Here is a 112,848-nt window from a genome sequence, read left to right on the forward strand (position 1 = left end):
GGCCCCGATCGGGGCCCTTTCCATGTCGTCATCACGCCTCGACCGCTGGCCTACTTTTACACCGCCACCGTGGCCGGATTTTGCTCCGCCGTTGACAAAGCTTCGTCGGCCGAAGCGATGCAACAAACCTTGAGTCTTGTTCGCATGTCCACTTGCCTCGGGTTGGGCGAAAGTGCCGCATAGAAGCATGGATCATGACCATTGAGGCAGCGACGGCATCGCACAAGTAGAAAGCGTGCCAAAGTCGCTCGAGATCGAGGAGGCTGAGACCAGCCCAGACGAATCTCGTCAGCGCCATTTCGGCGTTCTTGACCCGGGCGAGACGTTGATGGCGAGCGTCGCTAACTCGGGGAGCCGTCATTTTTGAGTCGCCCGTCTTCCGAGCGAGCGGCTTCATTGTTTCGCGGCTCGTGCCAAGGAGCAGGGCAGTGCAACGTCGTGACTTCGAACCGCACGAGTGCCACACTCGGGTGTGTGTGGGGAAGGGGCCAGCCGTGACGAAGACGAGATCGTTGACGCTGATGCGCGAAGCTTTGGTCCTTCTGGACCGAGGGGGCAACGGAGCCACCATCGTGGCATGCCATCTTCAAGCGGCGATAGACGCTGCTGAGGGCGCAAAGCCGCTTCGCAGAAGCGAAGAGATCGATGATGACCTGACCTGCGAGTTTGGCGACGCCGGTCATGTTGCAAGGGATAAGCAGGGCGAAGAAGGATAGCGGCTACGTTCCGAATGTGGACCCAAGCTCCCGGCGTCGCTTACTAGGTGTAGGCGCTTGCAATCGTAGCGGCGTCTGCTCGCAAACAGCCGGTTTTTCTGCTCACGCTCTCTGCCACTGGCGGGTAGCATCCTGCTCAAATTAGCTGCCAGCGTGCTCGCCATCATCCGGGGCTGCTCGCAATCGGACATGGCTGCTCACATTATCCGCTCCGGGCGGATGTCAAAGGCGGGTTCATTTCACGGGCCGGATCGTCCCATTTCTCCGTCTCCAACCGGCCATTTTGGGAATGAGCAATCGGGAACATATTTTGGGAAAACGGCTATTTCCCTGCCGTCCGGCGCGCCTTGCGACCGTCAGCCGTCTCCCTGAACCTTCCCAATCGGGAAAGGTGCCTCAGCGTGTTTCCCATCCCCATTTTGCAAAGATCGCCCGGGCAGCCGGCGTCGTGAGCCAGCCTGCAAAAGCAACAGCGTCGGGGTTAGCCTTTCCGGCGATGGTCAGCCCCGCGCCCGCATCGCGGTAGATACGATAAGGCTCTTCGACCGCAACCGTGTCGGCAAGTGTCGGATTTGCCGTCTGCCAGATGCCCCAGATGATCCAGGCATCAAGGGTTGGGTCAGCCGCCCAGGCTTTTTTCGCTTCCGCGCTGTTCTTTGCGAATACGACGATATTCGATCGCAGGGCGCGGACCTTGGCTATGTCGCCCGTGCGGCCCGCCATATCTTCCCAGAGGCCGTTCTGTCCCGCACCGTTCACGACAAGCACGCGGTGGCCGGGTCGGAACAGGTCGCCCAGCCCGCGAATCTTTCGGGGGTTGCCCGGACGGACGAGGATGTTCGACACGCGCAGATATAGCGGATTGATCGTCGAGGAATCGATCCGGTCGCCCATCGCGGCCTGAAGATCGGTCATCATCGTCTCGGAGCCGCTGTAGATCACGTCTCCCGTTTGCCTCGCGGCCTCGATCCAGTCATTCGTCGGCCCGGCCACGACGTCGACGCGCACGCCGCGCAGCCTGGAGAACGTCGCGGCCGCCTCCTTCATGGCCGGCGCGGGACCGCCCGGTCCGAACACGTGAACGGGGCCAGCCACGGCAGGCGTAACGGCGAACGTCGTTGCAGCGAGGGCGGTCAGGATGAAGGCGCGCATGGAGGGTTGTTCCTTGAGAATGAGGTGAGACACAGATGGTGTGAAGGGTTTTAGCCTCCCCCGAGAACCTTCCTTCCGATCGTCGTGCCGTAATAATCACCCTTTGCGTGGAAGCGTTTGCGGGCATCCTCGACCGTGCCGGTCTGCCGGGGATCACGGGGACGTTCCCGGCTGTCGACATAGGCTGCCACGTCCCACGCCTGCTGATCGGTCAGCGTGTTGCCCTGCCCATAGGGCATGTTGGCTTTGATGAAGCCGGCCGCCGATGCGATCCCGGCCATGCCGGCGCCCCAATTATAGGAATGCGGTCCCCACAGCGGCGGAATGGAATAGCCGCCGTCCGGGTTTGCTTGCCCTTGCCCCCCGGCACCGTGGCACGAGGCACACTGTCCGGCGAACACCGTGGCACCGCGATCCGGATCGTGGCCGAGCGGTGTCGCGGTCAGCTTCACGAAACCGCGACCGGGGAGTGGCTTGCCCGTTGGAGCGCCTGTGGCCAACCAAGCGAAGTAGCTTTGCAGGTCTCGGTAGATATCGTCGCCGTAGGGCGGCGGGGTGCCCGCCTTCGAGGCTGGCGCGTTCATTGAGTAGAGGAAGCAGTCGCGGATGCGATCCTCCATCGTGTTCACGCGACCGTTCTTCGCCCGGTAGGCGGGGTAGCTTACCCATGCCGCCCACATCGGCGAGGCATTCGCCTGGCGTCCGGCGTCGAGGTGACAATTGCTGCACGTCAGGCCGTTGCCGACATATTGGCCGGCATGGGCGGAAGTAGCGGTGAAGATCATGCGACCGTGGCGGATCGCGTCGCCGGCCGGGCCGGCGGGAATGGTGTCCTCGGCAGGCGGCGCGAACGGCGCGTCCGCGGCAATCTGGTCGACAGGCGCCTGAACCGGCGCATCCGACTGGCCGATCTTGTAGGTGACGACCAGCACCAGCAGGGCGGCCGAGATCGCGAAGATGATGCGCTGCGCGTCACCGTCGTCGCCAGGAGTCGGGGGCAGCGGCTCGCTCATTCGTCTTGTCCGAACCGATTGAGCGGCACCTTGAGGAAGGCGGTGCCGCACGGTTCCGCGTCCGGCAGCTGGCCACCGCGGATATTCACCTGGAGCGCGGCAAGCATCAGGTCGGGCAGCGGCAGCGTCGCGTCGCGCTTCTCGCGGGTCGCGACGAACTCGGCCTCGTCGATGCCGTCATGGACGTGGATGTTGTCGCGGCGCTGTTCGGCGACGGTCGCACGGCCGTTCACCTCGCGGCCGTCCTTCCCGTAATCGTGGCCGACATAAGTCGCTGTGGCCGGAGCCAGGTCGAGGATGGCGCGGATCGAACGCCATAGCGCGTGCGCGTCACCGCCCGGGAAGTCGGCGCGGCTCGTGCCACTGTCGGGCACCATCAGCGTGTCATGAACGAACGCGGCGTCGCCGACCACATAGGTGATCGACGCGAGCGTGTGGCCGGGCGACAGCATGACGCGGGCATCAAGCGAGCCGATCCGGAACGTCTCGCCGTGAGCGAACAGCCGGTCCCACTGGCTGCCGTCGACAGGCAGATCGGGCAGGCAGTATATATCCTGCCACAGCTTCTGCACCTCCACGACCTTCTCGCCGATCGCGGTCTTCCCGCCCGTCTTGCCGGCGAGATACGGGGCAGCCGAGAAGTGATCGGCATGTGGGTGCGTGTCGAGAAGCCATTCGACGGTGAGCCCGTTCGCGCGCACATAGTCGAGGATCAGATCGGCGTTGCGCGTCGAGGTGGCGCCAGCGCGCGGATCATAGTCGAGAACCGGATCGATGATCGCCGCGACCTTGGTCGCGTCGTCGACGACGACATATTGGAAGCTGCCGGTGCGCTCGTCGTGGAGCGATGCGACTGTCATGCCCTCCTGGCGGTATTCGATCATAGATAAGTCCTCTCGTATTCGTCAGTTCGCCACCCGCGCCCGCGCGAACAGTCGTCCGAAATCGCCCGCGTCGATCGCGCCCATCACCAGCATCGGTCCCGCCAGGAACCCCGGCGTGCCCGACAATCCGATCGAATAGGCTTCCTGCCCGTTGGCACGCAGCCGGCCCGCGACCAGCTCGGCGTGCGCCGCCAGCCAGCGCGTCGCGCGCGACCAGTCGCCGCCTGCGCCGGTCACGACGTCGCGCAGCATGTCGTCGTCGATGATCCGGCTGTCGGTCATCAGCCGGCGATGAACCGCCGGGTAGATCCCCTGTTCGGCACTGGCGAGCGCGATGCTTGCTGCACGTTCGGACGGCGGGCCGAAGATCGGCCAGTCCTTGTAGATGACCCGCACCTTGCCGTCGCGCCGCACCGCCTCTTCCATCGCCGGGAAGGCGTGGCGACACGCCGGGCATCGATAGTCTGTGAAGACCGCAAGCCGCAGCGTGGCATCGGCGGGTCCGTCTTGGGGCGAGCCATCACCAGCCATGATCGCGTCCGCACGCGGACCGATATCGCGACCGATCGGCGTGGTCCGGCGCAACACCTGCCCTACCGCCCAGCCACCGACGACAATGGCGCCGAGCTGCACCGCCTGTCTCCGGTTGAGCGGTCCCGGCACGGTCAGCGCGCCTCGGGCTTGGCGCGCGCAGAGGCAACGAGTTTACGCAATGATGGCAGATCGACCGCGCCCGCGACGACCTGCGACCCGACGATCAGCGCCGGCGTGCCGTTGAAGCCGATCGCCTCCGCGATGGTGTTGGTACGGGCCAGAAGCGCGTCGATCTCCGCGCCATGCGCCTTGAGGTCACGTTCAAGTCGCGGCCAGTCGACCTTCGCCCGGGCCGCAGCCGCTTTGACGCCGGCGCTGTCGAGCCGTGCCGGGGAGGTCAGCAGCGCCTCATGGAACGCGGCGTGGCGGTTCTGCCACTGGCTGGCGATCGCAGCCCGTGCGGCCTCCCGCGACGGAGGACCGAAGATCGGCCAGTCGCGATAGACGATCCGCACCTTGGGATCGGAGGCGAGCAGGGTGTTCAGCACCGGCTCCATCCGCCGGCAATAGGGGCAGTTATAGTCGAAGAACTCGACGATGGTGACGTCGTAGCCGGGACGGGCGCGCTTGGGTGCGATGGGATCGTCCGTCACCGCCTTGCGCGACATATCGGGCCGCTGCTGCGCGGTTGCGGGCGCCATCGGCAACGTGAGCGTGAGCGTGAGGGCGGCGGAAACGCCGCGAGCGAGCAGGTTTCTACGGTTCATCGGTGTTTCCTTGCGAGATCGATGCCGTCCGCCAGCGCGGCGCGCGACAGCTCGCCGAGCTGGAGCTGGACGATCGTGCCGTCCGCCGCGACGAAGGCGGTGGCGGGGTAGCCGGCGACCTGGAGGGTGCCGTTGAGCGAGCGGGACGGATCGAGCGCGATATGCTTGGCTCCGACCCCCTCACGGGTCAGGAAGCCGGCGACGATAGCCGGCGCCTCACCCTGATCGGCGAGCAGGATCGGCACCTCGCCGCTGCGCGACGCCGCGGCGTCTAGCATCGGCAGCTCGCGCCGGCATGGGCCGCACCATGTCGCCCAGAGATTGACGACGAAGGGACGCCCGCGAAAAAGATCGAGCGGCAGCGGTGCCCCCGCCGGTGTGGTCAGCATCGCATGATAGGGGAACGGGCCGTAGGTGACGGGCGGGATCAGGGCCTGGAGGACGAACCATAGTCCGCTTGCCGCCGCCAACGCGCCCCATCCGGCCAGCAATGCACGAGTACGGCCGAGCCGGATCGCCAGTGTCATCGCGGCGCCGGCGATGCCGGCAACGGCCGAGAAGCCGCCCTGCCAGACGGCCAGTGCCGACAGCGGCGCATCGGCGGAGCTTCCCCAATGCGCGGCGACATAGCCGATCCGCGCTGCCACCGGCCCGACGACGATCGCGCTCGTCGCTACCGATGCGACGCGGGGAAAACGGAAGCGCCCGGCGAGTGCGGTCAGGCCCAGGAATACGGCGATGCACAACACCGCCAAGCCGCGATCGACCGCGAACATGAGCGGCCCGATAACCACCGCGCTTCCCATCAGAGGAACGCGCCCGAACTCTTCCAGAGCATGTAGGCGGCGACGACGAAGATCAGCACGGCGAACACCGTGGTCAACGCACCCCGGCTCTCCGACAGCCGGCGCGCGGCGGCAAGCCCGACCAGACCGCCGACGATACCGCCGGCGATGAACACCCCGGCGAGCGGCCAGTCGACCAAGCCCGAGAAGGCGTAGTTGAGCGCGGTGGTTAGGCCGAAGGCGGCCACCGCGACCAGCGACGTGCCGACCGCGTTCAGCATCGGCATCCGCGTCGAGCCGATCAGCCCGGGCACGATCAGGAATCCACCGCCGATGCCGAAGAACCCCGAAAACAGCCCGGTGACGAGGCCGAACCCCATTACCTTCGGCGCGTTCTCGCGACTGCATTGTGCGCCGGGAATGCCCTCGGCCTTCCGCCCGCGCAGCATGACGATGCCGACCAGCACCATCACCAGCGCGAACAGGAACAGGAGACGGGTGCCGTCGAATGCCTTGCCCGCCGTCGAGCCGGCGAGCGCGCCGACGATCCCGGCCGCGGCGTACATGCCGCCGCAGCGCCATTTGACCGTGCCGGCGCGCGCGTGCCCGATCAGCCCGGTTGCGGCGTTGGCAGCGACCGCGAACGCGCTGGTGCCGATCGCCATATGGGCGCTCGGCACGCCGACCAGATAGACCATCAGCGGCACGGCGAGGATCGAGCCACCCCCGCCGACAAGCCCCAGCGTGAACCCGACCAGCGCGCCCGATATGCTGCCGAGCAGGTACTGGATCGGCTCCAGTGTCATGCCGCCTTGCCAATCATATGGGGTGCGGCCATCGGCTCGCGGCCCTTGAGCATACCATGCCAGTAGATCGCGGGCAGCAGCCGTTCCTTGAGATACCAGGCGGCGCGTGTCGGCTTCGACCCGTCGATGAACCAGCGCGGGAAGCTCGGCAGCAGTTTCCCGCCATAGCCGAACTCGGCCAGCACGATCTTGCCGCGCTCGACCGTAAGCGGGCACGAGCCGTAGCCGTCATAGTCGGCGACCGGCGGCTTGCCGTCGAGCGCCGCCAGCACGTTGACCGCGACCACCGGGGCCTGCTTGCGCGCCGCGGCAGCGGTCTTGGCGTTGCTGGTCGCGGCGCCGTCGCCGAGCGCGAAGACGTTCTCGTACTTCTTGTGGCGCAGTGTCGGCTCGTCGACCTCGATGAAGCCGGTCGCTGCCGCGAGCGGGCTGCTCGCGACCCAATCGTGCGATACCTGCGGGGGCACGACGTGGAGCATGTCGAACCCGCGCTCGATCCGGACCGTCTCGCCCTCCTTCTTCTGCGCGAAGGTGGCCACCTTCCGGTCACCGTCGACCGCGACGAGGTTGGATTCGAGGCACAGGTCGATTCCGTACTTCTCGATATATTCCATCAGCGCCGGGACGTAATGCGCGACGCCGAACAGCACCGCGCCGGCGTTGTGGAACTCGACGTCGATCCCCGGCAGCACGCCGGCCTCGCGCCAGATATCGCACGACAGGTACATTGCCTTCTGCGGCGCGCCCGCGCACTTGATCGGCATGGGAGGCTGGCTGAACAGCGCTCGCCCCTTCTTCAGCTCCTGGACGAGGCGATAGGTGTAGGGCGCCAAGTCGTAGCGGTAGTTGGAGGTGACGCCGTTGCGGCCGAGGGTCTGTTCCAGGCCCTCGATCTTCTCCCACGCGAGCCGCAGGCCCGGCGCGGCGACGAGGACGCGGTAGGTCAGCGTGCGGCCGTCTTCCAACTCGACTGTGTTGCGGTCCGGGTCAAAGCCGCTCGCTGCCACCCGCAGCCACTCGACGCCCTTCGGCATTACGTCGGCTTCGGCCTTGCGGGTCTGCTCGGCTGTGAAGACACCGGCCCCGACCATCGTCCAGCCAGGCTGGTAGTAATGATCCGTCGCCGGGTCCACGATCGCGATCGTCACCTTGGGCTGGCGCTTGAGAATGCTGGCTGCGGTGGCGATGCCGGCGGCTCCGCCCCCGACGATAACGACGTCGTAGGTCATGCTATGGGCCTTTCTGCGGCGCTGGAGCGCGGGTTCGAGAGCGGCGAGATTGTAATCCGCGTCAGCCGCCAACCGGATGAGATCGCCGGGCTCGGCATTGTCGGCGTTCGCCAGCGCCCACAGCGTCGTCGAACGCGCGCCGCTGCGGCAGTAGGCAAGGATGGGCTTCGGCATGGTAGCAAGCGCCTGTGCCATCGCGTCACCATCGGGGTCGCCGGCTTTGCCGGAGACGATGGGGATGTGCGCGAACGCCAGCCCGTTGCGCTCTGCTTCGGCCTGGATCGCCGCGGCCTTGGGTTGGCCGGCCTCCTCCCCGTCAGGGCGATTGGAGATGATCGAGCGATAGCCTTCGCGCGCGGCCCGGCCGATATCGGCGAGGCTTAGCTGCGGCGAAACCGCGATGCCGTCATCGAGCTGCTTGAAGGCCATCGCGTGTTCCTTTGCGGGTGGAGGAGGGCGCCGGCACGAGGCGGAACAGGGCAAAGCCCAGCACCATGCCGGCACAGAAGATCAGGGCCGGGATCGGCGCCACGCCGAGGCTGGCGATGGCGGGGCCAGGGCATAGGCCCGCCAGACCCCAACCGATGCCGAACAGGGCTGCGCCTGCGATCAGGCGACCGTCGATCGGCCGTGTCGCGGGAAGGTGGAACTCTGTTGCCACGATCGGACGGGCGCGACGGCGCACGATTGCCCAAGCGACGATCATGGGAAGTATTGCGCCGCCCATGACGAAGGCAAGCGTAGGGTCCCAGGCTCCACCCACGTCGAGAAAGGCGCGCACGCGGGCCGGGTCGATCATACCGGAGATCGCGAGGCCGGCCCCGAAGAGCGTGCCGCTTGCGAGCGAGACGAGCGTCTGCCGGTTCATGGCACCACGCCCCACAGGCGCAGCGCCGTGGCGGTGACGATACCCAGCGCCATGAACGTCGCGGTTGCGGCGATCGAACGCGGCGACAGTCGCGACAGGCCGACGACGCCGTGTCCGCTGGTGCAGCCCGACCCGAGCCGGGTGCCGAAGCCGACGATCACGCCCGCGACAGCAAGCAATACGAACGATGCCGGAAAGCGAGCTTCCACGCCCATCGTCACACCGACGACCGCGGCGCCGATCGGCAGCCCGATGGCGAAAGCAAGCGCGAGGCTGCGCGGCATGTCGCCGTTGCCGATGCCGGTCGCGCGCGCGAAGAGGCCGCTGCATCCTGCTACTCGACCGTTGGCGAGCAACATGAGGGCGGCGGCCAGCCCGATCATCAGCCCGCCGATCAGGCCGTGGAGTGGCATCGCCTGCGGAAAGCCGGGCATCAGAACGAGTCCAGCGGGATGCGCAGGTAGCGGGTGCCGTTCGCCTCGGGCTCGGGCAGTTTGCCAGCGCGCATGTTGACCTGGATCGAGGGCAGCATCAGTCGCGGCGCGGAGAGCGTCGCGTCGCGTGCCAATCGCATCGTGACGAACGCCTCCTCGTCGATACCGTCACGGACGTGGACGTTGCCGGTGCGCTGCGCGCCGACCGTCGTCTCCCACACGAACTCCTCGCGCCCCGGAGCCTTGTAGTCGTGGCACAGGAAGAGGCGGGTCTCGTTGGGCAGCGTAAGCAATCGGCGAATCGAGCGGAACAGCTCGCCCGCATCGCCGCCCGGAAAATCAGCACGTGCGGTGCCGTAGTCGGGCATGAACAGCGTGTCGCCGACGAACGCGGCGTCGCCGATCACGAAGGCAACGTCCGCCGGTGTGTGGCCGGGAACGTGAAGCACGGTGCAGGCAAGATCGCCGATCGCGAAACGGTCGCCATCGTCGAATAGCCGGTCGAAGTCCGATCCGTCGCGCGCGAACTCGCTGCCGGCGTTGAACATCTTGCCGAACGCGTCCTGCACGCGCGTGATCGCGCGTCCGATCGCGAGCTGCCCGCCGACAATGCCTTGGAGGTACGGCGCGGCCGACAGGTGATCGGCATGGACATGGGTTTCAAGCAGCCACTCGACCGTCAGCTCATGCTCGCGGACATAGGCAACGATCGCGTCCGCCGGTGCCTTGTCCGTCCGCCCCGATGCTGGGTCGAAATGCAGTACGCTGTCGATGATCGCGGCTCGGCGCGTGGCGGGATCGGAGACGACATAGCTGACGCTGTTCGTCGGCTCGTCGAAGAAGGCACGGATATCGGCCGTCTCGCTGGACCGGGCAGCCGCGATGATGCCTGCGGCCTGTTCAATATGAGAATCAAGCGACACTTACGACTCCTGCAAATTCACTGTTAAAGTATGTCTGTAAGTGTCTTGCGTCAAGCAGCGCCGAGTGCCATGTTTGAAGCAATGAACGACATCGCCCCTCTCCCGCGACCGCTCCGTCTCGGCGATCCCGCCCCAAATTTTACGGCGCGCACCACCAGGGGCGACGTCAGCCTCGATCAGTATCGGGGCCGCTGGCTTGTGTTCTTCTCGCATCCCGCCGACTTCACGCCGGTCTGCACCAGCGAGTTCATCGCGCTCGCGCACGCCGCGCCGGCGTTCGAGGCGATCGACTGTGCGCTGCTCGGGCTGTCGGTCGACAGCCTCTACAGCCACGTCGCCTGGATGCGCGCGATCCGCGAACTGGCGGGGATCGAGGTGCCGTTTCCGGTGGTGGAAGACCCCTCGATGGCGGTCGGGCACGCCTATGGAATGCTTGACGCCGATGCCACGGACTCCGCGGCGGTGCGCGCGACCTTCTTCATCGATCCCGAAGGCGTGGTGCGGGCGATCAACTGGTATCCCATGAACGTCGGTCGATCGATCGAAGAGATGCTGCGTACCGTCCAGGCGCTCCAGCGCGCCACCAAGGGCGATGCGTTGACGCCGGCGGGCTGGCATCCCGGTGACGATGTGTTGCTTCCGCCGGCGTTGCCGGTCGATGGCGAGGCGGACTGGTTCCACCGGCTGAGGCCGGACGCATGAGCCTCGACCGTCCCCAGGCCGATGCGATGGTGGAGCGGCTGCGGATGCTCGCGCAGCCGCAGCGGCTGATGATCCTCTCCGTCCTGCTGGACGGGGAGCGCGCGGTTGGCGAGATCGAGGAGGCGACCGGCATCGGTCAGCCCGCGCTCAGCCAGCAGCTCGCCGAATTGCGGCGCGCCGATCTCGTCGCGACCCGCCGCGAAGCGCGCCAGATCTACTACCGTATCGCGAGCGAGGACGTTGACGAGAGGGTGCGAGCGCTGTTCGCCGCCTTCGGCGCGACGCGGCCGGCCGCCAGATTAAAACCTGTCGCCGCCCGTGCATCCGCCCCGGTGCGCCTGACGGGCGCGGCGGCCTTTGCCCGGATCGGATGAGCGAGGAGTGTCACATGGTCTTCAAACTGGGTCTGGTCGCGGCAGCGACGGTGCTGACGTTGAGCGGCGGCGCGATGGCCGCTGATCCTCGTCATCCGGTGATCCAAGGCTATGGCGCGATTGCACCCATGCCCAATGCCAAGGAACGGCCCGATCGCTCGCTACACTATCGCGTACTGTTCAGCGTCACCAAGGCAGCCGCGTCGCCGGATCAGGTCAACCCGAACCTGGAAAAGGTCGCGCGCTTCGTGAATCTGCTCGGAGCCGATGGGGTCCGGCCCGCTGCCGGGGACGTTGCCGTCGTGATCCACGGGCCGGCGACGGCGCTGGTGATGAACGTTGTCGCTTATGGAGAGCGGACCAAGGTCGCCAAGAACCCTAACTTGCCGCTGGTGGCGGCGTTGCAGGCCGCGGGCGTATCGGTGCGGGTGTGCAGCCAGGCGCTCGTCGGCAACAAGGTCGATCCGGCCACTGTCGACAAGGATATCGAGATCGACGTCTCGGCGCTCACGACGATGGCGACGTTGCAGCTTCGTGGTTGGGCGCTGATCCCCGACTAAGCGCGGCGTCCCAAAATACCATCGTTTGCGAGACCCTTGATCGGCAGTTACGATCGCAGCGATGGTCAATGTCTGGCTGCTCTTCCCACTTAGTGCTCTCGCGATGGCCGGCTGCTCGCCCGACCCTGCTCCCCAACAAAGGGTCACGGGAAGTGACGCTGCGGTAGCTGGTTGGCCGCATCAACCGACCCATGGCCGGTTCCTTATCGAGAATTGCTGCACGCTTCGGCTCGCTGCCGATGCCCGGTTCACTCAGGGGCAGGGCATTGACTCCATCATCCACGATGTATCGGGGCCAGGTTACGTGCTGAGTATCGTCTTCGGCCCGTATGATAGCGGCAAACCCCTGCTCGGCTATCAGGTTGAGAGTAAGCGCATCATTGATGGCGTAGAACTGAGCGCCTTCCGATGGGCTGATCCAACGCGTGATCCCCCAGAGGGGAAGTTGCTTTGGCTTGCGCAGGTGGGCGGGGGAATCGTCGGCGGTGTGGAACACACGCCTTGGGGCTTAAGGATGAAGGCCGATTGCACAACTCCGACCGCTTGCGGTGACAGCGCGGCGCTGGTTGGGACGATCCGCTTCTAACCTTCCCGCTTCTTGATCCCAAACGGGACGATCGAGGCCAGCGCAGTTCGACTGGTTCGGTCATAAACGTATATCTGTGCGCGTTCTATGCGTCGTCCGCTGTTCGCGAAAACCTTCCTTTCTGACGACCTTGCCGGCGGCCCATGACCGCAACGCATTTCTGCGGCCCGCTGCTTGTCAAAACTGTTCTGAAAACCTGCTTCTCAAAAGCGGCTGCCGGCGACGGGTTTGGAGAACCCATTGGCAGGAAGCGTGAGCACGACGCCCCGTTTGCAAGCAGCGCCGGATGATGGCGAGCACATTGGCAGATAATTCGAGCAGGATGCCACCTGCCAGTGGCAGAGAGCGTGAGCAGAAAAACCGGCTGTTTGCGAGCAGACGCCGCTACGATTGCAAGCGCCTACAACTAGGTGTCAGCTGGGCGGGTGATAAAGTCGCTGTGCTGGCAGCGCAGAGTAAATGCGTTACGCAACCTCCTGGGTGAGAATATACGCCTCGATGATCCATTATTTGACGAGGCGCTCACATGCAGGGCCGAGTTCCAGCCTCCGACGCAGGCTCAAGCGTTAGCCTCCTCGATTCCAGGCATTTCCCTGCGCGCTTAACATAATCTATGCTATCGATTTCGGGTGGTTGCGGACTGGCGGTCGACCGCTGCAATAACAGGGTCGCGAAGGTCAAGTAGGCACTAACCTGCCCACAATCCGTTCGAGCTCGCCAGTCCAGCTCTCCAGCGCCTCTCGTTTCTCCCGCTGGTAATCGTAGCGTTGATAGACGCCGGCGATACCTGATCGGGAGCCGCTGATGTGGTTCAGCACGGCTTCGGTAACGGGCATCGGTACTCCTAGGCGCTGCATGCCTGTTGCGACCGTACGTCGCAGATCGTGCAGGATGAAGTGATCCACCGCGTCTACCTTCATGATCTTGGCCATTTCCCGAAGGAGGCGCGGATGCCCTTTGCTGAAGCCGTTGACCGACGCGTCGGGATTACCTGCAACGGGAAAGAGCTTGCTCGAGCCATCCATCACCGGAAGGTCTTCGATCAATGCCTTGGCGGCTTTGGTAAGCGGCACGATGTGAGCTTTGCCGTTCTTTGCTCGAGCAGCTGGGATGACCCAGGTGTCGCCGTCAAATTCGGAACGGGCTGCGTCGAACACCTCGCCGCGACGTTGACCGGTTAAGAGGAGCAGCTTGAAGCCAGGTCCGAACGGCCATCCCAAAGTGTCGCACGCCTGCCAGAAAACGCGAATCTCGGCATCTGAGAGGAATCGGTCCCGAGCCTTCGGGAGAGGAGGGCGGCCCGCATCGCGGCAGGGATTGGCTGGTAGCTTTTCCAGCTTCGGCATGGCCCAGGTGAAGAATGAGCTCAGCTGTTGGTGCACTCCCAGCCCTGCTCTTGGCGTGGGGTTGTTGGCGTCACGATAGGTGATGTCTTCGACCAGCGCAGTCACCTCCGAGCGGGTGATCGTGTCGGCAAGCCGATCGCCAAACCGAGGGAGGATGAACTTTTTGCCGATGCGCTCAATTTCAGAGGCGCTCTTCTTTTTACCCCGTACAGCACGCTCAAGGTATTGCGCCCAGAGTACGGAAAAGGTGAGGCGTCCGACAGCGCCACCGGCGCTACTCGCCGGCTGGGGCAACCCTTTCCCGGACTCAAGATCGATCAGCAGCGATCGAGCCTTCTTACGAGCGTCGGCTAGCGTGAACGCATCCGAGAAGCGTCCGAGGGTGACGTTCCTAACTGAGCCTCCGACCCGCTTGCGCAGGATGAAGGTCTTGCCTCCGGACGCGCCGACGCGAACACGAAGGCCACCGACGAGTTGATCGAGCAGTTCCACTTGGCCGGAGGATGGCGGAGTGAGGCCCCGGATCTTGGCATCCGTGAGACCCACAGCTTTGCTGGGCATAGCTATGATCCTGGTTCGTTCCGTCCACCTTGCTGTTACCTTAGGTAACAAACGGGTGCTGATACCCTAGAACATACAGGGAACGTGCGGAACGTTCAAGTTGTTGTATTCGCACCAGAAAGAGACGTTCTGGGACCTTGCTGGATGGCGCTTTATCGCCCTACGAATCTGAGGGTCGGACGTTCGAATCGTTCCGGGCGCGCCACTTGGAAAACCACGATAATGTGGGCGAAGCCGGGCCATTTGGTCCGGCTTTTTCGTGTGCGCGCCACAGCGTGGTTCATCGACTTTAGGGTCTTCAGCGGATAGCGATGCGGTAACAGGACCTTACCGTCGGAGCTCGGGGTTTGATGGCGCGCGAACTGCAATCGGTCACCGAGTGGCGCGACGTCGATCGGGCGCGGTTCGAGGCCGAGGTCGTGCCGCTGCGTCGCCCGGCGGTCCTGCGCGGCCTCGCGTCGGCATGGCCGGCGGTGCAGGCCGCCCGCCAATCCGCTGAAGCCCTGTGCGACTATGTCCGCCGCACCGATCTGGGCAAGCCGGTGCCGGCCTTTCTCGGGCCGCCGCAGATCAAGGGACGGTTCTGGTACCGGGACGACCTGCGCGGGCTCAACTATCAGCAGCGCCTGGCCCCGATCGGCGAGCTGCTCGACGTGCTGCTCGGCGTGCAGCACGAGGCCGAGCCCCCCGCATTCTATGCCGGCGCCGTGCCCATCGCCGAGAATTGCCCCGATTTCGCGCGCGACAACCGCACCGACCTGCCGGGCGAGGGCGCCGTCCCGCGCGTGTGGATCGGCAATCGCGCGACGGTCTCGACCCATTTCGACATGTCGGAAAACATCGCTGTCGTGGTCGGCGGCCGGCGTCGCTTCACCCTGTTCCCGCCCGAGCAGGTCGGCAATCTCTATGTGGGACCGTTCGACTTCACCTTCGCCGGGCCGCCGGTCAGCATGGTCGACCTGCGCGCGCCCGACCTCGAGCGCTATCCGCGTTTCGCGGAAGCGCTGGAGACCGCCCAGGTGGCCGAGCTCGAACCGGGGGACGCCATCTACGTCCCCTATATGTGGTGGCACCAGGTCGAGGCGCTCAGCCCGGTCAACATGCTGGTCAACTATTGGTGGGATCTCAGCCCGCGAAAGTGGCAGGGCTCGCCCTTCCGCACGCTGATGCACGCGATCATGAGCATCCGCGACCTGCCGCCGACGGAGCGGGCGGTGTGGCGGGCCTGGTTCGACCATTATGTCTTCGGCGACGGACACGCGGCGGTCGCGCACCTGCCGCCGGCCGGCCGGGGCGCATTGGGCGAGATGACGCCGCAGATGGCGCAAGCGGTGAAGCGCTACCTGATCGACGATCTGCAGCGATAGAGCGATGTGACGTTTGATCCGGCTTCGTCCGGGAGGTTGACGCTCAGGGCGTCTCGCTGCGGCAGTGTCGATCGATGAACTGCTGGTGGCGGGGCATGATCTCGACGCTGGCCTTCATCGCGCCCGCTATCCGCGCCAGACGGGCGTCGAGCTCCGCGTCGGTCAGATAGCCGGCGATCGGATGGTGCCGCGCCGGTTCGATATTCTGGCCGTGGAGCACCGCCAGCCAGCTGGTCTCGCTGAAAAGCTCGTTGTCGTGACGGAAGAGCCGTGCGTTCTCCCGGAAGATCGCGATCCGCTCTTCGAGCGACGACGGGATCGCCATCGTCCGGCAGTGATCCCAGAAGCCGCTGTCGTCGCGCTCGGTGGCCTTGTAGTGCAGGATCAGGAAGTCGCGGACCTGCTCATACTCCAGCCGCGTGCGCCGATTGAAATAGTCGATGTCGTGCTGGTTGAAGCGCTTGTCCGGGAAGTTGGTGAGCAGGCGGGCGATCCCCGTCTGGATCAGGTGGATCGAGGTGGATTCGAGCGGCTCGAGAAAGCCGGCGGCAAGCCCGAGCGCCACGACATTGCGGTCCCAGGCCTTGCGCCGCACGCCGGCGGTGAAACGCAGGAAATTGGGGCCGGCGAGCGGCTCGCCCTCGAGATTGGCGTCCAGGATCGCCACCGCCTCGTCGTCGCTGATGTAGCGCGAGCAATAGACATGGCCGTTCCCGGTGCGCGACTGGAGCGGTATGCGCCACTGCCAACCCGCCTTGCGCGCAGTGGCGCGCGTGTAGGGGAGCGGATCTTCTATCCGCCGGCTCGGACGTGCGACCGCGCGGTCGCAGGGAAGCCAGTGGCTCCAATCCTCATAGCCGCTTTGCAGCGCGCCCTCGATCAAGAGCCCGCGAAAGCCCGAACAGTCGATGAAGAGATCGCCCGCGATGCTGGTGCCGTCGTCCAGCACCACGGCGGAGACGTTGCCGCTTGCGCCATCCCGCTGCACCTCGACGATCCGGCCTTCGGAGCGTCTGACGCCCGCGGCTTCCGCCTTCTCCCGCAGATAGCGTGCATACAGCGCCGCATCGAACTGGAAGGCATAGGAAATATCGGCCAGCGGCGAGCCCCGCCGGTTCGGCTCGGGTCGCTGGAACTTGCCGGCCTGCGCGGCGGCGACGGCAAGGCTGTAGCGGTCGAGCGGCAGCCCGCGGCCGGCCTGCGCCTGCCGGTACCAGAAATGGTGGAAGTGGATCCCTTCCATTTCCTGCCCGTAGCTGCCGAAAGGATGGATGTAGCGCTCGCCAATCCGCCCCCAGTCAACGAACTCGATCCCCAGTTTGAAGGTGGCGGCGGTGCGCCGGACGAACTCGTCCTCGTCCAGCCCCAGCAGACGGTTGAAATACTGGATGTGCGGGATCGTCGCCTCGCCAACGCCGACCGTGCCGATCGCTTCCGACTCGATTAACCGGATCCGCAAGCCGCCGCCCGCCAATGTTCGCGACAGCGCTGCGGCGGCCATCCAACCGGCCGTGCCGCCACCGACGATGACGATGTCGCGGATGCGCAGGTCGTCCATCGTCGTCATGCGGTCCGCGCGGGGCAGTAGCGCGCGATGAAGGCGGCATGGGTCGGCATCTGCGCCGCCGCCTTCTGCATCGCGCCGCGCATCGAGGCGAGGCTGCGCCGCACCTCCTCGATCGGCAGGCTGGACACGACGGGATCGCAGATGCGGGGCTCGATCCTCTGCCCCAGCATGACCGCGACCCAGCTCGGCCGCGTGAACAGCTCGTCATTGTAGCGGAAGACCCGCCCCGTCTGACGGAACAGATCGATCTTGTGCTGCAGGCTGTCGGGCAAAGTCATGGTGCGGCAGTGGTTCCAGAACGGCGTGTCGTCCCGCTCGGTGGCAGCATAGTGGAGAATGATGAAGTCGCGCACCTGTTCGAACTCGGTGCGCATATGGCGGTTATATTCGGTCCGCAGGATGTCGGGCATGTCGGCGCGCGGAAAGAGCGAGATGAAGCGGCTGATCCCTTCCTGGATCAGGTAGATCGAGGTCGATTCGAGTGGTTCGAGAAAGCCTGCCGCCAGCCCGATCGCGATGCAGTTCCCCGTCCAGAACCGCTCCCGGCAGCCGGCTCGGAAACGGATGCGCCGCGGCTCGGCGAGCGCCGGGCCATCGAGGTTCGCCATCAGCCTCGCGGCGGCATCGTCTTCCGTCATGAAGGCGCTGCTGAAGATATGGCCGTTGCCGACGCGCCGCTGGGTCGGGATGCGCCACTGCCAGCCGGCGCCGCGGGCGGTCGCCCGGGTATAGGGAGCGGGCGGACCCACATGCTCGCTCGGTACGGCCAGCGCGGTGTCGCACGGCAGCCAGTGGCTCCAGTCGACGAACGGCGTCCCCAGCGTCTCCGCCGTCAACAGCGCGCGAAATCCCGTGCAGTCGAAGAAGAAGTCGCCCGCCACCGATCGGCCGTCCTCCAGATCGATCGCGCTGATATAGCCCGTCTCGGGCGCTTGCCGGACCTGGCGGACGATCCCCTCGATCCGCTGCACCCCGCGGGCTTCGGCATAGCGGCGCAGGAAGCGGGCGTAGAGCGTCGCGTCGAAATGATAGGCATAGCGGAGCTGCGAGAGCAGCGAACGGGGGTCGGCATCGGGCAGGACGAAGCGCTCCTCCCGCGCCGCTACCGCGCAGAGGCTATAGTCCTCGATCGGCTCGGGATCGCCCGCCTGCCGGCAGCGCAGCCAATATTGATGGAAGTCGAACCCCTGCATGTCTACGCCATGCTGGCCGAAGGGGTGGATGTACCGGTCGCCCAGACGGCCCCAGTCGGCGAAGGCGATGCCGAGCTTGAAGGTCGCCTGGGTCGCGGCCATGAATTCCGCTTCGCCGACCCCGAGCATGCGGTTGAAGGCGAGAATGTCGGGTATCGTCGCCTCGCCGACCCCGACCGTCCCGATCGCATCGGATTCGACGAGCGTGATCGACACGTCCTTGGGGTCGAGCAGGCTCGACAGGGCGGCCGCCGTCATCCAGCCGGCCGATCCGCCGCCGACGATGACGATGCGCCGGAGCAGCGACGGATCGCTCACGCCCGATAGCCTTCGGCCGCGACGCCGGACGGCGGAGCAGCCGCCGCGGCAGGGCGCATGTCCTGAACGAGCTGCCGGAACTGAGCGGACGGTTCAGGTTGCAAGGGCATCAGTACGCCCCCGACGCAGGGGCGATCCGGCTGTCGGGACGACGGTTCATGGAAATGTCGGAGTGATCCTTCACTACCGCCTGCCCGCCGATGCGCGGCGCCTGATCATCGACCTGTCCTCCCCGCGGTGATTGGGCCGGCGCGTTCTCAACTCGCGCCGATAGTCCGCACAAAGCGGTGTGCAAGAGTTTGGACCGGCCGGTCATGAGAAAGGATGGGTTCGCTAACATCATTGTGTCAACAGCTAGATAGGTCGCGGTAACTGTCTTGTCGGAGCATAATGATTGCGCTACCCATGACGCCGTGGCGTAGAAATCATGAACGCACGTGCAGCATAGCATGGCGTTCAGATAGTTGATTCACACCACGATCTACGTTGGCCGAGGTGACAGGCGCCCGGTCTAGGAGGGGGTACCATAGTGAAAAGAACGGCAGTTTCGCGCGCGTCCTGGTCGTCCAAGGCTCTGTTCCTGACGTCTTCGGCGCTGACGCTCGTCACATGTCCATCCCTTGCTGCAGCGCAAGTCGAGGCGCCGGTTGCCGACCAGGCCATCGCTGGCCAGACGCCCGCCGAGCAGACGATCACCGAACAGAAGCCGATCGAACAGGCGGCGGCGGACGATCAATCGGTCTCCGATCGCGACATCGTCGTCACCGGCATTCGTGCCGCGCTGGATTCTGCCAAGGAAACCAAGCGCAAGGCGTCGACCTTCGTCGATTCGATCACCGCCTCGGACATCGCGACCCTGCCGGACCTGTCTGTCGCCGAGGCGATCGGCCGCATCCCCGGCGTCACCATCTCCCGCTTCCCGACCGGCGGCGCGAGCCCCGACTTTCCGTCGCCGGAAGGCCGCGGCAACCTCGTGCGCGGCCTCGGCTTCGTCCGCTCCGAATTCAACGGCCGTGACGCATTCAGCGCCAATGGCGGTCGCTCCCTCGACTTTTCGAGCATCCCGCCCGAACTGGTCGGCGGCGTCGACGTCTACAAGAACCAGACGGCCGACCTGATCGAAGGCGGCATCGGCGGCACGATCAACCTGCGCACGCTCGAGCCGTTCGACGCCAAGAAGGATCTGTTCGTCGTCGCCCTCGACGGCACCTATTCGGACTTGCGCAAGAAGTGGGCGCCCGAGGCCAGCATCACGACCGGCAAGCGCTGGAACACGGGCATCGGCGAGATCGGCATCCTCGGCTCCTTCTCGCGCTCGCGGCTCGATTCGCGGATTAACGGCTGGCAGCAGAGCCAGCCGATCCCGCGCGTCCTCGACGCCAACGGCAACGTGCCGGAGATCAACAATCTGAACGATCTGCCGCGGCCGAACGAATTCGTCGGCGTCGATCCGTCGCGCATCGTCGGCATCACGCCCGGCTTCCAGCTCCGCACCAACGACGTCAATCGTCTCCGTACGAGCTATTACGGCGCGTTGCAGTGGAAGAAGGACGGTATCCAGGCGACCTTCAAGTACATCCGCGTCGACACCAAGATCGACAGCCTCGAGCGGACGCTGGAATGGTTCCCCGATCACAATGGCGGCGTGAACATCGGCGTCCAGAACCTCGCGCTCGACAAGAATTGGGGCTCCTCGGGTCTGCCCATGTGCAGCGGCCCCGGCGGCCAGCCGACCGCGCCCGGCGACTGCGAGACGCTCTACCCGGTCCGCGGCGGCCTGATGGAGTCCGGCCTCGTCACCAGCAACCAGGATTCGTGGACCGGCGCGCGTGGTCGCGACGTCGGCATGCTCGGGATCGGCAAGATCGAGGAATCCAAGACCCAGGACTTCAGCCTCAACCTGAAGTGGAACGCTACCGATCGGCTCTACGCGACGTTCGACGGCCAATATACCAAGGCGAGTGCTCGTCAGCGTCAGATCTGGGGTGGCATGAACAGCTACTTCAACTATTCGATCGATCAGGACCTCGATCACCCGCGAGTTGAGTTCTTCATCGATCCGACGACTCGTTTCAACCCGAGCAACACCCGGTACACCGGCGATCGCGATCCGGTCACGAACGCCCAGGGTGTCGTCACCGCCCCCGGCATTTACATTCCGACGCCGACCAGCTCGGGCGACTTCAACGGCGCGAACTTTCAATATGCGGCCGATCAGTTCCAGAACGGCGACGGCGATCTCTACGCGCTGCGCACCGATCTTGCCTACGACGTGTCGGGCGGCGATGGTCTCGCCAGCTGGTTCGACAGCGTGAAGTTTGGCGCGCGGTACTCCGAGCGCAGCCAGGTCAATTCGGAAATGGCGCTCAATTGGGGTGCGATCGCACCGGCCTGGGCCGGCGGCTATGGCATCGCCGGCACTTTCCAGGATCCGAACCGCGGCTTCGAGGCGGTCAGCTTCAAGAACTTTTTCCGCGGCGACGGTGTGGTTCAGGGGAACAACACGGATTTCGTGTTCGTCAATCACAACATCCTCAACAACTACGCCGATTTCCGCAACTATATCGCTAGCGAGCCGCAGCTCGCGACGCTGGGCAGCTGGGTTCCGCGCGGTACGAACGACGGAACGGCCTTCGGACGGGCGAACTACAACCCCGAAGACACGTCCAACATTACCGAGCGTACGAAGAACGCCTATGTTCGTCTCGACTTCAAACAGTCGTTCGACAACGGCATGTCGGTCGACGGCAATTTCGGTGTCCGCTATGTGCGGACGGATCTGAGATCGACCGGCTTCCAGGCATTCCGGCCGTTCAATCCTGATCTGCCCTCTTGCAGCCCCACGGGCGGAGCGAACCAGACGAACTGCCAGTATACGTTCGATCCGACGACGGGCAGGCGCTTGCGTACCGATGATGCCGAGAGTCGGGACGATATTCGCGACTTCGCGCCTGGTGCAGTGGCCTATGCATCGCAGGCCGCGATCCCGACGGCGCTGAAGCTGACCGATGAGCACTGGTTGCCGTCGTTCAATGTGAAGTGGAACCTTGACCGCGAGATGCTGGTCCGCTTCGGCTACAGCAAGGGGCTCAGCCGGCCGAACGTGCAGGATCTGCGCGCGTCGCAGGAGTTCGTCGTCACCACGCAGCGTACCAACTTCCAGCAGATCACCGACACCACCGATCCGCTGTTCGGTGTGGACCGCGGTGCGCAGAACATCACGGCGAGCGAAGTCCGGGTCAGCCGCGGTAACCCGTATCTGAAGCCCACGACGGCCGACAGCTTCGACCTGTCCTATGAATATTACTTCAAGAGCGGCTATCTGTCGGTCGCCGGCTTCTACAAGAGCCTGAAGAACATCATCACCAACGGCGATCTGCCGCTGGGAACGGTGACGCTGGACGGCAAGACGCTGAACGTGATCTACAGCGGACCGGTCAACCAGGCGAAGGCCAAGGTGAAGGGTATCGAAATTGCCTATCAGCAATTCTTCGAATTCCTGCCGGGGCCGCTCAAGCATCTCGGCTTCCAGGGGAACTACACCTTCATCGACGCCTCGACGACGCCTCCGGGCAACGGCGCCGATGCCAATGGCGACGGTATCCCCGACGATCTGACCCAGGTGTTCCGCTGGGGCGTCAGCGATCTGCTCGGCCAGTCCAAGCATATCGCCAATGCCGTGGCGATCTATCAGGATCGGGTGGTCGAGGCGCGTCTCGCCTATAACTGGCGGTCGCAATATCTGACGACCTATCGCGACTATGTGACCGGCAACCCGATCTACAATTCGGCCGCCGGCTTCCTCGATGCCTCGCTGAAGTTCAACTTCGGCCAGTGGCAGTTGCGCGGGTCGATCGCCAATATCCTCGACACCAAGAGCAAGGCGCGGGCGCTGATCGACAGCGACGGCCAGATGTACGACCGGTTCAGCTTCCTCAACGATCGTCGCATCGTGGTCGGCGCGCTGTTCCGTCTGTAAGATCGGGGCGGGGAGGGGGATCACCTCTTCCCGCCCTGTTTTACGCTGCTATCCTCCCGGTCAAAGGAGAGGATCATGGCGGACCAGCAGAACCCGGGGCCCGGCCCGATCCGTCTTGCCCAAGCCTATGCCGCCGGGCTGATGGGGCAGGCGCCCGCCATTCCCTTCCGCATCGATGCGCTCGAAGCCCGGGCCGAGGCGGCGATGGGGCCGGCGGCCTTCGGCTATCTGCGCTCGGCGGGATCGGAGACGACGGCGTCCGCCAATCGCGCCGCTCTCGACGCGATGCGGCTGGTGCCGCGCATGCTCCGCGACGTCGGCGAGCGGCGGCTGTCCTGCGAGCTGTTCGGGCGCATCCTGCCGGCGCCGCTCCTGCTCGCGCCGATCGGCGTTCAGGAGCTCGCTCATCCCGAAGCCGATCTGGCGACCGCGCGCGCGGCCGCGTCGCGCGGCATACCGATGGTCTTCTCGAACCAGGCCTCGGTCGCAATGGAGCCCTGTGCGGCGGCGATGGGCGATGCCCCACGCTGGTTCCAGCTCTACTGGACCCGTTCGGACGCCCTGGCCGAGAGCCTGGTGCGCCGGGCCGAGGCGGCGGGGTGCGACGCGATCGTGGTGACGCTCGACACGACGCTGCTCGGCTGGCGTCCCGTCGATCTGGACAATGGCTTCCTGCCCTTCCTCAAGGGCCAGGGTATCGCGCAATATGTCAGCGATCCGGTGTTCCGGGCGATGCTGGCGCGCCCGCCCGAGGAGGACATGCTCGCCGCGGCGCAGCTCTTCACGCGCCTCTATTCGGATCCCAGTCTCGACTGGCTGCGCCTCCGCCGCATCCGTGAGTGGACGCGCCTGCCCGTCGTGCTCAAGGGCATCCAGCATCCGGCCGATGCGGCGCGCGCGGCGGACGAGGGCTGGGACGGGATCGTCGTGTCCAACCATGGCGGGCGGCAGGTCGACGGCGCCGTCGGCGCGGCCGGCCAGTTGGCGGCGTGCGTCGATGCGGTGGCCGGACGCGCACGTGTGCTCTTCGACAGCGGCATCCGCGGCGGTGCGGACGTGGTGAAGGCGCTGGCGCTCGGCGCCGACGCCGTGCTGCTCGGCCGCCCCTATATCTGGGGACTGGCGGCCGCGGGGGAACAGGGCGTGGCCGCGGTGATCGACAATGTGATCGCCGAACTCGACCTGACGCTCGGCCTGATCGGCTGCGACGATGTGGCCTCGCTCGGTTGGGAGTCGCTGGGTTAGGGCAACCCGTTGCAGCGGATCGTTGTGGGAGCCTGACGCTCCCCTTCATCGTCATCCCCGCGCAGGCGGGAATCCAGAACCTCTGACCTTGCGGGTTATGCGGAAAGGCTTCCGCGCGTCTGGATTCCCGCCTTCGCGGGAATGACGAATGAAAGGTGCAACGCTACTCTGAACCTGCTGCGAGAGCCGGTTCACGCCACCTTGCCCAGCGCGACATAGCGCTGAAGATGCCGGTCCTGATCGCCCAGCAGATGATCGATCATCGTGATCCGCTTGGCATAGTGCGACAATGGCAGCTCCCAGGTCATGCCGATGCCGCCATGCATCTGGATCGCCTCTTCCGCGACGAGCTGCCCGGTCGCACCGATCGTATATTTCGCCGCAGAGAGCACGCGGTCGCGCGCCGGCCCCTGCTTGTGGTCGAAGGCATCGGCCGCGTTGATCACCGCGGATCGCGCCTGCTCCACCTCCATCAGCACCGTCGCGATGCGGTGCTGGAGCGCCTGGAACTTGCCGATCGGCACGCCGAACTGGCGCCGCGTTCGCAGATAGTCGATGGTCATGTCGCGGGCGACGTCCATCGCCCCCAGCGCCTCCGCCGACAGGGCGAGAAGGCCCGCGGCCTCCGCCTCGGCCAGCGCCGCGGCGCCATCGGTCGCGACGCAGGCGTCGGCCCCCACCCGGACGCCGTCCAGCTGCACCTGGGCAGAGCGTCCGCCATCGATATTGGCGTAGCCGCGGATCGACACGCCGGCAGCATCCGCGGGCACCAGGAACAGCGCCGGCCTTCCCTCGGCCACGGCGGAGACGAGCAGCAGCGAGGCGGCTTCGGCCTGCGCGACAACCGCCTTCGCTCCGTTCAGCGTCCAGCCTTCGGCGTCGCGGATCGCGGTCGTCGCGAGCCCGCCGTCCTCGGCTTCCTGATGCGCCAGGGCGACGATCGCGCTACCTGCGACGATCTGCTCGAGCGCCGGACGCCCGCCGGCGGCCATCAGCGCGCGCCCGACCATCAATGTGCCGAGCAGCGGCTCGACCGACAAGGTGCGGCCCAGTTCCTCGAAGACGACCATGATGTCGAACCCCGAACCGCCGAACCCGCCAACGCTTTCGGGGAAGAGCGCGCCGGCGATGCCGAGCTCGCCCAGGCCCGCCCAGACCTTCGCGTTGTGGCCCGGCGCGTCATAGGCCGCCCGGTTGCGCGCTTCGGGAGGCGACTCCGCCGCCAGGAAGCGCCGCAGCGTATCGGCCAGCATCTGCCGGTCTTCGGAATGGCGGAAGTCCATCAGAGCCCCACGATCATCTTGGAAATGATGTTCCGCTGCACCTCGTTCGACCCGCCGAAGATCGAGAGCTTGCGGTTGTTGAAATAGGCGGGCGCCGCCGCCCCCGCGTCCTCCGGCCCGACCGGCTCGCCATTATAGCCCTCCTCCAGCGCTTCGGGGATGAAAGGCTGGGCGTAGGGGCCATAGGCGCGGCGGGTGAGGGCGGTGATTGCCTGCCGGATCTCGGTGCCCTTGATCTTCAGCATCGAGCTTTCCGCGCCCGGCGCACCGCCGCCGGCCGCGGCGGCGACGACCCGCATATTGGTCGTCGCCATGTTGGCCAGTTCGATCTCGACCCGCGCCATCCGCGCCGCGAAGAGCGGATCGTCGGCAAGCGGCCGTCCGTCCCGCCGGATCGAACCCGCCAGCGACTGGAGGCGCTCGAAGGCCGCGATCGAGGAGCCGACCCCGGCGATGTTGGTCCGCTCATAGGTCAGGAGATATTTGGCATAGGTCCAGCCCTTGTTCTCCTCGCCGACCAGATTGCTCACCGGCACGCGGACATCGGTGAAGAACACCTCGTTCACCTCCGCCTCGCCATCGAGCAGCATGATCGGGCGCACTTCGATGCCGGGCGTATCCATGTCGATGAGGAGGAAGGAGATGCCCTCCTGCGCCTTGGCGGCCGGATCGGTGCGGACCAGGCAGAAGATGCGGTTGGCGAACTGGCCGAGCGTCGTCCACGTCTTCTGCCCGTTGACGATATAGTGGTCGCCATCGCGCACCGCGCTCGTCTTCAGGCTGGCGAGATCCGAACCCGCGCCGGGTTCCGAATAGCCCTGGCACCACCAGTCGCGCCCGTCGAGGATCCGCGGCAGGATGGTCTTCCGCTGCTCCTCGGTCCCATATTTGATCAGCACCGGGCCCAGCATGCTGACGCCGAACGGAACGATGCGCGGCGCATGCGCCTTGGCGGCCTCGTCCTCGAAGATCGCCCGCTGGACGACGCTCCAGCCGGTGCCGCCATACTCGACCGGCCAATGGCTGGCGAGCCAGCCGCGATCGTTGAGGATGCGATGCCATTCCTCCAGATCGGCCTTGGTCAGCCGCTGATCGTGGCGCACCTTGTCGGCCAGGCGCGCCGGCAGTTTGTCGCGCAGGAAGCTGCGTACCTCCTCGCGGAACGCCTCTTCCTCGGGCGTGAAGCGCAGGTCCATTGATCCTCTCCGTTCTTTGCCGGGAGGATAGCAGAGGCGCGGCCGAGGGCAAGCGTTAAGGCATACCCGATCTTCTAAAGCGCCGAGTACTACCAGCGTTCCGCATGCTCGCGCTCGAGCGAGTCGAGGATGCGGCCACCGGCCATGAACACCGCGATCGTGCAGCATCCGAACAGCAGTCGGCCGCCCAGCCCCGGATACTGGCCGAGATATTCGGCGCCCCGATGCGTCGCCCCGACCGCGAGGCCATAGATGACCAGAAAGGCTTCGAACTTCGACTTGATGACGAACAGGCGGAAAAGACGGTGCAGCATGCCCGATGCCAAGCAAGGCAGGGGCCAGTCCCGGATTTCCGCCAGCGGCGGGCGAACCGATATGGTTAGCTGTCAGTTAATTCGACAAGGTCGAGCGCCTCGAGCAGCGCCAGCCGCGCCGCTTCGATCCGGCGGATCAGCGCGGGATCGCCGATAGCGTCCTGCCGGATCGCCTCGGGCCACTGCGCCTCGACCACCGCGGCGATCCGATCGAGCGTGCGGGCATCGACCAGGAACCTCGGATCCACCGTCTCGGGATCGGCGACGACGCGCAGGCGCAGACAGGCAGGCCCACCGCCATTCGCCATCGATTCGCGGACGTCGACCACCTCGACATGGCGGATCGGACCGTTGCCGGCCCGGTGCCGTTCCAGCCAGCGCCATACCGAAGCTTCTGCCCGCGTCTCGGCCGGAACGATCAGGGTGGTTCCGCGAGTGGTCGAGACGAGCTGCGCGTTGAACAGATAGGACCGGATCGCCGCCTCCAGCGACACCGCAGCCGCCGGCACCTCGACGATCTCGACCGTGGGCATCAGCGCGCGCAGCCTGGCGAAGACGCGCTCGCGCTCGGCAAAGGCCTGTTCGTGCGCGAACAGGACGTTGCCATTGGCGACCGCGACGACATCGTTGTGGAAGGCGCCTGCCGCGATCGCATCGGGCGACTGTTCGACGAACAGGGTCCGCGCCGGGTCGAGGCCGTGGCGGCGCGCCACCGCCTGGCTCGCCTCTTGGTGCTGGCGCGCGGGGAAGGGGGCGTGGCCGGTGCCGTAGACGAAGATCTCGACGCCGGGCGCGTCGTGCGAGGATGCCAGCCGCATATGGTTGGCCGCGCCTTCGTCCCCGAACGGTGCGGGAACGGGTTCGTGAACGGCGTAGGCGGAATCGGCGAAGGCGAGCCGCAGCTGGGCGAGCGTCGCGTGCCATTCGTGGCTGCGATGGGGCATCGTCACCAGATTGGCGACGGTCAGGTGGCAGCGGCCGTCGCGGGTATCGGGGGCGGGCGACACGGTCGCGGCATTCGCCGCCCACATGGCCGAGGCGGACAGGGCCTGCGCCTGGAGATGGGCCGGCGCATCGGCATAGGCGAGCCCCAGCCGCGCCAGCCAGCCATGGTCCGGGCGGGGATGCGGCAGCAACAGGCCCTGGGTCAGCCCGAGCGCGAGGTTCGCCCGCATCTTCGCCAGTCCTTGCAGGGCAGCGGCGCGCGGATGGGACACGGCGCCGGCATTGCGGGTGGCGGCAAGGTTGCCGGGGCTGAGGCCCGCATAATTATGGCTCGGCCCGACGATTCCGTCGAAATTGATCTCGACCAGCCTCACCAGCGTGCCGCGACGACGACTTCGTCGCCGATCCCCACCCCGAGATGGGCCGCGGTCTTCGCCGAAAGAGCGATACGCCCGTCCCGGCGCTCCGCCAGCCCGCAGACGCAGCGATAGTCCGCCAGCCGTCCGCTCGCGACGAGCACCTCCTCGTCCGCATCGTCGACGATCGCGGCCAGCGGTCCGACCGCCGCGTCGCGGATCGAGCGGACGTGATCGGTCAGCGCGGTCATGGTCGGGCCGCCGTCGAAGATGTCGCAATAGCGGGTCCAGCTGAACCCCTCATGCTCCAGCATCCGCATCGCCGCGCGCCCCGAGGGATGCGGCAGTCCGATCGCCGCGCGCGCCGCCTCGGTCAGCATCGCGGTATAGATCGGATGCTTGGGCATCAGGTCGGCGATGAACTGGTGCCCGTTCACCGCATTGAACTCGTCCGCCTGCTGGAAGGTCAGCCCGAAGAACCGGCCAGCCAGCCCGTCCCAGAAGGGCGAGCCTCCGGTCTCGTCGATCACGCCGCGCAGTTCGGCGAGGATGCGGTCGGCGAAACGGGGGCGGTGCAGCCGGATGAAGAGGTAGCGCGACCGGGCGAGGAGCAGTCCCAGCCCGCCCGCTCGCCGGGGTGGAGGAAGAGTCCGCCGACCTCGCTCGACCCCTCCAGGTCGGTCGTCAGGGTCAGCATCTCGGCGCGGAAGGTCCGCTCCAGTTCGCGGCTGTGCTGGGTGAGGGTGCCCAGCCGATAGCTGTAGAAGGGATGGCGCTGCCCGACCTGGGTGAACAGCTGGCACGTGCCGCGCACCTCGCCGGTCTCGGCATTCTCCAGGACGAGGACGAACAGCTCGTCGGCGATCTCTCCCTCGGCGCGCGCGAAGGCGGCGTGGCTGCGGTCGAGCTTGGCGCGCAGCGCGGTGCGATCGGGCGGCAGGTTGGTGAACCCGCCCCCGGTCAGCTTGGCCATCTCGTACAGGGGCTTCAGATCGGCATCGAGGGCGGCACGGATGCGAAAGCTCACAGGCGGGCGCCCTCCGCGATCCGCAGCACCGCCAGCGTCGACAGCGCCGCCCGTTCGGCGAGGCTGTCGACGAGCAGATACTCCTCGGGCGAATGGATGGCTCCGCCGCGCACGCCCATCGTATCGACCACCGGCACTTCCCTCGCCGCGACATTGTTGCCGTCGCACACTCCGCCCGTCGCCCGTCGCCCCAACGTCAGCCCCAGCTCGGCGCCCGCCGCCTCGACCAGCGCGAACAGGCGCCCGGCCGCCGCATCGACGGGCTTGGCCGGCCGGTTGAAGCTGCCATGGCGATGGACGGCGACATCATGCGCGGCGGCGACCGTCTGGCAAGCCTCTTCGATCGCCGCGTCGGCGCGGGCGGTCGCCGCGGCGTCGGCGGGACGGAAGTTCACCCGCAGCACGGCATGGTCGGGCACCACGTTGTTGGGCCCGCCGCCGTCGATCCGCGCGGGATTGACCGTCAGACCCGGAGCCTTGGCCGCCGCGAGCCGGAGGGCGAGGTCGGCCGCCGCCACCAGCGCATTGCGCCCCTCTTCGGGATTGCGTCCGGCATGGGCACTGCGGCCGGTCACTGCCAGCGAGAAATTGCCCGTGCCCCCGCGCGCACCGGCCAGCGTGCCGTCTGGCAGGGCGGGCTCGTAGCCGAAGGCTGCCGCCTTTCCCTCCGCGAGCGCCGCGATCAGCGTCGCCGAGGACAGCGAGCCGGTCTCCTCGTCCGAATTGACGAGCACGTCATAGCCGATTGCATCGATCGCGCCCTCTGCCTCCAGGGCCGACAGCGCGGCCAGCATCACCTGCAGCCCGCCCTTCATGTCGGTCACGCCTGGCCCGATCAGGGCGCCGTCGGCCCGCCAGGCCTGCGACTGGAAGGGGTGATCGGGGCCATAGACCGTGTCCATATGCCCGAAGAAGAGCAGCCGGCGCTGCGCCTGCGGCCGCACCGCAAGGGTGAGATGCCGGCCATGCGCGACCGGCTCGATCCGGCCGTCCGCCGTCATCCGGTCGACCGGCGCGGGATCGACCAGCCGTACCTCGCCCGGCAATGCGGCGAAGGCGGCGGCGAGCCGTTCGGCCATCGTCGCGAGCCCGGACAGGTTGTAGGTGCCGCTGTTCACCGCCGCCCAGTCCCGCACCCCGGCCAGCATCGCCGCGGCATCGATCCGCGCCAGGATCCGCCGGGCGCTCGACGCGATCAAAAGGTATAGACCAGCGAGGCGCGGCTCACCGTGTCGGTCGTCTTGCGCCCCTCGGGCGGCATGCTTTCATACTGGACGTTGTACGACAGCGCCGCGGACAGCGGTCCCAGCAGCTTGGCATTGAGCGAGCTGGTCGTCGTCACCGTTGAATTGAACCGCTCCAGATAGGCCGCCGCCTGCTGCTGGAACGAGAGGCCCGCGACGATCTGGTAGCGGAAATCGAGCGAACCGCGCGCCGACAGGCTCGACTGGGTATCGTCGTTGGTGAAGGCGGTAAGGCGATAACCGGGCCCGACCTCCAGGTCGAGCTGCATGCGCGGCCGCTTGATCGCGCTGTAGCCGAGCCCGCTCGAGACGGTCAGGCGATCGGTGTAGCCGAGGAAGCGGTCGCTCTCATATTGACCGACGCCATAGACATAGGCGCGGTCGTCGAACTTGTAGTTGGGCTCCCACGCGGCGAGATAATGCTCGCGCGTCGTCACCCCCTGGCTCTCCTGGAAGTCGGCGCGCGCCCGGAACTTGTGCCGCCATTGCAGCCCTTCGCGCTCCGCGTCGAGCACCGCGCTGCCGCCGGCATTGCTCGAATTGCCGGTGGTGATGAAGCCGCCCACCTCGGCGCGCCCCTTCCACAGGTTGAGGAAGCTCGCCTGGCGGATCACCTGCTCGCGCGCCGCCGCCCGGTCGGCCCGCCATTTCTGCGCGATGGCGAGCACTGCGTCGCCGCTGACCGGGTCGGCGCTGCGCGCGTACCGGACGATCGTCGACACGTCGTTGTCGTTCCCCGACTCCAGCGCGGCGTCCAGCATCGCCCGGATCGATTCTGGGATCATCGATGCCGCATCCGACAAGGTCGGCCCGCCCGGCGGGGGTGCCTGGTCGGCCGTGGCGGCAGCGAGGATCGCGAGGGACAGCACGCGTCCCTGCTACCGCCGGTCCGCCCCCTCCCGCAACCTCTCAGCGTGCAGTTTCGGTGCTGCCAAGTGCCGGGAGGTGCGGGCGGAAGGCGGCGAGCACGTCCTCGTAGAGCGCCCGCTTGAACGGCACGATCAGGCGCGGCAGATCCTCGGGATCGATCCAGCGCCAGCTGCGGAACTCCGGATGTTCTGTCCGGATATCGATATCGCCGTCCTCGCCCAGGAAGCGGAACAGGAACCAGCGCTGGGTCTGGCCGCGCCACTTTCCCTTCCACGCCTTGCCGATCAGCTCGGGCGGCAGGTCGTAGGTGAAGTCGCCGGGGGCCTCGGCGATCAGCTCGACATGCCCGGGGTCGACGCCGGCCTCCTCGCCCAGTTCGCGCACCGCGGCGGTCAGCGCGTCTTCGCCGGGATCGATCCCGCCCTGCGGCATCTGCCACGCCTCCAGCGTCGAATCGAGCCGCTGCCCGACGAACACCTGCCCCGCGCGATTGACGAGCATCACCCCCGCGCAGGGGCGATAGGGAAGGTCCGCCTTGCTCATGCCGCTGCCGCCTGCGCCTGGACCCGCGCGCCTTCCCGTTCGGCCAGCATGGCCTTCACGGCGATCAGAAACCCCTGCACGTCCGCGACCGAGGAGGGGATCGCCTTTCGCAGCGTGGCAAAGCCGTGGATGTTGCCGGCAGCCTCGCGATAGACCGCCTCGACGCCCGCCTCGATCAGCCTGGCGGCATAGGTCCGCCCCTGGTCGCGCAACGGGTCGCGCCCCGCCGTCACGATCACCGCGGGCGGCATGCCGGCGAGCGGCGCCCGCATCGGCGAGGCGCGCATATGCGTGATGTCCGCGGCATAGGCGTCGCCGAACCACAGCATCGCCGCCTTGGTCAGCGAATAGCCTTCGGCAAACTCCTCGAAGCTCGGATAATGGCCGCTCGGATCGGTGACCGGGTAGATCGGCGCCTGGAGCAGGACGGGGACCTGCGCGGGCGCGTCCCGAAGGGCCATGGCGGTGGTAATGGTCAGCATCCCGCCCGCACTGTCGCCCATCAGCACCAGCGCCGTCGGCGTCAGCCCCGATTCGGCCGGTCCCTCAGCGACCCAGCGCGCCGCCGCCTCGGCATCGTCCGGCGCCGCCGGCCAGCGATGCTCGGGCGCCAAGCGGTACTCGACCGACAGCACCGGCAGGCCGAGAGTCCGCGCGACCTCCGCACACAGGCTGGCATGCGTGTCGACCGTGCCGAACACGAAGCCGCCGCCATGATACAAGACGACGACCGGTCCCGGCACCCGATGCTCCTCGGCATCGAACAGCCGCGCCGGGATCGGCCCGGCAGGCGAGGGGATGGTCAGCCGCCGGTCGACGGCGAGTGGGCCGACCGGCGGCTCGACCAGATCCTTGCTGGCGGAGAACATCTGCCGGGCCGTGACCGGATCGACCTCGTAGGTCCTCGGTCCGGGCAGCCTGTTGAGATAGTCGAGGAAGCGCCGCACATCGGGCCGCACGAAAGGTTCGCTCATTCTTCCTCCGATGGCGACAGCGCCGGACGCTTCCTACCTAGGATGGGTGATCCCCATCGTCCATCACCCCGCCTATGTCACCGAGGTCCCGTCCCGCTCCACCTATCGCTGGGGGAAGAACGGTGCGATCCGCGATCTGCTGCAGGCCGAAGGCGCGCGGATCGACTGGCATAGACCCGAACCGATGCCACGCCGCTGGCTGGAGGCGGTGCACGACCCCGACTATGTGGACGAAGTGCTCGCCGCCGCGGTGCCTGCCGTCAAGACGCGGCGGATCGGCTTTCCCGTCACGCCGCCGGTCGCCGCGCGCGCCGCGATGGTGCCGGGCGGCACCTGGCTGGCGGCGATGCTGGCGCTGGACCATGGCTTTGCCGCCAACAGCGCCGGCGGCAGCCACCATGCCCTGCACGAGACGGGTGCGGGCTATTGCATCTTCAACGACCTGGCGCTCGCCGCGGTGCGGCTGGTCGAGGAAGGCACGGTCGCGCGGGTGCTGGTCGTCGACGTCGATGTCCATCAGGGCGACGGGACCGCGGCGCTGACCGCGGGCCGGGCGGACATCGCCACCTATTCGATCCATGCCGAGAAGAACTTCCCGGCGCGCAAGGCCCGGTCGACGCTGGACGTCGGCTTGCCCGACGGCGTCGGCGACGACGCCTATCTGGAGGCGCTGGAGCGCACGCTGGTGCCTCTCCTCGACGCGTTCGCGCCGTCGCTCATCCTGTATCAGGCGGGCGTCGATCCCCTGGCGGAGGACCGGCTCGGCCGTCTGGCGCTGACCGAGGCGGGGCTGGTCGCCCGCGAGCGGCTGGTCGCGCGACTGGCGCGGGCGCGCGGTCTTCCGCTCGCGAGCACCGTGGGGGGCGGCTATGGCGACGATGTCATGGCGATCGCGGCACGGCACGTGCGCGCCATCCTGACGCTCGGCGAGGCGTTCGGGCACTGATCCACGATAGCGCGCGTTGGGCCGGGCATGGCCGACCCCGTCATCCTCTGGTTCCGTCAGGACCTGCGCCTCGCCGACCAGCCCGCCCTGCTCGCCGCCGCCGAGGCCGGTCCCGTCATCCCCGTCTATGTGCTCGACGATGACGGCCCGGGCGACTGGAAGATCGGCGGCGCGCAGCGCTGGTGGCTGCACCACAGCCTCGCCTCGCTCGACGCGTCCCTCAGGGAGAAGGGCAGCCGGCTGATCCTGCGCCGTGGTCCGGCGGCCGAGGTGCTGACGGGCCTGATGGACGAGAGCGGCGCCGGCGGCATCCATGCCCTGACCCATTACGAGCCCTGGTGGCGCAAGTCGGAGGCGGCGCTCGGCGACCGTCTCTGCCTGCACGACGGCAACCAGCTGACCCGGATCGAAGACGTCACGACGGGGTCCGGGCAGCCCTTCCGCATCTACTCCTCCTTCTGGAAGGCCGCGCAGGGCCATCTGCCGCCGCCGCATCCCGAGCCCGCGCCCCGATCGATCCCGGCGCCGTCGCACTGGCCGAAGAGCGAGACGCTGGCGTCATGGCAGCTGCTGCCGACCAAACCCGACTGGTCGACCGGGTTCGACACGGACTGGACGCCCGGAGAAGCGGCAGGCCAGGACCGGCTGAAGGCGGTCGGCGAGCTGATCGGTACCTATGCCGATGCGCGCAACATGCCTGCCAAGGAGGGGACGACGCGCCTGTCGCCGCACCTGCATTTCGGCGAGGTCTCCGCGCGCGCGGCGTGGCATGCGACCGGCCGCCACGAGGCGACCAGCTTCCATCAGGAGCTGGCGTGGCGCGACTTCACCCGCGGCGTCACCCTCGCGCTGCCCGACTATGCGGAAAAGAACGGCCGCCCGCGTTACGACACGCTGCCATGGCGGAAGGGCGCAGCGGCGCAGCGCGACCTGAGGGCCTGGCAGCAGGGCCGCACCGGCTATCCGATCGTCGATGCCGGGATGCGCCAGCTGTGGCAGAGCGGCTGGATGCACAATCGCGTGCGGATGATCACCGCCAGCTTTCTGGTGAAGCATCTGCTGCTCGACTGGCGGGAGGGCGAGCGCTGGTTCTGGGACTGTCTGGTCGATGCCGACTACGCCAACAATGCCGTCAACTGGCAATGGGTCGCCGGGACCGGAGTCGACGCCAATATGTTCAGCCGCATCATGGCGCCGCTGACCCAGTCGGAGAAGTTCGACGCCGGCGACTATATCCGCCACTGGGTGCCCGAGCTGAAGGACGTGCCCGATCCGGCCATCCATGATCCGGAAGACGCCGGGTGCAGGCCCAAAGCCTATCCCGACAAGATCGTCGGCCATCGCGAGGCGCGCGAGCGGGCGCTGGCGGCCAATCGGGCGGTTTAGCGTCGAACGCGATCAGCGGTGCTCACTGCCGTTCGCCCTGAGCGCAGTCGAAGGCAGCTCTTCACAAGGTGCTTCGACTGCGCTCGGCACGAACGGTTGCTGACGCTCATTGGCAACCAACCCTAGCGCCCGCCGCCCGGTCGGTGCATGGGGCCGCCGGTATGGGCGGGACGAATGCAGCGCGGCGGATGATATCGGGGCCTTTCCACCGGTTGCTCGACCGCATCGATCGGGGGCTGGAGCAGGGCGCGATCGAGGCGACGCTGCCGGACGGGACGGCGCGCATCCTGGGTGGTCGCACCGACGGACCGGTTGCGGTGGTGGCCGTGCGCCGCTGGCGCGCCCTGTGGAAGCTCGCGACCGGCGGCTCGATCGGCTGGTACGAGGCGTGGGCGGCAGGGGACTGGGGCAGCCCCGACCCGGTGCCGCTGTTCGACCTGTTCATGCGCAATCGCACCAGCCTCGGCACCGCGGCGCGCGCCGGCCGGCTGGGCGGACTGGTCAGCCGGGCGTGGCACCGCCTGCGCCGCAACGACCGGAGCGGCGCGCGGGCGAACATCGCGGCGCACTATGATCTCGGCAACGACTTCTACGCGGCCTGGCTCGACCCGAGCCTGACCTATTCGAGCGCGATCTTCGCCGCTCCGGATGAGCCGCTCGCCGACGCGCAGCGGCGCAAGCTGCAGGCCGTCCTCGACCGCACCGCGACTCGCCCGGGCGAGCAGCTGCTGGAGATCGGCTGCGGCTGGGGCTCGTTCGCCGCACTCGCCGCGGGGCAGGGGCGGCGGGTCGATGCGCTGACGCTTTCGGCCGAGCAGAAGGCGCATGTCGACGCGCTCGATCTGTCCGGCGTCGCGGTCATGCTCACCGACTATCGCGACATAGCCGGCCAGTATGATGGCGTCGCCAGCATCGAGATGGTGGAGGCGGTCGGGCAGGAATATTGGGCCGCCTATCTCGACGCCATCGTCCGCGTGCTGAAGCCCGGCGGGCGGGCCGCAATCCAGTATATCAGCATCGCCGACGACGTCTTTCCCGCCTATGCGAGCAACGCGGACTTCATCCAGCGCTACATCTTTCCGGGCGGCATGCTCCTCTCGGAAAGCCGGTTCCGGGCGCTGGCCGAGGCGCGCGGACTCCTCTGGCAGGACCGGACCGACTTCGGCCAGGACTATGCCGAAACGCTCCGGCGCTGGCGGCTGCGTTTCGACGCCGCCGACCGCGCGGGCCGCCTCCCGTCTCGGCTCGACGCGCGCTTCCGGCGGATGTGGCGCTATTACCTGATGTACTGCGAGGGCGGGTTCCGCGGCGGCGGCATCGATGTGGCGCAGGTGACGCTCGTCAAACCCTGAATCGCGGCGTGGCGCGGCCGGTGCGATTCAGCCGACGCGCTCGCGGTGATTGACCGGAAAGCCGTCGACCGACAGCCGCAGGATCGCCTCCGCCACCGTTTCGGGCGGCTTGACCGAGGCCGGATCCTCGCCCGGATAGGCCCGCGCCCGCATCGTGGTGCGCGTCGCGCCGGGATCCAGCACGGCCACGCGGGTCTTGCTGATCGCCTCGACCTCGTCGCCATAGGCGCCCAGCAGCGTCTCGAACGCCGCCTTGGATGCGCCATAGGCGCCCCAATAGGCGCGCGGTTCGCGGCCGACGCTGGAGGTCACTCCGATCACCTTGCCCGCCGCGGCCCGGCGCAGCATCGCGTCGAAGGCCGCCAGCATCGCCGCCTGCGCGCTGACGTTGAGCGTCAGCACCCGCGCGAACTCCTTGGGATCGATCGCGGGCACCGCCGCGAGGCTGCCGAGCATCGCCGCATTGAGGACGAGCACGTCGAGGGCCTTCCACCGCTCGCCCACCGCCGCAGCGAGCTTGGCGATCGAATCGGTCTCGGTCAGGTCGAGCGGCGCGATCGTCGCCGATCCGCCCGCGTCGAAGATCGCCTGCTCGACATCCTCCAGCGCGTTGCCGGTCCGCGCCGTGATCACCACATGCGCGCCCGCCGCGCCGAGCGCACGGGCGGTCGCCGCGCCGATACCGCGGCTGGCGCCGGTCACCAGCGCCAGCTGGCCGGCGAGGGGCTTGTCCGTCGTCATCGACTCAATTCACCCGTTCGGCCAGCAAGGCAAACTGGTCGACCACCGACGTGTCGTCCTGATCGGTCAGCGTCGTCGGATAGTCGCCGGTGAAGCAGGCGTCGCAATAGCTCGGCCGGATATCGGCGCGCCGCGCCTCGCCCAGCGCCTTGTACAGCCCGTCGATCGAGACGAAGGCCAGGCTGTCCGCATGGATGAAGTCGGTCATCCCGCCCAGGTCGAGCTTCGCGGCGAGGAGCTTGGCCCGCTCCGGCGTGTCGACGCCGTAGAAGCAACTGTGCCGCGTCGGCGGCGAGGCGATGCGCATATGCACCTCCGCCGCGCCGGCATCGCGCATCATCTGCACGATCTTCAGGCTGGTGGTGCCGCGGACGATCGAATCGTCGATCAGCACGACGCGCTTGCCCGCGATCAGCGCGCGGTTGGCATTGTGCTTCAGCTTGACGCCCAGATGGCGGACCTTGTCGCCCGGCTGGATGAAGGTCCGGCCGACATAGTGCGAGCGGATGATGCCCAGTTCGAACGGAATGCCCGACTGCTGGGCATAGCCGATCGCCGCGGGCACGCCCGAATCGGGCACCGGGATGACCAGGTCGGCCTCCACCGGCGCCTCGATCGCCAGCTGTGCGCCGATCTCCTTGCGCACCGAATAGACCGAATGGTCGCCCGCGATCGAATCGGGACGCGAGAAATAGACCCATTCGAAGATACAGGGCCGCGGGCTCACCGGGGCGAAGGGCTTGATCGACCGGATCTCGCTGCCCTGCACGATCACCATCTCGCCCGGCTCGACCGCGCGCTCGAAGGTGGCGCCGCACACGTCGAGCGCGACCGTCTCCGAGGCGAAGATCACCGCATCGTCCAGCCGGCCCATCACCAGCGGCCGGATGCCGAGCGGGTCGCGGCAGGCGATCATCCCCTCCGGCGTCATCACGATCAGCGAATAGGCACCCTCGATCTGCTTCAGCGCGTCGATGAAGCGGTCGAGCAGGGTCCGATAGTTGCTGGTCGCGACCAGATGGATGATCGTTTCCGTGTCGGAGGTCGACTGGAAGATCGAGCCGCGGCGAACCAGCTCGCGGCGCAGCTTCATCGCGTTGGAGATGTTGCCGTTATGGGCGATGGCGAAGCCGCCGGTCGCCAGGTCGGCATAGAGCGGCTGGACGTTGCGCAGCGCCGTCTCGCCGGTGGTGGAATAGCGGACATGGCCCGCCGCGACGGTGCCGGGCAGGCTGCGGATCACCTCGTCCCGGTCGAAATTGCCGGCGACGTGACCCATGGCGCGATGGGTATGGAAGAGGTGGCCGTCGAACGAGGTGATGCCCGCCGCCTCCTGGCCGCGATGCTGCAGGGCGTGAAGGCCGAGTGCGGCAAGCGCGGCGGCGCTGTCACTGCCCGATACGCCGAAGATGCCGCACTCTTCGCGCAGCTTGTCGTCATCGAAGGGGTGGGTGGTCAGCATGGCCTGCACTTCTGGGGGAAGGGGGTTCGCGGGCCATATAGGGTCGATCCCCCCGCTTGTCGCCTGTTTGTCACGAAAGACCGGAGCGATCCGTCGCACGGCGCGTTCGGCCCGCGAACCGGAGGTGCGCGATGGCGAAGGATCACGGCCCGCAGATCAAGGACGATGCGCTGTACGAGGAGCTGAAGAAGCAGGGCGCCTCGTCCGAAAAGGCCGCGCGCATCGCCAATGCCCGCGCCGCCGGCACGCTGAAGCACAATAGCGAGCGCCTGGAGGACCGGACCAAGGCCGATCTGATGAAGGAAGCGGCCAGGATCGGCATCGAGGGCCGGTCGAAGATGGACAAGGCCGGACTGGTCAAGGCGATCCGCAATCACGGCTGACGCGTGACGCGGCGGAAAGGTGACGCGGCGAAAGTGCGCCGGTAATGCGGTGGCGATGACCGACGCACTCGATACCTCGCTCGCCTTCACCCCGCGTTTCGACGCCGCCGGTCTGGTGACCGCGGTCGTCACCGATCCCGCCGGCGCGCTGCTGATGGTCGCGCACATGAACGAAGCGGCGATCGCCACGACCCGCGCGACCGGGAAGGCGACGTTCTGGTCGCGCAGCCGCAACCGGCTGTGGAAGAAAGGGGAGACGTCCGGCAACGTCCTCCATGTCCGCGAAATGCGGGTCGATTGCGATCAGGACGCGCTCTGGCTGATCGTCGATCCCGCCGGCCCTGCCTGCCATACGGGCGCGACCAGCTGCTTCTATCGCCGTGTCACCGATCAGGGGCTCGAGCGGATCGCATGACGCGCTGGTTGCCGGCCCTTGCCCTCATCTCGCTCGCCGGCTGCGGCAGCAGCGAGGGGGTGCAGAACGAGGCCGTCGCCGGCGGCGCGGGGGCGCAGCTGGAGGCGGCGGCGGTCGGGCAGGGGCTGGTCGGCGACCCCCAGAGCGGCTCGCCCATCGGCTCCTGGGCGCGCGAGGGCGACCGGCTGTGCATCGCCGATGGCGCCGGCGGCGCGCAGCGGATCGGCATCGTCAGCGACTATGGCGACGGGCAGGGATGCGACGCCGGCGGCACGCTGGTGCGGCAGGGGCAGCGGCTGCGGGTGACGCTGGGTGCGTGCCGTTTCGAGGCGAGCTACAACGGCGATCGCATCGTCTTCCCCGGCGTCATGCCGCCCGAGTGCGAACAACTCTGCCGCGGCCGCGCCTCGCTGGCCGGGCTGGAGGTCGATCGCCAGAGCGAGTCGGCGTCCGAGGCGGCCACGCTCCGACTGCGCGGCGGCAAGCGCCCTTGCGAATAGGCGTTTGACGTTGACGTAAGCGTCAAGTACATGACGCTCATGGCCGATGCCGCTTCCTATGCCCGGATCATGCCCCGCGACGATCGCGAGAGCTATTCGATCACCGACCTGTGCGCCGAGTTCGACGTTACCGCCCGCGCGCTCCGCTTCTACGAGGATGAGGGGCTGATCGCGCCGCTGCGTCGTGGCACGCAGCGCATCTATTCGCACCGCGACCGCGCCCGGCTCGCCTGGATCCTCCGCGGCAAGCGCGTCGGCTTCTCGCTCGGCGAGATCCGCGAGATGATCGACCTCTACGATCTGGGCGATGGCCGCCGCGTCCAGCGCCAGGTGACGGTTGAGCGCTGCCGCACCCGCATCGCGACGCTGGAGGCGCAGCGGCGCGACATCGACGCCGCCATCGCCGAACTCACCGACTTCATCGCGACTGTCGAAAACGGCAGCGCCACCGCACCCGCTTGCTGAGGGATTAGAGAGAGATGCCCCAATATACGCCCCCGGTCCGCGACACCCGCTTCGTGCTGGAGCATGTCGTCGGCCTCGACCGCCACGCCAACGTCGATGGCTTCGCCGCCGCGACGCCCGACACGGTCGATGCGGTGCTGGAGGAGGGCGGCCGCTTCGTCGCCGAGGTCCTCTTCCCGCTCAACCAGGTCGGTGACCAGCAGGGCTGCACCCGGCACGAGGATGGCTCGGTCACGACCCCGCCGGGCTTCAAGGAGGCCTATCGCCAGTTTGTCGAGTCGGGCTGGGGTACGCTGTCCGCGCCCGAGGCGTTCGGCGGCCAGGCGATGCCGCACGTCGTCTCGACCGCGTTCCAGGAATATATGATCTCCGCCAACATGGCCTTCGCCATGTATCCCGGGCTGGCGCACGGCGCGATCGCGGCGCTGCTGGTCAAGGGCTCCGACGCGCAGAAGGCGAAGTATCTGCCGAAGATGGTGTCGGGCGAATGGGGCGGCACCATGAACCTGACCGAGCCGCAGTGCGGCACCGATCTGGGCCTGATCCGCACCCGCGCCGAGCCGCAGGCGGACGGCAGCTACCGCATCACCGGCACCAAGATCTTCATCTCGGCCGGCGAGCACGACCTGACCGACAACATCATCCACCTCGTCCTCGCCAAGACGCCGGGCGCGCCGGACAGTTCGAAGGGCATCTCGCTGTTCGTGGTGCCCAAGGTGATGGTGAACGACGACGGCTCGCTGGGCGCGCGCAATGCGGTGTCGTGCGGCTCGATCGAGCACAAGATGGGAATCCACGGCAACTCGACCTGCGTCATGAACTATGACGGGGCGACCGGCTGGCTGGTCGGCGAGGAGATGAAGGGCCTCGCCGCGATGTTCATCATGATGAACGCCGCGCGCCTCGGAGTCGGACTGCAGGGCCTGGCGGTCGCCGAGACGGCCTATCAGAACGCCGTCCATTATGCCCGCGACCGTCGACAGGGCCGGGCGCTGACCGGCCCCGCCGAACCGGGCGAGAAGGCGGATACGCTGTTCGTCCATCCCGATGTCCGTCGCATGTTGATGGAGGCCAAGGCCTGGACCGAGGGGCTGCGCGCCCTGTGCCTGTGGGGCGCGCTCCAGGTGGATCTGGAGCATCGGGCCGGCACCGAGGACGAGCGGCAGATGGCCGCCGACCTGATCGGCCTGCTCACCCCGGTGATCAAGGGCGTCGGCACCGACAAGGGCTATGAGATCGCGACCACCGCGCAGCAGGTCTATGGCGGCCACGGCTACATCCAGGAATGGGGGATGGAGCAATATGTGCGCGATGCCCGCATCGCCCAGATCTACGAGGGCACCAACGGCGTCCAGGCGATGGATCTGGTCGGGCGCAAGCTCGCCCAGAATGGCGGCCGCGCGGTGCAGGCGCTGTTCCGCATCGTCGGCGAGGAGGTGGCGGCGGCGAAGGGCGATCCTGCCACCGCCGACTTCGCCGACCGGCTCGGCAAGGCGCTGGGCGAGATGCAGGCCGCGACCATGTGGTTCATGGCCAACGGCATGCAGAACCCCAACCATGTCGGTGCCGGCGCCGTCAGCTACATGCACCTGACCGGCCTCGTCGCGACCGGGCTGATGTGGCTGCGCATGGCCAGCGCCGCCGCGCGGCTGAAGGCGGCGGGCGAGGGCGACGCGGCGTTCCTCGACGCCAAGCTGGTCACCGCGCGCTTCTTCGCCGAACGCATCCTGCCCGATGCCGGCGCGCTGCGGCGGAAGATCGAAGGCGGGGCCGATTCGGTGATGGCGCTGCCGGAGGAGATGTTCCTGGCGGCGTGATCCTCGCGCCTCCCTCCGTTCGTGCTGAGCTTGTCGAAGCACTGCCTTCCGGAAACCGCGCGTCTGCGGCTGGAAGACAGAACAGCCCTTCGACAAGCTCAGGGCGATCGGAGGGAGGCGTGCTTTTACCAGTCTGATCCGCTCGGCCCAAATCGTCGCCCCAGCGAAGGCTGGGGCCTTCCGCGGCCCTTGCAGCACGCCATAATCGGAAGATCCCAGCCTTCGCTGGGATGACGCCCGGTTTAGCTTGTACGGATTGCGGTCTATAAACGCGGTGCAGGCGTGGGCACCGCCGTCGCCACCGGCCCCGGCCCTCGCCGCACGCCGCCGAGCTCAGGCGGCCCCTTCATCACCGGCGTGATGATCGCGCTGGTCGGCGTGGGCGAGGGGCCCGGCAGCGGCTGCCGGCGCATGCAGCCGCCGGGCCGGGTGCGCGGAAACTGTGTGCAGTTCCACAAGGTCCGCTCCAGCCCCGCGGGCCGGTCGCGGAGATAGCTGAACGACATGGCGGCAAGCTGCGCCGCATCCGGCGCGCCGGTCGCCGGCACCGACTTAGCATCGGTCCAGCCCAGATATTTGCACCACTCCCGCGCCCCGCACGCCTGCGCGGCCAGTTGCGGATAGGCGTCCGCCGACGTCCCCGCCGGCAGCACCACCTGGAAACTGTCGCCATCTCCCGCCACCGGAGCGGTTCCCAGCAGCCCGGTCGCCTTGGCTAGCGCCTCCGCGCTCTCTGCCAGCGCCGAATCCGCCTCGACCAGCGCCGCACCCGTCCGGTGCGCGTCCGAAAACGCCGCGAGCTTGGCGATGACCGGCTCGTCCGCCGACACCGTCCGGCCGAAGGCGGGCGGGGTGCCCCACCAGCCCGACCAGCGGAAGAAGAGGTGGCTGCCGACCCGCGCGAGCTTGTCGAGGCTCGATTGCCAATAGGGCACCACCCAGTCGGTATGGTAGTGCGTCGCATAGCCCACCTTGCGGAACACCGTGCCCGCCAGCGCCGCCGCGGCCACCGCGCGGGCGCGGGTCCACATGGCGGGCGGCGGCGCCCAGCGGGTCATCGCGCCATCGCAGGTGAAGGTGAACTGGCAGCCGGTGCGCCGGTCCTGCCCCTCGAAGACGACGCCGCAGATCGTCTTGGGAAAGGCCGGGTGGCGGACGCGGTTGACCACGACCTGCGCCACGGCGCGCTGGCCGGTCGGGTCATCGCCCGCCTCATACAGCACCGCCGCGGCGAGGCAGTCGGTCGCGCGCGCCAGCGCCTCGGGCGTGTCCTTCAGGCGAAAGGGGCGGGCGGCCGGGTTGGGGCCGTCGACGAACGGCACCTCCTCGTTGAAGCTGCGGGCCTCGTCTGGCGACAGGTCGACCAGTTCGACCGGCTCGACTTCGGGCACCACGGTCGCCGGCACCACGCGCGCCGGCGGCAGCACGCGCCGGGCGCGGGCCACCGCGGGCGGCGGAGCGGTGACGACGATCAGCATCGGCACCGCCACCGCCGCGATGGCGATGAGGATCAAAATCGCCCGGAGCAGGAAGCCGGGCCGCTGGGCGATGATCACTGTTCGGGCAGGAAGTCCGGCACCGAAAGATAGCGCTCGCCCGTATCGTAGTTGAAGCCGAGCACCCGCGCGCCGTCGGGCAGGTCGGGCAGCTTCTGGAGGATCGCCGCCAGTGTCGCGCCCGACGAGATGCCGACCAGCATGCCTTCCTCGCGCGCCGCGCGACGCGCCATGTCCTTGGCGACCGCGGCATCGACCTCGATCACCCCGTCGAGGGACTGGGTGTGGAGGTTCTTCGGCACGAAGCCGGCGCCAATCCCCTGGATCGGGTGCGGTCCCGGCTGGCCGCCGGAAATGACGGGAGAGGCGGCGGGCTCGACCGCGAAGACCTTCAGGTCCGGCCAGGTCTTCTTCAGCGTCTCGGCGACCCCGGTGATATGGCCGCCGGTGCCGACGCCGGTCACGATCACGTCGATCGGCGTATCGCGGAAGTCCTCCAGGATCTCCTGCGCCGTGGTGCGGACATGCACGTCGATGTTGGCGGGATTCTCGAACTGCTGCGGCATCCACGCGCCGGGCGTCTGCTCGACCAGCTCCAGCGCCCGCTCGATCGCGCCCTTCATCCCCTTCTCGCGCGGAGTCAGGTCGAACGAGGCGCCATAGGCGAGCATCAGCCGCCGCCGTTCGAGCGACATGCTCTCGGGCATGACGAGGACCAGCTTGTAGCCCTTCACCGCGGCGACGAGCGCCAGGCCGATGCCGGTATTGCCGCTGGTCGGCTCGATGATCGTGCCGCCGGGCTGGAGCTCGCCCGATGCCTCCGCCGCCTCGACCATGGCGAGCGCGATGCGGTCCTTGATCGAGCCGCCGGGGTTCGACCGCTCGGACTTGATCCACACCTCCGAGCCGGGGAACAGCCGCTGGATGCGGATATGCGGCGTGCGGCCGATCGTCTCCAGGATGGTGTTGGCCTTCATGGCTGCGCTACTCCGTGTTGCGGTTCGACGTTGAGGATCTCGGGCGGGTCAAAGGTTCGGGCGCGCTTCAGTTCCGGGAAGAGCCGCGACCATAAGAGGGTGATGGCGATCGCCGCGCAGCCTCCGAACACCACCGCGCCGACCGGGCCGAGCAGCGAGGCGGCAAGGCCGCTCTGCGCCTCGCCCAGTTCGTTGGACGCCGAGATGGTGAGCTGCGACACGGCCGACACCCGCCCGCGCATCGCGTCGGGCGTGTGCAGCTGGATCAGCGAGGTGCGGACATAGACCGACACCATGTCCGCGGCCCCCGCGAGGACCAGCGCGACGAGGCTGAGCAGGAAGGTTGGGTGGACGAAGAGCGGCGTGCCGCCTGGCAGGCGGATCGTCGCCGGCGCCAGCCCCGCCGCCGCCGTGATCGGCGTGGCGAGGCCGAAGGCAAGGATGCCGAGCGCGAAGACGATCACGGAGGCGAGCATCTTCGCGCCGACATTCGTCTTCATCGGGCGGAACGAGAACCAGAGCGATGCCACCGCCGCGCCGATCCCCATGCCCGCCGCGAGAATGCCGAGGCCGGACGCCCCGACATGCAGGATGTCGCGCGCATAGATCGGCAGCAGGGCGGTCGCGCCGGCGAGCAGCACCACGAACAGGTCGAGCGTGATCGCCGCCAGCACCAGCCGGTTGGCGCGCACATAGCGGAAGCCGTCGAGGATGCGCTGCAGCGGATGCCGGTCGCTCTGGGCGGCCGGCTGGGGCACCTTGCCGATCAGGAACATCAGCCCCAGCGCCAGGATGAACAGCCCCGCCACCGTGCCATAGGCGATGTCGGGGTGGATGGCGTAGAGCAGCCCGCCCACGCTGGGACCCGCGATCGTCCCCGTCTGCCAGGCGAGCGTGCTGATCGCGATCGCGGTCGGCAGGCTCTCGCGCGGGACCAGATTGGGGGCGAGCGCGGAATAGGCCGGCCCCGAGAACGCGCGCGCGATACCGACGAACACCGCTGCGGCGAAGAGGAAGGGCAGGGTCAGCCGGTCCGCCCAGGTCAGCAGCCCGAGCATCAGCGCGTTGATGGTCAGGAGCAGCGTCGTCCCGCGCACGATCCAGCGCCGGTCGACGCTGTCGGCGACCAGCCCGACGACCGGGGTCAGCAGGAACAGCGGCACGAACTGCACCAGCCCGATCATGCCGAGCAGGAACGCCGCCTCGTTGATCGGCATGGTCTGGCGCGCGATGCCATAGACCTGCCAGCCGATGATGATCCCCTGCGCCGACAGCGCCACCGTTCCGGCGAATCGCGACAGCCAGTAGGCGCGGAAGTTGGCGATGCGTAGCGGATGGAGCGGCGGGTCTTCGGTCGGGCGCATGTCGGCAGGCGGTGTAGGCGGGCACGCGGACAAAGGGCAACCTCTGCCGGGCGAGGCAATTGCTCTTGGCGGCAAAGGGAGACTATAGGCCCCCGCATTGCTGACGGACAAAACAAGGTTTCTCCTGTGGCCAGAGCTCCCCGCGCTTCCGAACCCCCCCTTCCCAACCGCGAGCGCCCCGGCGAGCCGCAGCCCTATGAGGCGACCAACGACGAGCTGCTGCAGTTCTACAAGGAGATGCTGCTCATCCGCCGCTTCGAGGAGAAGGCGGGCCAGCTCTACGGCCTCGGCCTGATCGGCGGCTTCTGCCACCTCTATATCGGTCAGGAAGCGGTCGCGGTCGGCCTCCAGTCGGCGCTCGACGGCGAGAAGGACTCGGTCATCACCGGCTATCGCGACCATGGCCACATGCTCGCCTATGGCATCGATCCGCAGGTCATCATGGCCGAGCTGACCGGTCGCGCCGCCGGCATCAGCCGCGGCAAGGGCGGCTCGATGCACATGTTCTCGACCGAGCATAAATTCTATGGCGGCCACGGCATCGTCGGCGCGCAGGTGTCGCTCGGCGCCGGCCTCGCCTTCAAGCACAAGTACAGCGGCGACGGCGGCGTGTGCATGGCCTATTTCGGCGACGGCGCCGCGAACCAGGGCCAGGTCTACGAAGCCTTCAACATGGCCGAGCTGTGGAAGCTGCCGATCATCTTCGTGATCGAGAACAACCAGTACGCCATGGGCACCAGCGTCAACCGCGCCTCGTCCGAGGATCAGCTCTATCGCCGCGGCGAGAGCTTCCGCATTCCCGGCATCCAGGTCGACGGCATGGACGTGCTCGCCTGCCGCGGCGCGGCCGAGACGGCGCTCGAATGGGTGCGCGCGGGCAAGGGGCCGGTCATCCTCGAGATGAAGACCTATCGCTATCGCGGCCACTCCATGTCCGACCCGGCCAAGTATCGCAGCCGCGAGGAGGTGCAGGCTGTGCGCGACAAGTCCGATCCGATCGAGCATGTGAAGCGCCTGCTGGAAGAGCGCGGCGTCAAGGAGGACGAGCTGAAGTCGCTGGAACAGGCGATCCGCAAGCAGGTCAATGCGGCCGCGGACTTCGCCGAACAGACCCCCGAGCCGGAACCGGCCGAACTCTATACCGACGTGCTGGTGGAGCGTTACTGAGATGGCGATCGAGATCAAGATGCCGGCCCTGTCCCCGACCATGGAGGAGGGCACGCTCGCCAAGTGGCTGGTGAAGGAAGGCGATACGGTCAAGTCTGGCGACATCATGGCCGAGATCGAGACCGACAAGGCGACGATGGAGTTCGAGGCGGTCGACGAGGGCACCGTCGCGAAGATCCTGGTCGCCGAGGGCACCGACAATGTGAAGGTCGGCACCGCGATCATGCTGCTGGCCGGCGAAGGCGAGGATGCCGCGACCGCCGCCGTGGGCGCGGGCGACGCAACCAAGGAAGACAGCGCGCAGGGCAACGCCGCTGCCGACGAGACCAAGCCGGCCGATACGGTCGAGGACTCCGCGCACCCGGCGCAGGAGAAGGTCGACACCGGCGCGCGCCAGCTGTTCGATGCGGCGAGCCACAAGGCCGAGGTCGCCGATCCGGAGGTGCCCGCGGGTACCGAGATGGTCCGCACCACGGTGCGTGAGGCGCTGCGCGACGCCATGGCCGAAGAGATGCGCGCCGACGACCGCGTGTTCGTGATGGGCGAGGAAGTCGCGCAATATCAGGGCGCGTACAAGGTGACGCAGGGCCTGCTCGACGAGTTCGGCGACCGCCGCGTCATCGATACGCCGATCACCGAATATGGCTTTGCCGGCATCGGCACCGGCGCGGCGATGGGCGGCCTCAAGCCGATCGTCGAGTTCATGACGTTCAACTTCGCCATGCAGGCGATCGACCACATCATCAACTCGGCCGCCAAGACCAACTATATGTCGGGTGGCCAGATGCGCTGCCCGATCGTGTTCCGCGGCCCCAACGGCGCGGCCAGCCGCGTCGGCGCGCAGCACTCGCAGAATTATGGCCCCTGGTATGCCTCGGTTCCCGGCCTGATCGTCATCGCGCCCTATGATGCGGCCGACGCCAAGGGCCTGCTCAAGGCGGCGATCCGCTCGGAAGATCCGGTCGTGTTCCTCGAGAACGAGCTGATGTACGGCCGCAGCTTCGACGTGCCCAAGCTCGACGACTGGGTGCTCCCGATCGGCAAGGCCCGGATCATGCGCCCGGGCAAGGACGTGACGATCGTCTCCTACTCGATCGGCGTCGGCCTTGCGCTCGAAGCCGCCGAGACGCTGGCGGGCGAGGGGATCGATGCGGAGGTGATCGACCTGCGCACGCTGCGCCCGCTCGACAAGGAGACGGTGCTGAAGAGCCTCGCCAAGACCAACCGCCTCGTCGTCGCCGAGGAAGGCTGGCCGACCTGCTCGATCGCCTCGGAGATCATGGCGATCTGCATGGAGGAGGGGTTCGACGATCTCGACGCGCCGGTGCTGCGCGTCGCAAACGAGGACGTGCCGCTCCCCTATGCCGCCAATCTCGAAAAGCTCGCGCTGATCGACGCCGCGCGGATCGTCACCGCGGTGAAGAAGGTCTGCTACAAATAAGGGAAGGGAAGCGGCGTCCGACCGGGCGCCGCTTCGCCCACCCCGTCAGGCGGTGTAGCGGTCGCAGGTCGAGCGCGTTACCGCCGAATCCGTCGGATTGTAGACCTGGGTGAAGTCGCGATTGTCGCGCACCAGCAGCGACGCGGAATAGTGGATGATCCGCGGTGCGACGAACAGGCTGCCGAAAAGCGGCTGGAAGCGATAGTTGATCTCGACGAACATGACGCTGCTGTTCTGCGGCGCCATGACCTTGAAGCCTGCGTCGCCCATGCCGGTCGTGGTCGTCGTGCCGGCATTAGCCTGGGTCGCGTCGGTGCCCGCGGCAGGCGGGGCGGTTCCATAGCTCGAATCGTAGCCGGTGCCGGATTTCATGCCGAAGCAGCGCTGCCAGTGGATCCGCTGGGTATAATCGGTGTCGTAGCTCTGCTTGGTATTTTCCAGACTCGACAGGATCACGCGGCCGTTCGCGCCGAGCGCCATCGTACCCGACGACAGGCGGATGCCGGTGAAGGTATCGTTGATGTCCGCCTCGCGCAGCTGGGTCACGCCGTTGCTGCCGGAGGCGCCGACGCGCGACGCGGTGTCGGCGAGGTTGAGCGCGAGCTGGCTGATCCGCAGGTTGGTGATCGCAAGCCAGGCCAGCTCCGTCCCCCAGCCGCCGACGGTCAGGACCAGCGGCAGGGTAAAGGCGAATTCCATCAGCGCGGTGCCGCGGCGGTCGTGGCGCAGCCGCCGGCGCAGCGCGCGCAGCCCGGTGGCGATCCTCGCCCGCGCCGTCACGGGCACACCCGGGTCGCGACCGCGCTGGTCTGGGTCGCATAGGGCTGGTTCTTCAGGATCGTCGTCGCCGTCGCGGTCGGCGTCTGGCTCCAGCCGATGATGCTGCCGATCGGCGAAAGGCGCGTGTAGCGGATCGTCATGGTGTAGACGACGACGTCGTTGGCACCGCCCTGGCCCGTGAGGCCCGGGTCGAGATCGCGGCTGCGATTGCCATTCAGGTCGGTGAAGCAGTCGACCGTCGGATCGTAGACGCCGTTGTTGTTGATGTCCTCGTAGGGTTCGGGCGTGATATAGCCGTATTGCGCGTAGCTCTTGCGGCTCGATTGCCAGGTGGCGCCCTTCGCCACCGACCAGACCTGGTTCATCACCTGCTGGTCGATCGTCGCGCCGGCGGTGGTCGTGCTGTTGTCCTGCAAGGAGCTGTCGCGCCCGGCCTTCTGCATCGCACCGGTCAGCACCGCCTGCACATAGGCCTGGTAGGTGAGGTCGGAGAGGCCGAGGATCACCACCAGCATCACCGGCAGCACCACGGCGAAGTCGGCGATCGTCGCCCCGCGCCGGTCGACGAGGATCCGCGCGGCGCGCGACCGCATCCCATGGACCGGTCCCGACATCAGCTGGCGATCCGCAGCATGGCGATGCGCTGCGCGATATTGCGGAAGGCGTCGGTCAGCTGCTGGGTGCTGGAGGCCTGATAGGTCTGGCCCGGCGAGGCGCAATAGGTCAGGTCCGGGGTGATCGCCGTGCCGAGCGCGACGACGTAGATGGTCACGCCCTTGCGCTTGGCCGCGTCGCAGACCACGCGGAACCGCGCGACGTGATTGTCGTAATTGGTCCCGTCATCGGTGGCGCCTCCCGTCCGGTTGGCATTCTGCTCCACGCCCCACAGGCCGTAGATGGGGCGGTTCGGCGCCATGTTGCCATCGGTCATGAAGACGATGGTACGTTGCGGATCCTTCCGCCCGGGCCAACGGGCCGTGTCGGCCGCGAAGATCCCGTCCTGCGAGATCATCCGGGCGCCCCAGATCATGCCGACATCGTGATAGGTGCCGCCCAGCGCCTTGAAATCGGCATCGTAGACATAGTCGCGCACGTTCTGCGCAGTCATCACCTTCAGCTTCTGGGCCGGCATGCCGCAGGAAATGAAGCCGTTGCCGCTCATATAGCCGCCCGAGCGATAGCTGTAATTGTAGCTGGGCGAGCCCCAGCTCGAATCGCCGCCGATTGCGTCGTCCTTGACGTCCTGTTCGGCCGTTCCGTCGCGCTGCCAGGTGGCGTCGGCCCACATCGGTCGCCACAGATTGGTGGCCGTCGTCGGCTTCGAGTCCGGATTGAGGTCGTCGGGCAGGCTGGTCACGCTGAAGGACGAGCCGGTCGTGGTGTCCAGCTCCTCGACGCATCCCGTCCAGCGGCTGGTCGAACCGTCCAGCCGCGTCGGGTCGTCCGCCGCCGGCGAACCCGAACTGATGCTGTTCAGGAAGACCGTCGTGTCCCAATTGGCGGGGCCATAGCGCCATAGCGGACGCAGCGGCTGGGCCGTCGCGGCGCATTTGCCGTTGTTCCAGTAGACGCTGTAGTTGCGCGCCTGATAATATCCGTCGTCGCCGAACCACTGGCTCGACCGGGCATAGCCGGTCACCGGCCGCCGGACCGTTTGTCCGCGCGGACAGCTATTATAGTCGTTCGAGAACTCCTGATAATAGGTGCCGCCGTAATTATAGTCGCCGATGATCCTGCGCGTCTGGTAGGTCACGTTGCTCTGCAGGTACTGGCGCGGGATCAGCCGGCCCACGTTCACCGCCGACGAATAGGTGACGAAGCCGTAGCGATACTTCGTGTTCGGATCCGAGCTCGACCTGATGGTGCTGTCGAAGAGGATGACCGCCTGCCGCAGCGCCTCCAGCTTCGATCCGCTCGACTCCACATTATAGTATCCCGTCGTGCCGTCGCTGCGCGTGTAGCTCGAAATGCCGTTGGCGCAGTTCAGGGCCGCGCTGGGGACGCAGGACATCGAACCGGTCGTGTCGAGCACGAACATCACGTCGGTGTCCGCCATGTCGAACACCGCCTGGCAGGTCACCCGGATCTGCTTGGTCTGGACACCGAAGAAGCCCATCATCGCCATCGGCACATTGACCGTGGCCGTGCCCGAGACACCGTTCGCAACGGTCGGATCGGTGTTCACCGATGCCTTGGCCTGAGTGAAGGTGGGGGTCTGGTTGGCGAACCAGCCCGTGCGGAAGTTGTTGCTGAAGAAGGTCTGGCCCTGCGTCGACGCGGCGGTTTCGAGCGGGGTCGAGATGCTGGTGTCGGTCATCGCCTTGCGGCTCGCCAGGACGCCCGCGTCGCAGGCCTGTTGCAGCCGGACCTTGACGACGTACAGCCGCGACATATCAACCGCCGAGCCGGCGAAGCCGATCATCGGCACCATGGCGGCGGCCATCATCGCCAGCGTGTTGCCCCGTCGATCGCGACGCAGCCGCGCCAGAAACGATGCTGGCGCGTTGCGGGCGGGGTTGCGAGTGATCTTTCGAAGCAAGGCGGCAAGCATGAGGCGGACTCAGGGAACAGGATCAGCGCGCCGGAAAAATGGACCATGAGCGTTAATATTCCGTACGCTGATCCCGATCAGGCGCTCGCGCCGCCGGTCCTTCTCGCGCTGAGCTACGCTCCGCGGGAAGCACGGGAGGGGCTGGCGGCGCTGCTCGCCCTCGACGGGAAGCTGGGCGGCATCGTCCGGGCCAGTCGCGAGCCCATGGTGGGGCAGATGCGACTGACCTGGTGGCACGACGCCCTGACCCGCCTCGACTCAGCCGGTCCGCCCGCCGAACCGGTATTGCAGGCGATTGCGGAGCACGTCCTGCCGGCCGGGGTGACCGGCGGCTCGCTCGCTTCGATCATCGACGGATGGGAAATCCTGCTGGAGGGCGACACGTTGTCGGAGGCCGAACTTGCGACCTATGCGAACGCCCGCGGCGGTCGGCTCTTCGCGGCGATGGCGCTCCTTTGCCGCGCCACCGGAGCCGATCCGGTGGCCGGCGCGGGCGAGGGCTGGGCACTGGCCGATCTCGCCCGCCATGTCAGCGACCCCGTGATCGCGGAGCACGCGTCAAGGCTCGCCGAAGAGCGCCTGGACCAGGCCCTGGCCGTCCGCTGGAGCCGGCGGGGTCGCGTGCTCGGGGCGCTGGCGCTGCTCGCACGACGTCCCGCCGGGGGGCCGGCCCTGCTCGGACGCCTGATCTGGCACAGGTTGAGCGGCTATTGATCGTTGAATACCCGCCGGCCCCGCTTCTAAGTAGATCCTTACGAACCATGGGGGTGGGGAATGGCAGTGTGGCGATATCTGGCCGGCGGTGGCGCCGGCCTGGCGGCGATCGGTGCGGGCGTCGTTCTGTGGAGCATGCGCGAGGCGCCCTCGGCGGCGCTGCCGCCTCAACCGGCGGCAACGGCCGGCGGAGAGGCGGAGGCCGCGCTGCCCGACGAGGTGCCGGAGGCGACGGCGCAGACTCGCGAGGCACGGCGCTTCGGCCGCTATGACAAGGATCGCGACGGCACCGTCACCCGCGAGGAGTATCTGGCGGCGCGGCGCAAGGCGTTCGCCAAGCTCGACACCAACGGCGACGGACGCCTCAGCTTCGACGAATGGGCGGTGAAGGCGGAGGCGAAGTTCGCCGCCGCCGATAGCGACCATTCGGGCGGGATGTCGCCCGACGAGTTCGCGACGACCGCCGTCAAGCGCAAGCCGTCGAGCCGCCATGGCTGCCCGCCGGAACGCCGCGAGGACGGCGGCGCCTGATCCTCAGCCGGTCCAGCCGGCCAGTGCCGCGCGCGCCCGGTCGGTGTAGAGCCGCTTGCGATCCGCCTTCTTGGTGCGGCCGGCGATCGGGGGGAACAGGCCGAAATTGACGTTCATCGGCTGATAGGTCTCCGCCGCGGCGCCGCCGGTGATATGGCCGAGCAGCGCGCCCAGCGCCGTTTCGGGCGGCGGTGGCGGCAGGGTCTCGCCCTTCAGCTCGGCCGCGGCGAAGCGCCCCGCGATCAGCCCGATCGCCGCGCTTTCGATATAGCCCTCGCAGCCCGTGATCTGGCCGGCGAAGCGCAGATGGGGCCTGGACTTCAGCCGCAGCGTCGCATCGAGCAGCTCGGGCGAGCGGATGAAGGTGTTGCGGTGCAGTCCGCCCAGCCGCGCGAATTCGGCATTCTGAAGACCGGGGATCGTACGGAACAGCCGCACCTGTTCGGCATGTTTCAGCTTGGTCTGGAAGCCGACGATGTTCCACAGCGTCCCCTGCGCATTGTCCTGACGCAGCTGGACGACGGCATAGGGCCAGCGGCCGGTGCGCGGATTGTCGAGCCCGACCGGCTTCATCGGGCCGTAGCGCAGCGTATCGACCCCGCGCTCCGCCATGACCTCGATCGGCATGCAGCCCTCGAAATAGGGCGTGTCCTTCTCCCACTCCTTGAACGGCGTCTTCTCGCCCGCGATCAGGCCGGCGTGGAAGGCGAGATACTGATCCTTGTCGAGCGGGCAGTTGATGTAGTCCGCCTCGCCCTTGTCCCAGCGGCTCGCGCGCCACGCAATGTCCATGTCGATCGTGTCGTGATGGACGATCGGTGCCAGCGCGTCGAAGAAGGCGAGCGCCTCCGCCCCGGTCGCGCCGCCGATCGCCTGGGCCAGCGACGGGGCGGTCAGCGGCCCCGTCGCGATGATCGCAGGACCCTCCGGCAGCGTGTCGACACGTTCCCGGACCAGGGTGACGTTGGGGTGATCGGCCAGAGCGGAGGTGACACCCGCCGAATAGCCCTCGCGATCCACCGCGAGCGCCGATCCCGCCGGAACGCGATGCCGGTCCGCCTCGCGCAGGATCAGCGAGCCCAGCCTGCGCATCTCCTGGTGCAGCAGCCCGACCGCATTGCTCTCCGCATCGTCGGAGCGGAAGCTGTTCGAACAGACCAGCTCGGCCAGATCGTCCGTCTGGTGGGCCGGCGTCCGTTCGCCCGAGCCGCGCATTTCGGACAGGCGCACCCGGAACCCCGCCTCGGCCAGCTGCCACGCGGCTTCCGACCCGGCGAGCCCGCCGCCGACGATATGTATGTCGTGTGTCATGCCGCCGCCTAGCGGCAAGTGGCGCGATGCGGCAAGGTGCGGGGCATGCGGACGATCTTCACCATCGGCTATGAGGCGGCGACCATGGCGGACTTTCTCGCGGTGCTGACCGCTGCCGGCGTCACGCGGGTCATCGACGTCCGCGCGCTGCCGTCGTCGCGGCGCCCGGGCTTCTCGAAGACGCCGCTGTCCGCCTCGCTGGCGGAGGCGGGCATCGGCTATGTGCATCTGAAGGCGCTCGGCACGCCCAAGCGTGGGCGAGACGCCGCCAAGAAAGGCGACGTCGCGACGTTGCGCGAGGTCTATGAGGTCCAGCTCGAACTGCCCGAAGCGCAGGCGCAAGCCGCCCGGATGCTGGCTCTGGCGGCGGAACAGCCCAGTGCGCTGCTCTGCTACGAGCGCGACCCGTGCCATTGCCACCGCACCTTGCTGCTGGACGCGGTGGGGAATGGGTGGCGCGTCGTCGATCTCTACGCGTGACGGTGATTCCCGGAGGCTGTCATCAGCCCGCGCGATCTCCTTCCGTCGGGCGACGGTGCCGGCCGGCTTCGGTGGGGCAGATCTGCCTCATCCAGAGTCCATGGAAATTCAGATGGCGTCCCGTAATAGATCGATATTGCAGGACCGAGAAACCTTAGTGCTCAAAACGTATCCTGATCGTGCTGCTTGTTGCAGACGTTGATAGTCGACTAATACTGCTACTCCTCTTATCTTGCGTCTTCACGATAGATCGTGATCTCTCCTCGCATCTTCACAGAGCAATTTTGCTATAACGAAAAGTCTCATCGGCTGCGACTTGTATCGAGTGAAGGAGAAAGGCGGTGCGAGGCGTATGGATCGTAAGTACGTTCGTCGCTATCGTGGTCGGTCTTGCTGCGGCATGGGCATTGCACGGCAGGGCGGCGGAAGCTGATCGTGCCCCGTCAACGACCTCCCCGGTAGAGGTTGCGCCTGCCGAAATCCACGCGGAACGCCCCCTTGCCCCTATGGAGCGGATGCCGGTCGAGCCGCAGAAGCCGAGGGTGCCAACTGCATCCGGAGACAATGGTGGCGCGCGTGATCGCGCGTCCGCCACACCGACTTTGCAGGCGATCGTCGACGACATGGCTGTTGACGATGCAGTGCCGGCCGGATTCCCCAACATGAAGTCGCTGAACGACAGATTCGTCAGCGAACCGCGCACGAAGGCGGGTGCGGCTGCCGAGGTCGCGTTGATGAAGGCCCTGGAAGAGCAGCAGGGAGCGAAGCCGGCCTACAAGCCGCTATTCGTGGAGTGTCGGGCGACGCTTTGCCGAGTTGCCGGCAAGCTCGACGACGAGGCCGATTTTGCGAACGTCGATGCAGCGAGCAAATGGTTGCAGCGGCACTCGGCCGACGACTGGCGGCCGCTGGGGCTTGGCGGTCCGCGCGGTGTGGGATTCGGCCCCGGCAAGACGACGACCGGCAATCTGTTTCTCGGCTTCTATCCGATCATTCCCGGCCAGTGACGGCTCACAGCGTCTGTCGGTCCGAAGCTGTCGATAAACGCCGCGGCGCGCCGGGTCAGGTGTTCGGCAAGGTCGGTCAGGTCCTTGGACATGATCCTGAGCGTGTCGACGTCCTGCACCAGCCGGCGGGCGCTTTCGCCGATCCGCTGGGCGTCGTCGCCCACGGTGCGGGTGGCGGCCGCGGATTCGGCAAGGGCGGCCGAGACCGTGCCGGTCGCCGCGGCCTGCTGCTCCACGGCGGTGTCGATCGTGGCGGCGAACCGCGCGATGGCGGCGGTGTCGCGATCGATCGTCTGCTGATCGGCGACCAGTTCCCCCAGCGTCCGGCCGAAATGATCGACATGACCGGCAATGTCGTGCACCGCACCGCGCGTCTGGCCTGCGAGCGATTTGACCTCGGTCGCGACCACGGCGAAGCCCCGCCCGGCCTCGCCCGCGCGCGCCGCCTCGATCGAGGCGTTGAGGGCGAGAAGCTGGGTCGTGTTCGAGACCGAGCGGATCAGGTCGAGCATGGTGTCGATCGCGCTGGAACTGGTGGCCATCGCGCTGATCCGGCTCGTCGCCGCCGCCACCCGGTGCTGCACCGCCTCGCGCAGGGCACGCGCGCCCGCCATGTCGGCGGCGATGGTGTCGAGCGCGTCGGTCAGCAGCCGCTCGCGCCGGGCGACCTCGACCAGGGCCTCGCTGGTCTGGGTGCTGGCACTGGCGACGCTGGCGGCCGCGTTCGCCGTGTCACGGCTGCGCGCGGTCAGGGCATCGCCCATCGCGACGATCGTCCCCGCCGCGTCGCGCAGCTGCTCGGCGAAACGACGGGTCTCGTTCGCATGATCCGCTGCGATCGCGCCCAACCGCTCGGCGCGGGCCATGCGCGCACGCGTCGCTGCGGCCTCCTCGCCGACCCGCAGGGCCAGCAGGGCGCGGGCATCGAGCAAGTCATACACCTTGCCCGCCCGTGTCAGGATCAGCGCGTCGCCGCCCATCGCGGCATGGCATTCGAGCTGGCGACCGACAGGCCAGTCGGCATCCGCGACGGGGCAGGGCGCGACGACCCCGTCCAGCGTTCCGCCGATCGCCGGGTTCTGGAGCAGGGCATGGCCATAGGGATTGAACAGCAACCGACGCACCGCCGCCTCCGGCACGATCCCGACCGGGTGCCCGGCGGCGTCGACCACGACGATCGCACCGAGGCCGGGGCGGCTGCGGAACAGGGCGATGGCATCGGCCAGGGACGTGCGCCGCTCCACGATGGCCGGTGCGAGCGGCGACGGGCCCCGAAGCGATGGCTTGTCCAGCAACATGCCGCCCGTCCTATGCAGCGACGGTAAACGCGCCCTTAGCCTTTGGTAACGGTTTTGTGACGAAACGAGGTTTCGGCGCTGCGTCTGGTAGCTGAAGAGTTCGCCGCCGTCCGGCGGGCAGGCCTCAGCCGGTGATCGGCAGCCTGACCTTGCCGTCCTCGTCGCGTCGAAGCGGGCCATAGGCGATCACCGCTTCGAGGAGCAGCGGTTCGTAGAGATGCGGGAAAAGCTGGCCGCCGCGACTCTCCTCCCATTTTACGCTGCGATAGGCGGTCAGGTCCACCGCGGCGACATGCAGGTCGTCCTGCCCGGCGAAATGGCGGTCGACCGTCTCGGTCAGCTGGTCGCCGGTGGAGAGATGGATATAGCCATCGGCCAGATCGACGGGTGCGCCGGCGAACTGGCCGTCGCGTTCCAGCGCCGCCATCTGCTCGCCGGTCAGCACCTTATAGGCGGTCTGGGGCAGGTCGGCGCTCATTCCTCGATATCCTTTTCGTCGAGCGTCTGGGGGCCCGTGCCGTCGTCGACCGTCAGCGTTGAGTCCGGGTCGGCGGCGGGCGCCTCTGCCCGCTCGGCCGCGACGATCGCCTCGGCCTCGTTCTCCGGCTCTTCCTCCTCGTCGATCCGGGCCGCGGACACGACATGCTCGTTCTCGGCGACGCGGAAGATCGTGATGCCCTGCGTGTTGCGCCCGGCGACCCGGATGTCGCCTACCGTGGTGCGGATCAGCTTGGCCTGATCGGTGACGAGCATCAGCTGCTCGCCATTATGCGCGGGGAAGCTCGCCACGACATGGCCGTTGCGGTCGGACGTGACGATGTTGGTGATGCCCTGCCCGCCGCGACCGGTGCGACGATATTCATAGGCGGAGGTGCGCTTGCCATAGCCGTTCGCGGTGACGGTGAGGATGAACTCCTCCGCCGCCTCCATCGCCGCCATGGTCTCGGCATCGAGCGTCGTGTCCCGCTCGCCTTCCTTCCACGGCGCGGCGCGCAGATAGGCGTCGCGCTGGTCGGTGTCGAACGGCGTGCCGCGCAGGATCGACAGCGAGATGACCGCGTCGCCCGCCGCCAGCGAGACGCCGCGCACGCCCGTCGAGGTGCGGCTCTGGAACTCGCGCACGTCGGTGGCGGCGAAGCGGATCGCCTTGCCCGCGCGGGTGGCGAGCAGAACGTCGTCCGCCTCGGTCAGCAGCGCGACGCCGATCAGCTTGTCGGTCGATTCATCGTCGAAGCGCATCGCCAGCTTGCCGTTGGACGGGATGTTGGCGAAGGCGTCCATGGAGTTGCGCCGCACGGTGCCGTTCGCGGTGGCGAACATGACGTGGAGGTCGCCCCAGCGCCCTTCGTCCTCGGGCAGCGGCAGGACGGTGGAGATCGTCTCGCCCGGCGCCAGCGGCAGCAGGTTGACCATCGGCCGTCCCCGCGTCGCCGGCCCGCCCTCGGGCAAGCGCCACACCTTCATGCGATAGACCTTGCCGGCGGTGGAGAAGAACAGCACCGGCGTGTGCGTCGAGGTGACGAACAGGCTGGTGACCGCATCCTCCTCCTTGGTCGCCATGCCGGCGCGGCCCTTGCCGCCGCGCTTCTGCGCGCGGAACGCGTCGAGCGGGGTGCGCTTGATATAGCCCTCGACCGTGACGGTGACGACCATGTCCTCGCGCTCGATCAGATCCTCGTCGTCGATACCGCCGGCGAAATTCTCGATCTGGGTGCGGCGCGGCGTCGCGAACTGGTCGCGGATCGCCTGCAGCTCGCCGCGCATCACGGCATAGAGCTTCACGCGATCGGCGAGGATCGCGAGCAGTTCGGCGATCGAGTCCGCCAGCTGCTTCAGCTCGTCGCCGATCTCGTCCCGGCCGAGCGCGGTCAGGCGATGGAGGCGCAGGTCGAGGATCGCGCGGACCTGCGCATCGGACAGGCGATAGGTGTCGCAGCTCGCCTCGTCCTCCACGGCCTCGACCAGCGCGAGATAGGGCGCGATCTCCGCCACCGGCCATTCGCGCGCCAGCAGCGCCATGCGCGCCGCCGCCGGGCTGGCCGAACCGCGGATGATGCGCACCACCTCGTCCAGGTTGGTGACCGCGATGACGAGACCGAGCAACAGGTGCGCCCGCTCGCGCGCCTTGGCCAGCTCGAACTTCGAGCGGCGGGTAATGACCTGCTCGCGGAACTGGACGAAGGCCTGGATGATGTCGCGTAGATTGAGCAGCTCGGGCCGGCCGCCGCGGATCGCGAGCATATTGGCCGGGAACGACCCCTGCGCGGGCGTGTGCCGCCATAGCTGGTTGAGCACCACATCGGCGGTGGCATCGCGTTTCAGGTCGATGACGATGCGAACGCCCTCGCGGTTCGACTCGTCGCGGATGTCGCTGATCCCCTCGATCCGCTTGTCCTTGGCGGCTTCGGCGATCTTCTCGACCAGCGCATTCTTGCCCTGCTGGAAGGGGATCTCGGTCAGCACGATCGACTGGCGGTCGCCGCGATGATTCTCGATCGTGTGGCGCGAGCGCACGATGATCGAGCCGCGACCGGTCGAGTAGGCGGAGCGCGCGCCCGCGCGGCCGAGGATGATCGCGCCGGTGGGGAAATCGGGACCGGGGACGATCTCGGCCAGCTGCTCGGCCGTGACGCTGCCGTCGTCCATATAGGCGAAGCAGGCGTCGATCACCTCGCCCAGATTGTGCGGCGGGATGTTGGTCGCCATGCCGACCGCGATGCCGCCGGCGCCGTTGACGAGCAGGTTCGGGAACTGCGCCGGCAGCACCTGCGGCTCGCGTTCCGAGGCATCGTAGTTGGGCTGGAAGTCGACCGTATCCTTGTCGAGCCCGTCGAGCAGCGCGTTGGTGACGCGCGCCAGCCGCGCCTCGGTATAGCGCATCGCGGCGGGCGGATCGGGGTCCATCGAGCCGAAATTGCCCTGACCGTCGATCAGCGGCACGCGCATCGACCAGTCCTGCGCCATGCGGGCCAGGGCGTCGTAGATCGCGCTGTCGCCGTGCGGATGGTATTTACCCATCACGTCACCGACGATGCGCGCCGACTTGCGATAGGGACGGCCCGCCAGGAAGCCGCTTTCATAGGCCGAGTAGAGGATGCGCCGGTGCACCGGCTTCAACCCGTCGCGCACGTCGGGCAGCGCGCGCGCGACGATGACGCTCATCGCGTAGTCCAGATAGCTCGACTTCATCTCGTCGACGATCGAGATGGTCGAAGCGCCCTCGGAATGGGGGGTAGGTTCTGCGAGGATGGTCTCGTCAGCCAAGGCTGTCTCGTCTTTCGGGTTGGATCAGGTGGAAACCACCCTCCCTAGCCCGCCACGATGCGCCTGACCACCCCCGCGCGCCCGCGCCCGCGCTCGCACGCGCGAGGGGCATTGTCGTTCGTGAAATGTTCCACGTGGAACATTGGTGAGCTTCCAGCCCTCATCCTCCCCCGCCCGGGGGGTGGCAACCGCAGGCTGACGAAGGAGGAGGGTGGCGGAGGCCTATCGAGGTCTCAGCGTATCCTCCCCCTCCGTCCGGCTAAGGCCGGCCACCTCCCCCTGGCGGGGAGGATCACCGTGTTCCACTAATGTTCCACGTGAAACATTCGCGGTCGCCACCCGGAGGGCTTATTTGCACGCCTTCTTGGTCGCGTTGCCGGCCTTGGCGCAGTTATAGGTCACGGTCTTGCCCGTGCTGGTCTTGGTAGTGACGGTGCGGGCGGTCGCGACATGGGTGCGCGTCGCGGGGGCCTTGACCGCATGGGTGGTGGTGACGGTGTGCACAGCTGTCGTGGTGGCCGGCTTGGTCTGGCCCGCGGCGATCGCGGCGGTACCGGACAGAAGCGCACCGGCGGTGAGCGCCAGGAAGGGAAGCGAACGGGTCATCGGGCAATCCTCCTTATGATCTTGCCCGCCGCATCCGGGAGTCAGTGATGCGGCGACGGTGAGGAAGGATATGCCCCGACAGGCCTGTCGACGCGGTGGCGACCGGATTAACGATCGGTCATCAGGGCGAAATTTCCGCACCGTCCCAGGCGAACAGGCGGCCGCTGTCGGGCGCCTTGAGCCCGTCGAGAACGTCCAGCAGCTGCACCGCCGCGCGATCGGCCGCGAACAGCTGGTCGGGGCGGACATTGGCCTGGAAGGGCTGGGAAAGGGGGGTATCGACGGTGCCGGGATGGAGGCCGACCACGATCGTCCGGTCGTTGCGGCGCCTCTCCTCGACCGCCACGGTGCGGATCAGCTGGTTGAGCGCGGCCTTGGACGCGCGATAGCCGTACCAGCCGCCGAGCCGGTTGTCGGAGATGCTGCCGACGCGCGCGGAGAGGAAGGCGAGCACGCAGCGGCCGGTCTTCGGCATGCGGGGCAGGACGTGCTTGGCGACCAGCGCCGGGCCGATCGCATTGACGGCATATTGGCGTGCCAGCCATGCGGGATCGAGCGCCGACAGGCTCTTTTCGGGTCCCTGCGCGCCCTCGTGCAGCAGGCCCGTCGCCACGAAGACCAGGTCGGGCGGCGTCGTCAGCGACCGGGCGGCCGCCGCGATCGTCTCCTCGTCGGTGAGGTCGATATGGTCGCGGCCGGCAAAGCTGCGGGCGAGCCCGCGGACGGGGACTCCTTCCTCGGCCAAAGCGCGGACCATCGCCGCGCCGATCCCGCCCGAGGCGCCGATGACGACGGCGGAGCGGGTGCCGCTCATCGCGCGAACCGCCAGCGGTTGTCGTCGCTCTCGGCGGGCACGAAGCGGTAGCCGTCGCTGTCGAACCCCCGCATCGCATCGATCTCGGTGATGCGATGTTCGATCATCCAGCGCGCCATCATCCCGCGCGCCTTTTTCGCGTGGAAGCTGATGAACCGGTCGCCGTCGCGGAAATCGACGGCGATCACCCGTATGCCGGCCGGCAGCCGGCCCTCCACCGCCGCCCAATATTCCTGGCTGGCGAGGTTGAGGATCGTCGCCGATCCCTCCGCCTCGACGTCGCGCGCCAGCAGGTCCGCGATGCGATCGCCCCACCAGTCGGTCAGCCGGTCGCGCCGCGGCGCCCAGCGCGTGCCCATCTCCAGCCGATAGGGGCGGATCGCATCGAGCGGGCGCAGCAGGCCGTACAGTCCCGACAGCAGCCGCAGATGATCCTGGGCGAAGGGCAGCGCCGGCTCGTCGAGGCTTTTGGCCTCGAGCCCCGTATAGACGTCGCCGGCGAAGGCGAACATCGCCGGCCGCTCGGGCGCGTCGGCGAAGTCGCGAAACCGGTCGGCATTGAGCTTGGCGAGCGCGGGCGAGATCTTCATCAAGGCCGAAAGCCGCTTCTGCGGCAGACGGGCCGCCGCCCGGGCCAGGGTTGCAGCTTCGTCTCCAAGGCGCGGCCGGGTCGCGGCGATACGGGGAAGGTCGCTCTCGTAATCGAGCGTCTTGGCGGGCGACAGCACGGCGATCATGCGGCGGCGGGTAGCCCCGCGGGGTGTCGCATTCAATCCGCGTTCAGCCCGACAAAGTCACGGAACCAAGATGGATGCGCTCGCTTGAAGCTGCGTTAACCCCCCGGTAGAGCGACCGGGACGTCCCCCGTCACCCATTGGAGAGACCTTCCTCATGACATCGCTTACGAAGATCGCGCTGGCGATCGCCCTTTCGACCGGGGTCAGCGGTCTGGCGCTGACGGCGCCGGCTGTCGCGGCGAAGAAAAAGGACGAGGCGCCCGCCGGTCCGAAGCTGAGCCCGGACTTCCTCAAGGTCGCGCAGACCGCGCAGACCGCGCTGAACGCCAAGGACCTGGCGACGGCCGCCCCGGCACTCGACCAGATGGACGGCCTCGCCAAGACCGACGACGATCGCTACTTCGCCGCGTCGCTCCGGTACAATCTGGAGCAGCTGAAGATCCAGAACGCGCGGGCCGCCAACCCCAACGCGCCGGTCGACGAGACCGCGCTCGCCAAGCCGCTCGACGCGCTGATCGCCAGCCCGGTCACCAAGCAGGATGCGAAGGCGAAGTTCGCCTATCAGCGCGGCATCCTCGCTTATAACGGCAAGCAGTTCCCGGTCGCGATCCAGTACTTCACCCAGGCCAAGCAGCTGGGCGAGACCGATCCCAACCTGTCGCTCCAGCTCGCCCAGGCCAAGGTCAGCAGCGGCGACGTCGCCGGCGGCCTGACCGAGCTCGACACCACGGTGCAGGCGCAGATCGCCGCTGGCCAGAAGCCCGACGAGGACGTGTTCCGCTACGGCATCTCGCGCGCCAACCAGGCGAAGCTGGGGCCGCAGACCATGACCTGGATCCAGCGCTACATCGCGACCTATCCGACGCGGAAGAACTGGCGCGACGCGGTCGTGACCTATGGGCTGGCCGGCAACTCGGTCGAGAAGCTGACCGAGGCGCAGAAGATCGACCTGTTCCGCCTGCTGCGCGCGACCAACGCCCTGGCCGACCAGAACGACTATCTGGAATATGCCGACGACGTGCAGCGCCGTGGCCTGCCCGCGGAGGCGCAGGCGGTGATCAAGGAAGGCCAGGCGGCCGGCAAGATCCCGGCCTCCAACGCGCTCGCCAAGCAGATCCTGACCGATGCGACCAACGCGCTGAAGGTCGAGGGCTCGCTGGCGCCGCTCGAGGCGAAGGCGAATGCCGCGGCGAACGGCAAGCTCGCCGCCGGCACCGGCGACGCCTATCTGGGCACCGGCGACTATGCCAAGGCGGCTGCGCTCTATCGCACGGCGCTCCAGAAGGGCGGTGTGGATGCCGACGAGGTCAACACCCATCTGGGCATCGCGCTCGCTCGGTCGGGTGACAAGGCGGGCGCCAAGGCGGCGTTCGGTGCGGTGAAGGCCGCGCCGCGCAGCAACATCGCCGCGCTGTGGACGACATATCTGGACGCGCCCGCGCCGACCGCCTGACGATAGCGAGGGGAGGGCGGCCCTCGCCGTCCTCCCCTTTAGGAGCTCAGGCGTTCTAGTGACCGATCCCGGCCGGCGAGCCGTCGGCCGGGATCGGGATCCCGGATCGCGACTTGGCGGTGCGGATCGTCAGCGATGTCTTAACGCTCGCGACATTAGGCGCAGGCGTAAGATGCGTGGTCAGGATCTCCTGGAAGCTTTTCAGATCGGTCGCGACGATCTTCAGGATGAAGTCGATCTCGCCGTTCAGCATGTGGCACTCGCGGACCTCGGGTATGGCCGCGACATGGTCCTCGAAGGCGGAGAGATCCCGCTCGGCCTGGCTGCGCAGCGAGACCATCGCGAAGACGGTGATCGGATAGCCGAGACGCGCGGCATCGAGGTCGGCATGATAGCCACGGATGGCGCCGGCATCCTCCAGCGCCCGCACGCGGCGCAGGCAGGGCGGCGCCGTCAATCCGACGCGCTCCGCCAGGTCGACATTGGTCATCCGGCCGTTGTCCTGGAGCAGCGAGAGGATTTGCCGGTCGATCCGGTCGATCGCCATTGTAGGAACGCCCCCTTTACGAGTGAAATTTCGAATGTCGCGCATCTTACATAAGAAAATTACGCGATAACGCAATTGTCCCACTACGCGACATCCCAAAATAGGTCGGCACCAATGATGCGGGCGCGGGTTCTAGGCTCACGAATTTTCGCTATGCACGTCGGCGTGTAGGGGGAAGGCCAAGCGTGCGTTTCGATGACAGCCTCAGGACGGTCCTGTCGGCCGACCAGGGCTCCGGTTTCGGAGCCCAGTCGGCATGGCGGCAGATCGTCGACCTGCTGGGGCGGGGACGCATCGCCGACGAGGGCGCGGAACGCGAGGCGATGGCGCGGCTGACGGCGCTGCGCGGGCGCGTACCCCAGCCGGTGCGCGCGGCCAGTGCGCGTGCGCTAGCCTTCGCAAAGCCACCCGCCGCACTCGTCGGCTTCTTCGCGGAAGACGAGCTTGCCGTCGCGGCTCCCGTGTTGCGCACCGCGCAGCTCGACGAGGCGGACTGGCTGGCGCTGCTCGGCACGCTGACTCCGGCGGGCCGCGCCGTGCTGCGGCAGCGTCGCGATCTGCCCGCGGCGGTGGTGCGCGGGCTGGAGAGCTTCGGCGTTTCGGATTTCGCGCTCGGCAGCCCGGTAGCGGGTGCTCAAGCGGCTGCGGCGACGGTCGAGATCATCGCGACGATCGAGACGGTAGAGGCCGACGAGGTCATCGCTCCGGACGAGCCGGCCGGAGGGGATGCGCCGGTACCGCTCGCGCCGGACGCGCCGCTTTCGCCCACCCCGTTCGTGTCGCTGGCCGATATCACCCGTGGGCTGCCGGTGGTGGCGGAGGCCATGCGTCAGGTCGAGGACGAGCCGGCCGAGATCGAAGCTGCAAGCGCCGGGTCGCTGCCGGACGACGTATCGCCAATTGCGGGGGACGCGGCCCGGTTCGAGATCGCTGATATCGTCGCCCGGATCGACGCGTTCCAGCGGGATCGGGACTCGGCGCCTGTGCCCGAGCCGGCCGGACCCAGCACCAGCTTCCGCTTCGAGACCGATGCTACCGGCACCATCCGCTGGGTGGAAGGGGTCGGCCGCGCCGCACTGGTCGGCGTATCGATCGCGCGGGCCGGCGGGCATGGCCTGATCCGCATCGACGCGGGCGCGGCGGCGGCCTTCCGTCGCCGGGCGCCGTTCAGCGATCTGCGCCTCGAAGTGGCCGGCCTGTCGGAGGTCGCGGGATCGTGGCGGATCGCGGGCACGCCGCTCTTCGATCGCGAGAGCGGCCGCTTCACCGGGTTCCACGGTGCCGGCCGGCGCCCGATGCGCCACGAGACCGCGGTCCCCTCGGCCGACCGCCGCGTCACGTCGGAAGGGCTTCGCCAGCTCGTCCACGAGCTGCGTACGCCCGCCAATGCCGTCGCAGGCTTCGCCGAACTGATCGAGACCGAGCTGCTCGGTCCCGTCGCCGACGTCTATCGCCGCCGTGCCCGGACCATCCGCTCGCAGGCGTCGGGCCTGTTGTCGGCGATCGACGACCTCGACACGGCGGCGCGGATCGAGGGGCGCGCGCTCGACCTGCGGCCGGGTGCCGTGCGGCTGGGCGAATTGGTGGCTCGGCTGGCGACCGACCTGGGCCCGCTCACCCGGCAGCGCGGCGCCACCCTGGCCCTGTCGGGCGAAGAGGCGGTCGTCTCAGTCGACGATCGCGCCGCGGAGCGACTGATGGCGCGGCTGCTGTCGACGCTCGTCTCGGCGGCGAGCGCGGGCGAGCGGATCGGGATCAGCGTGCACCCCGCCGGGGATCACGCCGTCGTGTCCTTCGACCGCCCGCGGCGGCTGGCCGACCTTGCCGGCGACGGGCTGTTCAGCCTCGACGACATGGCCGAACCCGAGGAGGGCGGGCCGCTGCTCGGCGCCGGCTTCACCTTGCGGCTCGTGCGCAACATCGCGGTCGAGCTGGGCGGGTCGCTGGCGATCGAGCCCGACCGGCTCGTGCTGCGCCTGCCCGTCCCCCGCGAGCGCGATACCGGGCAGGCGTCCGGCGCCTAGGTCGCTGCCACGTCTGCCGCGACGAAGCGGTCGAGGCGCGCGAGATGATCGGCCAGGGCGGCATCGTCGAGAAAGGCGCCCAGAAAGCTGTTGCGCGCGAGCGTGACGACGGCATCGCGCGACAGGCGTCGCGCCTCTGCCACCGCGCGATAGTTTTCCGCGATATAGCCGCCGAAATAGGCCGGGTCGTCCGAATGGACCGTCGCGCGCAGGCCGAGATCGAGCATCCGGTCGATCGGATGGTCCTCGATCCGGTCGACATTGCGGAGCGCGACGTTGGATAGGGGGCAGACGGTCAGGGTCATCGCCGTGCGGGCGAGACGCGCGACGAGCGCCGGGTCTTCGAGCGCGCGATTGCCGTGATCGATCCGGTCGACCGCCAGCAGATCGAGCGCTTCCCGGATATAGGCGGGCGGCCCTTCCTCGCCGGCATGGCAGCAGAGTTTCAGTCCCCGCTCGCGACTGGCGGCGAAGACGCGTGCGAACTTGGCAGGGGGATTGCCGCGTTCCGACGAATCGAGGCCGACGCCGACGATCCGGTCGAGCCATGGCTCTGCGGCCCGCAGCGTAGCGAAGGCATCCTCCTCGTCGAGGTGGCGCAGGTAGCTGAGGATCAATTCCACCGTCATGCCGTGGCGGCTGCGCGCGCCCTCGATCGCGGCGAACAGCCCGTCGAGCACGACCCCCATCGGGATGCCGCGATGGGTGTGGGTCTGCGGGTCGAAAAAGATTTCGGCGTGCACGACCCCGTCGGCGGCGGCACGATCGAAATAGGCGGCTGCCAGATCGTGGAAATCTTCCTCGGTCTGCAGCACGGCCGCGCCGGCGTAATAGATGTCGAGGAAGCTCTGCAGGTCGGTGAAGCGATAGGCCGCGCGAATGTCGTCGACGGAGGCGAACGGGATCGCGATCCGGTTGCGCCTCGACAGGGCGAACATCAGCTCCGGCTCCAGCGATCCTTCGATATGGAGGTGCAATTCGGCCTTGGGCAGGCGTGAATAGAAGTCCGGGGTCACGCAGTGTCTCCTGTCCGCCATCAGGTCGTCGATGACAGGCCGACGGCTTCATAGCGGGTTCAGACCGGAATGGACACAGAACGACAGTCGAGGAAAGACGGGCCAAAAAGAACCTGTTATGCCGCCATTCGACAGGGAGGGGCAGAAGCTTTGGCGGAAAAGGCCGGAATATTGTCGAGAGTGGAACGTGTGAAGGTGGGCGAATTGGACATCGCCTATACGCTGGCGGGTCCGGATAGTGGCGAGACCGTGCTGTTGCTGCATGGCTGGCCGGACGACGCATCGACCTGGGACGCGGTTGCCGCCGCGTTGAATGCGGGGGGCTGGCGTACCCTGACCCCGGCGCTGCGGGGCTTCGGAGAGACCCGCTTCACCGATGGCGGCGCGCCCCGCACCGCCAACAGCGCGATGCTGGCGATGGACGCGATCGGCCTGGTCGACGCGCTCGGGATCGACCGCTTTGCCGTGGTCGGCCATGACTGGGGCGCCAATATCGCCGAGGCGCTGGCGGTCGGCTGGCCGGAGCGGGTGACGCGGCTGGCCATGCTGTCGTCGCCGCCGCGCCTCGGCGGGCTGCCGACGCCGAGTTTCGAACATGCGCAGCGCGAATGGTACCACTGGTTCATGGCGACCGAGCGGGGGGCGCAGGCGGTGGGTGAGGACAGGCGCGGCTTTGCGCACCTGCACTGGACCAACTGGTCCCCGCCCGGCTGGTTCGAGGACGCGACGTTCGAGCGGGTCGCCGAAGCCTGGGACAATCCGGACTGGCTGGCGGTGACGCTGCACAGCTATCGCTCGCGCTGGAACGTCGCCGCGCCCGACGCCCGCAGCGTGTGGCTGGAGACCGAGGTGCGGACGACCCGGACGCTGTCGCTGCCGGCCATGTACGTCCAGGGTGCGGAGGATGGCGTCAATCCGCCGGAAACCACCCGCGGCGTGCCCGAGAAGTTCAGCGGACCTTTCGAATATGTGACGCTGCCGGGAGTCGGGCATTTCCCGCAGCGCGAGGCGCCCGATGCGCTGCTCGCCCGACTGATCCCGTTCCTCGAAGCCGCCTGAGGGCTGGAAGGGGGGCGGCACCGGCCGCCCCCCGCGATCTTAGCGCTGCTGCGCCGGTGCGGCCGGCGGGGGCGGAGGAACCGCGCCCGGTGCAGCGGCTGCGGGTGGCGGCGGCGCTCCGGCGCCCGGGGGCGGGGGAGGCGCCCCGGCGCCCGGCGGCGGCGGCGGTGCGCCGGCTCCCGGCGGATGCGGGGGCGGCGCGCCAGCACCCGGGGGCGGCGGCGGTGCCCCTGCGCCCGGCGGGGGCGGCGGGGGCGCTCCGGGACCATGGGGCGGCGGCGGGGGGGCGACCTCGCGCACCGTGCCGCTGCCGTCGACCAGGAAGCGGGCCCGCAGCTGCCCGTCGTCGAAGCGGCCCTGGACCAGCACCGGCTGGCCGCGGGTGAAGCTGGACGCATCGGTGCGCGGGGCGGCGACCAGCGTGCGGCCGGTGGCATCCTGCACCACGAACCGGTCTCCATAGCTTTCGGCCACGCGGCCGCGAACGGTCACGATGCCGCTGCTGCCGGCCAGCTTGGCGACTGGAGTCGCGATCGTCGGGGCCATCTCGATGCTCGGCCGGGTCAGCGACACGGCGCCGGCACCGCCGGCCGCGCCGATGCCGAGCAGCGCGGCAGCGGCGATGGCGACGCGCTGGCGCCGGCCGATCCGATCGGTGAGGGGAATATTCATCATCGTCTCCTTTCAACAGGGTGACGATGCAATAGTCGGGGCAGGGACCATCCCCGCTGAACCGGATCGTTCAGTTTCGGTTTAAGCGGGCGACCTAGGGGGCGACGATGCGGATCCTGCTGGTGGAAGACGATCGCGACCTGGGCCCTGCCATCGCGCGGGCGCTGCGCGACGAGCATTTCGCGGTCGACCTGGCCGACAATGGCATCGATGGCGGCCATCTCGGGGAGACCGAGGCGTTCGATGCCGCAGTGCTCGATCTCGGACTGCCCGGAAAGGATGGCGTGTCGGTGCTGCGCGCATGGCGGGCGGCGGACCGGCGGCTGCCGGTTTTGGTCCTGACCGCGCGGGACGGCTGGTCGGACAAGGTCAGCGCGTTCAAGGCGGGTGCCGACGATTTCCTGATGAAGCCGTTCCGCGTCGAGGAGCTGGTGATGCGGCTGCGCGCGATGGTACGCCGCGCGGCCGGCCATGCCCAGCCGCGTCTGACCTGCGGGCCGCTCGCCTTCGATACCCAGACCGGCCAGTTCGAGCTGGAAGGCCTGCCGCTGAAGCTGACCGCGTTCGAATGGCGCGTCTTGTCTCAGCTGATGCTGCGCAAGAATGCGGTGATCGAACGGCTCGATCTGCTCGAGCGCGTCTATGAGGGGGATGCCGATGTCGACTCGAACAGCCTGGAAGTGATCGTCGGACGATTGCGCCGCAAGATCGGCGCGACCCTGATCGAAACGGTGCGCGGGCGCGGCTATCGGCTGGCGGAGCCGCGGTGATCCGACGCTGGTTCGCCTCGCTCTACGGGCGGATGCTGGCGCTGTCGGCGGCGGCGACCCTGATCGCGCTGGGCCTTGCGGGATGGACGATGTCGGGCGTGCTCGAACGGTTTGTGATCGAGGGGCTCGACCGGCGGCTCGACTCGCAGATCGCGATCCTGTCCGGCAGCGTCGACGCGGCCGGCCATGTCGACCGGCGGTGGCTGGCCGAGCGGCAGGGTGCCCTGGCCGAGGGGCCGGGGTGGCGCTGGCGGATCGCCGGCCCGGACGGCACGATCGGTTCTGCGGACTTCCCGGTCCTGGCGGACGGACCGCCCGGGCCGCCCGGGCCCGACCAGGGCCGCCCGCGGCCCCGCGACGGCGCGGCGGAAAACGGCGTCGCCGTGCATGCGCGCGAGCTGGTGTTGCAGACCGGCGGCGGTACCGTGCGGCTGACGGCCGCCGCGCCGCGCGACGTGATCGCCCGGCCGATCCGGGGAGCGGTCGCACCCCTGCTGGCGGCGCTGGCCGCGCTGGCGCTGGTGCTGGTCACTGCGTCCTGGGCGCAGCTGCGGCTGGGACTCGCGCCGCTGCGGCGGTTGCGGGACGAGGTCGCGGCGATCCGCGCCGGGCAGCGGTCGCGGGTCGACGAGGATGTTCCGAGCGAATTGCGCGGACTGGCGGAGGAGCTCAACGCGCTGACCGAAGCCAATGCGGCGGCGCTGGCCGGCGCGCGCCAGTCCGCGGCGAACCTGGCGCATGCGCTGAAGACCCCCGTCGCGGCGCTCGCCATCGCGCTGCGCCGCGATCCGGATCTGGCCGCGCAGGTCGCGCGGATCGACGCGACGATCCGGCATCATCTCGCCCGGGCGCGGGTGCAGGCGGCCGATCAGCGCGCGTCGACCGCGCTGGCGCCGGCGGTCGACGATCTCGTCGCGACCGTGGCCCGGCTCCATGGCGGCCGCGGCATCGCGATCGCGACCCGCATCGAGCCGGGTATCGCCGTCGCGGTAGACGCGCACGACCTCGACGAGATGATCGGCAACCTGCTCGACAATGCCGCCAAATTCGCGCGGCAGCGGGTGGCGGTGACGGCGGAGCGGGACGCGGGTGACGCGCGAACGGTGCGGATCGTCGTCTGCGACGACGGACCCGGCATCCCGGCCGAGAGGCGCACGGTCGCGCTCGAACCCGGGCAACGTCTCGACGAGCGGGTCGAGGGGCATGGCTTCGGCCTCTCGATCGTCCGCGAGCTCGCGGAGCTCTATGGCGGCACGCTGTCGCTCGGCACCGGCGACATGGGCGGGCTCCTCGCCGAATTGCAGCTGCCCGCGCGCCCGGCCTAGGCGAAGATCACACCGTCCATCAGCTTGCGCGCGGTGCGCAGCAGCGCTGCCGATGCGACCTGCCCGGCGTCGTCGACGGTAAGGACGCAGCTCATCTCGCCGGTTGGGTGCTCGATCGACAGGGTGCGTGTCGCTCCATCGGGCACGGTCGCGACCGAGGCGGCCGGCGATCCCTCCAGCAGGCATGCGGTCGCGACGCTGACTGCGCCGAGCACGCCGATCGAGGCATGGGCGCGGCGCGGGATGAAGCTGCGGACGGTCACCGCCCCGCCGTTACGGGGCGGGGCGACCAGCATCATCTTCGGCACCGATTTATCGGCGACATCGCCGAGGTTCATCAGCGGTCCGGCTTTCAGCCGGATCGCTTCGATCTTCGCCTTCACCGCCTCGGCGGCATCGAGCGTCTCGCGATCCTCATAGCCGGTCGCGCCGACATCCTCGGCGCGCAGGACGATGCAGGGCATCCCGTTGTCGATCAGGGTGCAGGCGACGCCGTCGATCGTGTCGACGACATGGCCGGTCGGCAGCAGCGCGCCGCAGGAGGAGCCGGCGGTGTCGCGGAACTCGAGCGGGACCGGCGCGGCGGTTCCGGGTACGCCGTCGATCCGGGCGTCGCCCGCATAGGTGACGCGGCCGCCGGGCGTCGCGACGGTGGCGACCGCAACCTGGCCGGTATTCTCCATGAAGATGGCGACGCGCGTCTCGCCGTCCTGCGCCGCCACCAGCCCACGCTCGATCGCGAAGGGACCGATGCCGGCGAGGATGTTGCCGCAATTCTGCGCGTCGGTGACGATCGCCTGGTCGACGAAGACCTGGAGGAAGAGATAGTCGACATCGATCCCGGCCCGCTCGGAGCGGGCGACCACCGCCACCTTGCTGGTCAGGGGATCGGCCCCGCCCATCCCGTCGATCTGCCGCGGATCGGGCGAGCCCATCGCGCGGAGCAGGAACGCATCGCGCTCCGCGGGATCGGAGGGCAGGTCGTCGCGGAGGAAGTAGCCCCCCTTCGACGTTCCGCCGCGCATCCACATCACGCGGAGGCCCTCACTCATAGCGCAGCCCCATCGCCGCGAGCTTGCCGCGCATGTCGTAGATGTCGAGCCCGAGCTCGCCGGCGGCGAGCCGTTCGCGCTTGGCGATCTCGTTGGCCTCGCGCTGGCGGCCGGCTTCGAGCACGCGTTCCGCGTCTGCGCGGCGGACGACGCAGACGCCGTCATCGTCGGCGACGATCACGTCGCCGGCCTGCACCGCCGCGCCTGCGCAGACGATGGGCACGTTGACGCTGCCGAGCGTCGCCTTGATCGTGCCCTGCGCGAAGACGGCGCGCGACCAGACGGGGAAGTTCATCTCCGTCAGGTCGCGCACGTCGCGCACCCCGGCGTCGATCACCAGTCCGCGGCAGCCGCGCGCCTGCGCCGAGGTCGCCAGAAGGTCGCCGAAATAGCCGTCCTCGCAGGGAGAGGTCGGGGCCAGGACGAGGATGTCGCCGGCCTGCAATTGCTCGATCGCGACATGGACCATCCAGTTGTCGCCGGGCGGCGCGGAGATGGTGACGGCGCTGCCGGCAACGCGCGCGCCCGGATAGATCGGCCGCAGGCGGCTGCCGAGCAGGCCGATCCGACCCTGCGCCTCGTGCACGGTCGCGACCCCGAGCGCGGCGAGGCCGTCGATCACGGCACTGTCCGCCCGTGCGACGCTGGTGACCACCCGACCGGCCATGTCCTTCTCCTTCATAAGACGCGAAACCGTTCGCGCGCCGATCGGGCGCTGCCCAATCCGAATCTGGCGCCAGGCATAGGATAATGCGATAGATGATCGCGATGGATCCGTTTGCCCTCAACCTTCGCCACCTGCGCGCGCTGCCGCTGATCGTGCGTCACGCCAGCATGAGCCGCGCGGCGGAGGCGGCGGGGCTGTCGCAGCCGGCACTGACCCAGGGGCTGGCGAAGCTGGAGGCGCAACTGGGCGCGCCGCTCTTCGTCCGAGGGTCGGGCGGGATGGTTCCGACCGGGGAGGGCACGGGCTTTGCCGCGCGCATCGGCGTGGCGCTCGCGCATCTCTCCGCCTTCGGCCGCGGTGCGGCACGGGGCGGGCGCGGCTTTGCGCGACCTGACCGGCTGATGACCTCCACCCAGTTGCGGGCGTTCCTGGCGCTCGCGGATGCGGGGAGCTTTGCCGAGGCGGCGCGGGCGACGGACGGCTCGCAACCCGCGATCCACCGGGCGGTGCGCGATCTGGAGCAGATCGGCGGCGTGGCGCTGGCCGAGCGGCGGGGGCGCGGCATCGTGCTGACCGCGGCGGGGCGGCAGCTGGCGCGCAGCGCGCGGCTGGCCGGGGCGGAGATCGCGGCGGCGATGGCCGATATCCGGCCGGATGCAGGCGAGCGCGGGCGGCTGACGATCGGGGCGATGCCGCTGTGCCGGGCCAGGTTGCTGCCGGCGGCGATGGCCGCGCTGATGCGCTCCGCGCCCGGCGCAACCTTCGACGTGGTGGAGGGGTCGTGGCGCGAACTGGTCGAGCCGCTGCGCGACGGGCAGATCGACCTGATGATCGGCGCTTTGCGCGAGGCGGCGTCGCTGCCCGATCTGGATCAGGAGCCGCTGTTCACCGACCGGCTGGCCGTGGTCGCGCGGGCGGGGCATCCGGCGGCGGGGGAGGCAGCGACGCTGGGGGCGCTGGCCGGCTATCCCTGGATCATCGGGCGGGAGGGGACGCCGCTCCGCACGCATTGGGAAACGCTGTTCGCGGGTGGATTGCCGCAGGCACCGGTGGAGTGCGGATCGGTGATGACGGTCCGCGGGCTGTTGCTCGACAGCGATTGTCTGACGCTGCTGTCGCCCGATCAGGTCGCGATGGAGGTGGATGCGGGGCTGCTCACGGTCATCCCGATCGCCGGCGCCGCCCTGGAACGGGCGATCGGCATCACCACCCGCCGGGGCTGGCGACCGACCCACTTGCAGGCGCGCCTGATCGCGGCGCTGCGGGACACCGTCCGAACTTCGTAAAAACCTATCGCGTCACGGCCATTCCGATTGGCAGAGGGTGAGGGCGGCCCGCGATAGTGGCGGGCAATGACGGAGAGGTTGGCCCTGATCGGTTTCGGCGAGGCGGCGCAGGCTTTTGCGCCCGGCCTTGCCGCGTCGCTCGCCGCCTTCGACCGCAAGACTGATCTGGACGGAATGCGCGCGGCCAAGCTGGCAGAATTTGTGCGGTTCGGGGTGGAGGGATGTGAAACGTCCGCTGCGGCCCTGACGGGAGCCGGTGCCGCCCTGTCGCTCGTGACGGCCGATCAGGCGCTTGCCGCGGCCGAGGCGGCGCCGGTCGAGGCGGACTGCTTATGGTTCGACATGAACAGCGTCGCGCCGGAGACGAAGCGGGCGGCAGCCATCGCCATCGAGGGCAGGGGCGGGCGCTATGTGGATGTGGCGGTGATGGCGCCGGTGCATCCGAAGCGTACTTCCGTGCCGCTGCTGCTCGCCGGTCCCTATGCCGAGGCAGGTGCGGCGTTGCTGCGCGGACTCGGCTTCTCGAACGTGTCTGTCGCCGGGGACGGTGTCGGCACCGCATCGGCGATCAAGATGATCCGCTCTGTCATGATCAAGGGAATCGAGGCGCTGTCGGCCGAATGCGTGCTGGCGGCGGAGGCTGCGGGCGTGCGCGCGGCGGTGATCGCCTCGCTCGATGCGAGCTGGCCGGGCGCCGATTGGGCCGCGCGCTTCGACTATAATCTGGATCGCATGATCGTCCACGGCGCCCGCCGCGCGGCGGAGATGGACGAGGTGGTCCGCGCGCTCGACGCGCTCGGCACCGGCAGCGCGATGAGCCGCGCCACCGCCGCCCGCCAGCGCGCGATCGGCGGGCGGGGGATCGCGGTGCCGGATGGACTGGACGCCAAGCTGGAGGCGCTGCGCGCATGACGCTAATCATCGACTGTCACGGCCACTACACCACCGCGCCGGCCGCGCATAACGACTGGCGGGAGGCGCAGAAGGCCGCCTTCAAGGCCGGCCAGCCCGCGCCCGCCTATCCCGCCATCTCCGACGACGATATCCGCGAGACGCTGGAGGCGAACCAGCTGCGGCTGCTGCGCGAGCGTGGTGCGGACATGACGATCTTCTCGCCCCGCGCCTCCGCGATGGCGCCGCATGTCGGGGACGAGGGCGTGGCGATCGCCTGGGCGCAGGCGAACAACGACCTGATCGCGCGCTGCGTCGCGCTCTATCCCGAGACGTTCGTCGGCGTGTGCATGTTGCCGCAGAGCCCGAAGGCGGACATGGCCGGATCGCTCGCCGAGCTGCGCCGCTGCGTCGAGGAGCTGGGCTTTGTCGGGTGCAACCTCAATCCCGATCCGGGCGGCGGGAAGTTCGAGCATCCGCCGCTGACCGATCGCTACTGGTATCCCTTTTACGAGGCGATGGTCGAGCTGGACGTGCCGGCGATGATCCATGTGTCGGGCAGCTGCAATCCGGCGATGCACGCGACCGGCGCCTATTATATCGCCGCCGACACGATCGCCTTCATGCAGCTGATCGAGGGCGACCTGTTCAGGGATTTCCCGAGCCTGCGCTTCATCATCCCGCATGGCGGCGGCGCGGTGCCCTATCATTGGGGGCGGTATCGCGGGCTGGCGGACATGCTGAAGAAGCCGGCGCTGGACGGGCATGTGATGAACAACGTGTTCTTCGACACCTGCGTCTATCACCAGCCGGGCGTGAACCTGCTGGCGGAGGTGATCGAGACCAAGAACATCCTGTTCGGCAGCGAGATGGTCGGCGCGGTTCGGGGGATCGATCCGACGACGGGCCAGTATTTCGACGACACGAAACGCTATGTCGATGCGCTGCCGATCAGCGAAGAGCAGCGGCACGCGATCTACGAGGGTAACGCGCGGCGCGTGTTTCCGCGGCTGGATGCGAAGCTTAAGGCGCGGGGGCTGTGAGGGTGCTGTCGCAGATCCTCCCCGCTCGCGGGGAGGGGGACCACGCCCGCAGGGCGTGGTGGAGGGGGATCGCCACAAGCGTGTCGCTTGCCGAAGTTCCCCTCCACCACCGCTTCGCGGCGGTCCCCCTCCCCAGCAAGCTGGGGAGGATCTGATGGACGCGAACTGGCTGCCGTTCCACCCGAACCCGACCAAGCCGCGCTTCGTCCCGCCCGCGGGGGCGGTCGATGCGCATTGCCATGTATTCGGTCCGGGCGACGTCTTCCCCTACGCCCCGGAGCGGAAATACACGCCTTGCGATGCGGGGCGGGACAAGCTCTACGCGCTGCGGGACTTCCTCGGCTTCGACCGCAACGTCGTGGTGCAGGCGACCTGCCATGGCACCGACAATCGCGCGATGGTCGATGCGCTGGTCCATGCGGGCGGCAGAGCGCGGGGCGTCGCGACGGTCGGCAGCGGCATCACCCGTGACGAGCTCGCCGCGATGCATGAGGCAGGCGTCCGCGGCGTGCGCTTCAACTATGTGAAGCGGCTCGTCGATCCCAAGCCCGACGCCTATTATCGTGGCATCATCGAAAAGATCGCCGAGTTCGGCTGGCATATCGTCGTCTACTTCGAGGCGGCGGATCTGGCGGAGAAGTGGGACTTCTTCACCAGCCTGCCGACGACCGTCGTGGTCGATCATATGGGCCGGCCCGATGTCACCAAGTCGCCGGACGGGCCGGAGTTCGCCCAGTTCCTGCGCTTCATGGAGCGCGACAATATCTGGTCGAAGGTGACCTGCCCCGAGCGGCTGTCGAAGTCCGGGCCACCGACCTACGACGATTTCGTCCCCTTCGCGAAGACGGTGGTCGAGCGGTTTCCGGAGCGGGTGCTGTGGGGCACCGACTGGCCGCATCCCAATCTCAACATGGTCGGCCACATGCCCGATGACGGCTGGCTGGTCGACATGATCCCGCGCATCGCGCCCACCGCCGAGCTGCAGCACCGACTGCTCGTCGACAATCCGATGCGCCTCTACTGGCCCGAGGAGACGCCCGCATGACCGCGCCCCGCGACATCCACGCCTATCTGGCGGAGTTCGACGATATCCCCGGCACCCGCGTCTACACCGCCAGGCGGGCGCGGGCAGGCTATCACCTCAACCAGTTCGCGATGAGCCTGATGAAGCCGGAGAACCGCGCGCGGTTCAAGGCGGACGAGGCGGCCTATCTGTCCGAATGGAAGCTGACCCCGGCGCAGCGCGAGGGGGTGCTGAAGCGCGACTATAACGCGCTGCTCGACGAAGGCGGCAATATCTACTTCCTCGCCAAGCTGTTCTCCACCGACGGGCAGAGCTTCATCCAGGCGGTCGGCACGATGACCGGGATGAGCACCGAAGATTATCAGGCGATGATGATCGCCGGCGGCCGCAGCCCCGAGGGCGTCCGCTCGCTGCGCGACCAGGCGGCGCTGGCCGCGGTGGCCGATGCCGCGGCCGAGATCACCAATTCACCCGTGTCCGATTCAGAAGGGAGCCGCTGATGGCCCGCATCACCGCCGGTATCGCCTCGAGCCACATTCCCGCGGTCGGCGCCGCGCTCGACAACGGCAAGACGGGGGATGCCTATTGGCAGCCGGTCTTCGCCGGCTACGAATGGGTGAAGGCGTTCGAGCGCGACGAGAAGCCCGACGTCGTGATCCTGGTCTTCAACGATCATGCCTCCGCCTTCGACATGAAGTTCATCCCGACCTTCGCGATCGGCTGCGGCGAGGAATATGCGCCGGCCGACGAGGGCTGGGGACCGCGCCCGGTGCCGAAGGTGGAGGGCCATCCCGATCTCGCCTGGCATATCGCGCAGAGCCTGATCCTCGACGAGTTCGACATGACCATCATCAACGAGATGGACGTCGACCACGGGCTGACCGTGCCGCTGTCGGTGATGTTCGGCCAGCCCGAGGCGTGGCCGGTCAAGGTCATCCCGCTGGCGGTCAACGTCGTCACCTATCCGCCGCCCTCCGGCAATCGCTGCTGGGCGCTGGGCGAGGCGATCGCGCGCGCGGTCGCCAGCTATGGCGAGGACCTCAACGTGCAGATCTGGGGTACGGGCGGGATGAGCCACCAGCTTCAGGGGCCGCGCGCCGGGCTGATCAACAAGCCCTGGGACACGGCGTTCCTCGACAAGCTGACCGCCGATCCCGACGCGCTGCGCCACATGCCGCATATCGAGTATCTGCGCGAGGCGGGCAGCGAGGGGATCGAGCTGGTCATGTGGCTGATCATGCGCGGCGCGCTGGGCGCGAAGGCGGAGGAGCTGCACCGCTTCTACCATGTGCCCGCCAGCAATACCGCGGTCGGGCATATCGTGCTGCGGCCGGGCGACTAGCCGTCACCCCAGCGCAGGCTGGGGTCTCACGCGGCACAAGACCCCAGCGTTCGCTGGGGTGACGATCGGAGTTTGAAGTCATGAAAATCGCTCTCGCGGGGGCCGGCGCGTTCGGGGAGAAGCACCTCGACGGCCTGAAGAACATCGACGGCGTCGAGGTCGTCAGCCTGGTCGGCCGGCGGCTGGACGCGACGCAGGCGATCGCGGACAAATATGGCATCGGCCATGCCTGCACCGATCTGGCCGAGGCGCTGCAGCAGGACGTCGATGCCGTCATCCTCTGCACCCCCACCCAGATGCACGCCGCGCAGGCGATCCAGTGCATGGAGGCGGGCAAGCATGTGCAGGTCGAGATCCCGCTGGCGGACAGCTGGGCCGACAGCGAGGCGGTGCTGAGGAAGCAGCAGGAGACCGGCCTGGTCTGCATGGTCGGGCATACCCGGCGCTTCAATCCCAGCCACCAGTATCTCCACGACAAGTTCACGGCCGGCGAGGCGAGCGTCCAGCAGATGGACGTGCAGACCTATTTCTTTCGCCGCAAGAACATGAACGCCAAGGGCGAGCCGCGGTCCTGGACCGACCATCTGCTGTGGCATCACGCCGCGCATACGGTCGACCTGTTCGCCTATCAGGCCGGGCCGGTCGTGCAGGCGAACGCGCTCGAGGGGCCGATCCATCCCGAACTCGGCATCGCGATGGACATGTCCATCCAGCTGAAGGCGGAGAGCGGCGCGATCTGCACCCTGTCGCTCAGCTTCAACAATGACGGGCCGCTCGGCACCTTCTTCCGCTACATTTGCGACACTGGTACCTGGATCGCGCGCTACGACGATCTGGTGACGGGCCGGGAGGAGCCGGTGGACCTGAGCGGGGTCGCGGTGTCGAGCAACGGCATCGAATTGCAGGACCGCGAATTCATCGCGGCGATCCGCGAGGGGCGCGAGCCCAACAGCTCGGTCGCGCAGGTGCTGCCCTGCTATCGCGTGCTCGGCCAGCTCGAAGAGCAGCTCGCCGGGCGATGAAGACCCGGGTCGCGATCATCGGTTCGGGGCCGGCGGGGTTGCTGCTCGGCCATCTGCTGCGCGCGGAGGGAATCGACTGCGTCGTGCTCGAACGCCAGACGCGCGACTATGTCGAAAGCCGCATCCGCGCCGGCGTGCTGGAGACGGTGACGACCGACCTGCTGCACCGGCTCGGCATCGACCAGCGGCTGAATGCCGAAGGCATGGTGGAGGACGGCTTCAATCTCGCCTCCGACGACCAGGTCGTGCGGATCGACATCAAGGCGCTGACCGGTCGGCACGTCACCGTTTACGGTCAGACCGAGGTCACGCGTGACCTGATCGAGGCGGCTCCCGCTCGCGGGCTCGACATCGTCTTCGAAGCGAAGGACGTCGAGATCCACGGGATCGACGGCGATGCGCCGTTCGTCACCTACACGAAGGATGGCGAGAGCCTCCGGGTGGACGCGCAGTTCATCGCGGGATGCGACGGCTTCCACGGTCCCTCACGCAAGGCGATCGGCGACGGGGCGGAATTCGAGCGTGCCTATCCGTTCGGCTGGCTCGGCATCCTTGCCGATGTGCCGCCCTGCCATCCGGAGCTGATCTACGCCAACACCGTCGACGGCTTCGCGCTCGCCTCGATGCGCTCGCCGACGCGCAGCCGCTATTACATCCAGGTGCCGCTGACCGAGGACATCCGGAATTGGCCCGAGGAACGGCTGTGGGACGAACTCGACCGCCGTTTCGCGCCGCTGGCCGACCGGCCGGTGGTGCGCGGCCCGGCGCTGGAAATGTCGATCGCGCCGCTGCGCTCCTACGTCTTCGAGACGATGCGGCGGGGCCGGCTGTTCCTGGCTGGGGACGCCGCGCATATCGTGCCGCCGACCGGGGCGAAGGGGCTGAACCTCGCCGCATCCGACGTCGCCTATCTCGCCGATGCCCTCATCGCGCAGGTGAAGCGGGATGACGAGGCGGCGCTGCTCGGCTATCAGGCGCGGGCGCTGGCCCGGATCTGGAAGGCGGAACGGTTCAGCTGGACCCTGACCAAGCTGATGCATCGCTTTCCGGACGACGGCCCGTTCGAGCACCGCATGCAGGTCGCCGAACTCGACTATGTCGCCGGTTCGCGGGCGATGCAGACCGCGATCGCGGAGAATTATGTGGGCCTGCCGCTATGACCCAGCTGCCGCAGCGCCGGATCGGCGCGTTCGCGGTGTCCGCGATCGGCCTTGGCTGCATGAACCTCAGCCATGCCTATGGCGTGCCGCCGTCCGAGGCGGAGGGCATCCGGCTGCTCAACCACGCGCTCGATTCGGGCGTGACGCTGCTCGACACGGCGGCACTTTATGGCGGCGGGCGGAACGAGGCGCTGCTCGGCAAGGCGGTGATGCACCGGCGGCAGGAGTTCGTGCTGGCGAGCAAATGCGTGCTCGATATGCGCGACGGCGAGCGAGTGCTCGACGGCCGGCCCGAGGCGATCGCGGCGACGCTCGACGCGGCGCTGACCCGGCTGGGAACCGACCATATCGATCTCTACTATCTGCACCGGCTCGACCGTCAGGTGCCGATCGAGGATTCGGTCGGCGCGCTCGTCCGCGCCAAGGAGGCGGGCAAGATCCGGGCGCTCGGCCTGTCGGAGATGTCGGCGGCGACGATCGCGCGGGCGCACGCCGTCCACCCGATCGCCGCCGTGCAGAACGAATATTCGCCCATCGTCCGCAACCCGGAGGCAGGCGTGCTCGATGCCTGCCGCGCGCGGGGGATCGCGCTCGTCGCCTATTCGCCGGTCGCCCGCGGCCTGCTGGCGGGCGGGGTTGCCGCCGACGCCTATGCGCCGGGCGACATCAGGCTGACCATGCCGCGCTTTCGCGATCCATTGCTCGCGCACAATCTTCGCGCGGTCGCCGCCTTCGCCGATCTGGCTGCCGAACTGGGCCTGACCACGGCCCAGCTGTCGCTCGCCTGGGTGCTCTCGCGCGGGGACGATATCGTGCCGATCCCCGGGACGACCAGCATCGCGCATCTCGACGAGAACCTCGCTGCGGCGCAGACGACTCTCGACGGCGAAACGCAGGCGAGGATCGATGCGATCTTCGCACCCGGCGCGATCCGCGGCCCGCGCTACGCCGCCGCCGCGCAGGCGCAGATCGATACGGAGGCATTGCCGGGCGAGGAGATGGCAGAGGCTTGATCCGCTCCCGGTAGAATGATCTAAGACATAACAAAGATGCGGCCGCGACGGTCGCGGGGGAGAGGATGAGGATGGACGGCATCGGCGTGGCCCCGCGCGATCCGCGCGCGATGATCGATCAGGCCCCGATGTCGCGGTTCCAATGGGGCATCGTCGCGGTGATGGTCGGGCTCAATGCGCTCGACGGCTTCGACGTCCTGTCGATCAGCTTCGCCTCGCCCGGCATCGCCGCCGACTGGGGCATCGACCGGGCGGCGCTCGGCATCGTCCTGTCGATGGAGCTGGTCGGGATGGCGCTCGGCTCGCTCGTGCTCGGCGGGATCGCCGACCGGATCGGCCGGCGTGCGACCATCCTCGGCTGCCTGTGCGTCATGGCGGCGGGCATGATGGGCGCGGCGAGCGCGGCGGGGATCGCCAGCCTCTGCGTTTGGCGGGTGCTGACCGGACTGGGGATCGGCGGCATGCTCGCCGCGACCAATGCTGCGGTGGCGGAGGCGGCGAACGAGCGCCAGCGTTCGCTCTGCGTCGTCCTGATGGCGGGGGGATATCCGGTTGGCAGCGTCGTCGGCGGCTCGATCTCCGCGCAACTGCTCACGCACTACGACTGGCGCGCGGTCTTCGTGTTCGGTGCGCTCGTGACCCTGGCCTTCATCCCGCTGGTGCTGTGGCGCGCGCCCGAGTCGATTGCCTTCCTGATGCACCGTCGCCCCGCCGGCGCGCTGGAGCGGGTGAACGCGGTGCTGGCGCGCATGGGCCACCCGACGGTCGCGGCGCTGCCCGAGCCCGAGCCGCGCCGCCGTCAGGCCCCGGTCGTCGCGCTGTTCTCGCCGGACCTGCGGCCGCTGACCATATTGCTGACGCTCGCCTATCTCGCGCACATCATGACGTTCTACTTCATCCTGAAGTGGATACCGAAGATCGTCGTCGACATGGGGTTCGCGCCCTCGGCTGCGGCGGGCGTGCTGGTCTGGGCCAGTGTCGGCGGTGCCGCGGGGTCGCTGCTGCTGGGGCTGCTGACCGCCCGGGTGCGGTTGCTGGCGCTGACGGTCGGGGCGATGCTGCTGTCGACCCTGCTGGTCGCCTGGTTCGGACAGAAATGGACCGATCTCGGCACGCTCTCGCTGGTCGCCGGGATCGCCGGCTTCTGCACCAATGCCGGCGTCGTCGGCCTCTACGCCCTCATCGCGCGCGCCTTCCCCACCGGGGTTCGAGCCACCGCGACCGGATTCGTGATCGGCGTCGGCCGCGGTGGGTCGGCGGCGGCGCCGGCGCTGGCGGGTGCGCTGTTCGCCGCCGGCTATGCGCTGCCCGGCGTCGCCGCGACCATGGCGGCGGGATCGCTGGTGGCGGCGATCGCGCTCGTCGCGCTGCGCAAGCGGATCGCCGCTTGAGGGACGGGCGCAAGGCGCATACCGGTCGCGATCGGACGAGTGGGGCAGAACATGATGGCGGCAGGCGATAACGACGATGCGATCCGGCTGGGGCCGCTGGAGGATCTGGTCGGCTACCATATGCGTCGCGCGTCCGCGGTGGTCGGCGCGGATTTCGCCCGGGCGGTCAGCGGCACGGGGATGCGGCAGGTACTGGTCGGCATCCTGTCGATCATCGCCGCCAATCCGGGCATCAACCAGGGCATGGTCGGCCGCGCCCTCAACATCCAGCGGGCCAATATGGTCAGCCTGGTCAACGAACTGGTCGACGCCGGGCTGGTGACGCGCGAAGTGTCGGCGGAGGATCGCCGGGCCTTCACCTTCACGCTGACCGATCGCGGGCGGACGACGCTCGACGACGCCCTGGTGCGAATCCGCGACCATGAGGAGCGGCTGCTGGGGAGCATGTCGGCGCAGGAGCGGGCGACGTTGCTCGATCTGCTCAGCCGGATCGAGGCGCGCGGCGACTAGACCGTCATCCCACGCAAATTGCTGCGAGACGGACTTGCCTGCTCTTCGACCTTAGGTTATGTCTCATAACAATAAGAGGAGAGGCGCATGACTGCTGTGCTGGAGGCCGAGAATGCGGCCATGTTCGACCGAATCAACCCCGTGACCGGAGAGGTCGCGACCAGGGTGCGCGCCGCGACGGTGGCGGACGCGGATGCGGCGGTGGCGACGGCGGCAGCGGCCTTTCCAATCTGGTCGGCCATGGGACCGAACGCCCGCCGCGCGCTGCTGACCAAGGCGGCGGCGGCGCTGGAGGCGAAGGCTGACCAGTTCGTCGACGCGATGATGGGCGAGATCGGTGCGACCGAGGGCTGGGCGCGGTTCAACCTGATGCTGGCTGCCTCCATGGTGCGCGAGGCGGCGGCGCTGACCACGCAGATCTCCGGCGAGGTCATCCCCTCCGACAAGCCCGGCTGCATTGCCATGGCGCTGCGCGAGCCGGTCGGCGTGCTGCTCGGCATCGCGCCGTGGAATGCGCCGATCATCCTCGGCGTGCGCGCGGTGGCGGTGCCGCTCGCCTGCGGCAATACGGTGGTGCTGAAGGCGAGCGAGCAGTGCCCGCGCACGCATAGCCTGATCGCCGAGGCCTTTGCCGAGGCCGGGCTGCCCGAGGGGGCGGTGTCGATCGTCACCAACGCGCCGCAGGATGCCGGCGCGATCGTGGGTGCGCTGATCGACCACCCCGAAGTCAAGCGGATCAACTTCACCGGCTCGACCCATGTCGGCCGGATCATCGCCCAGCGCGCCGCGGGGCATCTGAAGCCCGTGCTGCTGGAACTGGGCGGCAAGGCGCCGCTGATCGTGCTGGAGGATGCCGATCTGGACGAGGCGGTCAAGGCCGCGGCGTTCGGCGCCTTCATGAACCAGGGCCAGATCTGCATGTCGACCGAGCGGATCATCGTGGTCGATGCGATCGCCGACGCGTTCGTGGAGAAGTTCCGGGCGAAGGTCGCGACGCTGAAGGTCGGCGATCCGCGGCAGGGCAATACCCCGCTGGGCGCGGTGGTGGACGCCAAGACGGTGTCGCACGTCCGGTCGCTCGTCGAGGATGCGGTGGCGCAGGGCGCAGTGGCGGTGAACAGCGGCGAGGCGGACGGCGTGCTGATGCCCGCCCATGTCGTCGACAAGGTCACGCCCGCGATGAAGCTGTTCCGCGACGAAAGCTTCGGGCCGGTCGTCGGCATCACCCGCGCCCGCGACGAGGCGGAGGCGATCGCGCTGGCGAACGATACCGAATATGGCCTGTCGGCGGCGGTCTTCACCCGCGACACCGCGCGCGGGCTGCGCGTCGCGCGCCAGATCAAGTCGGGCATCTGCCACGTCAACGGGCCGACCGTCCATGACGAGGCGCAGATGCCGTTCGGGGGTATGAAGGCATCGGGCTATGGCCGCTTCGGTGGTCGCGCCGGAATCGACGCCTTTACCGAGCTGCGCTGGATCACGATCGAGACCCAGCCCGGCCATTTCCCGATCTGATCCGATGATCGGCGACACGCTTGGAATAGCCTGTGCGGTGGCGATGCTTGGCCTGGCCGGCGCGGCCGCGGTCGCGCAGGACCGGCCGGCGGCGAACGCACCGGCGCTGCGCTGGGCGTTCTCGGCGCGGGTCGAGCTGGCCGCACCGGTCGAGCAGGGACAGGTGGACGGCAAGCGGATGCGCTTCGTGCCGATCACCGGCGGGCGGGTCTATGGCCCCCGCCTGTCGGGCACGGTGCTGCCCGGCGGCGGCGACTGGCAGGCGATCGGGCCGGACGGTCTGACCGAGGTGAACGCCCGCTATGCGTTGCGCACGGCCGACGGGACGGTGATCGACATCGTCAACAGCGGCGTGCGCACCGCGACCCCGGCCGTATCGGACCGGATCGCGCGGGGCGAGGCGGTGGGGCCGGACGATTACTACTTCCGCACCGTGCCGCGCTTCACCGTCGGCAAGGGCCAGCATGAGTGGCTGCGGCGGACGCTGTTCGTCGCCCGGGGGGTGCGCCTGCCCGACCATGTGGTGATCGATTTCTACGAAGTGACGTGACGCCGCGGGCGGCCGTCTTGATGAACGCTCTCTATCCCGAGGATTTCGCATGACCGAACTGAGCAGCAACGGCGTCGTCGCCTATGACGTGGTGGACGGGGTCGCCTGGGTCCGCTTCAACCGGCCCGAAAAGCGCAACTGCATGTCGCCGACGCTCAACCGCGACATGATGGACGTGCTCGACGCCCTCGAATTCCGGCAGGACGTCGGCGTGCTGGTGCTGAGCGGCGAGGGGACCGCCTGGTCGGCGGGCATGGACCTGAAGGAATATTTCCGCGAGACCGAGGCCAAGGGGCTCGGCGCGACGCGGCAGGCGCAGCGCGAGAGCTATGGCTGGTGGCGGCGGCTGCGCTGGTATCAGAAGCCGACGATCGCGATGGTCAATGGCTGGTGCTTCGGCGGCGGCTATGGCCCGCTCTTCGCCTGCGACCTCGCCTTTGCCGCGGAAGAGGCGCAGTTCGGCCTGTCGGAGATCAACTGGGGCATCCTGCCCGGCGGCGGCGCGACCAAGGTCGCGGTCGAGCTGATGCCGTTCCGCAAGGCGATGTATCACGCGATGATGGGCGAGAATGTCGACGGCCGCACCGCCGCCGAATGGGGCCTCGTCAACGAGGCACATCCGCTGGGTCAGCTGAAGGCGCGGGTGAACGAGGTCGCGCAGATCCTGCTCAAGAAGAACCCGGTGGCGCTGAAGGCGACCAAGGATGCGATCCGCCGCGTCTCCGACATGACCTACGACAATGCCGAGGATTATCTGATCCGCGCGCAGGAAGCGGCCAACAGCTTCGATAACGAGGGCCGCAAGGAAGGCATCCGCCAGTTCATCGACGAAAAGACCTACAAGCCGGGCCTCGGCGCCTATGACAAGGACCGCAGCAAGGCCTGACCCGCTCGTGCCCGGTCGCGTCGCGCGGCCGGGCATCCTCCTGCACGCCCAATCGACGGACCTACCGCCATGGATCTCGCACGCCTGCTCGCCCCCCGCTCGGTCGCGATCGTGGGGGCCTCGGACAAGCCCGGCGCACTCGGCCGCTCGGTACTCGACAATCTGGTCCGTCACGATTTCGCGGGCGACATCCACCTGATCAATCCGAAGCGCGAGACGATCGCCGGGCGGCCGTGCCTGCCCTCGATCGAAGCGCTGCCGGCGGGCGTCGACGCGGCGGTGCTGGCCATTCCCGGTCCCGCGGTGCTCGACGCCGTGCGCGCGCTGGCGGAACGCGGGGTGGGCGCGGCGGTGATCTTCTCCGCGGGCTTTGCTGAGGGCGGCGAGGAAGGGCTGGCGGCGCAGGCCGAGGTCGCCCGCATCGCACGGGCCCACGACATGGTGGTGGAGGGGCCCAACTGTCTGGGCATGACCAACTATCTGGCGGGCGTGCCGCTGACCTTCGTCGAGACGCCGAAGCTCGATCTGGCCGGAAAGCCGTGCGTCGGCATCGTCTCGCAGTCCGGGGCGATGGCGGTCGTGCTCGGCACGACGCTGATGGCCAAGGACCTCGGCATCTCGATCACCGTGTCGACCGGCAACGAGGCGGCGTCGGGGGTCGAGGATTATGTCGACCATCTGATCGACGAGCCGAATACGCGGGTGATCGGGATGATCGTCGAGCAGTTCCGCCAGCCGGCGCGCTTCCTCGACCTGGCGGCGCGCGCGACGGCCGCGGGCAAGCGGATCGTGCTGCTCCACCCCGGCACCTCCAGCGCCGCGCGCGAGAGCGCCGCGACCCACACCGGCGCGATGGCCGGCGACTGGCAGCTGATGAAGACCAAGGTGACGCGCGCGGGCGTGATCCTGGTCGAGAGCCTCGAGGAACTGGGCGACGTGCTCGACATCGTCGCGCGTGCAAAGCCGGTGGGGGCAGGCGGCGTCGCGGTGCTGACCGAATCGGGCGCGTTCAAGGCGCTGACGCTCGACCTCGCCGAGCGGATTGGGCTGGCGTTGCCGCCGGTCGAGGGCGAGACGGAGGCGGCGATGCGCGCCGCCATTCCCGACTTCATCGGCGTCTCCAATCCCATGGACCTCACCGCGCAGGCCCTGGTCGATCCTGACCTCTATCGCCGGACGCTGACCCCGCTGCTGGCGGATCGCGCCTATGCCGCGGTGGTGCTGGGGATCATCCAGACCGACCCGTCGACCGCGGCACGGAAGTTCCCGCCGATCACCGACGCGGTGAAGACGCTTTCGCCCGACAAGCCGGTGATCTTCGCCGGACTGGACGACGGCGCCCCGGTGCCGCCGGAGCATATCGCCGGGCTGCGCGCGGCGGGCGTGCCGTACTTCCCATCTGCCGACCGCGCCTTTCGCGCGCTGACACGGCTGATCGATGCGGCGGGGCGCGACGCGGCGACGGCCGGTTTCGCACCGGTCGCGGTCGAGGTGCCGGCCGGCGTCGTGCCGGAATATCGGGCCAAGGCGCTGCTCGCGCCACTGGGCGTGCCCTTCCCCCAGGGCGGGTTCGCGACGGATGTCGAGGCCGCCAAGGCGATCGCGGCGCAGGTCGGCTATCCGGTCGTGCTCAAGGCGCAATCTGCCGCGCTCAGCCACAAGAGCGATGCCGGCGGCGTCCTTCTCAACATCGCCGATGCCGCGGCGCTCGATGCCGCCTGGGCGCGGCTGTTCGCCAATGTCGCCGCCTATGACGCGGCGATCGCGCTCGACGGAGCGCTGGTCGAGGCGATGGGCGCGCGGGGAACCGAACTGATCGTCGGTGCGCGCAACGACCCCGCCTGGGGGCCGGCGATCCTGATCGGCTTCGGCGGGGTGACCGCCGAGCTGTTCCACGACGTGCGTCTGCTGCCCCACGACCTGACCCGCGACGGCGTCATCGCCGAACTGCGCCGCCTGAAGAGCGCCGCGCTGCTCGACGGCTTCCGCGGTGCGCCGCCGCTCGACACCGGCGCGGTGGCGGACATCGTGCTGGCGGTGGGCCGGCTGCTCGCGGGTACGCCGAACATCCGGGAGATCGATCTCAATCCGGTCGTCGCCTATCCGGACGGGGAGGGCGCCGTCGCGCTGGACGCGCTGATCCTGGCGGACTGACGCTCAGGCCTGGCGGCCGCGCCACCAGATCAGCACCGCGCCGCCGACGCCGAGCGCAAGCCCGGCCAATGCGCCGGGAGTCGCTTCCCCGAACGCGAAACCCACCGCGGCGCCGAGCAGCGGTCCGAGGGCGACGAGCGGACCACCGGCGAGCGGCGAGGCGGGACGGGGCGGCGGGCGGTCTGTCATCGCGCGTCTTCCTGCCACGGCGGACGGCGACTGAACAGACGCCGCCGACCGTTGTCTCCCTTGTCGATGAACCCTAAGACCGGCGCCATGTCGTGCCGCGTACGGCGGGCAGGCCGCTCTCTGGCCGGCGCCGGTATCCTTCTTGCCGGACTGCCGGTGCCGCCCGCCCTGGCGCAGACCGCGTCGCCGCCGGGGGAGACGGGCGCGGCCGGCACCCCGACGCTGGACCCAGACTCGCCCCTCGCGCCGTTGCCGGACATCGGCGTCGAATGGCCGGACCTGTCGACCGCGCCGGCCGATCCCGGCGCCGCGGCGGCGGTGACCGATGCAGCCGCCGAGCGGCGCTATGGCTGGCGGATCGAGGGCATCGACTCCGTGGCCACGCCGCTGCTCCGCCAGCGCTTCGCCGACAATTCGACACTGAAGGCGAATGACGGCGAGCTCGCCAACGCGGCGCAGCTCGACCGGCGCGCGCGCGAAGACGCGGCGCTGCTCGTCTCGCTGCTGCGTGCGGCCGGCTATTACGACGCGCAGGTCACCAGCCGGATCGAGGCGGGCGCGAAGCCGCAGGTGATCCTCGAGGCGGTGCCGGGCGGGCTTTACCGTTTCGCCGGTGTCACCCTGGCGGGGGTGGAGGCGGCGGGGAACAAGGCGGACGACCTCACCCGCGCGTTCGGCGTCCGGCAGGGCGATCCGGTCGATGCCGATGCCGTGGTCAACGGCACGGCCGCGGTCGCCACCATGGCGGGGCGCGAAGGCTTTCCGTTCGCGCGGGTCGGCGAACCGGAACTGGTCGTCGACCGCAGCGCGCGCACCGCGACGCTGGCGCTCGATGTCGCACCGGGCGGGCAGCGCCGCTTCGGCGCCATCGTCGCGCTGCCGGGCAATCGTGTGTTCCAGCCCGACCATGTCGGCGAGATCGCGCGCTTCCGCCCCGGCGATCCCTATGATCGCGGGAGCGTCGACGATTTGCGCCGCGCGCTGATCCAGTCCGGGCTCGTCTCCGCGGTGGCGCTGACCCCGGTCGAGGGGCGGGACCCGGAAACGGTCGACCTCGCGATGAAGCTCGATCCCGCGCCGCCCCATACCGTGGCCGGCGAACTCGGCTACGGCACGGGCGAGGGCGCGCGGCTGGAGCTGAGCTGGACGCACCGCAACCTGTTCCCGCCCGAAGGCGCGCTGACGATCCGCAGCGTTCTCGGCACGCAGGAGCAGCTTTCGTCGCTGGTCTTCCGCCGCAACAACTTCAAGGGCCGCGACCGGGTCCTGACCCTGCAGGTCGCCGCCGCCCATCAGAACCGCGACGCCTATGAGGCGAAGACCTATTCGCTGTCGGGATCGCTCGAACGGCAGACCAACATCTTCTTCCAGAAGGCATGGACCTGGTCGCTCGGCGCCGAGCTGCTCGCCTCGGACGAGCGCGACGTGATCGCGTCGACCGGCCAGCCGCGCCGGCGCACCTTCCTGATCGGCGCGCTGCCGACAAGCCTCGTCTATGACGGCACCGACGACCTTCTGAACCCCAGCCGCGGCTTCCGCCTCGGCGGGCGGGTGAGCCCCGAGCTGTCGCTGCAAGGCGCCGCCTTCGGCTATACCCGCACCCAGTTCGACGCGAGCCTCTACCGCAGCGTGGGCGAGCGCGTGGTGCTGGCGGCCCGGACGCGCCTGGGGACCATCCTGGGCGCGCCGCGCGACGCGGTGGCGCCATCCCGGCGCTTCTATGCGGGCGGCGGCGCCTCGGTACGAGGCTATGGCTATCAGTCGATCGGACCGCGCGATCCCAACAACGATCCGATCGGCGGACGCAGCCTGACCGAGTTCGCCGCAGAGGCGCGGATCCGGCTGTTCGGCAATTTCGGTCTCGTCCCCTTTCTCGACGCCGGCAACATCTATACCGACGCGCTGCCCCGCTTCACCGGGCTGCGATACGGCACCGGGCTCGGCGTCCGCTATTATTCCAATTTCGGTCCGATCCGCCTGGATGTGGGCACGCCGATCAACCCGCAGCCGGGCGACTCGCGCGTCACCGTCTATGTCTCGCTGGGGCAGGCATTTTGAGGCGGCTGTGGCGTTGGCTCGCCGGGCTGCTGCTGGCACTGGTCGCGATCGTCGTGGCGGCATTGGTCGCGGTCGACACGCCCTGGGGCCATGATCTCGTCGCCCGGCGGATCAGTGCGATCCGCACGCCCACGGGCCTGTCCTTCCACGTCGGTCGGCTCGAAGGATCGCTGTACGACCGGGTGACCATTCGCGATCTGGTCGTGTCCGACCTCGATGGCCCGGTCTTCGCGGCGCCGCGGGTGGAGCTCGACTGGCGGCCATGGCGGTGGCTGCGTAACGAGCTCGCGATCGAGAGCCTCGACGTACCGGTCGCGCGGCTCGCCCGCGTTCCGCGGACCCGCCCGAGCGGGCGGCAGGGGCCGGTGCTGCCCGACCTCGACATCCATATCGGCCGCTTGCGTATCGCCCGGCTCGACCTTGCACCCGGTGTGGCGGGTCCGGCGAGGACGCTGCAGGCGGCGGGCCGCGCGGATATCCGATCCGGGCGCGCCCGGATCCGTCTTGCGGCGATGGCGGCCGGCACCGACCGGCTGTCGCTGGTGATCGACGCCGAGCCCGACCGGGACCGGTTCGATGTGGACGTGCGTGCCGCCGGGCGGCGCGACGGACTTCTGGCGCAGCTTGCGGGCGGCCGCGGCCCGGTCGTGCTGCGCATCGATGGTGCGGGCAGCTGGAGCCGCTGGCGGGGTACCGCCAAGGGGCTGGTCGCGGGCGCGCCGCTGGTCGATCTGGCCCTGACCGCCGAGGCCGGCCGCTACGGTCTTTCGGGCACGCTCGCGCCCGCGCCGCTCCTCTCCGGCAAGGCCCAGCGGCTGACCGCGCCCCGGATCGCGGTGACCGGAGAGGCGAGTTTTGCGCATCGACGGCTCGACGGCCGGTTGCAGCTACGATCGCGCGCGCTCGCGATCGATACGACGGGCGAGATCGACCTCGCCGCAGGCTATTACCGCAATGTGCGGATCAGCGCGCGGCTGGCGCGGCCCGAGGCGCTGTTCCCGAACATGAGCGGACGGGCCATAGCCCTGCGTGCCATTCTCGACGGACCTTTCGCGACCGCCGGCTACGACTACCGGCTGACGGCAGAGCGGCTCGCCTTCGACGAAACTGGCTTTGAGCGCGCCCGCGCGGCGGGGCAGGGGCGACTGTCGCGCTTCCCCGCGCGCATTCCGATCCGCGTCGCCGCGGACCGGCTGACCGGCGTCGGCGACGTCGCGGGCGGGATCCTGCGCAACGTGGCGATCGACGGCGTGCTGGTGCTGGATCCGCCGACGCTGACGGGGCAGGGCCTGCGGCTGCGCTCGGACCGGTTGACGGGCACGGTGGCGCTGCTCCTCGACCTGCGTACCGGCCAGTATCGGGTCGGGTTGGGCGGGAAGCTCGGCCGCTATCTGATTCCAGGCATCGGCATCGTCGATGTGGACTCGACGCTGTCGGTGGTGCCGGGCCCGGGCGGGCGCGGCACGCGGATCGTGGGTCGGGGCACGGCAGTGGTCCGGCGCCTCGACAACAGCTTTTTCCGCTCGCTGACCGGCGGCCTGCCCCGGATCGAGACCGCCCTGGAGCGGACGACCGACGGCATCCTGCACTTCACCAATGCCCGGCTGACATCGCCGACCCTGACCCTGACCGGCAACGGCTTTCGACGGCGCGACGGCACCTTCCACTTCGAGGGTAGCGGGCGGCAGGCGAGCTACGGCCCGCTGGCACTGGTACTCGATGGACGGATCGAAAAGCCCGTCATCGACCTGCGGCTCGCCAGCCCCATTGCGGCGCTCGGCCTGATGAGCGTGCGGGCGCATCTCGACCCGGTGCCCGAGGGCTTTGCGGTCATGGCGGAGGGCGGCTCGCGGCTGGGGCCGTTCCGGGCGCGGGGCACGATCCTGCTGCCGCCGCAAGGACAGGCCTCGATCGCCGTCGCCGCGCTCGACGTGGCGGGGTCGCGCGCGACGGGGCGGCTCGGCATCGTCGATGGCGGCTTCGACGGCCGCCTGGCGTTGACCGGCCCGGTCGCAGGTACGCTCGTCTTCCGTCCCGAGCGCGACCGGCAGCGCATCGACGCGCAGCTCGCCCTCGCCAATGCCGGCTTCTCCGGCGCATCGGTCCGTCAGGCGCAGGTGACGGGCAGCCTGGTGCTCGATCCCGCCGGCGCGGTGATCGACGGCACCGCGCGCGGAGTCGGGCTCCGCTGGGGCGGCATACGGCTCTCGCGCTTTGCGGCGAGCGCGCATCTGCGCGGCAGCCAGGGGGAGGTGCGAGCCTCGGTCGCCGGGAGCCGGGGCCGCGCGTTCGACATCCAGACCGTGACGCAGATCCGCCCGGACGGCTTCACCGTCTCGGCCCAGGGCACGCTCGACCGCCGCCCGCTCGCGCTGGCCGAGCCCGCGCTCGTCACGCGCGACGGAGATGGCTGGCGCCTTGCGCCGACGCGGCTGACCTTCGCCGGGGGCGAGGCCCAGCTGGCCGGCCGCTGGTCGCCCGGCGGCCTGGCGGTGGAGGCGAGAAGCCAGCGGCTGCCGCTATCGATCCTCGACATCGGCTTTCCGGGGCTCGGCCTCGGCGGCAGCGCCTCCGGATCGCTGCGCTATGCCGAGGATGCCGCAGGCGTACCGACCGGGCGGCTCGACCTCACCGTGCGCGGGATGACGCGATCGGGACTGATCCTCACCTCCGCGCCGATCGACATGGGAGTGGCGGCCGTGCTGTCCGCCGATCGGGCGGGGATCCGGGCGGTGATGGCCTCGGGGGGCAAGACGGTCGGGCGAGCTCAGGCGCGGCTGACGCCGCTCGGCTCCGGCTCGCTGGTCGAGCGGCTGGAAAAAGCCGGCCTGTTCGCGCAGCTGCGCTATGCCGGGCCGGCCGATGCGCTGTGGCGGCTGAGCGGGGTCGAGCTGTTCGACCTGTCGGGCCCGGTGGCGATCGGTGCCGACCTCACGGGGCGCCTGTCCGACCCGCAGATCCGCGGCGCGGTGCAGGCCAACAGCGCGCGGATCGAAAGCGCGACGACGGGAACGCTGCTGACCGATGTCGCGGCGAGCGGCCGCTTCGCCGGGTCGCGGCTGGCGATCGACCGTTTCGCCGCCACCGCGGGCAAGGGCGGCCGCGTGACGGGCACCGGACAGTTCGATTTCGCCGCGCCCAAGGGCATCGGCCTCGACATCCGGCTCGACGCCGATCGGGCGGTGATGATCGCCCGCGACGATATCGGCGCGACGGTCAGCGGCCCGCTGACCTTCCGCTCCGACGGCGCGGGCGGCACCATCGCGGGCGACTTGACGCTGGACAGGGCCTCCTATCGCCTCGGACGGGCCAGCACGGCGACCGCCGCACCGCAGCTGCGAGTGCGCGAGATCAACGTGCCGGGCGGCGACGATGAGGACGAGGCGCCGACCGCACCCTGGACGCTGGCGCTGAGCGCGCGGGCGCGGGGCGGCGTGATGGTCACCGGCCTGGGTCTGAGCAGCGAGTGGTCGGCCAACCTGAAGATCGGCGGCGCGCCCGACAATCCGGCCATCACCGGCCGCGCCAATCTGGTCCGCGGCGACTATGAGTTCGCCGGGCGCGAGTTCGAACTGTCACGCGGGGTGATCCGCTTCGACGGCGCGGTGCCCGCCAATCCCGTCCTCGATATCGAGGCGAACGCCGGCGTCACCGGACTGAACGCCGCGATCCGCGTGGCAGGGACCGCGCTGAAGCCGGAGATCAGCTTCACGAGCACGCCGGCGCTGCCGCAGGACGAGCTTCTGTCGCGGCTGCTGTTCGGGACCTCGATCACCAATTTGTCCGCTCCCGAAGCGCTCCAGCTGGCCGCCGCGGTGGCGGCGCTGCAGGATGGCGGCAACGGCCTGAACCCGATCAATGCGGTGCGCCGCGCCGCGGGCCTCGACCGGCTGCGCATCCTGCCCGCCGATCCGCAGACCGGGCAGGGCACGTCGATCGCCGCCGGCAAATATGTGACGCGCCGGCTGTTCGCCGAGATCGTCACCGACGGGCAGGGTTATTCGGCGACCCGGGTCGAGTTCCAGGTGACGCGCTGGCTGTCGCTCCTGTCGAGCATCTCGACGCTCGGCCGGCAGAGCGTCAACGTGCGCGTGTCGCGGGACTATTGAGGATCGCCGACCCCGTTGCGGCGTTGTCGCCCGCCAGAAAGGACCGATGATGACCGATACCGCCCGCGCCGCCCGCATCACCCGCACCGGCGGGCCCGAGGTGATCGAGTGGATCGATGTCGACCTGCCGCCCCCGGCGGCCGGCGAGGTCCGCTTCCGCTCCACGGCGGTCGGGCTCAACTATATCGACGCCTATCACCGCAGCGGACTCTACAGGATCGAGCTGCCGGGCGGGCTGGGGTCCGAAGCGGCGGGGATCGTCGAGGCGGTCGGCGAGGGCGTGGAGGGCTTCCATGTCGGCGACCGGGTCGGGACCTTCGGTCCCTCCCGGGGCGCCTATGCGACGGCCCGCAACGTCTCTGCCGCCGAGCTCGTCCATCTGCCGGACGCGGTCGACGACCGGACTGCCGCCGCCCTGCTCCTGAAGGGTGCGACGGTGATGATGCTCGTCGAACCCTGCGCCAAGGTCCAGCCGGGGCAGACGGTGCTGGTCCATGCGGCCGCCGGCGGCGTCGGGCATCTGCTGGTCGGCTGGTTGAAGGCGATCGGCGCGACCGTGATCGGCAGCGTCGGCTCTCCGGAAAAGGCCGCGATCGCCCGTGCCGCCGGCGCCGATCACGTCCTCAACCATCGCGACGACGATGTCGCGGCCCGCGTACGGGCCATTACCGACGATCGCGGTGCGGAGGTGGTGCTCGACGGGGTCGGCAAGGCGACATGGGAGGTCTCGCTGAAGGCGGCGGCGCGCCGGGGCATCATCGTCAGCTACGGCAATGCCAGCGGCGCGGTCGACGGGGTCAATCTCGGCACGCTGTCGGCACACGGTTCCCTGTACGTCACCCGGCCGACGCTGTTCGACTATGCGACGAGCCAGACGGAGCGGCAGGCGATGGTCGATCGCGTGTTCGACATGCTGGCGCGTGGCGCGATCCGGCCGCTGATCGGCCAGACCTTCCCGCTCGAACGGGCTGCCGACGCGCATCGCGCGATGGAGGCCGGAGAGACGCAGGGCAGCAGCGTCCTCACCGTGTAACGCTTGTCAGCGGGCGAGGGCGGTCGGCGGCCTCTCGTCACGGCGGAGGGTCAGCACCTCCACGCCGGTGCGGGTGACGGCGACCGTGTGCTCGAACTGGGCCGAGAGCCTGCCGTCGTCGGTGGTCACCGTCCAGCCGTCCTCGGCAGTCGAGACCTTGCGCGTGCCCTGATTGAGCATCGGTTCGATGGTGAAGACCATGCCCTCGCGCAGCACCATCCCGGTGTTCGGCCGGCCGAAGTGCAGGACCTGCGGCTCCTCGTGCATCTCGCGCCCGATACCGTGGCCGCAGAAGTCGCGGACGACCGAATAGCCGTTCTTCTTGGCGTGCCGGTCGATCGCCGCGCCGATGTCGCCGAGCCGGGCGCCGGGCCGGACCTGCCCGATCCCCTTCCACATCGCCTCCTGCGCGACCCGCACGAGCCGACGGGCGCCGGGCGAGGCCGTGCCGGCGATATAGGTCTTGCTCGAATCAGCGATGAAGCCGTTCTTCTCGAGCGTGATGTCGAGGTTGACGATATCGCCGTCGCGGATCACCGCCCCGGCGTCCGGAACGCCGTGGCAGACGACATGGTTGATCGAGCAGTTCAGGACATATTGAAAGCCATATTGCCCCTTGCTCGCCGGGCGGGCCGCCAGATCATGGGTGATGTAGCGGTCGACTAGATCGTTGATCGCCAGCGTCGACATGCCGACCAGATCCTGTCGGTCGAGCATCTCGAACACCGAGGCGAGCAGCCGGCCCGAGATGCGCATCAGCGCCAGTTCGTCCGACGTCTTCACCATGGCGCGCACTGCCATTCGAAAGCGGAGGGGCGCCCCGTGCGCCCGAAGTCTCGATTGGTCATCGGCAGGATATAAGCGGATGGGCGCCGTGGCACCAGACGGGGTGGCGCCTCGATGCCATACCCGCTCCCCGGGAGCGACCGATACGAAGAAGGCGCCCGGATCGCTCCGGACGCCTCCTCCATCGTCTGAGCCGAAACCGGATCAGCCGCTATAGTACATGTCGTATTCGACCGGGCTCGGGGTCATCTCCCAGCGGGCGACCTCGGCGCGCTTGATCTCGACATAGGCCTCGATCTGATCCTTCGAGAAGACGTCGCCCTTCAGCAGGAAGTCGTGATCCGCCTCCAGGCTGTCGAGCGCTTCGCGGAGCGAGCCGGCGACGGTCGGCACCTGCGCCAGTTCGGCCGGGGGCAGGTCGTACAGGTTCTTGTCCATCGCCTCGCCGGGATGGATCTTGTTCTGGATGCCGTCGAGACCCGCCATCAGCAGCGCCGCATAGGCGAGATACGGATTGGCGAGCGCGTCCGGGAAGCGCACCTCGACGCGCTTCGACTTGGGGCCGGTGCCATAGGGGATGCGGCACGAGGCCGAGCGGTTGCGCGCCGAATAGGCGAGCAGCACCGGCGCTTCGTAACCCGGCACCAGCCGCTTGTAGCTGTTGGTCGAGGGGTTGGTGAAGGCGTTCACGGCCTTGGCATGCTTGATGATGCCGCCGATGAAGTAGAGGCACATGTCCGACAGGCCCGCATAGCCGTTGCCGGCGAAGAGCGGGTTCTTGCCTTCCCAGATCGAGAAGTGGGTGTGCATGCCCGAGCCGTTATCTTCCTTGATCGGCTTGGGCATGAAGGTCGCCGTCTTGCCATAGGCCTGGGCGACCTGATGGACGACGTACTTGTAGATCTGCATGCGGTCGGCGGTCTGGGTCAGCGTGCCGAAGGTGAGGCCCAGCTCGTGCTGCGCGGCGGCGACCTCGTGATGGTGCTTGTCGCAGGGCAGGCCCATTTCGAGCATGGTCGAGACCATCTCGCCGCGGATGTCGACCGCCGAGTCGACCGGCGCGACCGGGAAATAGCCGCCCTTGGCGCGCGGACGGTGGCCGAGATTGCCGCCCTCATATTCGCGGCCCGAATTGCCCGGCAGCTCGATATCGTCGATCTTGTAGTAGCTGGTCGAATAGCTGTTCTCGAAGCGGACGTCGTCGAACAGGAAGAACTCCGCCTCGGGGCCGACATAGACGGTGTCGCCGATCCCCGTCGACTTGACATAGGCCTCGGCGCGCTTGGCGGTCGAGCGCGGGTCGCGGGCATAGAGCTCGCCGGTCGACGGCTCGACGATGTCGCAGAACACGATCAGCATCGGGGTCGCCGAGAAAGGATCGGTATAGACCGAGTCGAGATCGGGCTTCAGCACCATGTCCGACTCGTTGATCGCCTTCCAGCCCTCGATCGAGCTGCCGTCGAACATCAGGCCGTCGGTGAACTCGTCCTCGCCCATCACGCCGGCGACCATGGTCAGGTGCTGCCACTTCCCCTTGGGGTCGGTGAAGCGCAGATCGATCCACTCGATCTCCTCTTCCTTGATCTTGTTCAGGATATCGCTGGCCGTGGTTGCCATGTCTGAGAAGCCCCTTGCTCTTCGGATAGCCGGCAGCCCGCCGGCCTGAGGATTATTGCAGCGCGACGATCCGATTCCACAGATTGTTGCGCCGCGTCAATTTACCTTTGCGTCAGATTGCCGCCTCGTCGCGCTCGCCCGTGCGGATGCGCAGCGCGGTCTCGACCGGGATGACGAAGATCTTGCCGTCGCCGATCCGGCCGGTCTGCGCGGCCGCCGCGATCGCCTCCACGACGCGTTCGGCGAGGCCGTCCTCGACCACCACCTCCAGCTTCACCTTCGGCAGGAAGTCGACGACATATTCGGCGCCGCGGTACAGCTCGGTATGCCCTTTCTGCCGGCCGAAGCCCTTGGCCTCGGTCACGGTGATGCCGGACACGCCGATCTCGTGCAGTGCTTCCTTCACCTCATCGAGCTTGAAGGGCTTGATGATGGCTTCGACCTTTTTCACGCTGTCCCCCGGGGTACGCCATGGATCCGCGCCCGCATGGGGCGTTGCAGGCAACGTGCCAGTCGGAGCCCGCAGGAGCAACCCGGCGGAGCAGGAGAATCAGTGCCTTAAAAATGGGCAAGCGACGCCATGGTGCACAAGGGCGCAGCAATCAGAGGATGGAGCGCACCGTGTCGGCGGGCCGGGCCAGAACGACGCCGCGCTCGGTCTCGACCAGCGGTCGCTGGATCAGGATCGGATCGGCGAGCATCGCGTCGAGAACGGTATCGTCATCCGCCCCGGCCAATGCAGCCGCGCCCTCTTCCGTCAGGCGCAGACCCTGACGCGGGGAAAGGCCCGCGCGGGCGTAGAGCCGCGCCAGCTCCGCGCGGCTCGGCGGCGTCTTCAGGTATTCGACGACCGTGACCACGGCGCCCGCCTCCTCCAGGAGGGCGAGCGTCGCGCGGGAGGTGCCGCAGCGCGGATTGTGGTAGATGGTCGCCTTCATGCCTCTTGGCGTGCCAGCCATTCCTCGAGCCACTTGATCGTATAGGCGCCCTCGGCGAACTCGGGATCCTCGATCAGGTCGCGATGGAGCGGGATGGTGGTCTTCATGCCTTCGATCACGAACTCCTCCAGCGCGCGGCGGAGCCGGGCGATGCAGCGTTCGCGGGTGGTGCCGTAGACGATCAGCTTGGCGATCATCGAGTCGTAATAGGGCGGAACCTTGTAGCCGGCATAAAGCCCCGAATCGACGCGGACATGCATGCCCCCCGGCGCGTGGAACTGCTTCACCAGACCCGGCGAGGGGGCGAAGGTGCGCGGATCCTCGGCGTTGATGCGGCACTCGATCGCATGGCCGGCGAAATGCACCTCGTCCTGCGTGACCGAGAGCGGGTGGCCCTCGGCGACGCGGATCTGCTCGCGGACGAGGTCGATGCCGGTGATCATCTCCGTCACGGGATGCTCGACCTGGAGCCGCGTGTTCATCTCGATGAAGTAGAAGGCGCCCGCTTCCCACAGGAACTCGATCGTGCCGGCACCGCGATACCCCATATCGGCCATCGCCTTCGCCACCACGCCGCCCATCCGCGCGCGCTCCTCCGCGGTGATGACCGGAGAGGGGGCCTCTTCCAGCACCTTCTGGTGGCGGCGCTGGAGCGAGCAGTCGCGCTCACCCAGATGGATCGCGGCGCCATTGCCGTCGCCGAACACCTGGAACTCGATGTGGCGCGGATTGCCGAGATACTTTTCGATATAGACGGTGGCGTCGCCGAACGCGGCCTTCGCCTCGCTGCCGGCCTGCTGCATCAGCGTTTCGAGCTGGTCAGGGCTGTTGCACACCTTCATGCCGCGCCCGCCGCCGCCCGATGCCGCCTTGATGATGACCGGGTAGCCGATCCGCTCGGCCAGGACGGCCGCCTCGGCCGGGTCGCTGATCGCGCCGTCCGAGCCGGGAACGAGCGGGAGACCGAGCGCGCCGGCAGTGCGCTTCGCCTCGACCTTGTCGCCCATGGTACGGATATGTTCGGGCTTCGGCCCGACGAAGATCAGCCCGTGCGCCTCGACGATCTCGGCGAACTTGGCGTTTTCCGACAGGAAGCCGTAGCCGGGATGGATCGCGTCCGCGCCGGAGATCTCGGCCGCGGCGATGATGTTCGGGATGTTGAGATAGCTGTCGGTTGCCGCGGGCGGACCGATACAGACGGCCTCGTCGGCGAGGCGGACGTGCATGGCGTCCGCATCGGCGGTCGAGTGGACCGCGACGGTGCTGATCCCCATTTCGTGGCAGGCGCGATGGATGCGCAGCGCGATCTCGCCACGATTGGCGATCAGCAGCTTCTTGATCGGCTTCATGCCGTCATTCCACCACGACGAGCGGCTGGTCGAACTCGACCGGCTGACCGTTTTCCACCAGCACCGCGGTGACGGTGCCCGCGGTCGGCGCGACGATCGGGTTCATCACCTTCATCGCCTCGACGATCAGCAGCGTGTCGCCGGCCGCGACCTTCGCACCGACCGGCGCGAAGGCCTTCGCCTCCGGGTTGGGCGAGAGATAGGCCGTGCCGACCATCGGCGAGCGGACCGTGTCGGCCGTGCTGGCGGCGGGAGCGGCGGCCACTTCCGCGGTCACGGCAGCGGCGGCCGGCGGAGCCGGGGCGGCGAGCGGAGCCGGCGAATAGGGCAGGGCGGCGGCGGCCGGCGCCTTGCGCGCGACGCGGATCTTGCGATCCTTGTCCTCGACCTCGATCTCGGTCAGCTGCGTGGTGTCGAGCAGCTCGGCGAGCTGACGGACAAGCTCGACGTCGATCTGCATCGAGTCGGTCGGTTTCGTATCGGTCATGGGAACCTTCCCAGTAATTCAGGTGCTGTTCAAGCGGCGATCAAGTCGGCGCGTCTGTCAGAACCGGGCCGCCGCTTCAAGCGCCAGCATATAGGAATGCGCGCCGAAGCCGGCGATCGTGCCGCGAGCGGCGCGACCTATGTAGCTGTGATGACGGAATTCTTCCCGGGCATGCGGGTTGGAGAGATGCACTTCGATCACCGGCGTGCGGATCGCCTTCACGGCATCGTGGATGGCGATCGAAGTGTGGGTGAAGGCACCGGCATTGACGATCGCGGCTTTGGCGTCCCGCGCCTGCGCCTCGTGCAGCCAATCGACCAGATGGCCCTCATGGTTCGACTGGCGCATGTCGATCGTCAGGCCGAGCGCGCGGGCCCGGTCCTCCAGCTGGCCGACGATGTCGTCGAGCGTGTCGTGGCCATAGATTTGCGGCTCGCGGGTGCCGAGCAGGTTGAGGTTCGGGCCATTGAGGACGAAGATGGTGTCGGACATGGTTGAGGCTTTCGGTTGAACCGCGCGGGTGGCGGGCCTAGGTGCTGGCGACATCCTTAGCCCGTTCGCCCCGAGCTTGTCGAAGGGCCGCTCTTCCCTTCGCACCGGGCGGGAGGGAGGAGCAGGGCTTCGACAGGCTCAGCCCGAACGGATGGAGGGACGCGCCCTCCGCGGAAACCAGCATCATGCCCCATACCGATGGCACCGTCTCGATCACCGTCAACGGCGAGCACAAGCGCGTCGCCGCGGGCCTGTCGCTCGCGCAGCTCGCCTCCGAACTGGGGCTGGTGCCCGAGAAGGTCGCGGTCGAGCGCAACCTGGAAGTGGTGCCGAGGTCGACGCTGGCCGAGGTGCAGGTCGAGGATGGCGACGATATCGAGATCGTCCATTTCGTCGGCGGCGGCGATCATCCCAGGCCGGTGGCGGACGACAGCTGGACCGTCGCGGGGCGCACCTTCCGCTCGCGGCTGATCGTCGGCACCGGCAAGTACAAGGACTTCGCTCAGAATGCCGCGGCGCTCGAAGCCTCTGGAGCGGAGATCGTCACCGTGGCGGTGCGCCGGGTCAACGTGTCGGATCCCAAGGCGCCGATGCTGACCGACTATATCGATCCACGCAAGGTCACCTACCTGCCCAATACCGCGGGATGCTTCACCGCCGACGACGCGATCCGCACCCTCCGGCTGGCGCGCGAGGCGGGCGGCTGGGACCTCGTCAAGCTGGAGGTGCTGGGCGAGGCGCGGACGCTCTATCCGGACATGCGCGAGACGCTGAAGGCGACCGAGGTGCTGGTGCGCGAGGGCTTCAAGCCGATGGTCTATTGCGTCGACGATCCGATCGCCGCCAAGCAGCTGGAAGAGGCGGGCGCGGTGGCGATCATGCCGCTCGGCGCGCCGATCGGCTCCGGCCTGGGCATCCAGAACCGGGTGACGATCCGCCTGATCGTGGAGGGCGCCAAGGTGCCGGTGCTGGTCGATGCGGGCGTCGGCACCGCGTCCGATGCGACGGTGGCGATGGAGCTGGGCTGCGACGGTATCCTGATGAACACCGCCATCGCCGAGGCGAAGGACCCGGTGATGATGGCATCCGCGATGCGCGCGGCGGTGGAGGCCGGACGGCTCGCCTATCGTGCCGGGCGGATGGGGCAGCGCCGCTATGCCGACCCGTCCAGTCCGCTCGCCGGACTGATCTGACGCAAGATTCATGGAACCTTAGGGCACGGCAGCCCGTTGGATCGGTCAAGAAGGCGACGAAATACTTCGCCGTCGCATCATAATGGAGGCGACCATGGGTGAGCTGACCGACAAGATCAAGGGCAACATCAACGAGGCCATCGGCAACGTGAAGGAAGCCGTTGGCAAGCACAACAACGACGCCGATCTGGCGGCCGAGGGCAAGGCCCAGCAGGCCGAAGGCAAGGGCGAACAGTTCAAGGGCAAGGTCAAGGGCGCGCTCGGCGACGACATCTGATCGCCGGTCTTTGACGATCTTTGCGAAGGGTCGTTCCGCCACGGCGGAGCGGCCCTTTTTCGGAACAACAAGGGGTTGAATGATGAAGAGGGTGCTGATCGGCTTGTGCGTGGTACCGCTGGCATTGTCCGTTGCGGCCTGTGGCGGCGCCGGTGACGACAAGCTCGCGAAGAATGTCGAGAATGCCTATGACAATCGCGCCGATGCGATGGAGCAGGCGGCCGACAATCTGGAAGATCAGGCGAAGCAGGTCCGCAAGAGCGGCGAACAGCAGGCCGACGCGATCGACGACGCCGATGTGAATGCGCAGGCGATGAGCGACGAGCAGAAGGCGGCGCTGGCGAACGGGTCCGAGAAGCTGCGCTGAGCAAACGCGGTAGTTGTCGTGGTAAAGTCCCTCCCCTTCAGGGGAGGGGTTGGGGTGCGGCCTGTCCACGCGAGCCTGCGCTTCTGGAAGCGCCCCACCCCCGACCCCTCCCCTGAAGGGGAGGGGGAATAGTGGCGCTCCTTACTGGCCCAGCATCTTCGCCGGCGTGATCACCGCGATATCCGTCTTCACGTGCAGGAGCCTCACGCCGGTTTGGGCGATCAGGCCGGACAGCGCTTCGGAGAAATCCTCCGTCCGCTCCACCGTCGCGGCGACGGCGCCATAAGCACGCGCGAGGGCGGCGAAGTCGGGACTGGCCAGCGTCGTCGCGCTGACGCGGCCCGGGTAGTCGCGCTCCTGATGCATCCGGATCGTGCCATAGCCGCCATTGTCGATGACGAGGATCAGCAGGTTCGCGCCGTGCTGGACGGCGGTCGCCAGTTCCTGACCGTTCATGAGGAAGCAGCCGTCCCCCGCCAGCGCGACGACGCTGCGTTGCGGGTGTCGGAGCGAGGCGGCGATCGCGGCGGGGAGGCCATAGCCCATCGCGCCGGCGGTAGGCGCCAGCTGCGTACCGGGACCGGCGTAGCGCCAGTAGCGATGCCACCAGCCCGAATAGTTGCCGGCGCCGTTGCAGATGATCGTGTCCGCGGGCAGCCGCTGCCGCATCGTCGCGACGCAGGGGCCGAGGTCCAGGGCGACGCCGTCGCGGGGCTGCGGCTCCGACCATTGGCGATAGTCCGCATGAGCCTCTGCCGCGGCCGGATGGGCGGGACCGTCGATCGCGGCGAGCGCCTCGGCGAACTCGACCATGCCGGCGCAGATCGCAAGATCGGTGCGATAGGTGCGGTGCAGCTCGTCGGGATCGGGATGGACATGGACCAGGCGCTGGCCGGGATGATCGGGGGTGATCAGCGTATAGCCGTCGGTCGTCGCCTCGCCCAGCCGCGCACCGACGACCAGCAACAGGTCCGCCGCACGAATGCGGTCGACCAGCGCCGGATTGGGGCCGTAGCCGAGATTGCCGGCATAGGCGGGGCAGTCGTTCGGAATCGCATCCTGTCGGCGGAAGGCGGCGGCGACCGGAACGCCGGCGCGCGCCGCCCAGTCGGCGAACGCCTGGCCGGCCGGCGCGTCCCAGCCCGCGCCGCCGACGATCGCCACCGGCCGCTCGGCAGTGGCGATCAGGTGGGCGAGATGTTCGGCCTGATCGCTGTCGCAGCCCTGCGCCACCCGCTCGATCCGCGGCCGGTCGGCGGCTTCGACCGTGTCGCGCAGCATATCCTCCGGCAGCGCGAGGACGACCGGGCCGGGACGCCCGCTCATCGCGGTCGCATAGGCGCGGGCGACATATTCGGGAATGCGGCGGGCGTCGTCGATCCGCGCCGCCCATTTGGCGATCGGCGCGAACATCGCCGGAAAATCGATCTCCTGAAACGCCTCGCGGTCGCGCGTGGCCCGGTCGATGTCGCCGACGAAGAGGATCATCGGCTGCGAATCCTGCATCGCGACATGCACGCCGATCGCGGCATTGGTCGCGCCGGGGCCGCGGGTGACGAAGGCGATGCCGGGGCGGTGCGTCAACGCCCCGTCGGCACAGGCCATGAAGGCCGCGCCACCTTCCTGGCGGCAGGTGACGAGGTCGATCTCCGGCGTGTCGTGAAGGGCATCGAGCACGGCGAGGAAGCTCTCCCCCGGCACGGTGAAGATGCGGTCGCACCCCTGGACGAGAAGCTGATCGACGAGCAGGCGGCCACCGGTGCGTTGGGTCATGGATCCGAACCTAACGGGCTTCGCGGTGCCTGCAACCATCAGATCGAGCCGTTCGCCCTGAGCGCAGTCGAAGGGCTTTGGGCTCGCCTGTGCTTCGACTTCGCTCAGCACGAACGGGGCAAGTCGGGTCGTGCAGTTCTCAATCAGCGGCGCATCAGCTTCACCAGCGCGGCGTCCAGTGCGGAGAGGAAGCGCGAGCGGTCGGCCTTGGCGAAGGGGGCGGGGCCGCCGATCTGGTCGCCGCCGGCGCGCAGGTCCGCCATGATCGCGCGCGTCGCGATCGCGCCGCCGATCGAGGCGGCGGTGAAGGGCCTGCCGGTCGGGGCGAGCACGGTCGCGCCCGCCTTCAGGCAGCGATCGGCGAGCAGGATGTCGGCGGTGACGACCACCGCCTTCGCATCGGCGCGTTCCGCGATCCAGTCGTCCGCCGCGTCGAAGCCGTCCCCGACCACGACCCGCGTCACCAGCGGGTGCTGCGGCACGCGCAGATGCTGGTTGCTGACGATGGTCACCGGCACTCCGACGCGCCACGCGACCCGGTACACCTCGTCCTTGACCGGACAGGCATCGGCATCGACGAGGATCTGGAGGCTAGGGGCGGACAGGGTGCGTTCCTCGGAGCGCTAAAGGGCGGATGCAAAAAGGGCCGGGATCGCTCCCGGCCCTCCTGGTCTGGTTAGCAGACGGGGCGGGGCCCCGCTCCGGATCAGGCGCCGGCGATCTCCGCCACGTCGACGCGGATGCCCGGACCCATGGTCGAGGACAGCGCCACCTTGCGGACATACTTGCCCTTGGCGCCCGACGGCTTGGCCCGGACCACCGCATCGACCAGCGCGTCGAAGTTGGCGCGCAGGTCCTCGGCGGCGAAGCTCGCCTTGCCGATGCCCGAGTGGATGATGCCGGCCTTCTCGACGCGATACTCGACCTGACCCGACTTGGCGTCCTTGACCGCCTGGGCGACGTTCATGGTCACCGTGCCGAGCTTGGGGTTCGGCATCAGACCCTTGGGGCCCAGCACCTTACCGAGCCGGCCGACGATGCCCATCATGTCCGGGGTCGCGATGCAGCGATCGAAGTCGATCGTGCCGCCCTGGACGAGCTCCATCAGGTCCTCGGCCCCGACGACATCGGCGCCGGCCTCGCGGGCCTCGTCGGCCTTGGCGCCGCGGGCGAAAACGCCGACGCGGACGGTCTTGCCGGTGCCCTTGGGCAGGTTGACGACGCCGCGGACCATCTGGTCGGCGTGACGCGGATCGACGCCCAGGTTCAGCGCGACCTCGATGGTCTCGTCGAACTTGGAGGTGGCGTTGGTCTTGGCCAGCGCGATCGCCTCGTCAATGCCGTGCAGCTGCTCGGGATTGATCGTCAGCGCCTTCTGCTTCTTGCTCAGCTTGGCCATGGATCAGCCCTCCACCACTTCGAGGCCCATCGCGCGGGCGGAGCCGGCGATGATCTTGGTCGCCGCCTCGATGTCGTTCGCGTTCAGGTCCTTCATCTTGACCTGCGCGATTTCCGACAGCTGGGACATCTTGATCTTGCCCGCGACCGACTTGCCCGGCTCCTTCGAGCCCGACTTCAGGTTGATCGCCTGCTTGATCAGGAAGGTCGCCGGCGGGGTCTTCGTCTCGAACGAGAAGGACCGGTCCGCATAGACGGTGATCTTGGTGGGGATCGGCGTCCCCTTGGCCATGTCGGTGGTCGCGGCGTTGAACGCCTTGCAGAATTCCATGATGTTGACGCCGCGCTGACCCAGCGCCGGGCCGATCGGCGGAGCAGGCTTGGCGTCGCCCGCCGGAACCTGCAGGTTGATGTAACCTGTGATCTTCTTTGCCATGTCACTCTCTCAATCCGGCCGCGGCAAACCGCGGCCTGGTTTCAAGTCGAGCGGTGTTGACGGACGCCGTCTCCGGCGCCCTCCCGCAAGCTTTCCATCGGTGGACGGAAGAGCGCGCCCTTAGCGACCGAAGCCGCGATTGGCAAGCACGCTACTGGTCGAAGTCGTTCGTTTTCGCATCCGTGCCGTGCAGTTGCGACCACAGCTCGCGCGTGCCCGCCTCCTGTGCGCGGTTCACATATTGGGAAGCGACCAGCCAGCCCTTGATCGGGCGGAGCGGCAGCAGCGTTCCCGCCGCCATGAGCGGCAGCGAGGTGACGAGATGCACCCAGAAGGGCGGCGAGAACTTGACCTGCAGCCAGACGACGAAGGCGGTCAGGGGCAGCGCGACGATGCAGAGCGAGAAGAAGGCCGGGCCATCGTCGGGCGCGGCGAAGCGATAGTCGAGCCCGCACCGCTCGCACCGATCGACGATCTTGAGGGCCGATCTGAACATCCGGCCTTCGCCGCAGCGCGGACAGCGGCCCAGCCAGCCGCAGCGGAGGATCCAGCGGAACTTCTCTCCGTCGGTGCGAAACTGGGGGCCGGGCGCCGGGTCGGTGGACATGCCCCGTCTATAGATCGGCCGCCGGCGCGGCGCGATGGGGCATATTGCCCTATCGACACCGCTGCCGGGGGGGGGCGTGCGCCCGCCCGCTTACTTGCTGCGTTCGACCTGCTCGAAGTCGAGCTCGACAGGCGTGGCGCGGCCGAAGATCGACACCGACACCTTGACCTTCGACTTGTCGAAATCGAGTTCCTCGACGACGCCGTTGAAGCTGGCGAAGGGCCCGTCGAGCACCTTGACCGCGTCGCCGATCTCGTAATCGACCTTGACCTTGGTCTTGGGCGCGGCGGCGGTCTCTTCCTTCGAGTTGAGCATCCGCGCGGCCTCGGTCTCGCTGATCGCCTGGGGCTTGCCCATCGCGCCGAGGAAGCCCGTGACCTTGGGCGTGTTCTTGACGAGGTGATAGACCTGGTCGTTCATGTCGAGCTTGGCCAGGACATAGCCGGGCATGAACTTGCGCTCGACCGCGACCTTCTTGCCGCGGCGCGCCTCGGTCACGGTCTCGGTCGGCACCTCGATCTGCTCGACCAGCCGGTCGAGGCCGAGGCGCGTCGCCTCCGCCATGATCGCGTCGCGCACCTTGCCCTCGAAACCCGAATAGGCGTGGATGATGTACCAGCGGGCCATCGATTGATCCTTACTGCGCGAGCTTGAGCAGGGCGTTGACCACCGCGTTGAAGAAGGAGTCCACGCCGAGGAAGAACAGCGCCAGGATCGTCGTCATGATCACGACCATCAGGCCGGTCATCCAGGTTTCCTTCCAGCTCGGCCAGATGACCTTGGCGGTCTCGGCCCGGACCTGCCGGATGAACTCGATGGGGGTCGTCTTCGCCACGTGCCGTCGTGCCCGCTTGATGAATGTCGCCGACGCCGCGAGAGACAGGGCCCCTCCCGCCGGCTTCCCATGGAAACCGGCGCGGAGCCTATCCTTCGCTGTCGGATAGGAAGCGCACTTAGTCGCGCGTCGAACCGAAAGCAAGCAAGCGGTGGAAGGCGGTCAGGCGAGCCCGAGGTCGCCCGGGCCGAAGGCGGCGGGCAGCAGCTCCGACAATCGCCAGCTTCGCACCGCATCGCCCTCCGCCGCGCCGCAATGGACGGGCAGGTCGATGCCGCCGAGCTGCGCCGCCTCGTTGAGCACCTGGCGGCAGCGGCCGCAGGGGCTGACCGGACCGGTGCCGGTCGGGCGACCGTCTGCGTCCATCGCGCCGCCGATCACCCCCACGGCCACCACGTCGCGCAGGCGGCCGGCGGCGCTGGCGGTGGCGATCGCCACGGTCTCCGCGCAGAGCGACAGGCCATAGCTGGCGTTTTCCACGTTCGCGCCCGTCACGATGCTGCCGTCGCGCAGCAGCAGCGCCGCCCCGACGGCAAAGCGGGAATAGGGGGCGTGCGCGTTCAGCGCCGCCTGCCGGGCCGCCGCGATCAGCCGGGTCGCCTCGTCGCTCATCAGTTCCTCACCACGTTCCAGTTGACCGGCTGCGCCACGCCGTCGACGCGCCTTATGTCGCTCGCCCGCCACATGCGCCAGGGGCGGGCGGCATAGTCCGGCGAGATGAAATTGGCCACTGCCCAGACCGGCCGGTCGAGCCTGGCGGACAGCGCGTAGATGCGCTCGACCGGGCGGGCGACGCGCAGCAGCACCGGCTTGCCGGTATGCGCCTCCACCATCGCCACGAAGCGTCTGAGGTCGGCGACGAGCGTGGCCGGATCGGGGCGCGCCTCGCAATCCTCGTGGAAGTCGATGTCGATCGCGGCCGGCAGTGCGTCGCCGGCGCGGGGCACGGTGGTGTTGAACGCGTTGGCCTGGGCCATGGCGGGCTGGCACAGGGAGTAGCGATGCACGGCGCCGCGCCGCAGTCCGCTGGCGGGCAGGGCGTTCCAGTTCGCCTCAAAGGCCGGCGCGCGGGCGCGGCCATCCGTCGCGATCAGATAGGCGAAGTCGGCGCCCTGACCGCGTACCACGCCCCATTCCACGTCGCCCGGATCGGCGGGAAGATCGATGCCCTGGAGGGAGTAAGTCTGGCGGGACGGTGCCCAATGCGTCGCCCAATGCCAACCGGCGATGCCGGTCGCGCCCGCCAGCGCCAGGACGGCGGCGGCGCGTGCCACGAAAATCATGTCGTCAGTTCCTGAGATGCAAGACGCACAGCAGCGTGAACAGCCGCCGCGCGGTATCGAAATCGACCTCGATCTTGCCGGCCAGCCGCTCGCGCAGCAGCTCGGCGGCTTCGTTATGGATGCCGCGACGGGCCATGTCGACCGTTTCGATCTGCTGCGGCGTCGCCTGGCGGATCGCCTGGTAGTAGCTGTCGCAGATCGCGAAATAGTCCTTGATCGGCCGGCGAAAGCGGCCGAGCGCGAGCACCAGCGTCTCGAGATGGGAGCCGTCTTCCCGCGCGATATGGATGCCCAGCCGGCCCTCCTCGGTTTCCAGCCGGATGCGGTAGGGGCCGGCATAGCCGTCCGGGTAGGCGCGCTGGGGGGCGAAGTGATTGTCCTCGACCAGGTCGAAGATCGCGATCCGTCGCTCCTGTTCCACATCGGCGGAGCGCCAGCCGATGCTCTTCTCGTCGAGCTCGACATGGATGATGCGCGGATCGGCCATGGTCGCTCGATAAGGCCGCGGCGCGTGAACGACAATTCCGGTTTGTGGCGGCGGCCCCGGCGGGGGTAAGCGGGGGTGATGGCGACCCTTGCATTCCCGACTCACCCGGCCCCCGCGGCCGAGCCCCAGCAGCTGCCCCGCAATGTCGAGGCGGAGGCGGCGATGCTGGGCGCGATGATGATCGACAACCGGCTGGCCGACGACATCGTCGACCAGCTCGAACCCGTGCACTTCTTCGAGCCGGTGCACGGCCGGATCTTCGCCGCGATCAAGACGCTGCGCAGCGCCGACATGCTGGCGACCCCGGTCACATTGCGCCCGATGTTCGAGGCGGACGAGGGGATGAAGGAGCTGGGCGGTCCCGCCTATCTGGCAGGTCTGACCGGCTCTGGTGCGGCGCTGATCGGCGCGCGGCAGTTCGCCAGGCAGATCTACGACCTCGCCATGCTGCGCGCATTGGTGTCGGTGGGGCGGACGCTGGTCGAGCGGGCAATGGATACCTCCGAGGAGGTCAATCCGCGCGCCCAGATCGAGGCGGCCGAGGAGGAGCTGTACAAGGTCGCGGGCGATGGCGGCGCCGAGAATGCGGTCAAGACCTTCGCCCAGGCGACCACCATGGCCGTGAAGATGGCCGAGCGTGCGCTGAATTCTGGCGGCAATTTGTCGGGCGTGACGACGGGTCTCGATTCGATCAACGGCAAGATCGGCGGTATGCATCACAGCGACCTCATCATCCTGGCCGGGCGGCCGGGCATGGGGAAGACCTCGCTGGCGACCAACATCGCCTTCAACGCCGCGCGCCGCTGGATGCGCGACATGGCGGACGGGATCGCGCCGAAGGACTCGGTGGGGGCGAAGGTCGCCTTCTTCAGCCTGGAAATGAGCGCCGACCAGCTGGCGACGCGCATTCTGGCCGAACAGTCGCGGATCAGCTCCGAATCGCTGCGCATGGGCCGGATCAGTCGTGCCGAGTTCGCGCAGCTCGCCGCGGCGGCAGCGGAGCTGGAGAATTTGCCCCTGTTCATCGACGATACCGGCGGCCTGTCGATTAGCGCGCTGCACACCCGCGTCCGCCGGTTGCAGCGGCGGCACAACAACGAGATCGGGCTGGTGGTGGTCGACTATCTCCAGCTGCTCAGCGGATCGGGCAAGACGGGCGACGGCAACCGCGTCCAGGAAATCTCCGAGATCAGCCGCGGCCTGAAGACGCTGGCCAAGGACCTGAACGTGCCGGTGGTGGCGCTCTCCCAGCTCAGCCGCGCGGTCGAAAGCCGCGAGGACAAGCGGCCGATGCTGTCGGACCTGCGCGAATCGGGCTCGATCGAGCAGGACGCCGACATGGTCTGGTTCGTGTTCCGCGAGGATTATTACGTCGCCCAGCGCGAGCCCAAGCGGCCGATGGAGGGCGACGACAGCCGCGTGTTCGAGGATCACCAGAAATGGGCGACCGATATGGAGCGCGTCTATGGCCTGGCCGAGCTGATCGTCGCCAAGCAGCGCCATGGCGCGACCGGCAAGGTGGTGCTGAAGTTCGACCCGACGATCACCCGCTTCAGCGATTATGCGGGCTATTGAGTCTCCAGACGCGGCGTCTTCGATGATCGTCGAGCCGGCGCCGGCCAAGGTCAATCTGGCGCTCCACGTCCGCGCCCGGCGCGCGGACGGCTATCATGCGCTGGAGACGTTGTTCGCCTTCGCGCGCGACGGCGACCTGATCGAGATGGCAGCGGCGGAGGCGGACGCGTTCGCCATCACCGGGCCGTTTGCGGCGGGGCTGGAACCGACGGGCGACAATCTGGTCACGCGGGCGCGGGATGCGTTTCGCGCGACCTTCGAGGTCGCCGGGCGCCATGCGATCACCCTGACCAAGAATTTGCCGATCGCGTCAGGTATCGGGGGCGGTTCGGCGGATGCGGCGGCGACCTTGCGAGGGCTGGCGCGGATGCATGGCATCGACGCGGCGGACGCGCGGCTGGTGGCGATCGCCACGCGACTCGGTGCGGACGTGCCGGCGTGCCTGGCCGGGCGGACGATGCTGGGCACGGGAACGGGAACCGAGCTGGTGGCGATCGACGGTGCTGCGGGCACGCCGATGC

General features: G+C 68.3%; 111 protein-coding genes and 1 pseudogene (1 of these 112 only partly in view). 51 read left to right on the forward strand and 61 right to left on the reverse strand.

Annotation, left to right across the window (positions count from 1 at the left end; all coding sequences use genetic code 11):
- Positions 1-183, forward strand: a 183-nt coding sequence (locus tag IEX18_RS18615; RefSeq protein WP_229664511.1) for a hypothetical protein, incomplete at its 5' end; no start/stop codon positions are given.
- Between the two features lie 311 nt (positions 184-494).
- Positions 495-716 carry a hypothetical protein gene (locus IEX18_RS10280; RefSeq protein WP_188658696.1) on the forward strand — a complete coding sequence of 74 codons (222 nt, stop codon included), beginning with the start codon at positions 495-497 and terminating at the stop codon, positions 714-716.
- Between the two features lie 396 nt (positions 717-1,112).
- On the opposite strand, the gene IEX18_RS10285 is transcribed toward IEX18_RS10280, so the two are convergent.
- From IEX18_RS10285 to IEX18_RS10335, 11 genes are read right to left on the reverse strand one after another with little or no spacing between them, the layout of a single operon-like run.
- Positions 1,113-1,868: a substrate-binding domain-containing protein gene (locus tag IEX18_RS10285; protein ID WP_095997447.1), complete on the reverse strand. Its 756-nt coding sequence runs from the start codon at positions 1,866-1,868 to the stop codon at positions 1,113-1,115.
- A gap of 50 nt (positions 1,869-1,918) precedes the next feature.
- Positions 1,919-2,881, reverse strand: coding sequence for a c-type cytochrome (locus IEX18_RS10290; protein WP_095997448.1), 963 nt, complete (start codon positions 2,879-2,881; stop codon positions 1,919-1,921).
- Positions 2,878-3,765 (reverse strand): MBL fold metallo-hydrolase, encoded by an 888-nt coding sequence (locus IEX18_RS10295; RefSeq protein WP_095997449.1) that lies wholly within the window; start codon positions 3,763-3,765, stop codon positions 2,878-2,880. The genes IEX18_RS10290 and IEX18_RS10295 overlap by 4 nt, the downstream gene beginning before the upstream one ends.
- A 21-nt stretch (positions 3,766-3,786) precedes the next feature.
- Complete coding sequence (locus tag IEX18_RS10300) at positions 3,787-4,428, reverse strand: DsbA family protein (protein WP_095997450.1); 642 nt, start codon at positions 4,426-4,428, stop codon at positions 3,787-3,789.
- A gap of 2 nt (positions 4,429-4,430) precedes the next feature.
- On the reverse strand, positions 4,431-5,066 hold the full coding sequence (locus IEX18_RS10305) for a DsbA family protein (RefSeq protein WP_095997451.1): 636 nt from the start codon (positions 5,064-5,066) through the stop codon (positions 4,431-4,433).
- Positions 5,063-5,842, reverse strand: a complete 780-nt coding sequence (locus tag IEX18_RS10310; RefSeq protein WP_229664512.1) for a TlpA disulfide reductase family protein — start codon at positions 5,840-5,842, stop codon at positions 5,063-5,065. Before IEX18_RS10310 ends, IEX18_RS10305 begins: the two co-directional genes overlap by 4 nt.
- Positions 5,843-5,871: 29 nt before the next feature.
- Positions 5,872-6,657 (reverse strand): sulfite exporter TauE/SafE family protein, encoded by a 786-nt coding sequence (locus IEX18_RS10315; RefSeq protein WP_095997453.1) that lies wholly within the window; start codon positions 6,655-6,657, stop codon positions 5,872-5,874.
- Positions 6,654-8,315, reverse strand: a complete 1,662-nt coding sequence (locus IEX18_RS10320; RefSeq protein ID WP_095997454.1) for a bifunctional protein tyrosine phosphatase family protein/NAD(P)/FAD-dependent oxidoreductase — start codon at positions 8,313-8,315, stop codon at positions 6,654-6,656. Before IEX18_RS10320 ends, IEX18_RS10315 begins: the two co-directional genes overlap by 4 nt.
- Positions 8,293-8,754, reverse strand: coding sequence for a DUF6691 family protein (locus tag IEX18_RS10325; protein ID WP_095997667.1), 462 nt, complete (start codon positions 8,752-8,754; stop codon positions 8,293-8,295). Before IEX18_RS10325 ends, IEX18_RS10320 begins: the two co-directional genes overlap by 23 nt.
- Positions 8,751-9,188: a YeeE/YedE family protein gene (locus IEX18_RS10330; protein ID WP_095997455.1), complete on the reverse strand. Its 438-nt coding sequence runs from the start codon at positions 9,186-9,188 to the stop codon at positions 8,751-8,753. The genes IEX18_RS10325 and IEX18_RS10330 overlap by 4 nt, the downstream gene beginning before the upstream one ends.
- On the reverse strand, positions 9,188-10,093 hold the full coding sequence (locus IEX18_RS10335) for an MBL fold metallo-hydrolase (RefSeq protein WP_373284572.1): 906 nt from the start codon (positions 10,091-10,093) through the stop codon (positions 9,188-9,190). The genes IEX18_RS10330 and IEX18_RS10335 overlap by 1 nt, the downstream gene beginning before the upstream one ends.
- Positions 10,094-10,192: 99 nt before the next feature.
- Between IEX18_RS10335 and IEX18_RS10340 the strand changes: the two genes are divergently transcribed.
- The 4 genes from IEX18_RS10340 to IEX18_RS10355 all read left to right on the forward strand — a co-directional run bounded on the left by IEX18_RS10340 (position 10,193) and on the right by IEX18_RS10355 (position 12,333).
- Positions 10,193-10,813, forward strand: coding sequence for a peroxiredoxin (locus IEX18_RS10340; protein ID WP_229664514.1), 621 nt, complete (start codon positions 10,193-10,195; stop codon positions 10,811-10,813).
- Entirely contained in the window at positions 10,810-11,187 is a 378-nt protein-coding gene (locus IEX18_RS10345; RefSeq protein WP_095997457.1) for an ArsR/SmtB family transcription factor, read from the forward strand. Before IEX18_RS10340 ends, IEX18_RS10345 begins: the two co-directional genes overlap by 4 nt.
- Positions 11,188-11,201: 14 nt before the next feature.
- On the forward strand, positions 11,202-11,747 hold the full coding sequence (locus tag IEX18_RS10350) for a DsrE family protein (RefSeq protein ID WP_095997458.1): 546 nt from the start codon (positions 11,202-11,204) through the stop codon (positions 11,745-11,747).
- A 61-nt stretch (positions 11,748-11,808) separates the two neighbouring features.
- Positions 11,809-12,333: a hypothetical protein gene (locus IEX18_RS10355; protein ID WP_085811202.1), complete on the forward strand. Its 525-nt coding sequence runs from the start codon at positions 11,809-11,811 to the stop codon at positions 12,331-12,333.
- A gap of 677 nt (positions 12,334-13,010) precedes the next feature.
- Here the strand turns inward: IEX18_RS10355 and IEX18_RS10360 are convergent.
- Positions 13,011-14,240, reverse strand: coding sequence for a tyrosine-type recombinase/integrase (locus IEX18_RS10360; RefSeq protein WP_188658697.1), 1,230 nt, complete (start codon positions 14,238-14,240; stop codon positions 13,011-13,013).
- 350 nt (positions 14,241-14,590) lie between these two features.
- On the opposite strand from IEX18_RS10360, the gene IEX18_RS10365 reads away from it, so the two are divergent.
- Positions 14,591-15,607: a cupin-like domain-containing protein gene (locus IEX18_RS10365; RefSeq protein WP_188658698.1), complete on the forward strand. Its 1,017-nt coding sequence runs from the start codon at positions 14,591-14,593 to the stop codon at positions 15,605-15,607.
- A 43-nt stretch (positions 15,608-15,650) separates the two neighbouring features.
- On the opposite strand, the gene IEX18_RS10370 is transcribed toward IEX18_RS10365, so the two are convergent.
- Together IEX18_RS10370 and IEX18_RS10375 are read right to left on the reverse strand one after the other, a co-directional pair.
- On the reverse strand, positions 15,651-17,174 hold the full coding sequence (locus tag IEX18_RS10370; RefSeq protein ID WP_229664516.1) for a tryptophan halogenase family protein: 1,524 nt from the start codon (positions 17,172-17,174) through the stop codon (positions 15,651-15,653).
- A complete protein-coding gene (locus IEX18_RS10375) occupies positions 17,171-18,685 on the reverse strand; it encodes a tryptophan halogenase family protein (protein ID WP_188658699.1) in 1,515 nt (504 codons plus the stop codon). Before IEX18_RS10375 ends, IEX18_RS10370 begins: the two co-directional genes overlap by 4 nt.
- Positions 18,686-19,214: 529 nt before the next feature.
- Here IEX18_RS10375 and IEX18_RS10380 point away from each other — a divergent pair.
- Both IEX18_RS10380 and IEX18_RS10385 read left to right on the forward strand, forming a co-directional pair.
- Positions 19,215-22,664: a TonB-dependent receptor gene (locus tag IEX18_RS10380; protein WP_188658700.1), complete on the forward strand. Its 3,450-nt coding sequence runs from the start codon at positions 19,215-19,217 to the stop codon at positions 22,662-22,664.
- 75 nt (positions 22,665-22,739) lie between these two features.
- The gene (locus tag IEX18_RS10385; RefSeq protein WP_188658701.1) at positions 22,740-23,909 is read left to right on the forward strand and encodes an alpha-hydroxy-acid oxidizing protein; all 1,170 of its coding nucleotides are present in this window, start codon (positions 22,740-22,742) and stop codon (positions 23,907-23,909) included.
- 191 nt (positions 23,910-24,100) lie between these two features.
- Here the strand turns inward: IEX18_RS10385 and IEX18_RS10390 are convergent, their stop codons facing one another.
- From IEX18_RS10390 to IEX18_RS10430, 9 genes and pseudogenes are all read right to left on the reverse strand, one after another.
- Positions 24,101-25,192, reverse strand: a complete 1,092-nt coding sequence (locus tag IEX18_RS10390) for an acyl-CoA dehydrogenase family protein (protein ID WP_188658702.1) — start codon at positions 25,190-25,192, stop codon at positions 24,101-24,103.
- On the reverse strand, positions 25,192-26,388 hold the full coding sequence (locus IEX18_RS10395) for an acyl-CoA dehydrogenase family protein (protein ID WP_188658703.1): 1,197 nt from the start codon (positions 26,386-26,388) through the stop codon (positions 25,192-25,194). The genes IEX18_RS10390 and IEX18_RS10395 overlap by 1 nt, the downstream gene beginning before the upstream one ends.
- Before the next feature lie 89 nt (positions 26,389-26,477).
- Positions 26,478-26,702: a hypothetical protein gene (locus IEX18_RS10400; protein ID WP_188658704.1), complete on the reverse strand. Its 225-nt coding sequence runs from the start codon at positions 26,700-26,702 to the stop codon at positions 26,478-26,480.
- A 65-nt stretch (positions 26,703-26,767) separates the two neighbouring features.
- Positions 26,768-28,021: an N-succinylarginine dihydrolase gene (locus IEX18_RS10405; protein ID WP_188658705.1), complete on the reverse strand. Its 1,254-nt coding sequence runs from the start codon at positions 28,019-28,021 to the stop codon at positions 26,768-26,770.
- Positions 28,018-29,030 (reverse strand): annotated as a pseudogene (astA, locus tag IEX18_RS10410) (arginine N-succinyltransferase). The gene IEX18_RS10405 and the pseudogene astA overlap by 4 nt, the downstream one beginning before the upstream one ends.
- Positions 29,027-30,226 (reverse strand): hydrolase, encoded by a 1,200-nt coding sequence (locus tag IEX18_RS10415; protein ID WP_188659385.1) that lies wholly within the window; start codon positions 30,224-30,226, stop codon positions 29,027-29,029. The pseudogene astA and the gene IEX18_RS10415 overlap by 4 nt, the downstream one beginning before the upstream one ends.
- The gene (locus IEX18_RS10420; protein ID WP_229664517.1) at positions 30,226-31,143 is read right to left on the reverse strand and encodes a DUF481 domain-containing protein; all 918 of its coding nucleotides are present in this window, start codon (positions 31,141-31,143) and stop codon (positions 30,226-30,228) included. Before IEX18_RS10420 ends, IEX18_RS10415 begins: the two co-directional genes overlap by 1 nt.
- A gap of 40 nt (positions 31,144-31,183) precedes the next feature.
- On the reverse strand, positions 31,184-31,687 hold the full coding sequence (locus IEX18_RS10425; RefSeq protein ID WP_188658706.1) for an RNA pyrophosphohydrolase: 504 nt from the start codon (positions 31,685-31,687) through the stop codon (positions 31,184-31,186).
- Positions 31,684-32,661: an alpha/beta hydrolase gene (locus IEX18_RS10430; protein ID WP_188658707.1), complete on the reverse strand. Its 978-nt coding sequence runs from the start codon at positions 32,659-32,661 to the stop codon at positions 31,684-31,686. Before IEX18_RS10430 ends, IEX18_RS10425 begins: the two co-directional genes overlap by 4 nt.
- A 46-nt stretch (positions 32,662-32,707) precedes the next feature.
- Here IEX18_RS10430 and IEX18_RS10435 point away from each other — a divergent pair, with 46 nt between their 5' ends.
- From IEX18_RS10435 to IEX18_RS10445, 3 genes are all read left to right on the forward strand, one after another.
- Positions 32,708-33,607 carry a histone deacetylase family protein gene (locus IEX18_RS10435; protein WP_188658708.1) on the forward strand — a complete coding sequence of 300 codons (900 nt, stop codon included), beginning with the start codon at positions 32,708-32,710 and terminating at the stop codon, positions 33,605-33,607.
- Positions 33,608-33,634: 27 nt separating this feature from the next.
- Complete coding sequence (locus tag IEX18_RS10440) at positions 33,635-34,993, forward strand: cryptochrome/photolyase family protein (RefSeq protein ID WP_188658709.1); 1,359 nt, start codon at positions 33,635-33,637, stop codon at positions 34,991-34,993.
- Positions 34,994-35,154: 161 nt separating this feature from the next.
- Positions 35,155-36,345, forward strand: a complete 1,191-nt coding sequence (locus IEX18_RS10445; protein ID WP_188658710.1) for an SAM-dependent methyltransferase — start codon at positions 35,155-35,157, stop codon at positions 36,343-36,345.
- Positions 36,346-36,372: 27 nt separating this feature from the next.
- Here IEX18_RS10445 and IEX18_RS10450 read toward each other — a convergent pair whose 3' ends face one another.
- Together IEX18_RS10450 and purF are read right to left on the reverse strand one after the other, a co-directional pair.
- Positions 36,373-37,086, reverse strand: a complete 714-nt coding sequence (locus tag IEX18_RS10450) for an SDR family NAD(P)-dependent oxidoreductase (protein WP_188658711.1) — start codon at positions 37,084-37,086, stop codon at positions 36,373-36,375.
- Positions 37,087-37,090: 4 nt separating this feature from the next.
- The gene (gene purF / locus IEX18_RS10455; RefSeq protein WP_188658712.1) at positions 37,091-38,548 is read right to left on the reverse strand and encodes an amidophosphoribosyltransferase; all 1,458 of its coding nucleotides are present in this window, start codon (positions 38,546-38,548) and stop codon (positions 37,091-37,093) included.
- 131 nt (positions 38,549-38,679) lie between these two features.
- Between purF and IEX18_RS10460 the strand changes: the two genes are divergently transcribed.
- From IEX18_RS10460 to IEX18_RS10480, 5 genes are read left to right on the forward strand one after another with little or no spacing between them, the layout of a single operon-like run.
- Complete coding sequence (locus IEX18_RS10460; RefSeq protein WP_188658713.1) at positions 38,680-38,931, forward strand: DUF7218 family protein; 252 nt, start codon at positions 38,680-38,682, stop codon at positions 38,929-38,931.
- A 55-nt stretch (positions 38,932-38,986) separates the two neighbouring features.
- Positions 38,987-39,346: a phosphoribosyl-AMP cyclohydrolase gene (gene hisI, locus IEX18_RS10465; protein WP_188658714.1), complete on the forward strand. Its 360-nt coding sequence runs from the start codon at positions 38,987-38,989 to the stop codon at positions 39,344-39,346.
- Positions 39,343-39,846, forward strand: coding sequence for a hypothetical protein (locus IEX18_RS10470; protein WP_188658715.1), 504 nt, complete (start codon positions 39,343-39,345; stop codon positions 39,844-39,846). Before hisI ends, IEX18_RS10470 begins: the two co-directional genes overlap by 4 nt.
- A 39-nt stretch (positions 39,847-39,885) precedes the next feature.
- Entirely contained in the window at positions 39,886-40,311 is a 426-nt protein-coding gene (locus tag IEX18_RS10475) for a MerR family transcriptional regulator (RefSeq protein ID WP_188658716.1), read from the forward strand.
- Between the two features lie 14 nt (positions 40,312-40,325).
- Positions 40,326-42,128: an acyl-CoA dehydrogenase C-terminal domain-containing protein gene (locus tag IEX18_RS10480; protein ID WP_188658717.1), complete on the forward strand. Its 1,803-nt coding sequence runs from the start codon at positions 40,326-40,328 to the stop codon at positions 42,126-42,128.
- Between the two features lie 263 nt (positions 42,129-42,391).
- On the opposite strand, the gene IEX18_RS10485 is transcribed toward IEX18_RS10480, so the two are convergent.
- Genes IEX18_RS10485 through IEX18_RS10495 form a run of 3 tightly spaced genes read right to left on the reverse strand, consistent with a single transcriptional unit; the run spans position 42,392 to position 45,965 of the window.
- Positions 42,392-43,684, reverse strand: a complete 1,293-nt coding sequence (locus IEX18_RS10485) for a cell wall hydrolase (RefSeq protein WP_229664518.1) — start codon at positions 43,682-43,684, stop codon at positions 42,392-42,394.
- Positions 43,681-44,601 (reverse strand): cysteine synthase A, encoded by a 921-nt coding sequence (cysK, locus tag IEX18_RS10490; protein WP_188658718.1) that lies wholly within the window; start codon positions 44,599-44,601, stop codon positions 43,681-43,683. Before cysK ends, IEX18_RS10485 begins: the two co-directional genes overlap by 4 nt.
- Positions 44,598-45,965, reverse strand: coding sequence for an MFS transporter (locus IEX18_RS10495; RefSeq protein ID WP_188658719.1), 1,368 nt, complete (start codon positions 45,963-45,965; stop codon positions 44,598-44,600). Before IEX18_RS10495 ends, cysK begins: the two co-directional genes overlap by 4 nt.
- 126 nt (positions 45,966-46,091) lie before the next feature.
- Between IEX18_RS10495 and pdhA the strand changes: the two genes are divergently transcribed.
- A complete protein-coding gene (gene pdhA / locus IEX18_RS10500) occupies positions 46,092-47,132 on the forward strand; it encodes a pyruvate dehydrogenase (acetyl-transferring) E1 component subunit alpha (RefSeq protein ID WP_188658720.1) in 1,041 nt (346 codons plus the stop codon).
- Between the two features lies 1 nt (position 47,133).
- Positions 47,134-48,573: a pyruvate dehydrogenase complex E1 component subunit beta gene (locus tag IEX18_RS10505; protein WP_188658721.1), complete on the forward strand. Its 1,440-nt coding sequence runs from the start codon at positions 47,134-47,136 to the stop codon at positions 48,571-48,573.
- A gap of 45 nt (positions 48,574-48,618) precedes the next feature.
- Here IEX18_RS10505 and IEX18_RS10510 read toward each other — a convergent pair whose 3' ends face one another.
- Genes IEX18_RS10510 through IEX18_RS10520 form a run of 3 tightly spaced genes read right to left on the reverse strand, consistent with a single transcriptional unit; the run spans position 48,619 to position 51,892 of the window.
- Positions 48,619-49,353, reverse strand: coding sequence for a TadE/TadG family type IV pilus assembly protein (locus IEX18_RS10510; RefSeq protein ID WP_229664519.1), 735 nt, complete (start codon positions 49,351-49,353; stop codon positions 48,619-48,621).
- Positions 49,350-49,967: a TadE/TadG family type IV pilus assembly protein gene (locus tag IEX18_RS10515; protein ID WP_229664520.1), complete on the reverse strand. Its 618-nt coding sequence runs from the start codon at positions 49,965-49,967 to the stop codon at positions 49,350-49,352. The genes IEX18_RS10510 and IEX18_RS10515 overlap by 4 nt, the downstream gene beginning before the upstream one ends.
- Entirely contained in the window at positions 49,967-51,892 is a 1,926-nt protein-coding gene (locus IEX18_RS10520) for a TadE/TadG family type IV pilus assembly protein (RefSeq protein ID WP_188658722.1), read from the reverse strand. The genes IEX18_RS10515 and IEX18_RS10520 overlap by 1 nt, the downstream gene beginning before the upstream one ends.
- A gap of 57 nt (positions 51,893-51,949) precedes the next feature.
- Here IEX18_RS10520 and IEX18_RS10525 point away from each other — a divergent pair, with 57 nt between their 5' ends.
- Positions 51,950-52,618, forward strand: a complete 669-nt coding sequence (locus IEX18_RS10525; RefSeq protein WP_188658723.1) for a squalene/phytoene synthase family protein — start codon at positions 51,950-51,952, stop codon at positions 52,616-52,618.
- A 66-nt stretch (positions 52,619-52,684) separates the two neighbouring features.
- Positions 52,685-53,149 (forward strand): EF-hand domain-containing protein, encoded by a 465-nt coding sequence (locus IEX18_RS10530; protein WP_188659390.1) that lies wholly within the window; start codon positions 52,685-52,687, stop codon positions 53,147-53,149.
- Between the two features lie 3 nt (positions 53,150-53,152).
- Here the strand turns inward: IEX18_RS10530 and trmFO are convergent, their stop codons facing one another.
- Complete coding sequence (gene trmFO / locus IEX18_RS10535) at positions 53,153-54,460, reverse strand: methylenetetrahydrofolate--tRNA-(uracil(54)-C(5))-methyltransferase (FADH(2)-oxidizing) TrmFO (protein WP_188658724.1); 1,308 nt, start codon at positions 54,458-54,460, stop codon at positions 53,153-53,155.
- Positions 54,461-54,505: 45 nt separating this feature from the next.
- Here trmFO and IEX18_RS10540 point away from each other — a divergent pair, with 45 nt between their 5' ends.
- Entirely contained in the window at positions 54,506-54,940 is a 435-nt protein-coding gene (locus IEX18_RS10540) for a DUF488 domain-containing protein (RefSeq protein WP_188658725.1), read from the forward strand.
- 515 nt (positions 54,941-55,455) lie between these two features.
- Entirely contained in the window at positions 55,456-55,947 is a 492-nt protein-coding gene (locus IEX18_RS10545) for a hypothetical protein (protein ID WP_188658726.1), read from the forward strand.
- Here IEX18_RS10545 and IEX18_RS10550 read toward each other — a convergent pair.
- From IEX18_RS10550 to yaaA, 6 genes are all read right to left on the reverse strand, one after another.
- The gene (locus IEX18_RS10550; protein ID WP_188658727.1) at positions 55,923-57,245 is read right to left on the reverse strand and encodes a methyl-accepting chemotaxis protein; all 1,323 of its coding nucleotides are present in this window, start codon (positions 57,243-57,245) and stop codon (positions 55,923-55,925) included. The genes IEX18_RS10545 and IEX18_RS10550 overlap by 25 nt on opposite strands.
- Before the next feature lie 124 nt (positions 57,246-57,369).
- Complete coding sequence (locus IEX18_RS10555; RefSeq protein WP_188658728.1) at positions 57,370-57,723, reverse strand: DUF952 domain-containing protein; 354 nt, start codon at positions 57,721-57,723, stop codon at positions 57,370-57,372.
- Positions 57,720-60,509: a DNA gyrase subunit A gene (gyrA, locus tag IEX18_RS10560; protein ID WP_188658729.1), complete on the reverse strand. Its 2,790-nt coding sequence runs from the start codon at positions 60,507-60,509 to the stop codon at positions 57,720-57,722. Before gyrA ends, IEX18_RS10555 begins: the two co-directional genes overlap by 4 nt.
- Before the next feature lie 348 nt (positions 60,510-60,857).
- Positions 60,858-61,115, reverse strand: a complete 258-nt coding sequence (locus tag IEX18_RS10565; protein ID WP_188658730.1) for a hypothetical protein — start codon at positions 61,113-61,115, stop codon at positions 60,858-60,860.
- A gap of 121 nt (positions 61,116-61,236) precedes the next feature.
- Positions 61,237-61,929 (reverse strand): SDR family NAD(P)-dependent oxidoreductase, encoded by a 693-nt coding sequence (locus IEX18_RS10570; protein WP_188658731.1) that lies wholly within the window; start codon positions 61,927-61,929, stop codon positions 61,237-61,239.
- Positions 61,926-62,666 (reverse strand): peroxide stress protein YaaA, encoded by a 741-nt coding sequence (yaaA, locus tag IEX18_RS10575; RefSeq protein WP_188658732.1) that lies wholly within the window; start codon positions 62,664-62,666, stop codon positions 61,926-61,928. The genes IEX18_RS10570 and yaaA overlap by 4 nt, the downstream gene beginning before the upstream one ends.
- Positions 62,667-62,820: 154 nt before the next feature.
- On the opposite strand from yaaA, the gene IEX18_RS10580 reads away from it, so the two are divergent.
- Complete coding sequence (locus IEX18_RS10580; protein WP_188658734.1) at positions 62,821-64,119, forward strand: hypothetical protein; 1,299 nt, start codon at positions 62,821-62,823, stop codon at positions 64,117-64,119.
- Positions 64,120-64,174: 55 nt separating this feature from the next.
- Here IEX18_RS10580 and IEX18_RS10585 read toward each other — a convergent pair whose 3' ends face one another.
- Complete coding sequence (locus IEX18_RS10585) at positions 64,175-64,666, reverse strand: Lrp/AsnC family transcriptional regulator (protein ID WP_188658737.1); 492 nt, start codon at positions 64,664-64,666, stop codon at positions 64,175-64,177.
- 185 nt (positions 64,667-64,851) lie between these two features.
- Here IEX18_RS10585 and IEX18_RS10590 point away from each other — a divergent pair, with 185 nt between their 5' ends.
- Positions 64,852-66,690, forward strand: a complete 1,839-nt coding sequence (locus tag IEX18_RS10590) for a sensor histidine kinase (protein ID WP_229664521.1) — start codon at positions 64,852-64,854, stop codon at positions 66,688-66,690.
- Here IEX18_RS10590 and IEX18_RS10595 read toward each other — a convergent pair.
- On the reverse strand, positions 66,687-67,706 hold the full coding sequence (locus tag IEX18_RS10595; RefSeq protein ID WP_229664522.1) for an adenosine deaminase: 1,020 nt from the start codon (positions 67,704-67,706) through the stop codon (positions 66,687-66,689). The genes IEX18_RS10590 and IEX18_RS10595 overlap by 4 nt on opposite strands.
- 195 nt (positions 67,707-67,901) lie before the next feature.
- On the opposite strand from IEX18_RS10595, the gene IEX18_RS10600 reads away from it, so the two are divergent.
- Entirely contained in the window at positions 67,902-68,765 is an 864-nt protein-coding gene (locus IEX18_RS10600) for an alpha/beta fold hydrolase (RefSeq protein ID WP_229664523.1), read from the forward strand.
- Positions 68,766-68,804: 39 nt separating this feature from the next.
- On the opposite strand, the gene IEX18_RS10605 is transcribed toward IEX18_RS10600, so the two are convergent.
- On the reverse strand, positions 68,805-69,440 hold the full coding sequence (locus IEX18_RS10605) for a hypothetical protein (RefSeq protein WP_188658743.1): 636 nt from the start codon (positions 69,438-69,440) through the stop codon (positions 68,805-68,807).
- 104 nt (positions 69,441-69,544) lie between these two features.
- Between IEX18_RS10605 and IEX18_RS10610 the strand changes: the two genes are divergently transcribed.
- The gene (locus IEX18_RS10610; RefSeq protein WP_188658745.1) at positions 69,545-70,207 is read left to right on the forward strand and encodes a response regulator transcription factor; all 663 of its coding nucleotides are present in this window, start codon (positions 69,545-69,547) and stop codon (positions 70,205-70,207) included.
- Complete coding sequence (locus IEX18_RS10615; protein ID WP_308419340.1) at positions 70,204-71,532, forward strand: ATP-binding protein; 1,329 nt, start codon at positions 70,204-70,206, stop codon at positions 71,530-71,532. Before IEX18_RS10610 ends, IEX18_RS10615 begins: the two co-directional genes overlap by 4 nt.
- On the opposite strand, the gene IEX18_RS10620 is transcribed toward IEX18_RS10615, so the two are convergent.
- Entirely contained in the window at positions 71,529-72,584 is a 1,056-nt protein-coding gene (locus tag IEX18_RS10620; RefSeq protein ID WP_188658747.1) for a 4-oxalomesaconate tautomerase, read from the reverse strand. The two genes, IEX18_RS10615 and IEX18_RS10620, sit on opposite strands and share 4 nt — an antisense overlap.
- The gene (locus IEX18_RS10625) at positions 72,577-73,251 is read right to left on the reverse strand and encodes a 4-carboxy-4-hydroxy-2-oxoadipate aldolase/oxaloacetate decarboxylase (protein WP_188658749.1); all 675 of its coding nucleotides are present in this window, start codon (positions 73,249-73,251) and stop codon (positions 72,577-72,579) included. The genes IEX18_RS10620 and IEX18_RS10625 overlap by 8 nt, the downstream gene beginning before the upstream one ends.
- A 101-nt stretch (positions 73,252-73,352) precedes the next feature.
- Between IEX18_RS10625 and IEX18_RS10630 the strand changes: the two genes are divergently transcribed.
- The 15 genes from IEX18_RS10630 (at position 73,353) to IEX18_RS10700 (ending at position 89,038) form a co-directional block, all read left to right on the forward strand.
- Positions 73,353-74,537 (forward strand): LysR family transcriptional regulator, encoded by a 1,185-nt coding sequence (locus IEX18_RS10630; protein WP_188659393.1) that lies wholly within the window; start codon positions 73,353-73,355, stop codon positions 74,535-74,537.
- A gap of 66 nt (positions 74,538-74,603) precedes the next feature.
- On the forward strand, positions 74,604-75,449 hold the full coding sequence (locus IEX18_RS10635; protein WP_188658750.1) for a DUF1932 domain-containing protein: 846 nt from the start codon (positions 74,604-74,606) through the stop codon (positions 75,447-75,449).
- Positions 75,446-76,471 carry an amidohydrolase family protein gene (locus IEX18_RS10640; RefSeq protein ID WP_188658752.1) on the forward strand — a complete coding sequence of 342 codons (1,026 nt, stop codon included), beginning with the start codon at positions 75,446-75,448 and terminating at the stop codon, positions 76,469-76,471. The genes IEX18_RS10635 and IEX18_RS10640 overlap by 4 nt, the downstream gene beginning before the upstream one ends.
- A 154-nt stretch (positions 76,472-76,625) precedes the next feature.
- Positions 76,626-77,516 (forward strand): amidohydrolase family protein, encoded by an 891-nt coding sequence (locus IEX18_RS10645; protein ID WP_188658754.1) that lies wholly within the window; start codon positions 76,626-76,628, stop codon positions 77,514-77,516.
- On the forward strand, positions 77,513-77,995 hold the full coding sequence (ligA, locus tag IEX18_RS10650; protein ID WP_188658756.1) for a protocatechuate 4,5-dioxygenase subunit alpha: 483 nt from the start codon (positions 77,513-77,515) through the stop codon (positions 77,993-77,995). The genes IEX18_RS10645 and ligA overlap by 4 nt, the downstream gene beginning before the upstream one ends.
- Positions 77,995-78,837, forward strand: coding sequence for a class III extradiol dioxygenase subunit beta (locus IEX18_RS10655; RefSeq protein ID WP_188658757.1), 843 nt, complete (start codon positions 77,995-77,997; stop codon positions 78,835-78,837). The genes ligA and IEX18_RS10655 overlap by 1 nt, the downstream gene beginning before the upstream one ends.
- 80 nt (positions 78,838-78,917) lie before the next feature.
- Positions 78,918-79,859: a Gfo/Idh/MocA family oxidoreductase gene (locus IEX18_RS10660; RefSeq protein WP_188658759.1), complete on the forward strand. Its 942-nt coding sequence runs from the start codon at positions 78,918-78,920 to the stop codon at positions 79,857-79,859.
- Positions 79,856-81,019: a 4-hydroxybenzoate 3-monooxygenase gene (pobA, locus tag IEX18_RS10665; RefSeq protein WP_188658761.1), complete on the forward strand. Its 1,164-nt coding sequence runs from the start codon at positions 79,856-79,858 to the stop codon at positions 81,017-81,019. The genes IEX18_RS10660 and pobA overlap by 4 nt, the downstream gene beginning before the upstream one ends.
- Positions 81,016-82,032 carry an aldo/keto reductase gene (locus IEX18_RS10670; RefSeq protein ID WP_188658762.1) on the forward strand — a complete coding sequence of 339 codons (1,017 nt, stop codon included), beginning with the start codon at positions 81,016-81,018 and terminating at the stop codon, positions 82,030-82,032. Before pobA ends, IEX18_RS10670 begins: the two co-directional genes overlap by 4 nt.
- Before the next feature lie 71 nt (positions 82,033-82,103).
- A complete protein-coding gene (locus tag IEX18_RS10675; protein WP_188658764.1) occupies positions 82,104-83,423 on the forward strand; it encodes an MFS transporter in 1,320 nt (439 codons plus the stop codon).
- A 51-nt stretch (positions 83,424-83,474) separates the two neighbouring features.
- The gene (locus IEX18_RS10680; RefSeq protein WP_229664524.1) at positions 83,475-83,933 is read left to right on the forward strand and encodes a MarR family winged helix-turn-helix transcriptional regulator; all 459 of its coding nucleotides are present in this window, start codon (positions 83,475-83,477) and stop codon (positions 83,931-83,933) included.
- An 87-nt stretch (positions 83,934-84,020) separates the two neighbouring features.
- The gene (locus IEX18_RS10685; protein WP_188658765.1) at positions 84,021-85,448 is read left to right on the forward strand and encodes an aldehyde dehydrogenase; all 1,428 of its coding nucleotides are present in this window, start codon (positions 84,021-84,023) and stop codon (positions 85,446-85,448) included.
- Between the two features lie 4 nt (positions 85,449-85,452).
- The gene (locus tag IEX18_RS10690; protein WP_188658766.1) at positions 85,453-85,998 is read left to right on the forward strand and encodes a DUF3237 domain-containing protein; all 546 of its coding nucleotides are present in this window, start codon (positions 85,453-85,455) and stop codon (positions 85,996-85,998) included.
- A gap of 49 nt (positions 85,999-86,047) precedes the next feature.
- Positions 86,048-86,884: a p-hydroxycinnamoyl CoA hydratase/lyase gene (locus IEX18_RS10695; protein WP_188658768.1), complete on the forward strand. Its 837-nt coding sequence runs from the start codon at positions 86,048-86,050 to the stop codon at positions 86,882-86,884.
- Positions 86,885-86,953: 69 nt separating this feature from the next.
- Positions 86,954-89,038, forward strand: coding sequence for an acetate--CoA ligase family protein (locus tag IEX18_RS10700; RefSeq protein ID WP_188658770.1), 2,085 nt, complete (start codon positions 86,954-86,956; stop codon positions 89,036-89,038).
- Positions 89,039-89,041: 3 nt separating this feature from the next.
- On the opposite strand, the gene IEX18_RS10705 is transcribed toward IEX18_RS10700, so the two are convergent.
- The gene (locus IEX18_RS10705; protein ID WP_188658772.1) at positions 89,042-89,227 is read right to left on the reverse strand and encodes a hypothetical protein; all 186 of its coding nucleotides are present in this window, start codon (positions 89,225-89,227) and stop codon (positions 89,042-89,044) included.
- 87 nt (positions 89,228-89,314) lie between these two features.
- Between IEX18_RS10705 and IEX18_RS10710 the strand changes: the two genes are divergently transcribed.
- From IEX18_RS10710 to IEX18_RS10720, 3 genes are read left to right on the forward strand one after another with little or no spacing between them, the layout of a single operon-like run.
- Entirely contained in the window at positions 89,315-91,285 is a 1,971-nt protein-coding gene (locus IEX18_RS10710; RefSeq protein ID WP_188659395.1) for an autotransporter assembly complex protein TamA, read from the forward strand.
- Entirely contained in the window at positions 91,282-95,394 is a 4,113-nt protein-coding gene (locus IEX18_RS10715) for a translocation/assembly module TamB domain-containing protein (RefSeq protein WP_229664526.1), read from the forward strand. Before IEX18_RS10710 ends, IEX18_RS10715 begins: the two co-directional genes overlap by 4 nt.
- Positions 95,395-95,440: 46 nt before the next feature.
- Entirely contained in the window at positions 95,441-96,427 is a 987-nt protein-coding gene (locus IEX18_RS10720) for a quinone oxidoreductase family protein (protein WP_188658774.1), read from the forward strand.
- A 6-nt stretch (positions 96,428-96,433) separates the two neighbouring features.
- Here the strand turns inward: IEX18_RS10720 and map are convergent, their stop codons facing one another.
- From map to aroQ, 7 genes are all read right to left on the reverse strand, one after another.
- Positions 96,434-97,213 (reverse strand): type I methionyl aminopeptidase, encoded by a 780-nt coding sequence (gene map, locus IEX18_RS10725; protein WP_188659397.1) that lies wholly within the window; start codon positions 97,211-97,213, stop codon positions 96,434-96,436.
- Positions 97,214-97,417: 204 nt separating this feature from the next.
- A complete protein-coding gene (gene glnA, locus IEX18_RS10730) occupies positions 97,418-98,830 on the reverse strand; it encodes a type I glutamate--ammonia ligase (RefSeq protein ID WP_188658776.1) in 1,413 nt (470 codons plus the stop codon).
- A gap of 112 nt (positions 98,831-98,942) precedes the next feature.
- Entirely contained in the window at positions 98,943-99,281 is a 339-nt protein-coding gene (locus IEX18_RS10735; RefSeq protein ID WP_188658778.1) for a P-II family nitrogen regulator, read from the reverse strand.
- A gap of 151 nt (positions 99,282-99,432) precedes the next feature.
- A complete protein-coding gene (locus IEX18_RS10740) occupies positions 99,433-99,768 on the reverse strand; it encodes an arsenate reductase family protein (RefSeq protein WP_188658781.1) in 336 nt (111 codons plus the stop codon).
- Positions 99,765-101,117 carry an acetyl-CoA carboxylase biotin carboxylase subunit gene (accC, locus tag IEX18_RS10745; RefSeq protein ID WP_188658782.1) on the reverse strand — a complete coding sequence of 451 codons (1,353 nt, stop codon included), beginning with the start codon at positions 101,115-101,117 and terminating at the stop codon, positions 99,765-99,767. The genes IEX18_RS10740 and accC overlap by 4 nt, the downstream gene beginning before the upstream one ends.
- Positions 101,118-101,121: 4 nt before the next feature.
- Entirely contained in the window at positions 101,122-101,604 is a 483-nt protein-coding gene (accB, locus tag IEX18_RS10750) for an acetyl-CoA carboxylase biotin carboxyl carrier protein (RefSeq protein WP_188658783.1), read from the reverse strand.
- A gap of 57 nt (positions 101,605-101,661) precedes the next feature.
- Positions 101,662-102,096 carry a type II 3-dehydroquinate dehydratase gene (gene aroQ / locus IEX18_RS10755; protein ID WP_188658784.1) on the reverse strand — a complete coding sequence of 145 codons (435 nt, stop codon included), beginning with the start codon at positions 102,094-102,096 and terminating at the stop codon, positions 101,662-101,664.
- A gap of 185 nt (positions 102,097-102,281) precedes the next feature.
- Here aroQ and thiS point away from each other — a divergent pair, with 185 nt between their 5' ends.
- The 3 genes from thiS to IEX18_RS10770 all read left to right on the forward strand — a co-directional run bounded on the left by thiS (position 102,282) and on the right by IEX18_RS10770 (position 103,933).
- Positions 102,282-103,289, forward strand: coding sequence for a sulfur carrier protein ThiS (gene thiS, locus IEX18_RS10760; RefSeq protein ID WP_188658785.1), 1,008 nt, complete (start codon positions 102,282-102,284; stop codon positions 103,287-103,289).
- Positions 103,290-103,383: 94 nt separating this feature from the next.
- Positions 103,384-103,566, forward strand: coding sequence for a CsbD family protein (locus tag IEX18_RS10765; RefSeq protein ID WP_188658786.1), 183 nt, complete (start codon positions 103,384-103,386; stop codon positions 103,564-103,566).
- Between the two features lie 79 nt (positions 103,567-103,645).
- Positions 103,646-103,933 carry a hypothetical protein gene (locus IEX18_RS10770; protein ID WP_188658787.1) on the forward strand — a complete coding sequence of 96 codons (288 nt, stop codon included), beginning with the start codon at positions 103,646-103,648 and terminating at the stop codon, positions 103,931-103,933.
- Between the two features lie 141 nt (positions 103,934-104,074).
- On the opposite strand, the gene IEX18_RS10775 is transcribed toward IEX18_RS10770, so the two are convergent.
- From IEX18_RS10775 to IEX18_RS10820, 10 genes are all read right to left on the reverse strand, one after another.
- Positions 104,075-105,706, reverse strand: coding sequence for a thiamine pyrophosphate-binding protein (locus tag IEX18_RS10775; RefSeq protein ID WP_188658788.1), 1,632 nt, complete (start codon positions 105,704-105,706; stop codon positions 104,075-104,077).
- Between the two features lie 143 nt (positions 105,707-105,849).
- A complete protein-coding gene (locus IEX18_RS10780; RefSeq protein WP_188659398.1) occupies positions 105,850-106,311 on the reverse strand; it encodes a YaiI/YqxD family protein in 462 nt (153 codons plus the stop codon).
- A gap of 101 nt (positions 106,312-106,412) precedes the next feature.
- Entirely contained in the window at positions 106,413-107,105 is a 693-nt protein-coding gene (rplA, locus tag IEX18_RS10785) for a 50S ribosomal protein L1 (RefSeq protein WP_188658789.1), read from the reverse strand.
- Between the two features lie 3 nt (positions 107,106-107,108).
- Positions 107,109-107,540 (reverse strand): 50S ribosomal protein L11, encoded by a 432-nt coding sequence (gene rplK, locus IEX18_RS10790; protein ID WP_188658790.1) that lies wholly within the window; start codon positions 107,538-107,540, stop codon positions 107,109-107,111.
- A gap of 151 nt (positions 107,541-107,691) precedes the next feature.
- Complete coding sequence (locus tag IEX18_RS10795) at positions 107,692-108,147, reverse strand: DUF983 domain-containing protein (RefSeq protein WP_188658791.1); 456 nt, start codon at positions 108,145-108,147, stop codon at positions 107,692-107,694.
- Positions 108,148-108,237: 90 nt separating this feature from the next.
- A complete protein-coding gene (nusG, locus tag IEX18_RS10800) occupies positions 108,238-108,774 on the reverse strand; it encodes a transcription termination/antitermination protein NusG (RefSeq protein WP_188658792.1) in 537 nt (178 codons plus the stop codon).
- Positions 108,775-108,784: 10 nt separating this feature from the next.
- Positions 108,785-108,982 (reverse strand): preprotein translocase subunit SecE, encoded by a 198-nt coding sequence (gene secE, locus IEX18_RS10805; RefSeq protein WP_188658793.1) that lies wholly within the window; start codon positions 108,980-108,982, stop codon positions 108,785-108,787.
- A gap of 162 nt (positions 108,983-109,144) precedes the next feature.
- The gene (locus tag IEX18_RS10810; RefSeq protein ID WP_188658794.1) at positions 109,145-109,594 is read right to left on the reverse strand and encodes a cytidine deaminase; all 450 of its coding nucleotides are present in this window, start codon (positions 109,592-109,594) and stop codon (positions 109,145-109,147) included.
- Positions 109,594-110,265 carry a GH25 family lysozyme gene (locus IEX18_RS10815; RefSeq protein WP_188658795.1) on the reverse strand — a complete coding sequence of 224 codons (672 nt, stop codon included), beginning with the start codon at positions 110,263-110,265 and terminating at the stop codon, positions 109,594-109,596. Before IEX18_RS10815 ends, IEX18_RS10810 begins: the two co-directional genes overlap by 1 nt.
- Before the next feature lie 4 nt (positions 110,266-110,269).
- Entirely contained in the window at positions 110,270-110,752 is a 483-nt protein-coding gene (locus IEX18_RS10820) for a UPF0262 family protein (RefSeq protein WP_188658796.1), read from the reverse strand.
- A gap of 78 nt (positions 110,753-110,830) precedes the next feature.
- Here IEX18_RS10820 and IEX18_RS10825 point away from each other — a divergent pair, with 78 nt between their 5' ends.
- Both IEX18_RS10825 and IEX18_RS10830 read left to right on the forward strand, forming a co-directional pair.
- The gene (locus tag IEX18_RS10825; protein ID WP_188658797.1) at positions 110,831-112,327 is read left to right on the forward strand and encodes a replicative DNA helicase; all 1,497 of its coding nucleotides are present in this window, start codon (positions 110,831-110,833) and stop codon (positions 112,325-112,327) included.
- Between the two features lie 22 nt (positions 112,328-112,349).
- A protein-coding gene (locus tag IEX18_RS10830) for a 4-(cytidine 5'-diphospho)-2-C-methyl-D-erythritol kinase (protein ID WP_188658798.1) crosses the window boundary here: on the forward strand, positions 112,350-112,848 show its 5' portion. It continues 326 nt past the right edge of the window; only the first 499 of its 825 coding nucleotides appear in the window; the start codon lies at positions 112,350-112,352; its stop codon lies off the right edge, out of view.

The organism is Sphingomonas metalli (assembly GCF_014641735.1).
Lineage (GTDB): Bacteria > Pseudomonadota > Alphaproteobacteria > Sphingomonadales > Sphingomonadaceae > Sphingomonas > Sphingomonas metalli.

Bases quoted from the DNA above. Each gene is read 5' to 3' on its own strand.
- IEX18_RS10285 (WP_095997447.1), bottom strand. From the start codon at position 1,868: ATGCGCGCCTTCATCCTGACCGCCCTCGCTGCAACGACGTTCGCCGTT.
- IEX18_RS10290 (WP_095997448.1), bottom strand. From the start codon at position 2,881: ATGAGCGAGCCGCTGCCCCCGACTCCTGGCGACGACGGTGACGCGCAG.
- IEX18_RS10295 (WP_095997449.1), bottom strand. From the start codon at position 3,765: ATGATCGAATACCGCCAGGAGGGCATGACAGTCGCATCGCTCCACGAC.
- IEX18_RS10305 (WP_095997451.1), bottom strand. From the start codon at position 5,066: ATGAACCGTAGAAACCTGCTCGCTCGCGGCGTTTCCGCCGCCCTCACG.
- IEX18_RS10310 (WP_229664512.1), bottom strand. From the start codon at position 5,842: ATGTTCGCGGTCGATCGCGGCTTGGCGGTGTTGTGCATCGCCGTATTC.
- IEX18_RS10315 (WP_095997453.1), bottom strand. From the start codon at position 6,657: ATGACACTGGAGCCGATCCAGTACCTGCTCGGCAGCATATCGGGCGCG.
- IEX18_RS10320 (WP_095997454.1), bottom strand. From the start codon at position 8,315: ATGGCCTTCAAGCAGCTCGATGACGGCATCGCGGTTTCGCCGCAGCTA.
- IEX18_RS10325 (WP_095997667.1), bottom strand. From the start codon at position 8,754: ATGAACCGGCAGACGCTCGTCTCGCTCGCAAGCGGCACGCTCTTCGGG.
- IEX18_RS10330 (WP_095997455.1), bottom strand. From the start codon at position 9,188: ATGCCCGGCTTTCCGCAGGCGATGCCACTCCACGGCCTGATCGGCGGG.
- IEX18_RS10340 (WP_229664514.1), top strand. From the start codon at position 10,193: ATGAACGACATCGCCCCTCTCCCGCGACCGCTCCGTCTCGGCGATCCC.
- IEX18_RS10345 (WP_095997457.1), top strand. From the start codon at position 10,810: ATGAGCCTCGACCGTCCCCAGGCCGATGCGATGGTGGAGCGGCTGCGG.
- IEX18_RS10350 (WP_095997458.1), top strand. From the start codon at position 11,202: ATGGTCTTCAAACTGGGTCTGGTCGCGGCAGCGACGGTGCTGACGTTG.
- IEX18_RS10355 (WP_085811202.1), top strand. From the start codon at position 11,809: ATGGTCAATGTCTGGCTGCTCTTCCCACTTAGTGCTCTCGCGATGGCC.
- IEX18_RS10360 (WP_188658697.1), bottom strand. From the start codon at position 14,240: ATGCCCAGCAAAGCTGTGGGTCTCACGGATGCCAAGATCCGGGGCCTC.
- IEX18_RS10365 (WP_188658698.1), top strand. From the start codon at position 14,591: ATGGCGCGCGAACTGCAATCGGTCACCGAGTGGCGCGACGTCGATCGG.
- IEX18_RS10370 (WP_229664516.1), bottom strand. From the start codon at position 17,174: ATGACGACGATGGACGACCTGCGCATCCGCGACATCGTCATCGTCGGT.
- IEX18_RS10385 (WP_188658701.1), top strand. From the start codon at position 22,740: ATGGCGGACCAGCAGAACCCGGGGCCCGGCCCGATCCGTCTTGCCCAA.
- IEX18_RS10390 (WP_188658702.1), bottom strand. From the start codon at position 25,192: ATGGACTTCCGCCATTCCGAAGACCGGCAGATGCTGGCCGATACGCTG.
- IEX18_RS10395 (WP_188658703.1), bottom strand. From the start codon at position 26,388: ATGGACCTGCGCTTCACGCCCGAGGAAGAGGCGTTCCGCGAGGAGGTA.
- IEX18_RS10400 (WP_188658704.1), bottom strand. From the start codon at position 26,702: ATGCTGCACCGTCTTTTCCGCCTGTTCGTCATCAAGTCGAAGTTCGAA.
- IEX18_RS10425 (WP_188658706.1), bottom strand. From the start codon at position 31,687: ATGAGCAAGGCGGACCTTCCCTATCGCCCCTGCGCGGGGGTGATGCTC.
- IEX18_RS10430 (WP_188658707.1), bottom strand. From the start codon at position 32,661: ATGAGCGAACCTTTCGTGCGGCCCGATGTGCGGCGCTTCCTCGACTAT.
- IEX18_RS10440 (WP_188658709.1), top strand. From the start codon at position 33,635: ATGGCCGACCCCGTCATCCTCTGGTTCCGTCAGGACCTGCGCCTCGCC.
- IEX18_RS10445 (WP_188658710.1), top strand. From the start codon at position 35,155: ATGGGCGGGACGAATGCAGCGCGGCGGATGATATCGGGGCCTTTCCAC.
- IEX18_RS10450 (WP_188658711.1), bottom strand. From the start codon at position 37,086: ATGACGACGGACAAGCCCCTCGCCGGCCAGCTGGCGCTGGTGACCGGC.
- purF (WP_188658712.1), bottom strand. From the start codon at position 38,548: ATGCTGACCACCCACCCCTTCGATGACGACAAGCTGCGCGAAGAGTGC.
- IEX18_RS10460 (WP_188658713.1), top strand. From the start codon at position 38,680: ATGGCGAAGGATCACGGCCCGCAGATCAAGGACGATGCGCTGTACGAG.
- hisI (WP_188658714.1), top strand. From the start codon at position 38,987: ATGACCGACGCACTCGATACCTCGCTCGCCTTCACCCCGCGTTTCGAC.
- IEX18_RS10470 (WP_188658715.1), top strand. From the start codon at position 39,343: ATGACGCGCTGGTTGCCGGCCCTTGCCCTCATCTCGCTCGCCGGCTGC.
- IEX18_RS10475 (WP_188658716.1), top strand. From the start codon at position 39,886: ATGGCCGATGCCGCTTCCTATGCCCGGATCATGCCCCGCGACGATCGC.
- IEX18_RS10480 (WP_188658717.1), top strand. From the start codon at position 40,326: ATGCCCCAATATACGCCCCCGGTCCGCGACACCCGCTTCGTGCTGGAG.
- cysK (WP_188658718.1), bottom strand. From the start codon at position 44,601: ATGAAGGCCAACACCATCCTGGAGACGATCGGCCGCACGCCGCATATC.
- IEX18_RS10495 (WP_188658719.1), bottom strand. From the start codon at position 45,965: ATGCGCCCGACCGAAGACCCGCCGCTCCATCCGCTACGCATCGCCAAC.
- IEX18_RS10505 (WP_188658721.1), top strand. From the start codon at position 47,134: ATGGCGATCGAGATCAAGATGCCGGCCCTGTCCCCGACCATGGAGGAG.
- IEX18_RS10515 (WP_229664520.1), bottom strand. From the start codon at position 49,967: ATGTCGGGACCGGTCCATGGGATGCGGTCGCGCGCCGCGCGGATCCTC.
- IEX18_RS10525 (WP_188658723.1), top strand. From the start codon at position 51,950: ATGAGCGTTAATATTCCGTACGCTGATCCCGATCAGGCGCTCGCGCCG.
- trmFO (WP_188658724.1), bottom strand. From the start codon at position 54,460: ATGACACACGACATACATATCGTCGGCGGCGGGCTCGCCGGGTCGGAA.
- IEX18_RS10540 (WP_188658725.1), top strand. From the start codon at position 54,506: ATGCGGACGATCTTCACCATCGGCTATGAGGCGGCGACCATGGCGGAC.
- IEX18_RS10545 (WP_188658726.1), top strand. From the start codon at position 55,456: ATGCCGGTCGAGCCGCAGAAGCCGAGGGTGCCAACTGCATCCGGAGAC.
- IEX18_RS10550 (WP_188658727.1), bottom strand. From the start codon at position 57,245: ATGTTGCTGGACAAGCCATCGCTTCGGGGCCCGTCGCCGCTCGCACCG.
- IEX18_RS10555 (WP_188658728.1), bottom strand. From the start codon at position 57,723: ATGAGCGCCGACCTGCCCCAGACCGCCTATAAGGTGCTGACCGGCGAG.
- IEX18_RS10565 (WP_188658730.1), bottom strand. From the start codon at position 61,115: ATGACCCGTTCGCTTCCCTTCCTGGCGCTCACCGCCGGTGCGCTTCTG.
- IEX18_RS10570 (WP_188658731.1), bottom strand. From the start codon at position 61,929: ATGAGCGGCACCCGCTCCGCCGTCGTCATCGGCGCCTCGGGCGGGATC.
- yaaA (WP_188658732.1), bottom strand. From the start codon at position 62,666: ATGATCGCCGTGCTGTCGCCCGCCAAGACGCTCGATTACGAGAGCGAC.
- IEX18_RS10580 (WP_188658734.1), top strand. From the start codon at position 62,821: ATGACATCGCTTACGAAGATCGCGCTGGCGATCGCCCTTTCGACCGGG.
- IEX18_RS10585 (WP_188658737.1), bottom strand. From the start codon at position 64,666: ATGGCGATCGACCGGATCGACCGGCAAATCCTCTCGCTGCTCCAGGAC.
- IEX18_RS10605 (WP_188658743.1), bottom strand. From the start codon at position 69,440: ATGATGAATATTCCCCTCACCGATCGGATCGGCCGGCGCCAGCGCGTC.
- IEX18_RS10610 (WP_188658745.1), top strand. From the start codon at position 69,545: ATGCGGATCCTGCTGGTGGAAGACGATCGCGACCTGGGCCCTGCCATC.
- IEX18_RS10620 (WP_188658747.1), bottom strand. From the start codon at position 72,584: ATGAGTGAGGGCCTCCGCGTGATGTGGATGCGCGGCGGAACGTCGAAG.
- IEX18_RS10625 (WP_188658749.1), bottom strand. From the start codon at position 73,251: ATGGCCGGTCGGGTGGTCACCAGCGTCGCACGGGCGGACAGTGCCGTG.
- IEX18_RS10630 (WP_188659393.1), top strand. From the start codon at position 73,353: ATGGATCCGTTTGCCCTCAACCTTCGCCACCTGCGCGCGCTGCCGCTG.
- IEX18_RS10635 (WP_188658750.1), top strand. From the start codon at position 74,604: ATGACGGAGAGGTTGGCCCTGATCGGTTTCGGCGAGGCGGCGCAGGCT.
- IEX18_RS10640 (WP_188658752.1), top strand. From the start codon at position 75,446: ATGACGCTAATCATCGACTGTCACGGCCACTACACCACCGCGCCGGCC.
- IEX18_RS10645 (WP_188658754.1), top strand. From the start codon at position 76,626: ATGGACGCGAACTGGCTGCCGTTCCACCCGAACCCGACCAAGCCGCGC.
- ligA (WP_188658756.1), top strand. From the start codon at position 77,513: ATGACCGCGCCCCGCGACATCCACGCCTATCTGGCGGAGTTCGACGAT.
- IEX18_RS10655 (WP_188658757.1), top strand. From the start codon at position 77,995: ATGGCCCGCATCACCGCCGGTATCGCCTCGAGCCACATTCCCGCGGTC.
- IEX18_RS10660 (WP_188658759.1), top strand. From the start codon at position 78,918: ATGAAAATCGCTCTCGCGGGGGCCGGCGCGTTCGGGGAGAAGCACCTC.
- pobA (WP_188658761.1), top strand. From the start codon at position 79,856: ATGAAGACCCGGGTCGCGATCATCGGTTCGGGGCCGGCGGGGTTGCTG.
- IEX18_RS10670 (WP_188658762.1), top strand. From the start codon at position 81,016: ATGACCCAGCTGCCGCAGCGCCGGATCGGCGCGTTCGCGGTGTCCGCG.
- IEX18_RS10675 (WP_188658764.1), top strand. From the start codon at position 82,104: ATGGACGGCATCGGCGTGGCCCCGCGCGATCCGCGCGCGATGATCGAT.
- IEX18_RS10680 (WP_229664524.1), top strand. From the start codon at position 83,475: ATGATGGCGGCAGGCGATAACGACGATGCGATCCGGCTGGGGCCGCTG.
- IEX18_RS10685 (WP_188658765.1), top strand. From the start codon at position 84,021: ATGACTGCTGTGCTGGAGGCCGAGAATGCGGCCATGTTCGACCGAATC.
- IEX18_RS10690 (WP_188658766.1), top strand. From the start codon at position 85,453: ATGATCGGCGACACGCTTGGAATAGCCTGTGCGGTGGCGATGCTTGGC.
- IEX18_RS10695 (WP_188658768.1), top strand. From the start codon at position 86,048: ATGACCGAACTGAGCAGCAACGGCGTCGTCGCCTATGACGTGGTGGAC.
- IEX18_RS10700 (WP_188658770.1), top strand. From the start codon at position 86,954: ATGGATCTCGCACGCCTGCTCGCCCCCCGCTCGGTCGCGATCGTGGGG.
- IEX18_RS10705 (WP_188658772.1), bottom strand. From the start codon at position 89,227: ATGACAGACCGCCCGCCGCCCCGTCCCGCCTCGCCGCTCGCCGGTGGT.
- IEX18_RS10710 (WP_188659395.1), top strand. From the start codon at position 89,315: ATGTCGTGCCGCGTACGGCGGGCAGGCCGCTCTCTGGCCGGCGCCGGT.
- IEX18_RS10720 (WP_188658774.1), top strand. From the start codon at position 95,441: ATGATGACCGATACCGCCCGCGCCGCCCGCATCACCCGCACCGGCGGG.
- map (WP_188659397.1), bottom strand. From the start codon at position 97,213: ATGGTGAAGACGTCGGACGAACTGGCGCTGATGCGCATCTCGGGCCGG.
- glnA (WP_188658776.1), bottom strand. From the start codon at position 98,830: ATGGCAACCACGGCCAGCGATATCCTGAACAAGATCAAGGAAGAGGAG.
- IEX18_RS10740 (WP_188658781.1), bottom strand. From the start codon at position 99,768: ATGAAGGCGACCATCTACCACAATCCGCGCTGCGGCACCTCCCGCGCG.
- accC (WP_188658782.1), bottom strand. From the start codon at position 101,117: ATGAAGCCGATCAAGAAGCTGCTGATCGCCAATCGTGGCGAGATCGCG.
- accB (WP_188658783.1), bottom strand. From the start codon at position 101,604: ATGACCGATACGAAACCGACCGACTCGATGCAGATCGACGTCGAGCTT.
- aroQ (WP_188658784.1), bottom strand. From the start codon at position 102,096: ATGTCCGACACCATCTTCGTCCTCAATGGCCCGAACCTCAACCTGCTC.
- thiS (WP_188658785.1), top strand. From the start codon at position 102,282: ATGCCCCATACCGATGGCACCGTCTCGATCACCGTCAACGGCGAGCAC.
- IEX18_RS10765 (WP_188658786.1), top strand. From the start codon at position 103,384: ATGGGTGAGCTGACCGACAAGATCAAGGGCAACATCAACGAGGCCATC.
- IEX18_RS10770 (WP_188658787.1), top strand. From the start codon at position 103,646: ATGATGAAGAGGGTGCTGATCGGCTTGTGCGTGGTACCGCTGGCATTG.
- IEX18_RS10775 (WP_188658788.1), bottom strand. From the start codon at position 105,706: ATGACCCAACGCACCGGTGGCCGCCTGCTCGTCGATCAGCTTCTCGTC.
- rplA (WP_188658789.1), bottom strand. From the start codon at position 107,105: ATGGCCAAGCTGAGCAAGAAGCAGAAGGCGCTGACGATCAATCCCGAG.
- rplK (WP_188658790.1), bottom strand. From the start codon at position 107,540: ATGGCAAAGAAGATCACAGGTTACATCAACCTGCAGGTTCCGGCGGGC.
- IEX18_RS10795 (WP_188658791.1), bottom strand. From the start codon at position 108,147: ATGTCCACCGACCCGGCGCCCGGCCCCCAGTTTCGCACCGACGGAGAG.
- nusG (WP_188658792.1), bottom strand. From the start codon at position 108,774: ATGGCCCGCTGGTACATCATCCACGCCTATTCGGGTTTCGAGGGCAAG.
- IEX18_RS10810 (WP_188658794.1), bottom strand. From the start codon at position 109,594: ATGAGCGACGAGGCGACCCGGCTGATCGCGGCGGCCCGGCAGGCGGCG.
- IEX18_RS10815 (WP_188658795.1), bottom strand. From the start codon at position 110,265: ATGATTTTCGTGGCACGCGCCGCCGCCGTCCTGGCGCTGGCGGGCGCG.
- IEX18_RS10820 (WP_188658796.1), bottom strand. From the start codon at position 110,752: ATGGCCGATCCGCGCATCATCCATGTCGAGCTCGACGAGAAGAGCATC.
- IEX18_RS10825 (WP_188658797.1), top strand. From the start codon at position 110,831: ATGGCGACCCTTGCATTCCCGACTCACCCGGCCCCCGCGGCCGAGCCC.